The organism is Nocardia sp. NPDC049220, assembly GCF_040647855.1.
In the GTDB taxonomy this organism is placed as follows: Bacteria; Actinomycetota; Actinomycetes; order Mycobacteriales; family Mycobacteriaceae; genus Nocardia.
Genome location: NZ_JBEZDA010000001.1, coordinates 575,586 through 690,928 on the forward strand (window position 1 = coordinate 575,586; position 115,343 = coordinate 690,928).

At 67.3% G+C, this 115,343-nt stretch carries 102 protein-coding genes (2 of these 102 cut by a window edge); 62 read left to right on the forward strand and 40 right to left on the reverse strand.

The genetic code is table 11. From position 1 onward, the window contains the following. The 4 genes from AB0C34_RS02415 to AB0C34_RS02430 form a co-directional block, all read right to left on the reverse strand. On the reverse strand, window positions 1–2,398 hold the 5' end (the start) of the coding sequence (locus tag AB0C34_RS02415) for an amino acid adenylation domain-containing protein (RefSeq protein WP_357066662.1). Its footprint begins 10,904 nt before the window's first position; only the first 2,398 of its 13,302 coding nucleotides appear in the window; it begins with the start codon at window positions 2,396–2,398; its stop codon lies beyond the left edge, outside the window. Between the two features lie 200 nt (window positions 2,399–2,598). Next, window positions 2,599–3,063, reverse strand: a complete 465-nt coding sequence (locus AB0C34_RS02420; RefSeq protein ID WP_357066665.1) for an AMP-binding protein — start codon at window positions 3,061–3,063, stop codon at window positions 2,599–2,601. A gap of 139 nt (window positions 3,064–3,202) precedes the next feature. After that, a complete protein-coding gene (locus AB0C34_RS02425; RefSeq protein WP_357066667.1) occupies window positions 3,203–4,294 on the reverse strand; it encodes an ABC transporter substrate-binding protein in 1,092 nt (363 codons plus the stop codon). Window positions 4,295–5,238: 944 nt separating this feature from the next. Next, window positions 5,239–6,042, reverse strand: coding sequence for a VOC family protein (locus AB0C34_RS02430; RefSeq protein ID WP_357066669.1), 804 nt, complete (start codon window positions 6,040–6,042; stop codon window positions 5,239–5,241). Window positions 6,043–6,292: 250 nt separating this feature from the next. Here AB0C34_RS02430 and ctaD point away from each other — a divergent pair, with 250 nt between their 5' ends. The 8 genes from ctaD to AB0C34_RS02470 all read left to right on the forward strand — a co-directional run bounded on the left by ctaD (window position 6,293) and on the right by AB0C34_RS02470 (window position 15,296). Next, window positions 6,293–8,035 carry a cytochrome c oxidase subunit I gene (gene ctaD, locus AB0C34_RS02435; RefSeq protein WP_357066671.1) on the forward strand — a complete coding sequence of 581 codons (1,743 nt, stop codon included), beginning with the start codon at window positions 6,293–6,295 and terminating at the stop codon, window positions 8,033–8,035. Between the two features lie 193 nt (window positions 8,036–8,228). Then, window positions 8,229–9,446: a phosphoserine phosphatase SerB gene (serB, locus tag AB0C34_RS02440; RefSeq protein ID WP_357066672.1), complete on the forward strand. Its 1,218-nt coding sequence runs from the start codon at window positions 8,229–8,231 to the stop codon at window positions 9,444–9,446. A gap of 239 nt (window positions 9,447–9,685) precedes the next feature. Further along, the gene (locus AB0C34_RS02445) at window positions 9,686–10,492 is read left to right on the forward strand and encodes an aminoacyl-tRNA hydrolase (RefSeq protein ID WP_357066674.1); all 807 of its coding nucleotides are present in this window, start codon (window positions 9,686–9,688) and stop codon (window positions 10,490–10,492) included. Between the two features lie 82 nt (window positions 10,493–10,574). Next, the gene (locus AB0C34_RS02450) at window positions 10,575–11,408 is read left to right on the forward strand and encodes an ABC transporter ATP-binding protein (protein WP_357066676.1); all 834 of its coding nucleotides are present in this window, start codon (window positions 10,575–10,577) and stop codon (window positions 11,406–11,408) included. Between the two features lie 116 nt (window positions 11,409–11,524). Further along, entirely contained in the window at window positions 11,525–12,298 is a 774-nt protein-coding gene (locus AB0C34_RS02455; RefSeq protein WP_357068406.1) for an NUDIX hydrolase, read from the forward strand. Between the two features lie 34 nt (window positions 12,299–12,332). Continuing rightward, window positions 12,333–13,109, forward strand: coding sequence for an enoyl-CoA hydratase-related protein (locus AB0C34_RS02460; protein ID WP_357066678.1), 777 nt, complete (start codon window positions 12,333–12,335; stop codon window positions 13,107–13,109). Window positions 13,110–13,146: 37 nt separating this feature from the next. Beyond that, window positions 13,147–14,124, forward strand: coding sequence for a class I SAM-dependent methyltransferase (locus AB0C34_RS02465; RefSeq protein WP_357066680.1), 978 nt, complete (start codon window positions 13,147–13,149; stop codon window positions 14,122–14,124). Next, complete coding sequence (locus tag AB0C34_RS02470) at window positions 14,124–15,296, forward strand: class I SAM-dependent methyltransferase (protein WP_357066682.1); 1,173 nt, start codon at window positions 14,124–14,126, stop codon at window positions 15,294–15,296. The genes AB0C34_RS02465 and AB0C34_RS02470 overlap by 1 nt, the downstream gene beginning before the upstream one ends. Window positions 15,297–15,318: 22 nt before the next feature. Here the strand turns inward: AB0C34_RS02470 and AB0C34_RS02475 are convergent, their stop codons facing one another. Then, window positions 15,319–16,650 (reverse strand): PQQ-binding-like beta-propeller repeat protein, encoded by a 1,332-nt coding sequence (locus AB0C34_RS02475; RefSeq protein ID WP_357066684.1) that lies wholly within the window; start codon window positions 16,648–16,650, stop codon window positions 15,319–15,321. Between the two features lie 654 nt (window positions 16,651–17,304). Beyond that, window positions 17,305–17,616 carry a hypothetical protein gene (locus tag AB0C34_RS02480; protein WP_357066686.1) on the reverse strand — a complete coding sequence of 104 codons (312 nt, stop codon included), beginning with the start codon at window positions 17,614–17,616 and terminating at the stop codon, window positions 17,305–17,307. Window positions 17,617–17,945: 329 nt separating this feature from the next. Here AB0C34_RS02480 and AB0C34_RS02485 point away from each other — a divergent pair, with 329 nt between their 5' ends. From AB0C34_RS02485 to AB0C34_RS02515, 7 genes are all read left to right on the forward strand, one after another. After that, the gene (locus AB0C34_RS02485; RefSeq protein WP_357066688.1) at window positions 17,946–18,290 is read left to right on the forward strand and encodes a metalloregulator ArsR/SmtB family transcription factor; all 345 of its coding nucleotides are present in this window, start codon (window positions 17,946–17,948) and stop codon (window positions 18,288–18,290) included. After that, window positions 18,290–18,982 (forward strand): cation transporter, encoded by a 693-nt coding sequence (locus tag AB0C34_RS02490; protein ID WP_357066690.1) that lies wholly within the window; start codon window positions 18,290–18,292, stop codon window positions 18,980–18,982. The genes AB0C34_RS02485 and AB0C34_RS02490 overlap by 1 nt, the downstream gene beginning before the upstream one ends. A 29-nt stretch (window positions 18,983–19,011) precedes the next feature. Continuing rightward, window positions 19,012–19,362 carry a DUF3703 domain-containing protein gene (locus tag AB0C34_RS02495; protein WP_357066692.1) on the forward strand — a complete coding sequence of 117 codons (351 nt, stop codon included), beginning with the start codon at window positions 19,012–19,014 and terminating at the stop codon, window positions 19,360–19,362. A gap of 317 nt (window positions 19,363–19,679) precedes the next feature. Next, entirely contained in the window at window positions 19,680–20,429 is a 750-nt protein-coding gene (locus AB0C34_RS02500; protein ID WP_357068408.1) for an acyltransferase, read from the forward strand. Between the two features lie 128 nt (window positions 20,430–20,557). Then, window positions 20,558–21,109, forward strand: a complete 552-nt coding sequence (locus AB0C34_RS02505) for a DMT family transporter (protein WP_357066694.1) — start codon at window positions 20,558–20,560, stop codon at window positions 21,107–21,109. Continuing rightward, a complete protein-coding gene (locus tag AB0C34_RS02510; RefSeq protein ID WP_357066696.1) occupies window positions 21,106–21,624 on the forward strand; it encodes a DMT family transporter in 519 nt (172 codons plus the stop codon). The genes AB0C34_RS02505 and AB0C34_RS02510 overlap by 4 nt, the downstream gene beginning before the upstream one ends. A 90-nt stretch (window positions 21,625–21,714) precedes the next feature. Then, a complete protein-coding gene (locus AB0C34_RS02515; protein ID WP_357066698.1) occupies window positions 21,715–22,260 on the forward strand; it encodes a DUF1697 domain-containing protein in 546 nt (181 codons plus the stop codon). Between the two features lie 12 nt (window positions 22,261–22,272). Here AB0C34_RS02515 and AB0C34_RS02520 read toward each other — a convergent pair whose 3' ends face one another. From AB0C34_RS02520 to AB0C34_RS02530, 3 genes are read right to left on the reverse strand one after another with little or no spacing between them, the layout of a single operon-like run. Then, window positions 22,273–23,526 carry a glycosyltransferase family 4 protein gene (locus AB0C34_RS02520; protein ID WP_357066699.1) on the reverse strand — a complete coding sequence of 418 codons (1,254 nt, stop codon included), beginning with the start codon at window positions 23,524–23,526 and terminating at the stop codon, window positions 22,273–22,275. After that, on the reverse strand, window positions 23,523–25,169 hold the full coding sequence (locus tag AB0C34_RS02525) for a glycoside hydrolase family 57 protein (protein WP_357066701.1): 1,647 nt from the start codon (window positions 25,167–25,169) through the stop codon (window positions 23,523–23,525). The genes AB0C34_RS02520 and AB0C34_RS02525 overlap by 4 nt, the downstream gene beginning before the upstream one ends. Further along, a complete protein-coding gene (locus tag AB0C34_RS02530; protein WP_357066703.1) occupies window positions 25,166–25,984 on the reverse strand; it encodes a class I SAM-dependent methyltransferase in 819 nt (272 codons plus the stop codon). Before AB0C34_RS02530 ends, AB0C34_RS02525 begins: the two co-directional genes overlap by 4 nt. Window positions 25,985–26,176: 192 nt before the next feature. Here AB0C34_RS02530 and AB0C34_RS02535 point away from each other — a divergent pair, with 192 nt between their 5' ends. Both AB0C34_RS02535 and AB0C34_RS02540 read left to right on the forward strand, forming a co-directional pair. Next, window positions 26,177–26,962 carry an electron transfer flavoprotein subunit beta/FixA family protein gene (locus AB0C34_RS02535; RefSeq protein ID WP_357066705.1) on the forward strand — a complete coding sequence of 262 codons (786 nt, stop codon included), beginning with the start codon at window positions 26,177–26,179 and terminating at the stop codon, window positions 26,960–26,962. Window positions 26,963–27,068: 106 nt separating this feature from the next. After that, window positions 27,069–28,025 (forward strand): electron transfer flavoprotein subunit alpha/FixB family protein, encoded by a 957-nt coding sequence (locus tag AB0C34_RS02540; RefSeq protein ID WP_357066707.1) that lies wholly within the window; start codon window positions 27,069–27,071, stop codon window positions 28,023–28,025. Between the two features lie 76 nt (window positions 28,026–28,101). On the opposite strand, the gene AB0C34_RS02545 is transcribed toward AB0C34_RS02540, so the two are convergent. Next, window positions 28,102–28,959, reverse strand: coding sequence for a LysR family transcriptional regulator (locus AB0C34_RS02545; RefSeq protein WP_357066709.1), 858 nt, complete (start codon window positions 28,957–28,959; stop codon window positions 28,102–28,104). 111 nt (window positions 28,960–29,070) lie between these two features. Between AB0C34_RS02545 and AB0C34_RS02550 the strand changes: the two genes are divergently transcribed. The 3 genes from AB0C34_RS02550 to AB0C34_RS02560 all read left to right on the forward strand — a co-directional run bounded on the left by AB0C34_RS02550 (window position 29,071) and on the right by AB0C34_RS02560 (window position 33,084). After that, entirely contained in the window at window positions 29,071–30,363 is a 1,293-nt protein-coding gene (locus AB0C34_RS02550; RefSeq protein WP_357066711.1) for an NAD(P)/FAD-dependent oxidoreductase, read from the forward strand. Between the two features lie 883 nt (window positions 30,364–31,246). Further along, window positions 31,247–32,074, forward strand: a complete 828-nt coding sequence (locus tag AB0C34_RS02555; protein WP_357066713.1) for a GNAT family N-acyltransferase — start codon at window positions 31,247–31,249, stop codon at window positions 32,072–32,074. After that, complete coding sequence (locus AB0C34_RS02560) at window positions 32,071–33,084, forward strand: lysophospholipid acyltransferase family protein (RefSeq protein ID WP_357066715.1); 1,014 nt, start codon at window positions 32,071–32,073, stop codon at window positions 33,082–33,084. Before AB0C34_RS02555 ends, AB0C34_RS02560 begins: the two co-directional genes overlap by 4 nt. Window positions 33,085–33,499: 415 nt before the next feature. On the opposite strand, the gene AB0C34_RS02565 is transcribed toward AB0C34_RS02560, so the two are convergent. Continuing rightward, on the reverse strand, window positions 33,500–33,856 hold the full coding sequence (locus AB0C34_RS02565) for a hypothetical protein (RefSeq protein WP_357066717.1): 357 nt from the start codon (window positions 33,854–33,856) through the stop codon (window positions 33,500–33,502). A 277-nt stretch (window positions 33,857–34,133) separates the two neighbouring features. On the opposite strand from AB0C34_RS02565, the gene AB0C34_RS02570 reads away from it, so the two are divergent. From AB0C34_RS02570 to AB0C34_RS02590, 5 genes are all read left to right on the forward strand, one after another. After that, complete coding sequence (locus AB0C34_RS02570) at window positions 34,134–35,363, forward strand: cysteine desulfurase family protein (RefSeq protein WP_357066719.1); 1,230 nt, start codon at window positions 34,134–34,136, stop codon at window positions 35,361–35,363. After that, the gene (gene mnmA, locus AB0C34_RS02575; RefSeq protein WP_357066721.1) at window positions 35,363–36,475 is read left to right on the forward strand and encodes a tRNA 2-thiouridine(34) synthase MnmA; all 1,113 of its coding nucleotides are present in this window, start codon (window positions 35,363–35,365) and stop codon (window positions 36,473–36,475) included. Before AB0C34_RS02570 ends, mnmA begins: the two co-directional genes overlap by 1 nt. Before the next feature lie 147 nt (window positions 36,476–36,622). Then, window positions 36,623–37,657, forward strand: a complete 1,035-nt coding sequence (locus AB0C34_RS02580) for a methionine synthase (protein WP_357068410.1) — start codon at window positions 36,623–36,625, stop codon at window positions 37,655–37,657. 285 nt (window positions 37,658–37,942) lie between these two features. Then, window positions 37,943–40,069, forward strand: coding sequence for an NAD-dependent DNA ligase LigA (ligA, locus tag AB0C34_RS02585; protein WP_357068412.1), 2,127 nt, complete (start codon window positions 37,943–37,945; stop codon window positions 40,067–40,069). A 161-nt stretch (window positions 40,070–40,230) separates the two neighbouring features. Further along, a complete protein-coding gene (locus tag AB0C34_RS02590; RefSeq protein ID WP_357066722.1) occupies window positions 40,231–40,998 on the forward strand; it encodes an SDR family oxidoreductase in 768 nt (255 codons plus the stop codon). Window positions 40,999–41,104: 106 nt separating this feature from the next. Here the strand turns inward: AB0C34_RS02590 and AB0C34_RS02595 are convergent, their stop codons facing one another. Next, window positions 41,105–41,461: a hypothetical protein gene (locus AB0C34_RS02595; protein WP_357066724.1), complete on the reverse strand. Its 357-nt coding sequence runs from the start codon at window positions 41,459–41,461 to the stop codon at window positions 41,105–41,107. Window positions 41,462–41,752: 291 nt separating this feature from the next. Between AB0C34_RS02595 and AB0C34_RS02600 the strand changes: the two genes are divergently transcribed. From AB0C34_RS02600 to AB0C34_RS02610, 3 genes are all read left to right on the forward strand, one after another. Further along, window positions 41,753–42,958 carry an ATP-binding protein gene (locus AB0C34_RS02600; RefSeq protein ID WP_357066726.1) on the forward strand — a complete coding sequence of 402 codons (1,206 nt, stop codon included), beginning with the start codon at window positions 41,753–41,755 and terminating at the stop codon, window positions 42,956–42,958. Between the two features lie 21 nt (window positions 42,959–42,979). Next, window positions 42,980–43,303 carry a hypothetical protein gene (locus tag AB0C34_RS02605; protein WP_357066728.1) on the forward strand — a complete coding sequence of 108 codons (324 nt, stop codon included), beginning with the start codon at window positions 42,980–42,982 and terminating at the stop codon, window positions 43,301–43,303. Window positions 43,304–43,454: 151 nt separating this feature from the next. Continuing rightward, window positions 43,455–43,985, forward strand: coding sequence for a GNAT family N-acetyltransferase (locus AB0C34_RS02610; protein ID WP_357066730.1), 531 nt, complete (start codon window positions 43,455–43,457; stop codon window positions 43,983–43,985). Between the two features lie 178 nt (window positions 43,986–44,163). Here AB0C34_RS02610 and AB0C34_RS02615 read toward each other — a convergent pair whose 3' ends face one another. Together AB0C34_RS02615 and AB0C34_RS02620 are read right to left on the reverse strand one after the other, a co-directional pair. Further along, window positions 44,164–44,814 (reverse strand): amino acid-binding protein, encoded by a 651-nt coding sequence (locus AB0C34_RS02615; RefSeq protein ID WP_357066732.1) that lies wholly within the window; start codon window positions 44,812–44,814, stop codon window positions 44,164–44,166. Window positions 44,815–44,887: 73 nt separating this feature from the next. Continuing rightward, window positions 44,888–45,148 carry a hypothetical protein gene (locus tag AB0C34_RS02620; protein WP_357066734.1) on the reverse strand — a complete coding sequence of 87 codons (261 nt, stop codon included), beginning with the start codon at window positions 45,146–45,148 and terminating at the stop codon, window positions 44,888–44,890. A 77-nt stretch (window positions 45,149–45,225) separates the two neighbouring features. Here AB0C34_RS02620 and gatC point away from each other — a divergent pair, with 77 nt between their 5' ends. Continuing rightward, window positions 45,226–45,525: an Asp-tRNA(Asn)/Glu-tRNA(Gln) amidotransferase subunit GatC gene (gatC, locus tag AB0C34_RS02625; RefSeq protein ID WP_357066736.1), complete on the forward strand. Its 300-nt coding sequence runs from the start codon at window positions 45,226–45,228 to the stop codon at window positions 45,523–45,525. After that, a complete protein-coding gene (gene gatA, locus AB0C34_RS02630; protein ID WP_357066738.1) occupies window positions 45,522–47,045 on the forward strand; it encodes an Asp-tRNA(Asn)/Glu-tRNA(Gln) amidotransferase subunit GatA in 1,524 nt (507 codons plus the stop codon). Before gatC ends, gatA begins: the two co-directional genes overlap by 4 nt. A gap of 211 nt (window positions 47,046–47,256) precedes the next feature. Here the strand turns inward: gatA and AB0C34_RS02635 are convergent, their stop codons facing one another. Beyond that, window positions 47,257–48,258: an SDR family NAD(P)-dependent oxidoreductase gene (locus AB0C34_RS02635; RefSeq protein ID WP_357066740.1), complete on the reverse strand. Its 1,002-nt coding sequence runs from the start codon at window positions 48,256–48,258 to the stop codon at window positions 47,257–47,259. A gap of 107 nt (window positions 48,259–48,365) precedes the next feature. Here AB0C34_RS02635 and AB0C34_RS02640 point away from each other — a divergent pair, with 107 nt between their 5' ends. Continuing rightward, window positions 48,366–48,974, forward strand: coding sequence for a TetR/AcrR family transcriptional regulator C-terminal ligand-binding domain-containing protein (locus tag AB0C34_RS02640; protein ID WP_357066742.1), 609 nt, complete (start codon window positions 48,366–48,368; stop codon window positions 48,972–48,974). Between the two features lie 111 nt (window positions 48,975–49,085). On the opposite strand, the gene AB0C34_RS02645 is transcribed toward AB0C34_RS02640, so the two are convergent. From AB0C34_RS02645 to AB0C34_RS02655, 3 genes are all read right to left on the reverse strand, one after another. After that, a complete protein-coding gene (locus AB0C34_RS02645) occupies window positions 49,086–49,529 on the reverse strand; it encodes an SRPBCC domain-containing protein (RefSeq protein WP_357066744.1) in 444 nt (147 codons plus the stop codon). Window positions 49,530–49,654: 125 nt separating this feature from the next. After that, window positions 49,655–51,028, reverse strand: coding sequence for an alpha/beta-hydrolase family protein (locus tag AB0C34_RS02650; protein ID WP_357066746.1), 1,374 nt, complete (start codon window positions 51,026–51,028; stop codon window positions 49,655–49,657). A gap of 242 nt (window positions 51,029–51,270) precedes the next feature. After that, the gene (locus AB0C34_RS02655; protein WP_357066747.1) at window positions 51,271–52,062 is read right to left on the reverse strand and encodes a hypothetical protein; all 792 of its coding nucleotides are present in this window, start codon (window positions 52,060–52,062) and stop codon (window positions 51,271–51,273) included. A gap of 167 nt (window positions 52,063–52,229) precedes the next feature. Between AB0C34_RS02655 and AB0C34_RS02660 the strand changes: the two genes are divergently transcribed. Continuing rightward, the gene (locus tag AB0C34_RS02660; protein ID WP_357066749.1) at window positions 52,230–53,459 is read left to right on the forward strand and encodes a histidine kinase; all 1,230 of its coding nucleotides are present in this window, start codon (window positions 52,230–52,232) and stop codon (window positions 53,457–53,459) included. A gap of 74 nt (window positions 53,460–53,533) precedes the next feature. Continuing rightward, the gene (locus tag AB0C34_RS02665) at window positions 53,534–54,199 is read left to right on the forward strand and encodes a response regulator transcription factor (protein WP_357066751.1); all 666 of its coding nucleotides are present in this window, start codon (window positions 53,534–53,536) and stop codon (window positions 54,197–54,199) included. A gap of 7 nt (window positions 54,200–54,206) precedes the next feature. On the opposite strand, the gene AB0C34_RS02670 is transcribed toward AB0C34_RS02665, so the two are convergent. After that, window positions 54,207–55,112 carry a hypothetical protein gene (locus AB0C34_RS02670; RefSeq protein WP_357066753.1) on the reverse strand — a complete coding sequence of 302 codons (906 nt, stop codon included), beginning with the start codon at window positions 55,110–55,112 and terminating at the stop codon, window positions 54,207–54,209. Window positions 55,113–55,324: 212 nt separating this feature from the next. Here AB0C34_RS02670 and AB0C34_RS02675 point away from each other — a divergent pair, with 212 nt between their 5' ends. The 3 genes from AB0C34_RS02675 to AB0C34_RS02685 all read left to right on the forward strand — a co-directional run bounded on the left by AB0C34_RS02675 (window position 55,325) and on the right by AB0C34_RS02685 (window position 60,101). Beyond that, window positions 55,325–57,166 carry a protein kinase gene (locus AB0C34_RS02675; RefSeq protein WP_357066755.1) on the forward strand — a complete coding sequence of 614 codons (1,842 nt, stop codon included), beginning with the start codon at window positions 55,325–55,327 and terminating at the stop codon, window positions 57,164–57,166. Between the two features lie 266 nt (window positions 57,167–57,432). Further along, window positions 57,433–57,855, forward strand: coding sequence for a hypothetical protein (locus AB0C34_RS02680; RefSeq protein WP_357066757.1), 423 nt, complete (start codon window positions 57,433–57,435; stop codon window positions 57,853–57,855). A 242-nt stretch (window positions 57,856–58,097) separates the two neighbouring features. After that, entirely contained in the window at window positions 58,098–60,101 is a 2,004-nt protein-coding gene (locus AB0C34_RS02685) for a protein kinase (RefSeq protein ID WP_357066759.1), read from the forward strand. A 119-nt stretch (window positions 60,102–60,220) separates the two neighbouring features. On the opposite strand, the gene AB0C34_RS02690 is transcribed toward AB0C34_RS02685, so the two are convergent. Next, window positions 60,221–61,984 (reverse strand): helix-turn-helix domain-containing protein, encoded by a 1,764-nt coding sequence (locus AB0C34_RS02690; RefSeq protein WP_357066761.1) that lies wholly within the window; start codon window positions 61,982–61,984, stop codon window positions 60,221–60,223. A gap of 146 nt (window positions 61,985–62,130) precedes the next feature. Between AB0C34_RS02690 and AB0C34_RS02695 the strand changes: the two genes are divergently transcribed. After that, window positions 62,131–63,081 carry a class I SAM-dependent methyltransferase gene (locus AB0C34_RS02695; RefSeq protein ID WP_357066763.1) on the forward strand — a complete coding sequence of 317 codons (951 nt, stop codon included), beginning with the start codon at window positions 62,131–62,133 and terminating at the stop codon, window positions 63,079–63,081. 333 nt (window positions 63,082–63,414) lie between these two features. Continuing rightward, on the forward strand, window positions 63,415–64,365 hold the full coding sequence (locus AB0C34_RS02700) for an AraC family transcriptional regulator (protein WP_357066765.1): 951 nt from the start codon (window positions 63,415–63,417) through the stop codon (window positions 64,363–64,365). A gap of 259 nt (window positions 64,366–64,624) precedes the next feature. Here the strand turns inward: AB0C34_RS02700 and AB0C34_RS02705 are convergent, their stop codons facing one another. Both AB0C34_RS02705 and AB0C34_RS02710 read right to left on the reverse strand, forming a co-directional pair. Further along, entirely contained in the window at window positions 64,625–64,864 is a 240-nt protein-coding gene (locus AB0C34_RS02705) for a hypothetical protein (protein ID WP_357066767.1), read from the reverse strand. A gap of 70 nt (window positions 64,865–64,934) precedes the next feature. Beyond that, complete coding sequence (locus AB0C34_RS02710) at window positions 64,935–65,057, reverse strand: hypothetical protein (protein ID WP_357066769.1); 123 nt, start codon at window positions 65,055–65,057, stop codon at window positions 64,935–64,937. A gap of 505 nt (window positions 65,058–65,562) precedes the next feature. On the opposite strand from AB0C34_RS02710, the gene AB0C34_RS02715 reads away from it, so the two are divergent. The 5 genes from AB0C34_RS02715 (at window position 65,563) to gatB (ending at window position 71,432) form a co-directional block, all read left to right on the forward strand. Beyond that, on the forward strand, window positions 65,563–65,925 hold the full coding sequence (locus AB0C34_RS02715; RefSeq protein ID WP_357066771.1) for a hypothetical protein: 363 nt from the start codon (window positions 65,563–65,565) through the stop codon (window positions 65,923–65,925). A 42-nt stretch (window positions 65,926–65,967) separates the two neighbouring features. Next, window positions 65,968–66,855, forward strand: a complete 888-nt coding sequence (locus AB0C34_RS02720; protein ID WP_357066773.1) for a hypothetical protein — start codon at window positions 65,968–65,970, stop codon at window positions 66,853–66,855. Between the two features lie 215 nt (window positions 66,856–67,070). Beyond that, window positions 67,071–68,105, forward strand: a complete 1,035-nt coding sequence (locus AB0C34_RS02725) for an ATP-dependent 6-phosphofructokinase (RefSeq protein ID WP_357066775.1) — start codon at window positions 67,071–67,073, stop codon at window positions 68,103–68,105. A 374-nt stretch (window positions 68,106–68,479) separates the two neighbouring features. Continuing rightward, window positions 68,480–69,862, forward strand: a complete 1,383-nt coding sequence (locus tag AB0C34_RS02730; protein WP_357066777.1) for an alpha/beta fold hydrolase — start codon at window positions 68,480–68,482, stop codon at window positions 69,860–69,862. Between the two features lie 64 nt (window positions 69,863–69,926). After that, window positions 69,927–71,432, forward strand: a complete 1,506-nt coding sequence (gene gatB / locus AB0C34_RS02735; protein WP_357066779.1) for an Asp-tRNA(Asn)/Glu-tRNA(Gln) amidotransferase subunit GatB — start codon at window positions 69,927–69,929, stop codon at window positions 71,430–71,432. A gap of 48 nt (window positions 71,433–71,480) precedes the next feature. Here the strand turns inward: gatB and AB0C34_RS02740 are convergent, their stop codons facing one another. After that, a complete protein-coding gene (locus AB0C34_RS02740; protein WP_357066781.1) occupies window positions 71,481–72,590 on the reverse strand; it encodes a PQQ-dependent sugar dehydrogenase in 1,110 nt (369 codons plus the stop codon). A gap of 121 nt (window positions 72,591–72,711) precedes the next feature. On the opposite strand from AB0C34_RS02740, the gene AB0C34_RS02745 reads away from it, so the two are divergent. After that, window positions 72,712–73,572, forward strand: a complete 861-nt coding sequence (locus AB0C34_RS02745; RefSeq protein ID WP_357066783.1) for a DoxX family protein — start codon at window positions 72,712–72,714, stop codon at window positions 73,570–73,572. Window positions 73,573–74,095: 523 nt separating this feature from the next. Here the strand turns inward: AB0C34_RS02745 and ilvD are convergent. Beyond that, window positions 74,096–75,937 carry a dihydroxy-acid dehydratase gene (gene ilvD, locus AB0C34_RS02750; protein ID WP_357066785.1) on the reverse strand — a complete coding sequence of 614 codons (1,842 nt, stop codon included), beginning with the start codon at window positions 75,935–75,937 and terminating at the stop codon, window positions 74,096–74,098. Window positions 75,938–76,399: 462 nt separating this feature from the next. After that, window positions 76,400–76,990, reverse strand: coding sequence for a PH domain-containing protein (locus AB0C34_RS02755; RefSeq protein WP_357066787.1), 591 nt, complete (start codon window positions 76,988–76,990; stop codon window positions 76,400–76,402). Between the two features lie 378 nt (window positions 76,991–77,368). On the opposite strand from AB0C34_RS02755, the gene AB0C34_RS02760 reads away from it, so the two are divergent. The 4 genes from AB0C34_RS02760 to AB0C34_RS02775 all read left to right on the forward strand — a co-directional run bounded on the left by AB0C34_RS02760 (window position 77,369) and on the right by AB0C34_RS02775 (window position 82,422). Then, a complete protein-coding gene (locus tag AB0C34_RS02760) occupies window positions 77,369–79,303 on the forward strand; it encodes an acetolactate synthase large subunit (protein WP_357066789.1) in 1,935 nt (644 codons plus the stop codon). Between the two features lie 67 nt (window positions 79,304–79,370). Beyond that, window positions 79,371–79,874, forward strand: a complete 504-nt coding sequence (gene ilvN / locus AB0C34_RS02765; RefSeq protein ID WP_357066791.1) for an acetolactate synthase small subunit — start codon at window positions 79,371–79,373, stop codon at window positions 79,872–79,874. A gap of 222 nt (window positions 79,875–80,096) precedes the next feature. Next, the gene (ilvC, locus tag AB0C34_RS02770; protein WP_357068414.1) at window positions 80,097–81,098 is read left to right on the forward strand and encodes a ketol-acid reductoisomerase; all 1,002 of its coding nucleotides are present in this window, start codon (window positions 80,097–80,099) and stop codon (window positions 81,096–81,098) included. Between the two features lie 274 nt (window positions 81,099–81,372). Then, window positions 81,373–82,422, forward strand: coding sequence for a hotdog domain-containing protein (locus AB0C34_RS02775; RefSeq protein WP_357066793.1), 1,050 nt, complete (start codon window positions 81,373–81,375; stop codon window positions 82,420–82,422). Window positions 82,423–82,533: 111 nt separating this feature from the next. Here AB0C34_RS02775 and AB0C34_RS02780 read toward each other — a convergent pair whose 3' ends face one another. The 7 genes from AB0C34_RS02780 to AB0C34_RS02810 are packed head-to-tail and all read right to left on the reverse strand — an operon-like array spanning window position 82,534 to window position 89,311. After that, window positions 82,534–83,499 carry a nitronate monooxygenase gene (locus tag AB0C34_RS02780; protein WP_357066795.1) on the reverse strand — a complete coding sequence of 322 codons (966 nt, stop codon included), beginning with the start codon at window positions 83,497–83,499 and terminating at the stop codon, window positions 82,534–82,536. Further along, window positions 83,496–85,106 carry an AMP-binding protein gene (locus AB0C34_RS02785; protein ID WP_357066797.1) on the reverse strand — a complete coding sequence of 537 codons (1,611 nt, stop codon included), beginning with the start codon at window positions 85,104–85,106 and terminating at the stop codon, window positions 83,496–83,498. The genes AB0C34_RS02780 and AB0C34_RS02785 overlap by 4 nt, the downstream gene beginning before the upstream one ends. Continuing rightward, window positions 85,103–85,867 carry an enoyl-CoA hydratase/isomerase family protein gene (locus AB0C34_RS02790; RefSeq protein ID WP_357066799.1) on the reverse strand — a complete coding sequence of 255 codons (765 nt, stop codon included), beginning with the start codon at window positions 85,865–85,867 and terminating at the stop codon, window positions 85,103–85,105. Before AB0C34_RS02790 ends, AB0C34_RS02785 begins: the two co-directional genes overlap by 4 nt. A 2-nt stretch (window positions 85,868–85,869) precedes the next feature. Continuing rightward, the gene (locus tag AB0C34_RS02795) at window positions 85,870–87,060 is read right to left on the reverse strand and encodes a CoA transferase (protein ID WP_357066801.1); all 1,191 of its coding nucleotides are present in this window, start codon (window positions 87,058–87,060) and stop codon (window positions 85,870–85,872) included. After that, the gene (locus AB0C34_RS02800; protein WP_357066803.1) at window positions 87,057–87,809 is read right to left on the reverse strand and encodes an enoyl-CoA hydratase/isomerase family protein; all 753 of its coding nucleotides are present in this window, start codon (window positions 87,807–87,809) and stop codon (window positions 87,057–87,059) included. The genes AB0C34_RS02795 and AB0C34_RS02800 overlap by 4 nt, the downstream gene beginning before the upstream one ends. A 25-nt stretch (window positions 87,810–87,834) precedes the next feature. Continuing rightward, window positions 87,835–88,767, reverse strand: a complete 933-nt coding sequence (locus tag AB0C34_RS02805; protein ID WP_357066805.1) for a hydroxymethylglutaryl-CoA lyase — start codon at window positions 88,765–88,767, stop codon at window positions 87,835–87,837. A 52-nt stretch (window positions 88,768–88,819) separates the two neighbouring features. Then, on the reverse strand, window positions 88,820–89,311 hold the full coding sequence (locus AB0C34_RS02810) for a MarR family transcriptional regulator (protein WP_357066807.1): 492 nt from the start codon (window positions 89,309–89,311) through the stop codon (window positions 88,820–88,822). A 119-nt stretch (window positions 89,312–89,430) separates the two neighbouring features. Between AB0C34_RS02810 and AB0C34_RS02815 the strand changes: the two genes are divergently transcribed. Together AB0C34_RS02815 and AB0C34_RS02820 are read left to right on the forward strand one after the other, a co-directional pair. Further along, the gene (locus tag AB0C34_RS02815) at window positions 89,431–90,774 is read left to right on the forward strand and encodes an MFS transporter (RefSeq protein WP_357066809.1); all 1,344 of its coding nucleotides are present in this window, start codon (window positions 89,431–89,433) and stop codon (window positions 90,772–90,774) included. 204 nt (window positions 90,775–90,978) lie between these two features. Continuing rightward, window positions 90,979–91,371 carry a hypothetical protein gene (locus AB0C34_RS02820; protein ID WP_357066811.1) on the forward strand — a complete coding sequence of 131 codons (393 nt, stop codon included), beginning with the start codon at window positions 90,979–90,981 and terminating at the stop codon, window positions 91,369–91,371. 105 nt (window positions 91,372–91,476) lie between these two features. Here AB0C34_RS02820 and AB0C34_RS02825 read toward each other — a convergent pair whose 3' ends face one another. From AB0C34_RS02825 to AB0C34_RS02835, 3 genes are all read right to left on the reverse strand, one after another. Then, a complete protein-coding gene (locus AB0C34_RS02825; protein ID WP_357066813.1) occupies window positions 91,477–92,088 on the reverse strand; it encodes a hypothetical protein in 612 nt (203 codons plus the stop codon). 173 nt (window positions 92,089–92,261) lie between these two features. After that, entirely contained in the window at window positions 92,262–93,470 is a 1,209-nt protein-coding gene (locus AB0C34_RS02830) for an acetyl-CoA C-acetyltransferase (protein ID WP_357066815.1), read from the reverse strand. Between the two features lie 27 nt (window positions 93,471–93,497). Then, window positions 93,498–94,277, reverse strand: coding sequence for an IclR family transcriptional regulator (locus AB0C34_RS02835; protein WP_357066817.1), 780 nt, complete (start codon window positions 94,275–94,277; stop codon window positions 93,498–93,500). Between the two features lie 449 nt (window positions 94,278–94,726). Here AB0C34_RS02835 and AB0C34_RS02840 point away from each other — a divergent pair, with 449 nt between their 5' ends. Together AB0C34_RS02840 and AB0C34_RS02845 are read left to right on the forward strand one after the other, a co-directional pair. Further along, entirely contained in the window at window positions 94,727–95,473 is a 747-nt protein-coding gene (locus AB0C34_RS02840) for a CoA transferase subunit A (protein WP_357068416.1), read from the forward strand. After that, the gene (locus AB0C34_RS02845) at window positions 95,470–96,123 is read left to right on the forward strand and encodes a CoA transferase subunit B (protein ID WP_357066819.1); all 654 of its coding nucleotides are present in this window, start codon (window positions 95,470–95,472) and stop codon (window positions 96,121–96,123) included. The genes AB0C34_RS02840 and AB0C34_RS02845 overlap by 4 nt, the downstream gene beginning before the upstream one ends. Window positions 96,124–96,281: 158 nt before the next feature. Here the strand turns inward: AB0C34_RS02845 and AB0C34_RS02850 are convergent, their stop codons facing one another. Further along, entirely contained in the window at window positions 96,282–97,301 is a 1,020-nt protein-coding gene (locus tag AB0C34_RS02850) for a Gfo/Idh/MocA family oxidoreductase (protein WP_357066821.1), read from the reverse strand. Between the two features lie 51 nt (window positions 97,302–97,352). After that, window positions 97,353–98,357, reverse strand: a complete 1,005-nt coding sequence (locus tag AB0C34_RS02855; protein WP_357066823.1) for a LacI family DNA-binding transcriptional regulator — start codon at window positions 98,355–98,357, stop codon at window positions 97,353–97,355. A gap of 250 nt (window positions 98,358–98,607) precedes the next feature. Between AB0C34_RS02855 and AB0C34_RS02860 the strand changes: the two genes are divergently transcribed. The 9 genes from AB0C34_RS02860 to AB0C34_RS02900 all read left to right on the forward strand — a co-directional run bounded on the left by AB0C34_RS02860 (window position 98,608) and on the right by AB0C34_RS02900 (window position 107,678). After that, window positions 98,608–99,504: a TIM barrel protein gene (locus tag AB0C34_RS02860; RefSeq protein ID WP_357066825.1), complete on the forward strand. Its 897-nt coding sequence runs from the start codon at window positions 98,608–98,610 to the stop codon at window positions 99,502–99,504. Window positions 99,505–99,514: 10 nt separating this feature from the next. Beyond that, entirely contained in the window at window positions 99,515–100,549 is a 1,035-nt protein-coding gene (locus tag AB0C34_RS02865) for a sugar ABC transporter substrate-binding protein (protein ID WP_357066826.1), read from the forward strand. A gap of 10 nt (window positions 100,550–100,559) precedes the next feature. Beyond that, entirely contained in the window at window positions 100,560–101,615 is a 1,056-nt protein-coding gene (locus tag AB0C34_RS02870; RefSeq protein WP_357066828.1) for an ABC transporter permease, read from the forward strand. Then, a complete protein-coding gene (locus AB0C34_RS02875; RefSeq protein WP_357066830.1) occupies window positions 101,612–102,394 on the forward strand; it encodes an ATP-binding cassette domain-containing protein in 783 nt (260 codons plus the stop codon). Before AB0C34_RS02870 ends, AB0C34_RS02875 begins: the two co-directional genes overlap by 4 nt. A 25-nt stretch (window positions 102,395–102,419) precedes the next feature. Further along, window positions 102,420–103,358, forward strand: coding sequence for a 5-dehydro-2-deoxygluconokinase (gene iolC / locus AB0C34_RS02880; protein WP_357066832.1), 939 nt, complete (start codon window positions 102,420–102,422; stop codon window positions 103,356–103,358). Window positions 103,359–103,380: 22 nt separating this feature from the next. Next, window positions 103,381–104,295 carry an aldolase gene (locus AB0C34_RS02885; protein WP_357066834.1) on the forward strand — a complete coding sequence of 305 codons (915 nt, stop codon included), beginning with the start codon at window positions 103,381–103,383 and terminating at the stop codon, window positions 104,293–104,295. Window positions 104,296–104,318: 23 nt separating this feature from the next. Further along, on the forward strand, window positions 104,319–105,206 hold the full coding sequence (gene iolB / locus AB0C34_RS02890; protein WP_357068418.1) for a 5-deoxy-glucuronate isomerase: 888 nt from the start codon (window positions 104,319–104,321) through the stop codon (window positions 105,204–105,206). Beyond that, window positions 105,203–107,044 (forward strand): 3D-(3,5/4)-trihydroxycyclohexane-1,2-dione acylhydrolase (decyclizing), encoded by a 1,842-nt coding sequence (iolD, locus tag AB0C34_RS02895; protein ID WP_357066836.1) that lies wholly within the window; start codon window positions 105,203–105,205, stop codon window positions 107,042–107,044. Before iolB ends, iolD begins: the two co-directional genes overlap by 4 nt. A 430-nt stretch (window positions 107,045–107,474) precedes the next feature. Continuing rightward, the gene (locus AB0C34_RS02900) at window positions 107,475–107,678 is read left to right on the forward strand and encodes a cold-shock protein (protein ID WP_054814460.1); all 204 of its coding nucleotides are present in this window, start codon (window positions 107,475–107,477) and stop codon (window positions 107,676–107,678) included. A 243-nt stretch (window positions 107,679–107,921) separates the two neighbouring features. Here AB0C34_RS02900 and AB0C34_RS02905 read toward each other — a convergent pair whose 3' ends face one another. The 3 genes from AB0C34_RS02905 to AB0C34_RS02915 form a co-directional block, all read right to left on the reverse strand. Next, a complete protein-coding gene (locus AB0C34_RS02905) occupies window positions 107,922–110,579 on the reverse strand; it encodes an AAA family ATPase (protein ID WP_357066839.1) in 2,658 nt (885 codons plus the stop codon). Between the two features lie 736 nt (window positions 110,580–111,315). Next, on the reverse strand, window positions 111,316–113,031 hold the full coding sequence (locus AB0C34_RS02910; RefSeq protein WP_357066841.1) for an alpha/beta fold hydrolase: 1,716 nt from the start codon (window positions 113,029–113,031) through the stop codon (window positions 111,316–111,318). Between the two features lie 75 nt (window positions 113,032–113,106). Continuing rightward, window positions 113,107–113,661: a TetR/AcrR family transcriptional regulator gene (locus tag AB0C34_RS02915; protein ID WP_357066843.1), complete on the reverse strand. Its 555-nt coding sequence runs from the start codon at window positions 113,659–113,661 to the stop codon at window positions 113,107–113,109. 145 nt (window positions 113,662–113,806) lie between these two features. On the opposite strand from AB0C34_RS02915, the gene serA reads away from it, so the two are divergent. Then, window positions 113,807–115,343, forward strand: partial view of a phosphoglycerate dehydrogenase gene (gene serA, locus AB0C34_RS02920; RefSeq protein WP_357066845.1) — the 5' portion only. It continues 62 nt past the right edge of the window; only the first 1,537 of its 1,599 coding nucleotides appear in the window; its start codon is at window positions 113,807–113,809; the stop codon falls past the right edge of the window.

Sequence of the window (115,343 nt, forward strand, 5' to 3'; positions counted from 1 at the left end):
TGGTACCAGGGGGCAGCGGACGAAGCCACGGATCGAGGACGACAGCCGACACACCGCGTGCCAAGCCGCCGATGGTGACCGGTGCACCTGGCGTCATCGGACCGCTGAGGGTCACGGTGACGGTTGTTTCGGTGGGGCCGTAACCGTTCAACACAGTGCGGTGGGACCACTCGGCGACCAGGTCGGGTGGGCAGGCGTCGCCGCCGACGATCACAGTGCGCAGATCGGGCAGGGTCGCCGGATCCAGCGACCCGACGACGGTCGGGGTGACGTTGAGGTGGGTCACGCGATGCTCGCGCAACACCTGCGCCAGCTCCTCGCCGGCGTACGCCGACGGTGGTACGACAACCAGCGTCGCTCCCGCTGCCAGCGTGACGAGGATCTCCTCGACCGAGATGTCGAAACTTGGCGAAACAGCGTGCGCGACAATGGATTCAGCATCGATTCCGAATCCTGCGCCGGAGTTGGCGACCAGGTTCGCCAGCCCGCGGTGGGCGACGAGGACGCCCTTCGGCAGCCCCGTGGAGCCCGAGGTGTAGATGATGTACGCGGCCTGGTCGGGGTGCACCGCGGCGCGGCGCACGGGGTCGGTGATCGCCGCCGCATCCTGTGCGGCCACCGTCTGCCCGGTGGTCTCGTCGTCGAGGACCAGCCAGTTCATCCGGTCCGGCAAGGACGGTCGCACTGTCGCGACCGTGACGCCGGCGACAACCCCGCTGTCGCCGAGCATGTGCTCGATTCGGTCGGCGGGATAGGTCGGATCGATCGGCACGAATGCCGCGCCGGTCTTGGCCACCGCGAGCATCGCGAGCACCGACTCGGCCGACCGTGGAATCGAGATCGCCACGGCACGTTCGGGGCCCGCACCGGACGCGATCAGCACCCGCGCCAAGCGATTGGTGTAGTCGTCGAGCTGGCGGTAGGTCAGTGTGGTTGCTCCCGCCACCAGTGCGGTCGCCCGCGGATCGAGCGCCACGCCATCGGCGAGGATGTCGGGCAGCGTTCGCGGCGCGACATCCCGCGGTCCACGGGCGGGGGCGTAGTCCGCGCGTTCGCCGTCCGAGAGCACCGGCACCGTTGCCAGCGGTGCGTCCGGTCCCGCCGCGAGGAACCGATGCAGGAACGACAGGAACCGCCGGTGCTGGGCCGCGAGTTCGGTGTCGCCATACAGGTTGGCGTTGGCCTGGAAGTCGATATGCGTGCTCTCGCCGCCGACGCCGGGATAGAGGTTGACGAACAAGTCGTCGATCAACCCGGAGGTCAGCACATGTAACCGTCCGGTGACCGCGCCGAGCTGGATTCTGGAGTCGACCATCATCAGATTCACCGTGGGGCCGAACGACACGGCCTCGTCCATCGACCAGCCGAGATCGCGGAAAATGTCCTCCTGGCGGTAGCGCTGACGTCGCAGTGCCCCGGTCAGTTCGCCTTGGGCGGCCCGGATGACGCCGCCGACCGTCGTGGTCGGCGATAAGCGCAGCCGCAGCGGGACGACGTTGGCGATCATGCCGCCGGAACGGCGCAGCGTCGCGGTGGTGCGCGCGGAGACCGGAAGACTCAGCACAACTTCGTGCGCGCCGGTCATCGCGGACAAATACGCGCCGAACGCGGCGACCACGGTCGGCGCCACCCCGGACGACATCTGCTTCGCCACGGCGTCGAGCAGTTCGGCGGTGTCGGCGGGCAATCCGCCCGAGACCCGGTTCGGGTGCGCGTCCACGTCGGCGGTGCGGCCCGCGAGACTCACCGGGTCGGCTATGCCGTCGAGGTGCTCGAGCCAGTACGCCCGATCGGTGCCGAACCGATCCGAGCTGCGGTAGGCCAGGTCGGCATCGACAATGGTGCGCAGATCCTCCGCTGTCGGCGGGGGTGGCTGCCTGCCCTCGACAGCGGCGTTGTAGAGCTCTCCGGTGCGCTGCACCATGGTCAGTGCGCCCATTCCGTCGAGCACGATGTGGTGGATCCGCGAATACCAGAACCAACGGTCCGCGCCGATCCGCAGCATCGCGACTCGTACCAACCGGTCGCGGGCCAACTCGAGCGGCGCTTCGTACTCCGCGCGCATCCAGGCGTGCGCAGCCGCCTCCGGGTCGGCCGCGTCGCGGAAATCGATGCTGGTCAGGCTGTCATCGAGGGTGCTGTCGACGACCTGGAAGGGATGCCCGTCGACCTCGATCAGGCGCAAGTATCCGGTCCCGAATTCGCGCCCGGCCTGGCGTGCCGCGCGCGCGAGCAGGTCGAGATCGATATGTCCGGTCAGTTCGACGTACTGCGCGATCGAGATCGGTGTGTCGCCCGCGATGTGCTGGGCGAACCAGATGCCGCGCTGGGCTGCCGAGAGGGGGAATGCCCCATCCGGGAGACCTGTGTCGGTTGGCGAAAGCGAAGGCTGTTGCATGAGGTGTCCTACGTTCTGACCGCGCGCCGCCGGCCGGGGTAGTGACCGCCCGCAGCTACCGCGGTAGTGGTAGTACCTGCCACCGCACAGTTGGCGGCAAGTCAATTCTGAACCGGCGCGCTCCGCGCCGACAGGGTATTGCGCACACTGCGCGACCCGAACGTTCGATGTCCGGGTCGCGCAGCGGGGGTTCGTGCCGGTCAGGCCGCAGAGGTAGGCAGGGGGCACAGATCGGTAACGTCGATCGGCGCGTCGGAGCTGGTCAGGTAGCTCTGCAGGGTGGACCGCTCGTCCAACGCCAGCCAATCGATCGTGTCGGTCAGCTCCGGGCGCAGGCCTTTCGTGGTGATTCCCACGGTGGTGCCGAGCGCGAACGAGCCGTCGTCGGTGACCGGAATCGCCGTGGCGCCGATCTTGACGGCGGCCCGCTCGGCTACCACCGACTCGATCGACTGGTCGATCGCGATCGCGATGCGAACGCCGGGCCCCGCGCCAGCGCCCAGCAACAGCCGAGCAAGGCGGTTCGACCACCGATCCAGTTCGGCGTAGGTGAGGTCACAATCGGCGGTGGACACCACGACCGCGTTCGGATCCACCTCGGCAACAGGACGTGCCAGTGGCAGCACGAAGAGGTTGTCGGCGATCGAATCGGTGAGCGTGTCCATGTCGTGTCCCTCGGGTCGGAGAAGAGGTGAAGTGCGTACCTCTGAATCTCGTCCTCGAGCCGGACTTTCGACAGCAACCCCAGCGCTGGTCAGCGCACTCCGAGGGTGGGTAAAACCACACCCAAGGTGTACCGCTCGATCAATCCGTGACGAAGCCGTTGAGTGTATTGCGCAGATCGCTGACCAGCGCACGGGCGGCAGTGAGGCCGTTGCCGTGCCAGACCGTGTCCTCGACGGCGAACACCCGGTGATCGGTCGCGGCGCCGAGTTCCTTCCACTCCTCGGTGCGCAGCACGGCCTCGCCGCGCTTCTTGCCCTCGGCTCCGGCGAGGATCACGTAGATCAAATCGCCTTCCACCTTGGTGGCGAACTCACCCGCTCGCACGTCGAACGAGGCGCCGCGCTGGACGGCGGGACGCTGCACGCCGACGTCGCCCAGAACCTGACCGGCGAAGCTGTCACCGCCCTCGATCCGATCGGCATCCGCAGTGAAACGGATGACCGAGGCCTGCGTCTGGCTCGCCGCGATCGCCGTTCCGGAGTCACGCGCCTCGGTGCGATAACTGTCCAACGCGGACCGCGCGGCATCGCTACGTCCCAAACCTGCCGCGAACGCGGCGAATTCGGCCTGCCACCTATTGCCCGAGCCGACCAGCACAGTGGGCGCGATCGCGCGCAGCGCGTCGAAACCAGCCGCGCCGGTGGGGATGTCACCCAGAATCAGGTCAGGGCGTAAGTCGGCGATCTTGGCCGGATCAGGCTGCGCGGCCGATCCCACGCGGGGAATCTTCAACACGCCGGTACCGAGATAGGCAGGCTGTGGGCTAGGACCGTCGAGGACAACCGTGCCGACGACCCGCTCCCACAGGCCCAGCGCGCAGACCGCGTCCAGCGCCGAGGTGGTGAGCACGACGATGCGCTGCGGATCGGCAGGCACTTCCGAGACGCCTGCGGCGTGTGTGACAGTGCGGGTGGCGCCGCCGACCGGGTCCGGCGCGCTCGGCAGCGCGCACGCCTGGGAGGTGTCGCGCTCCAGCCCCACCACACCCGCACCCGCGATATTGGTCGTAGTGCGCACGATGGAGGCTTCGCTGTCACTCTTGCCGCCGCATCCCGCCGCAACAACGGTGGCGCACACCGCCGCGACCGCGATCATCCGGCGGCCCACCACAACAACAGGTCCGGGAAAGGCTGTGCGGTTTCGGAGACGAACGAAGGCGCTCAGCGACATGCGGGTGAGGGTACCGCGTGGGCTGTGTTTGTTTGGCAGCGCCTGCGGCGCTGCGGGTTCGCGGCCCCTGTGTGGCTCGCGTCCGAGCGACCGCCGCTTGCGACTTCGTCGCGGGCGCGTCGGCCGTTCGGACGCGAGCCGGGCCGCAAACGGGGAATGCTCGGTCTCGCTTCGCTCGGAAGTCGAGGTGGGCCGATGCGTTGCGCTGGAGGGGTAGGTGTGGGCGGGTGGTGTTCGGTTTTGCTTTGTGTGGAAGTTGAGGTGGGGCGATGTGTGCGCCGGAGAGCAAATGCGGACGGGGGCGACTCGGTTTCGCTTAGTTCGGTTGTGAGCTGGGCCGCAATTGGGGATGTTCGGTCTCGCTGCGTGCAGGAGGCAGAGTTGGGACCGATCTGGTCGCTCAGGCAGGCAAACGTTATTGCCTGTGCCGGTGGCGGATCGCTGTGCTTCTGGTGCGGGCCCGCGGTGCTTGTGGCGCGGGTTCCGCGGGCTGAACCGGGGAGCCCTATGTCCTATCGAGACTTCACGGGTTTGAGTGTCGATGCAGACCCCCACGGGTTCGGCGGATCGGGGACCAACGCACTGTGCGCGCCTACCTGACAGTCCGCGGCGAGCGACAGCACCGATCGACACCACCTTTGTCTCACCACGCAGCCATATGGCCCACCCCCACTTCCGAGCGAAGCTGTTCAGGGGTGCTGCGCGCTCCGCCGTGGGTGGGGAATGTGCTGTGTGTAGCGGTTGGTGCGTGGTTGCGGGTTGTGATCACTACAACAACGACGGATCGACCCCGCATATCGTCACCAGCCCCTGGTCATTACTGTTCTCGTGTCAGCGAGACCTAGCATTTCCCGTTCGCGGCCCGGACACGAGCCACAAAGGGGCCGCGAACACGCAGCGCCGCAGGCGCTGGCAAACAAACCCAGCGCCGTGGGCGCTGCCGATTAAACCGATCCGCCGATGCTGAATCGTGCGCCGGTGGCGTCGGCGACCGAGGCCATTCGTCCGTAGGGGGTGTCCTGGGCGGGCGTCAGTACGGAACCGCCCAGTTCAACCACCTGCGCGACGGTTTTGTCTACGTCGTCGGCGCCGAAGTAAACGGTCCACCCTGCGGGGGCGCCTTCGGGCAGGAATGCGGACGCGTCCATGACACCGCCGAGCATCGGGCTTTCCGCGTGGATCGTGGTGTAGCGGAATTCGGGACTGTCGGCGATGGTGAAGGTGTCCGACCAGCCGAACACGTCCCGGTAGAACGCCAACGAGGCGTCGTAGGCGCGGGTGTGCAACTCGAACCAGGATGGTGCGCCCGCGTGGTCGCGCCACTGGCCGGCGGTGACCAGGCCGATGGTCTCGAACCCGTCGAACGTCCCTGCTTGCCAGATGCCGATGCCGGCTCCGTCGACGTCACCGAGGACGGCCATGTGGCCCAGTTCGCCGATCGGCATCGGAGGCACCACCACTGTCGCGCCCGCCGCGACGGCGGTGTTTGCGGTGGCCTGTGCGTCGGGGCTGGCGAGGTATACCGTCCACTGCTCCGGACCTTCGGTGTCGCCCGCCATGCGGGCCATAGCGCCCGCGACCGCGGCACCGTCTTTGCGGAAGGTGATGTAGCCGCCGAGTTCCTCGCCCGCGCGTTCGGCGGTCCAGCCGAACAGTTCGCCGTAGAACGCGATGCTGCGGTCGGGATCGGAGGTGTAGAGCTCGACCCAGCGGGGGTCGCCTGGCTGAATGCTGTGCGAAGTGGACATCGATGGTCTCCTGGCGTGGGGTGGAACGCTTGTCACCGGTAGAGACGGTTGTCCTGGGGCGTACTCATCGGCGCGCGCCCGCAGTGCGGGACCAACGAAATACGACAGCGAGTAGGACCCGTTCGGCCCGCTGGAACGCCACGGTTTACGATTCGTGGAGCGCAAGCGAACTGTCGTCTGCTTCGGCAACGAAGTGGATGCGATCAGCGGAGCATGCGGAGCGACTTAAAGGCACCTTTCAGGAGGATCAGTGACTGCCGTAGAGCCCCAGCCAGTCCCTCAGTTGGAAGCGACTCGGCCGTATCCGGCTCGGACCGGGCCGAAGGGCTCGTTCATCTACAAGCTGGTCACCACCACGGATCCGAAGGTCCTGGGTGTCATGTATCTGACGACGTCGATGGCCTTCTTCCTCATCGGTGGCTTGATGGCCCTTCTGATGCGTGGTGAGCTGGCGCGTCCCGGCCTACAGTTCCTCTCGACCGAGCAGTTCAACCAACTGTTCACCATGCACGGCACGATCATGCTGCTGTTCTATGCGACCGCGATCGTGTTCGGGTTCGCCAACATCATTCTTCCGCTGCAGATCGGAGCCCCCGACGTTGCGTTCCCGCGTCTGAACGCCTTCAGCTACTGGCTGTATCTGTTCGGCGCGAGTATGGCGACCGCGGGCTTCATCACCCCGGGTGGCGCCGCGGACTTCGGTTGGACGGCCTACGTGCCGCTGACCGACATCCTGCATTCGCCGGGCGTCGGGACCGACCTGTGGATCCTTGGTCTCGCCGTCTCCGGTCTAGGCACCATCCTCGGTGGCGTCAACATGTTGACCACCGTCGTCTGTCTGCGCGCGCCCGGCATGACCATGTTTCGGATGCCGATCTTCACCTGGAACATCGCCGTCACCAGCGTGCTCGTGCTGCTCGCGTTCCCGCTGCTGACCGCTGCGTTGTTCGGTCTCGCCTACGACCGCCACCTGGGCGGCCACATCTACGATCCCGCATCCGGCGGCATCCTGCTCTACCAGCACCTGTTCTGGTTCTTCGGCCATCCCGAGGTGTACATCATCGCGCTGCCGTTCTTCGGCATCGTCTCGGAGATCTTCCCGGTCTTCTCCCGCAAGCCGATCTTCGGCTACACCACATTGGTCTACGCCACGTTGGGTATCGCCGCCCTGTCCATCGCGGTCTGGGCGCACCACATGTACGCCACCGGAGCGGTGCTGCTGCCGTACTTCTCCTTCATGACTTTCCTGATCGCCGTCCCGACCGGGGTGAAGTTCTTCAACTGGATCGGCACCATGTGGCGCGGTCAACTGACCTTCGAGTCACCGATGCTGTTCTCCATCGGCTTCATCGTCACGTTCCTCTTCGGTGGCTTGTCCGGTGTCATCCTGGCCAGCCCGCCGCTGGACTTCCACGTCACCGACTCGTACTTCGTCGTGGCGCACTTCCACTACGTGCTGTTCGGCACCATCGTGTTCGCCACCTACGCGGGCATCTACTTCTGGTTCCCCAAGATGACCGGGCGCATGCTCGACGAGCGCCTGGGCAAGTGGCATTTCTGGACGACTTTCATCGGCTTCCACACCACCTTCCTGGTGCAGCACTGGCTCGGCGCCGAAGGCATGCCGCGCCGCTATGCCGACTACCTGCCGAGCGACGGCTTCACCACGCTGAACACGATTTCGACGATTGGTGCGTTCGTGCTGGGCGCGTCGATGCTGCCGTTCCTGTGGAACGTCTTCAAGAGCTACCGCTACGGCGAGGTGGTCACGGTGGACGATCCGTGGGGGTACGGCAACTCGCTGGAGTGGGCCACCACCTGCCCGCCGCCGCGGCACAATTTCTACGAGTTGCCGCGGATCCGTTCCGAGCGTCCCGCGTTCGAGCTGCACTACCCGCACATGGTCGATCGGATGCGCGCCGAGGCGCACGTGGGCTGGGGCTCGACCAAGCACGCCACCGAGGTCCATGAGGGAGTTGTGGCAACGAAGTAGGCGGCTACCTCGCCTACCTCCGACCGGCGGACCTGGATGAGGTTCGGCCGCACCGTCGGATCAGCATGACGAGTGTGCATCTGCTGTCGCCAGCGGGTGCACACTCGTTCGTTGCGTCAGGCAGTATTCACCGTGAGGTTGCGACAACGAGGTCCAGCACAGCGACGGCAACACCGAACTTGGAGCGCATCAGTTGGCTGACACCACAGTCCTCGTCACCGTCACCGGCCCGGACCGGCCCGGTGTGACGTCCGTGCTGCTCGCGGCAATGTCGCGGCACCAGGTCAGCCTGCTCGATGTGGAGCAGGTGGTGATCCGGGGCAGATTGACCCTAGGCGTCCTGGTCACCTGTCCGAACGATCCCGAGGCATTGCAGGACGAACTCGAAGAGGCCATGAACACCGTCGGTGTGCAGGTCGACGTGGAGGTCGACGCCGAGGTCGACTGGCAGCCGATGTCCACGCATGCGGTGGTGATCCTCGGCAGCCCGGTCACCGCGCGCGCGTTCAGTGCCGTGTCGCGCCAGTTGGCCACGCTCGGCGCGAATATCGACACCATCCGCGGGATCGCGGACTACCCGGTGACCGGCATGGAGTTGCTGGTTACCGCCACCGACCCGAGTCCAAACGCCGACTCGCGGCTGCGTACCGCATTGGCCGAGGTCGCGGTGGCCGAACGAGTGGATGTCGCGGTGGAGCGCGCGGGGCTGGCCCGCCGGGGCAAGCGGCTCATCGTGTTCGACGTCGACTCGACCCTGATTCAGGGTGAAGTCATCGAGATGCTCGCCGCGCACGCCGGTGTGGAGGAGGAGGTCCGCAAGGTCACCGAATCCGCGATGCGTGGTGAGATCGACTTCGCCGAGTCGCTGCGGCAGCGGGTCGCGACGCTCGAGGGCCTCGACGAATCGGTGATCGAGGCGGTGGCCGACCGGATCGCGCTGACGCCGGGCGCCCGCACTACCATCCGCACGCTGCGCCGGATCGGATTCCGCTGCGGCGTGGTGTCGGGTGGGTTCCGTCAGGTGATCGAACCGCTGGCGCACGAGTTGGAACTCGACTTCGTCGAGGCGAACACTTTGGAGATCGTGGACGGCAAGCTGACCGGCCGCGTGGTCGGTGAGATCGTGGACCGGGCGGCCAAGGCCACGGCACTGCGCAAATTCGCGGCCGAGGCCGGGGTGCCCATGGAGCAGACCGTCGCGGTCGGCGACGGCGCCAACGACATCGACATGCTCAACGCCGCCGGGCTCGGTGTGGCCTTCAACGCGAAACCCGCGCTACGTGAAGTGGCCGACACCGCCCTCTCGCAACCCTATCTGGACGCGGTGTTGTTCATTCTCGGTGTCACCCGGCACGAAGTGGAAGCGGCCGATGCCAGGGATGGCTTGGTGCGCCGAGTCCCCTTGGACTGAAGGCTATTCGGTGCGCCGCACGCATTGCGTGCGGCGGCCTACTCGGCGATGACGCTGGTCGCGGCTGTCGACGGCCACCGTCAATAGGCTCGCCGGGTTGATCATTCGTCGATCGGAGATGTGGTGCGGAATTCCTTGTGTGGACTGCTTCTCGAGGTGGCGATGGTTGCGTGCGGTGCGAATGACTCGTGGATTGCGGAGCCCGCCGAACAGAGTTCGCCGGGACTGGAGGTGCAGTGATGTCGAGCATCCCGGAATGTGGCGCCGACCTTCGCGGTGGCGCGGAGAATGCCAGGGCCGCAACGGCGTCGGCCGTCGAAGGTTTTTCGGCGCGGCATGCGGAACTGGCCGCGGGCTATGGCGGTGCTGGTGATCCGGACGACCCGGCTATGGTGCAGGCGATGCAGCTGGTCCTGCACCTGCCCAAGGCCGACCCGCCACCGCGCAGCGCGCTGCTCGCCGCAGCGGCGAGCGCGGCCGTGGCACTGTGCTTGGACGAGCGGGTCGGGCCGGGCGGCGAATGGGAGGAGCGCTATCTGTCGTGGAAGCGCGCACGGATTCGCAAGGTGGCCCGTCGTGCCCGCGGCGCCCAGTGGCGCGCGACCTGTGCGGTGGATGGCGTCACCGCCGAGATCGACGGCGCGCAGGCGCGTGCTCTGGTGCCGGGCCCGGTGGGTCAGGTGGATCCACGGATCAGGCGCTTGCAGATCGGCGGTACCGATCTCGACCAGGATGATCCCGGCCTGCCCGACCCGGAGCTGCCCGTGCTGTGGGTGAACACGTCGCTCGGCATGACCCTGGGCAAGGCGGCCGCACAGGTCGGCCATGCGAGCATGCTGCTTGCCGGCGTGCTCACCGCCGAGCATGCGCGGTCCTGGTCCGAGCGTGGATTCCATTGCTCGGTGCGCGAAGCGGACGCGCGGTGGTGGGCTACCCTCGTCGGCCAGGTGGTCGAGGGGGCCGCGGTCGCCGTGCGGGACGCGGGATTCACCGAGGTGGCGCCGGGTTCGATGACCGTGATCGCGGTCCCAGCCCGGTCCTGGTAACGGGACCACGGCGACATTTCGGCAATCGTGCGGGACCCTAATCCCTCCCCGCGGTGGCAAGTGTCTGCATGGGTGAGCCAAGATGGACCGCGTGCCGCAACCGGATCCTGATCTACTCATCGATTTCACCAACGTGACCGTTCGCCGTTCGGGCCATACGCTCGTCGGTCCGGTCACCTGGCAGGTCGAGCTCGACGAACGCTGGGTCGTTCTCGGTCCGAACGGCGCGGGGAAGACTTCGCTGCTGCGGATGGCCGGCGCCCAGCTACATCCCACCTCGGGTGTGGCCCATCTGCTCGGGGAGCGGATCGGCAAGGTCGACATGAGCGAGTTGCGTCCGCGGATCGGCCTGTCCTCTGCCGCGGTGGCCAGCCGGATTCCGGTCGACGAGAAGGTCACCGACCTGGTGGTCTCCGCCGGATACGCGGTGCTGGGTCGATGGCGGGAGCGTTACGACGATGTCGATACCGACCGCGCCATCGACATGTTGGAGAGTTTGGGCGCCGAACATCTCTCGGACCGCGCCTACGGCACGCTGTCGGAGGGGGAGCGTAAGCGAGTGCTGATCGCCCGCGCGCTGATGACCGATCCCGAACTGTTGTTGCTCGACGAGCCCGCCGCAGGCCTGGACCTGGGCGGTCGGGAAGAACTGGTCGAACGGCTCGGCGATCTCGCATCCGATCCGGACTCGCCCGCGATCGTGCTGGTCACCCATCACGTGGAGGAGATCCCGCCGGGATTCACCCACGGCTTGTTGCTCAATGAGGGCGAGGTGGTCGCGCAGGGTCTGCTCAGCGACGTTCTCACCTCGGCCAACCTCAGCGACGCCTTCCGTCAGTCGATCGCGCTGGACCGGGTAGACGGCCGCTACTTCGCGCGCCGCGCCCGCCGCGCGGGCAAGCATCGCACCCGCTGACCAGGACGCCGTGACCGCGCGTACCAAGCGCGCGTTAGGGTGCACAGGTGAGTGAGAGAGCAGCGCAGGCCGACTCGTCGTCGGGTGCGCCCTCGCCCAAGGACGCGTCGACGGTGATGCTGGTGCGTGATGGCGCCGGTGGTCCCGAGATCTTCCTGCAGCGCAGGGTCGGCGCCATGGCGTTCGCCGGGGGCATGACCGTGTTTCCCGGTGGTGGCGTCGACCTGTCCGATGGCACCGCGGACATCGCTTGGGCCGGGCCCGAACCCGCCTGGTGGGCTGAGCGATTCGCGACCACCGAGCCGCGGGCCAAGGCGCTGGTATGCGCGGCGGTTCGGGAGACGTTCGAGGAATGCGGCGTGCTGCTGGCCGGTTCGACCGCGGACAGCGTCGTTTCCGACACCACCGGTTACCGCCTCGCCCGGGAGAAATTGGAACGCAGGGAGCTGTCGCTCGCGTCGTTCCTCGCCGAGGCGAGACTGGTGCTGCGCGCGGACCTGCTGTGGCCGTGGGCGAATTGGATCACCCCGGTGATCGAGCCGCGCCGCTACGACACCCGGTTCTTCGTCGCGGTACTGCCGACGGGACAGCGTGCCGACGGTGCCACCTCGGAGGCGGCGGAGGTGCAGTGGCGCACTCCGCACGACGCACTGGCGCGCTGGCGGGCTGGCACCGACGTGCTGATGCCGCCGACCTGGGCGCAACTGGTCGCGCTCGGCGAATTCGGTTCCACCAGCGACATTCTCGCTGCGCAGCCCGTAATCGATCCGGTCATGCCGGTGCTCGCCGAAGTCGAGGGCAAGCGGGTGCTGTCCTTCCCGGGCAGCCAGCGCTATTTCGCCGAACTCCCGGATGCTGGTCGGCTCGAGGGATCCGCCGTGCGCGAGTGAGTGGGCGCGTCGGTACCCGGTAGCGTGGCCTCCCATGGCCGAATTCGTGACCCTTGACCTGCCCGAGGGTGCTGCCGCCCGCCGTGTGGCTGTCCTCCGGATCACCCGCCCGCCGCTGAACCTGCTGAACGTACAGGTGATGCGTGAGCTGGCCGAGGCGGCCGAGGCGGTCGCCGCGGACGCGAACGTTGCGGCCGTGGTCGTGTACGGCGACGACCGGGTGTTCTCGGCAGGTGACGACGTGGCCGAGTTGTCCGGGCTGAGTGCGCGGCAGGCACGTGCCATGGCGAGCGATCTGCAGGGCGCGCTCGGGTGCCTGGCGCGGATTCCGCAGCCGACCGTCGCCGCGATCAGCGGTTACTGTCTCGGTAGTGGGCTGGAGTTGGCGCTCGGCGCCGATCGACGCGTGATCGGCGACAATGTCAAACTGGGTCTGCCGCAGATCGGGGTGGGACTTATCCCGCTCGCCGGAATTCGGCGGCTGACGCTGTTGATCGGGCCGGGTCCGGCCAAGGATCTGGTCTACACCGGTCGCTTCGTCGAACCGGATGAGGCGAAGGCGCTCGGTCTGGTCGACGAGGTCGTCGCGCCGGACGACGTATACGCCGCCGCGATCCGGTGGGCGGGACAGTTCGTGGCGGGACCGGCGCGTGCTCTGGCGGCTGCGAAGGCGGTCTTCGAAGCCGGTCCGCACGGCCTGGACCGAGCCGAGACCGAATGGTCTGATTTGTTCCGGACGGAAGATCGCCTGATCGGAACAGGCTCCTATCTTGCCGACGGTCCGGGGTCGGCCGAATTCGTGGGTCGATAGCAGGCGTCAACTGCAGATTTGGGTAGGCTTGCCCACCATGACGGTACGTCCCGACGACCCCGCGCCGAACCCGCATGCCACCGAGGCGGAGGTAGCCGCAGCGCTCAAGGATACGAAGCTGGCCCAGGTGCTCTATCACGACTGGGAAGCCGAGACCTACGACGACAAATGGTCGATCTCGTATGACGAGCGTTGTATCGAATACGCGCGCGGCAGGTTCGACCTCGCCGTCGGCCAGGCCCCGCTGCCGTACGGCAGGGCGCTCGAACTCGGGTGCGGCACCGGCTTTTTCCTGCTGAATCTGATGCAGGCGGGCGTGGCCGAATCGGGTTCGGTCACCGACCTGTCGCCCGGCATGGTCAAGGTCGCGCTGCGCAACGCGCAGAACCTCGGGCTGGACGTGGACGGCCGCGTCGCGGACGCGGAGACCATCCCTTACGAGGACGATACCTTCGATCTGGTGGTCGGCCACGCGGTACTGCACCACATTCCCGACGTCGAGTTGGCGCTGAAGGAATGTCTGCGCGTGCTCAAGCCGGGCGGGCGATTCGTCTTCGCGGGCGAGCCGACCACGGTCGGAAACTTCTATGCGCGCTGGCTCGGTCGGATGACCTGGAATGCCACCACCACGGTCACCAAGCTGCCGGTGCTGAGCGACTGGCGGCGTCCGCAGGAGGAACTGGACGAATCTTCGCGCGCCGCGGCTTTGGAGGCGGTCGTGGACCTGCACACCTTCGACCCGCGTGACCTGGAGACCATGGCCCGTTCGGCCGGCGCCGTCGACGTGGCCGCCAACACCGAGGAGTTCGCCGCCGCGCTGTGGGGCTGGCCGGTGCGCACGTTCGAAGCCGCGGTGCCCGCCGAGAAGCTCACTTGGCGCTACCGGATGGCGATGTATCGTGCCTGGCTCGGCCTGAGCTGGGTCGACGAGAACATCATGCGCCGCGTGGTGCCGCGCCGGTTCTTCTACAACGCCATGATCACCGGCGTGAAGCCGGGCGTTTCCGGCAAATAGTGGGCTACGGCTTCCGTCGCGAGGATGTCGCGTTCCTCGCCAGCGCGGCGGGTCGTGCCGCGTTGGCCGAGGTCGACCGGCTGGAGCTGACTCCGGCGTCGCACCTGCGCGATCTGGAGCGGGTGCGACGCGAGCACGGTGCGTGGGCGCCCGCCCTCCTCGATACGGTGCGGTTGCGCCGCAAGGCGGGCGCAAAGCTGGTCGACGCAGGGGAGTGGCTGTTCACTGATGACGCCCTGCAACAGGCCACCCCGACGGTAGTGGCCCGGCAACGGGCAGCACGGTTGACGGGTCGGGCCGTGCACGACGTCACTTGCTCGATCGGCGCGGAACTTGTCGAACTGGCGCGAGTCTGCCCGTCGGTGATCGGGAGTGATCTGGATGACGTGCGGCTGTCGATGGCCGCGCATAATCTGACCGGGGATCGAAACGTCTTGTTGGCCAGGGCCGACGCGCTCGTCCCGGTGACCACCGGCACCGTGGTGGTGGCCGATCCGGCGCGTCGCGCCGATGGTCGGCGCACCCACGACCCGGCGAAGCTGCAGCCGCCACTACCGGATCTGCTCAACGCCTATCCCGGCCGCGATCTGGTCGTGAAGTGTGCTCCCGGACTGGATTTCGACCGACTCGGCTGGGCCGGCGAAATCGAAGTGGTGTCGCTGGATGGCGCGGTACGCGAGGCATGTCTGTGGTCGCCGGGATTGACGGACGCCGACATCACCCGGCGTGCCACCGTATCCGCCACAAACCGGCCATCTTTCACGCTCACCGATGCCGACCCCGACGACATTCCCGAACAGGCGCCGGGGGAGTGGATCATCGACCCCGCCGGCGCCGTCGTCCGTGCGGGCCTGGTCCGTCACTACGCCGCGAAACACGGTCTGTGGCAATTGGACCCACGTATCGCCTATCTCACCGGTGATCGGGTCCCCGACGGGACCCGCGGGTTCCGCATTGTCGACCGCCTGGAATTCCGGGAGAAGACGCTGCGTTCAGAACTGCGGCGTCGTGACTGTGGGGCACTCGAGATCCTGGTGCGGGGTGTCGACGTAGACCCTGACCAGTTGCGTCGCCGCTTGAAGCCGACCGGCACCCAGTCGTACACGTTGGTGATCACGCGAATCGGCCGCGCCGCAACCGTTTTCGTCTGTATCGCGGTCGCGCCGCGATGACGACACGGCCGGGGTGGGCTGGTCAGGGCTCCGGTACGAAGGCGAAGAGCTCGCCGATTCGAGTGGCTACGACGATTTCACCCTTGGCGCTGACGGAGGTGCCGGTCGTGGCGCCCGCGGCATCAGGCAGGACGTCCGAGTCGATGGTGGCGCCGCTACTGGTGTCGAAGGTGATGAGGTTGAGGCCGTCACCGATGGTGGCGGTGGTGTACCCGGTGCCGCCCGCGGTCTGAACCGGTGTGCCGCGGAGTGCGAGATCTTTACGCTCCCAAGCGATCTCCGGCACATCGCCCTTGTCGCGGAGGGCCAGTAGATAGCCTTCGTCGCCGGAGGGAATAACCAGGCCGTCGCTGGAAACCGAAATACCACCGCGCGGCGCCCATTCCAAGGGCTGGACCCATTTGGTGCGCCCGTCGGAGGTGTCTACGGCGATCAGGCGCTTGCTGTTGTCGCCCACGTAGACGGTCTTGCCGTCCGTCGACAGGGCGGGGCTGGTCGCGCTGCCTCCCGACAGCATGTCGGCACGCCATTCTTGCTGAATCTTGTTGTTCGCGTAGCGGAGCGCGACCAGAGCTGCGGTCGGCTTGCCCGGCTGCCACAGTGTCACGAAAAAGCGGCCGCTCGCGGCATCGACGGCGGAGATGGTCGCGACCGGGCACTGCGGCCCTCCAGTACGGCAGTCGTCCAAGCCCTGGCCGGCTGCCGGCCAGGTGAGGTCAGGGTGGGCAAGGTAGTCCGGCTCGCCGAGCAACTGCACCGTCGGTGCGAGGCGTTCACCCGTCTGACGCGACAACACATCGACCTGACCGGATTGCGTAACCGTGATCAGCGTTCCGTCGCCGGTGAATTGCAGTGAGACCGGCGTTCCGGCGACCGTCGTGCTCCAGCGGGGCTGCCCCAGGTAGTTGAAGGAGGTTACATGGCTGTCGTCACCGATGTAGACATTGGTCATCCCGTCGACCAGCGAGGGCGACGAGATCGCGTTCGGTTCGAGCTTGTTACAGAACCGTTTGCGGCCGGTGGACATCTGGAACGAGAAGATCGCGCAGGTAGGGGTGCGTGTGGTCAGGAAGATCTGCCCATCGGGGCCGATCGTGACCGCCTCGGCGATCGGTCCGCCGATCGGACGCGACCAGCTCAGCGCGACTTTCCGTGCGCCGGTGATCGGACTTGCGGCGCTGTTGTGGCCGTCGTGGTAGGCCGCGGGCCAGCCGGTGCCGGGACCGACGGTGATGTCGTCGACGTCGGTGCCGCAGCCGGACAAGGCCAGTGCGCCGACCGCGGCCAGTACGGCCGCAGCACGTATCCGGGACGGTCGCCACAGGGAAGTAGCCAGTACGCCGCCGCTTCGCACCTGCCGTACTCCTGTCTTCATCTGCCCGTACGCGACCGAGGGTGTCGAACCACAGTCCCGGATCGGTCTTTTCACCGGCGAGTTCGGGGCGCCGTCGCCAGCGCACGAGTCACTGTACGGGAGGCGGTGGGTCGGCCTGCAAGCAGGCCATCGCGCCTACCAGCATCGTTTTCGGCCCGGACGCGAGGCAACACACGTCGCGGCTCGGGGTGCGCCCGCGTCCCATTGCGCACCCGGGTTGCTGAGGCGGGCATGTCGTCAGTGGCACGAGATCAGACCATGGATGAAGCGCAGTTCGGTATGCGTTATCCGGCGTGGACTGTGCGGTGGGTGGGCCTGCGAGGTCTCCGATTAGTTGGACCGTCCGGCGCTGCGGCCACCCGGCCGCACGACACAACGGGCCGAACAGAACTGCCCGGCTTCGCTGACGGAGCATGGTGGGATACGAACACCTCCGAACCGGATTGCGTTCGTCGATAGCTCGCACTCCGGCCGAAGGTCTCCGCTGTGCCGGCTCGACACGTTGTCACCAACGTCCGATACCACTGCAACTGTTCGATAGCCGCGGGCCGCGAGCTGTTGTCACGCCCGCGACAGCAGTCTCCGTGGCGTTTCGAACTGAAACTGTGGCCGTCGGATGTATGTCGCAGTGGCTCAGAACGCGCTTCCGGTGGACGGCAAGCCGTGCGACAGGTGAGCGCTCCCGGTACCGCCATGCCGGTGCGAGAGATGAGCGCTACCGGAACCGCCGTGCCTGTGCGAGAGGTGGCCGCTACCGCCACCGCCGTGGATCGGAGCGCCGGGGGTAGGCGTCTCGGCTTGATCGGCGGGCTCGAGCACCAGTGGAGTAGCGAAGGCGGGGGCCACCAGCGCCGTCGCCGGCGCCAGCGCGAGCGCGCCCGCGATGGCGATGCGGGCCAGCACGCGGCGGGACTGTCCGTTGTCGTGGTGAATTTTCTGAGTCATGGGGTACTTCCTCACTTGTGCACAGCGGTCGATCAGTGACCGCTCGGATGTCCGAGGAATCCGCGCCCGCGCGCGCGGGCGAATCCCCTCGAACGGCAGCCATCGTACCGTTGTGTAGCGGCTCATCATCGGGGAGTGGATAGTGGCCGCCTCGACTGTGCGGAACGTCATGCGGAGACGAACGGTGGCTACGGTTTACCCGTCGGTCTCGGCCGGTGACATGGCTGCACAACCGCACGGCCCGGTAGCGCGAGCGGCCGGTGCCGGGTGGAGACGCCGTTATGCCGAGGCGAGGGTCATAGTTCACTGGTTTTTGGATACAGTTTTCCATGTATTATCGGGATGTGGAGACGCTGTCGCAGAGTGACGCGCTGGCCCGCTTCGGGCATGCATTGTCGGACCCGACCCGCACCCAGATCCTGTTGAACCTGCGCACAGCGCCGGGTTATCCGTCGGAACTGGCCGACCGGATCGGGGTATCGCGGCAGATTCTGTCCAATCATCTGGCCTGCCTGCGCGGGTGTGGGCTGGTGGTCGCGGTCCCGGAGGGTCGGCGCAGCCGCTACGAGTTGGCCGACGCTCGCATCGCGGCAGCGCTCGATGATCTGCTCGGGTTGGTGCTGGCGGTCGATCCGGCCTGTTGTCCGGTGTCGGATGTCGAAGGGTGCTGCTGATGGCTTCGCTCGGTATGCCCACGGTGCCGTCGGCGTTCGGTCCGAGTCCGGATCGTAAAGTGGTGCTGGCGCGACGAATTCGGTGGTTTGTCGCCGCGACCATCTCCTACAACGTGATCGAGGCGATCATCGCCCTGACCGAGGGGACCCGGGCGTCATCGACGGCGCTGATCGGGTTCGGGCTGGATTCGGTGATCGAGGTGTCCTCGGCAGCCGCGGTGGCGTGGCAGTTCGCCGGCCGCGATCCGGAGCGGCGGGAGAAGATTGCGCTGCGGATCATCGCGTTCTCGTTCTCAGCCCTCGCCACCTACGTCGTTATCGACTCGATCCGTGCGCTGCTCGGCCTGGGCGAGGCCCAGTACTCCCCGGTCGGGATCACCCTTGCGGCCGCAAGTCTTGTCATCATGCCGGTGCTGTCGGCCGCGCAACGTCGCGCCGGACGTGAACTCGGATCCGCTTCCGTGGTGGCCGACTCCAAGCAGACCGTGCTGTGTACCTATCTTTCCGCGGTGCTCCTGGTCGGGCTGCTGCTCAACAGTTTATTCGGCTGGTCGTGGGCCGATCCGATCGCCGCGCTGGTGATCGCTGTGATCGCGGTGCGGGAAGGGCTCAACGCCTGGAGCGGCGACACCTGCTGTGCTGCGCCGGTCGTGCTCGGTGCCGCCGGAACTGACTGCGACTATTGCGACTGACCTCCACCGGATGGTCGAAAGGACCTGTTATGCCACGAATCCCGCACGCGGCCCGCATCCGTTACCGACAGGAGATGGCGGCCGCGAAGACCGCGGGCGACGACGACCTGCGGTGGGCGCGTCTCGAGCGTGCGCACATCCTGTCCCAGCCCGATCCATGGCTGCACACCGGTAATCATGTCGCCATGCTCGCCCTGGCCGTGCGGCAACGCGACCGGCGCGAAGCCTTCGGTCAGGTCGTTCGGATCATCGTCGCCGCCCCCGGCTCGCTATCCGGCCGCTACCCCGAAGGCAACACCGGCCGCGCCGGCGTCGGGCTGCGTCAGCCGATGTCGATCCCACCGGATCTCGCGGCCCTGCTCCGCCCTGCTGCCACCTGAGTCGGGTGAGCCCAACCGAGGCGTCAGCACCGCCGTCACTCTTGGCGAACCCGACAAGTGAGTGCCGGATACATGGCTGCGGACTGACTGCCGACAGCCATCGTTGCGGGTGATAGGCCACCGCGTTTCGGCATGGAAGGCCGGCGCACTGGGGTCGCGCTGCCTATGGGCGGCCTTGTTTCACCACTTGGCAGGGTGTGCAGGCGTTTCGACACTCGTCGCGGGTGGTCGGCTACCGGCTCGCCTCGGGCGATAGGCTTGACTGGTCGCCGTCGAGGTGGGCGACGGCCCTTAGTAACACGACAGGAGAGCCGTTCGTGACGAGCATGTGGGGCGCGCCGTTACGCGCGCGCTGGCGCGGATCGCGTCGCCGTGATCCGCAGCAGGCGCGATTTCTGACGCTGTCGTCGCTGCGCTGGGTGCTCGCGAACCGCGCTTACACGCCGTGGTATCTGGTCCGCTATTACCGGCTGCTCAAGTTCCGCATGGCCAACCCGCACATCGTGCTGCGCGGCATGGTGTTCCTGGGGCGGCGAGTCGAAATTCACGCGACCCCGGAGCTGAGCCGGATGGAAATCGGCCGCTGGGTGCACATCGGTGACGGCAACGCGATCCGCTGCCATGAGGGTTCGCTGCGCATCGGCGACAAGGTGGTGTTCGGTAAGGACAATGTCGTCAACACCTACCTCGACATCGAGATCGGCGAATCGACGTTGGTCGCCGATTGGTGCTACATCTGCGATTTCGACCACAAGATGGACGACATCACGATGCCGATCAAGGATCAGGGCATCGTGAAGAGCCCGGTCCGCATCGGCCCCGACACCTGGATCGCCGCGAAAGTCACCGTGCTGCGCGAGACGCGCGTCGGCCGCGGCTGTGTGCTCGGCGCGCATGCCGTGGTCAAGGGTGAGGTCCCGGATTACAGCATCGCCGTCGGCGCGCCGGCGAAGGTGGTCAAGAACCGCAAGACCGCCTGGGAGGCGGGCGCCGAGGATCGCGCCAAATATGTTGCGGCATTGGAAGACATCGAGCGCAAGAAGAATGGGGCGACCCAGAAGGCCTAGCGTCTCGGTTCCGCCGCCCAAAGACGCGCCACTATTGAACGTGCCGCTATATAGCGGTATCTTACTGGGGCTACGACGTTCTCGACCACGAGAGCGTGTTGTGACCCGAGTGAAGGGCGCGTCTCCCCATGACGACCACTATCATGTTGGCACTCGTCTTCCTGTTCATCCTGATCGGCGGCGCGCTGCGGTCGGTCGAAGCGGGTTGTCAAAACACGCTGATGGACTCCCTCAAGAACATGTGGCTCTGTGGCGTGATCTCGTACGCGGTTGCGCTGACCGGGTTTTCCATCTTCCTCGCGCTCTCGTCGAAGACACCGTGGCCCAGTCTCGACGATGTCCGGCACATGCCGTGGTGGGCGCCGTTCGGGGGCCTCATGGGTGGGGCCGCCGTTCTCGGCATGATCGCCGTGGCCCGGTATGTCGGTGTCGCGACCTTCAGCGCGCTGGTGATCATAGGGGAAATGATCGTAGCGCTGATCATGGACAACTTCGGGCTCATGGGATTTCCGGAGCGCTCCGCGACTTTTCCGCGCTTCGTCGCGTGTGCGCTGATCACCTTCTCGATCTATCTCGTGGCCAGAGGCTCGTCCGAAGAGTCCGCCACGACACGCGATGCGGCGGAGCCTGATCGGGAACGCATCGACCTCTCCTCCACATCGGAAGGACATTCGCTGTGACGACGAGCACCGCTGAGGCACCCGTATCCAAGACACGTACCAAACTGTCCCCGAGGATGACCGCGGTCGTCTTCGCCTTCATCCTCGTCGGCGGCGCACTGCGTTCCGTCGAAGCGGGGTGTCAGAACTCGCTGAAGCTGGCGCTGGAGAACGTCTGGCTCTGCGGCGTGATCTCCTACGCGGTGGCGTTCACCGGTTTCACTGTGTTTCTCCTGATTTCCCTTGCTGTTTCGTCCCACAAGGTCTGGCCGAGCCTGGCCGACGTCAAGAGCATGCCTCGGTGGGCGCCGTTCGGCGGATTGCTCGGCGGGGCGGCGATCTTCGCGATGATCGCGGTGGCCTCGGGTGTCGGCGTCAGCACGTTCAATGCCCTCATCATCGCCGGACAGATGGTCATGGCCGTGGTGCTCGATCACTTCGGGCTGATGGGATTTCCGCGCCGCAAGGCAAGCCCACAGCGCTTCGCGGCATGTGTGATGATCGCGATCGGCATCTACCTGATGGCCCGATACTGACCGGGTCGGACCGCCCGGACGTGACGCTGTGGGCGTCGGCATCCGCGACGCACGCTTCGGATGTCGGAGGAATTGGGTAGGTTTTCCGACATGAACAGCTACGCCGCGCTGTTGCGCGGGATCGCGCCGAGCAATCCGAATATGAGCAATGCGAAGTTGCGCGCGGTGTTCGAGGGGCTCGGGTTCGAGGGCGTCGCGTCAGTGCTGGCCAGCGGCAATATCGTGTTCCGCAGTGCGGACACCGACGTCGCCGCGCTGGAGCAGCGCATCCAGCAGGCGCTGATTCGGGAACTCGGGATCGGCGGCGGTACGATCATCCGCAGCTACGGCGAATTGCGCGCTCTACTGGACGCCGACCCGTTTCCCGGACTCACACACGGACGCGGAACCTATCTGATCGCGACATTTCTCAAGGACGGGGCGAAGGCGCCGCCCGTGTTGCCCGATCAGCCGGATCCGCTGACCCGGATCGTCGGTTACGACAAGGCGGCCCGCGCGTTTCTCGCGGTGATCGACAACAGTGAGCCGGGCAAGACACCGAACTTCATGGCATGGCTGGACAAGACATACGGCAAGGACATCACAACCCGCACCTGGCTCACCATCGAGCGCATCGTGAAGAAGCTGGCGGCCTGATCGGAGCGCGTGCTACTTCGGATCCCGTTCCGGCAGTGGGCGTTCGACAATCGTCGGGCGGCCCAGCGGATTGCGGACCCGGCGTTTGGCCGAGTGATACACCTGAGCGGTTTCCGTGGCGACCATGTCCCAGGCGAAATCGGCGGTGAGCCGTTCCCGGGCGGTATAGGCCCGCTGCTGGGCTGCGGCGGGGTCGTCCAGGGTCGCGCGAACCGCCTCGACCAGGCCGTCTACGTCGGCGGGAGCGAAGGATGCGCCCGTGACGCCGTCGATCACGGCTTCGCCGAGGCCTCCGGCCGTCGAGGTGACCAGGGGGGTGCCTGCGGCGGCCGCCTCCAGCGCGACGATGCCGAACGGTTCGTACCGGCTCGGCAACACGATCGCGTCGGCGCCATGCAGCCAGCCGAGCAACTCCTGGTGATCGAGTTGTCCGGCGAAGGTGACCGCGCGAGCCACCCGATGTACGCGTGCGCGCTCCCGCAGCCAGTCGAACTGAGTGCCGACGCCTGCGATGGTCAGCGTGACGCCGGGATGCGCGCGGCGGATCCTGGGCAGCGCTGCGATCGCGTCTTGGACGCCCTTTTCGTATTCCAGCCGGCCCACGTACAGCAGTCGCGGGGGGCCGGTGCGCGGGGAGCGAGGTCGAAAGGTCCAGGCGCCCACATCGATGCCATTGCGGATCACCGTCATCGGGATCCGTTCCGGCCCGTAGAGCCGCTCCACTTCGTCCTGCATGGACGACGAGCAGGTGATCAGCGCGTCGGACTCGTTGGCCAGCCACCACTCGACCGAATGCACCTGCTTGTTGACCTTGCCGGCGACCCAGCCGCTGTGCCGGCCGGCCTCGGTCGCGTGGATGGTCGAAACCAACGGCACGTCGTAGTACTCGGCCAGTGTGATCGCGGGGTGCGCGACCAGCCAGTCGTGTGCATGCACCACATCAGGGATCCAGCCGTCACCGATACCCGGCTTGCCCAGGGCGACGCCCGCGCGCACCATCGCGTGCCCCATCGCCAGCGTCCAGGCGAGCATGTCCTCGCCGAAGTCGAATACCGGCGGGTCCTCCGCCACCGCGACGACCAGCACTCCGTCGGCGATGAAGGAATGCGTGGGATGGGTCGAGGAGTCGGTGCCGGAGGGACGTCGAGACAGCACAACCACCTCGTGGCCTGCGGCGGCGAGTTCGGTGGCGAGATGATGCACGTGCCTACCCAGCCCGCCGACCACGACCGGCGGGTATTCCCATGACACCATCAGAATCTTCATGCAAGCCCTTCTGCGGCGGAGCCGGGGTCCGTGGTGGCGGGGCCCGATCCTGGCACGGTGGCGGGTACGGCACCGGTGGCGCTGACGTCGGACCCCACGGAGCCGAATCGCCTCGCGTCCACATCGGGGAAGAGCCCGTCAGCAGCTTCCCATCCTGCCGTCAACTGGGCGGCTTTGGCGACCTGCCCCGCTCCGACCGCCGCGGCGATCTCTCGCACGGCGTGCGCGTGCCGGTGTGCGCGGTCGCGCGCGTAGCCCGCGGCGGAGTCCTTGCTGACCATGAACGCCCAGTCGCTGGAGACGGTCAAGATCGCCTCGCGCAGCAACTGGTCGGCGATGCGATCGCGTAGCCGGGGCGAGTTACCTTCGCCCGCACGCATCTTGTCGATCGTGTCCAGTGTCAGCCGCACGATGTCGTCGTTGAGTTCGACCAGATCCCGCACCTGATCGCCAGACCACACCCGCCAGTCTTTTCCCGAACCCCAGGACGAGTCCGCCAGCGGCACCGGTTCGCCGGTGTACCCGCGGTCGAGCGCGTCGGCCAGCGTGCCGACGGTGACGCCCGCTTCGGGCAGTGCGCGCAGCACCTGGGCGAGCCACTGCGGACCTTCGTGCCACCAGTGTCCGAACAGTTCGGTGTCGAACGCGGCGACGACGAGTGCGGGCCGCCCGATCCGCGCGGACTCGGTGATCAGCCGTTCACGGACGGTCCGCACGAAGTCGTCCACGTCGCGGGCGATCGCAGCGGCAGCCAGTTCGGGATCGTAGGGGGCCTTGTCCGGACCGGCGACCGTCTTGCCGGTGACCCGCGCGGGCTTGAGTCCGGTCCTGTGATCGTAGTGGTGAAAATCACGGTAGGCGCCGTGACCGGGATAGCCGGACTTGGGCGACCACACGCGATAGCTGACCTGCAGATCACGGCCGAACGCCACCACGTCGGAATCATGCACCGGACGGCCCAGCGTCGTGTCACCACGCAGCGCGGGGCCGTCGACCATGAAATGCGTGACGCCCGCGGCGGCGTAGTCGATCTCCATGCCTGGCGTGTACCCGCATTCCGGCGCCCAGATTCCGGTGGGCGTGCGGCCCCAGCGGTGCCGGGCGTCGGCAAGGCCCTCGGTGAGCTGATACCGGCGCAGCCGCGGATCGAGCAGCGGCTGAAACGGGTGCGCGAGCGGCCCGCCGAGCAATTCGATCGTCTGGGCGTCGACGAGTTCGCGCCAGACCGGTGCGGCGCCGTGCCGCCAGCGCAGCTCGAACTCCGCCAGCGCCGCCGCGGCCAGCCGATGTTCCCGCCTGCCGAGCGCGACGTTGCCCGCCATCGCCGCCTCGTCCGCGCGCAGCTGCCAGTTGCCCAGCCAGTGGTGCATGCCCGCCACACAGTGCGGGTCATCGAGCTGGGCCGCGAGCACCGGCGTGATACCGAGGCTGAGTAGATGGGAACGGCCTTCGGCCGCCAGGGTTCGCAGCACCTCGACGAGCGGGAGGTAGGACGCGGCCCAAGACTGATAGAGCCATTCCTCACCGACCGGCCAACGGCCGTGATGGGCCAGCCAGGGTAGGTGGGAGTGCAGGACCAAGGTGAACTGGCCCGGTACCGGGCTTGCGGGGTGCCCGCCGGGCACTGCGGTGCGGTCGGTCAAGGCCGCACCGCGATGGCGACCAGATCGAGGCTCGCGTCGATGTTCTCGGCGACGAGCACGAAGTCCTCGGCCGTGACACCCGCGACGTCCGCGATCAGGTCGGCGGGCCATGGCTCGCCGGCGAGCGCTCGCTGGATCTGCGCGTCGATGAACGATCCACCGTGCTTGACGTCCAGCTCTCGCAGCTGTGGTCCGTGCTGCACACCGATCATCCGCGCGACCTCGAATCCGGCCTCGACCAGTAGCTGCGTCAGCTCAGCCGCGTGCAGTTCTCTGGTGTGGAACGGGTTGAGCGGCGTATCCCGGCCGGGGGAGAAGGTGATTCGATTAGGGGTGCTGATCAGCAGCTCGCCGCCGGGGCGAAGCACTCGCAAGCACTCCCGCAGGAATTGTGACTGGTCCCAGAGGTGCTCGATCACTTGAAAATTCACCACCACGTCGACCGAGGCATCCTCCAGCGGAAGAGCGGCGAGGTTGCCGTGCAGCATCCGCACCCGTGGGTAGCGGGCGCGCACGTGCTCGACAGCGCTGCTGTCGTAGTCCAAGCCGATCACCTCGGTGGCCACATCAGCGATCATGTCGGCGCCGTACCCTTCGCCGGAACCGGCTTCCAGCACGGTCTTTCCCGCGCAACGGTCCAGCATGCGGGCGTAAGCGATCTCGTGCCTGCGGAACCAGTAGTTCTCCTCGGCGATGCCGGGGACGGTGCGCTCACCGGTCAGCGGCAGCGGTTCGACGGTGTCGGCGGTCGTCCGGGGGTCGGTGGCAATGCTCGTCGGGTCGCCTACTGCGGCAGGGATCACAGCCTCGCTCATCACTCCGACGTTACTGGCACAACCGGCGCACCATATTGTCCGGTGTGGGGTTTGTCGACGGGGAGGACCAAGTTACTGATGGGTAACTTAACGTAGGGTAATGTCACGCCCTGAGCCACTCATACGGACGTACGGCCGAGCTCGTGCGACCACCACACCCGTGTAACCAGAACAGGAGGTCGACGAAGACCGATGCCGAACATCGTCGTACTCATCAAGCAGGTTCCCGACACCTGGTCCGAGCGCAAGCTGGCCGACGGTGACTACACCCTCGACCGGGAGGCCGCCGACGCCGTCCTCGACGAGATCAACGAGCGCGCCGTCGAAGAGGCGCTGTTGATCAAGGAAGCGCAGGGCGGCGAGGTCACCGTACTGGCCGCGGGCCCCGACCGCGCCACCGAGGCCATCCGCAAGGCGCTGTCCATGGGCGCCGACAAAGCCATCCACATCAACGACCCGGCCATCCATGGCTCCGATGCCGTGCAGACCGCCTGGGTGCTGGCCAGTGCGCTCGGCCAGGTCGAGGGTGTCGAGTTGGTCATCGCGGGTAACGAGGCCACCGACGGTCGCGCGGGCGCGGTACCCGCGATCATCGCCGAATATCTCGGCTTGCCGCAGCTGACCCACCTGCGCAAACTGACCGTCGACGGAAACAAGGTCACCGGCGAGCGCGAGACCGACGACGGCGTTTTCAAGCTGGAGGCCACCCTCCCGGCCATCGTGAGCGTCAACGAGAAGATCAACGAGCCGCGCTTCCCGTCCTTCAAGGGCATCATGGCCGCCAAGAAGAAGGAAGTGCAGACCTTCACGCTGGCCGACCTCGGCGTCGACCCGTCCACCGTCGGCGTCTCGAACGCGGGCAGCAGCGTCACCGGCGCCACCCCGAAGCCTGCGCGTACCGCGGGCGAGAAGGTCGCGGACGAGGGCGACGGCGGCACCAAGATCGCCCAGTACCTGATCGGCCAGAAGATCATCTGATCTCGGCAGTGCTCGTGCGGGACACCACACCCGGTCGGCTGAACGACCAGCTGCGTGATCGGAATCGCTTCGCCCGAGATCTGAGACTTTCTAGGAGAGAACACAAATGGCAGAAGTACTTGTGCTCGTCGAGCACGCCGACGGTGCGATCAAGAAGGTCAGCACCGAACTGCTCACCGCCGCGCGCGCCCTCGGCGAGCCGGCCGCCGTCGTACTCGGCGCGGCGGGCACCGGCGAGAAGCTGGCCGACGCATTGGCCGCCGCGGGTGCCGAGAAGATCTACATCGCCGAATCCGATGACGTGGAGAACTTCCTGGTGACCCCGAAGGTCGACGTACTGGCCGGGCTGACCGAGTCGGCCTCCCCGGCCGCGGTCATCGTGGCCGCCACCGCCGAGGGCAAGGAGGTGTCGGGTCGCCTCGCCGCTCGCATCGGCTCCGGCCTGTTGATCGACGTCATCGACGTGAAATCCGACGGCAGCGCGGTGCACTCCATCTTCGGTGGCGCGTTCACCGTCGATGCCAAGGCCACCGGCGACGTGCCGGTGATCTCGGTCCGTCCCGGCGCCATCGACGCGTCGGCGCAGGCCGGCGCGGGCGAGAAGGTGACCGTCGAGGTGCCGGCGCAGGAAGACGGCGTCGTCAAGGTGGTTTCCCGCGAGCCGGTGGTCGCCGGTGACCGTCCGGAACTCACCGAGGCCGCCATCGTGGTCTCCGGTGGTCGCGGTGTCGGTTCCGCTGACAACTTCGCGGTCGTCGAGGCGCTGGCCGACTCGCTCGGCGCCGCTGTCGGCGCTTCACGCGCCGCGGTCGACTCGGGCTACTACCCCGGCCAATTCCAGGTCGGTCAGACCGGTAAAACCGTCTCGCCGCAGCTGTACATCGCTCTGGGTATCTCGGGCGCGATCCAGCACCGCGCCGGCATGCAGACCTCGAAGACCATCGTCGCGGTCAACAAGGACGAAGAGGCCCCGATCTTCGAGATCGCCGACTACGGCATCGTCGGCGATCTGTTCAAGGTCGCGCCGCAGCTGACCGACGCGGTCAAGGTGCACAAGGGCTGATTGCGCACGGCGGTGTACCCGAACGGCCCCCGGCATCCGCCGGGGGCCGTTCGCATGGTCGACCCGGCCGACGGACTCAGCAGCGATGCAGCGCGGTGAGCAGTGTGGCCATGATCGGTGAGCGCCGGGCGTCGGCGCGCAGCACCGCCGACACCGGAATGCGCAACTTGTGTTCGGTCAGCCGCAGCACCACCAACCCCTCGGTCGTGCTCTCCGCGTACAGCACCGTCCACGCCTCCGGTCGATTGATCAGTTCCATCGTCGCGGTGTGGTCGGGCGGGATCGGCGGGCCGAAGGTCGGGCCGGTGGGCAGCTCGGCGAACGCGGTACGAATCACGGTGTGCAGCAACACTTGCTCCTGCTCTGGCGGCAGCAAGAGCGGATACGAACTCAGATCCGCGAGGGTCACCACGTCTGCGGCGGCCAGCGGATGAGCGCTGGACGTAGCGATCACGAGATCCTCGACCCAGAGCTGTTCCACCACGAGCCCGGGCTGATCGACGCGGCCGCGGATCAGCGCTAGATCGCAGTCCCCGTCGGTGACCGCGGTGATGCGCTGGCGGAACGGTTTGATCACGAACTCGATCTCCGCTTCCGGATGCGCCGCGCGGGCGCCCGCGATCGCGGACAGCGAGCGAGTCGCGAAGGACATGTTGGCGGCGAGCCGGATTCGTGGCCCCACCGTGCGCACCGCGGCCCGGATCGCCGACTCCAAGCTCAGCATCTGCTTCGCCAGCGGAAGTAGCCGGGCGGTGGCGTCGGTGGGCACGACCGACCGGGTCGAGCGCTCGAACAGTTGCACGCCGAGATCGCGTTCGAGCCGGGAGATCTGATGGCTGATCGCGGACTGTGAGATGAAGCACCGCGCGGCGGCGCCACTGAAGCTGAGCTCCTCGCACACCGCCACGAAGTAGGTGAGCTGCCGAAGTTCCACGGCGCCTCCTATTAATTACGAATCGAGATAAGAGTCATCTTAATTATGCGCTCTGACACCTGAAATATCTGCCCCCTAGATCACGGTTCGTAATGAGAGAAGGAGGCTTTCATGCAATACATGGATGCGGGGATCGAAACCGCAGGTGTCGTCATTGTCGGATCGGGGTTCGGTGGGCTTGCCGCCGCCAAACAGCTTGCGAAGTCGGGGGTGGACTATGTCCTGATCTCCAGCACGCCCGAGCATCTCTTCCAACCGTTGTTGTACCAGGTAGCGACCGGTGTGCTCGCGTCGGAAGAGATCGCGCCACCGATCGCGGGAATCCTGCGACGCCACCGCCAGGCCGACGTGCGCCTCGGCGAGGTGGTCGCCATCGACCCCGACCGGGCCATCGTCACCTACGAGAACGAGGGCGTGCGGCACCGGATCCGTTACGGCTCGTTGATCGCCGCCACCGGCGCCAGCCAGTCTTATTTCGGCCGCGACGATTTCGCCGAGAAGACCTTCTCGCTCAAGACCATCGACGACGCGCGGCGACTGCGCACCCAGATCCAGCGGGTCTTCGCCGAGGCCGCGAACGCAGACGAACAGACCAGGCGCAGGCTGTTGAGCTTCGTCGTGGTCGGTGCGGGCGCGACCGGCGTCGAGGTCGCGGGCCAGCTGAAGGAATTGGCGAAACGGTATTACCACCAGGAGGTTTCGGTCACCCTCGTCGAGGGGGCCGGCGAGGTTCTCCCGCCGTTCGGCGGTGGGCTGTCGGAATACGCGAAGAAGTCGTTGACCCGCAGTGGCGTCGACGTGCTGCTCGGCACCTTCGTCACCGACATCGAGCAGGGTGAGGTCACCGTCAAGAGCAAAGACGGCGTCATGCACGGCCTCGCGGCCGAGACCGTGGTGTGGTCGGCAGGTGTGCAGGTGGGCGGGTTCGCGAAAATACTGGCCGAGGCCACCGGTGTCGAGATCGACCGGGCCGGACGGCTGTTGATCAACCCGGACCTCACGGTCGGCGGTTACGCCGATATCTACGCCGTCGGAGACATGACTTCACTGAACGGCTATCCCGGCCAGTCGCCGGTAGCCATGCAGGAGGGCAGGCACGCCGCCGACATCATCCGCCGCAAGAAGCAGCCCGGCACCGCCTTCACCTACTGGGACAAAGGCAGCATGGCGGTGATCAGCCGCTTCAGCGCCGTGGCGAAACTGAACGAGCACATCACCTTCCGCGGCGTGATCGCCTGGTTCATGTGGCTCGCGGTGCACGTGTTCTACCTCGTCGGTTTCCGCAACCGCTTCGCCGCGGTCGCCTCGTGGTTGGTCGCGTTCATCGGAACCGGACGTCCTGGTTTCGCCGAGGAGAAGACGACTCCCACGAAGACACGCGTTCCGGAGCAGGTTGCCGCCTGAGGGGTGTGTTTGATTGGCAGCGCCCGCGGCGCGGCGCGTTCGCGGCCCCTGGGGGCCGCGTCAGCGCGGCCGACGCTTGCGACTTCGTCGCGGGCGCGTCGGCCGCTCGGACGCGAGCCGGGCCGCGACGGGGAATGCTCGGTCTCGCTTCGCTCGGAAGCTGGAGTTCAGCTTGATGGGGAGCGTCAGCGCGGAATCTGCGGCATTCCCGTTCGCGGAACTTGATGGCCGCGGGCGGGCACGCTCGAGTTCACTGCTCGGAAGCCGCTGCGGAGCAGGTTTGGTGCGGAGTTCGTGGCAGTGTGCGTTCGCGGCGGTGTTCGATGTCGCTGCGCCTGCGGGTGGTTCGCGGCCAGTGATGGCCGCGGATGAGTAATGCTCGGTCTCGCTGTCACGAGAACAGTGGTGACCAGGGGCTGGTGACGATATGCGGGGTCGATCCGTCGTTGTTGTAGTGATCACAACCCGCAACCACGCACCAACCGCTACAGCACATTCCTCCACCCACGGCGGAGCGCGCAGCGCCCCTGAACAGCTTCGCTCGGAACTCGGGTGGGGTTAATGGGTTGTGTTCGTTGTGTTCGGAGGAGGGGTGTTGGGGTGGGACGGGTGTTGGCCGGCGTGTTTGGTGTCGTGTTGTTTGGTTGTGTGATGGAAGCCGCGGTCAGGTGATTGGGTTTCACGTTGGTCGGCGGTGGGTTGGGTTGCGTTGTCCGGCAGGCGCAGCTTGTTCGGAGGGGATGCGTTTGCGCGGCTGATGGGCGAACGCAGTGGAACTGGGTGGTGAACGGTCGGTGTGACGGCCGTCTCGTTCACCGAACCGGCATCGCCGCGACACTTCGAGGTTGCTCCGGCGCAGTGTCGAGGTGGCTTCATCACGGATATGACTATTTCGTCCGTGCTGACAGCCCCGGCTCGACCGACGGACTCCGGGGCCGAACGCTCGCGGTATTCGCTGGTGGTCTCCTCCTCCGCGGAGCATCGTGTGGCCGCGCAGCGGCTGCGCTACGGCGTGTTCGCCAACGAGCCGGGGTTCCGCATCCCGGACAACGGCACCGGCCTCGACGCGGACCGGTTCGACGAGCATTGCGACCATCTGCTGGTTCGCGAGGACGTCAGCGGCGAGTTCGTCGGCTGCTATCGGATGCTGCCGCCGGAAAGGGTGGCCTCCGCCGGCGGGTACTACACGGCAACGGAATTCGACCTCACCCGGCTGGATCCGGCGGGTACGCGGATCGTGGAGATGGGCCGCGCCTGCGTGGTGCCCGACCATCGCAATGGTTCGGTACTGACCCTCATGTGGGCGGGCATCCTGCACTACATGCAGCTCACCGGCTACGACTGGGTGATGGGCTGTGTGTCGGTGCCGATGCAGGACACCCCGGCCGACCCGCCCGGCGTGAACGTGCGCGGCGTGCGTGACGTACTGCTCGGCAGACACGCCGCCGGGCCGCGGCGACAGGTACGCCCGTACCATCCAGTGATCGTCGACGGCAGGACATTGGACGAATTGGCGCCGCCGTCGCGCCCGAAGCTACCCCCGCTGTTGCGCGGGTACCTACGCCTCGGCGCCGAGGTCTGTGGTGAGCCCGCGCACGATCCCGATTTCGCGGTCGCCGACTTCGTGGTGTTACTCGGTCTGGACACCATCAACACCCGCTATCTCAACCGGTTACGCGACGCTGCGGCAACTCTCGACGAAGGACGGTGAGGAGCGTGGTCTTCGACACGCCGCCCGCGCAGGCCGCCGCACACGCGTGGATGCCGTCGAGTCCGTGCGGGCCCGGCTGTCTGGAGTCGATCGACCAGGTCGGCGCAGGCCGGGTGGCCGCAAGACTGGCCGGGGTCGCCGGACTGCTGCTCAGTTTCCCGGTCGCGCACCTCGTCACTCCGCGTGCCAAACGCGAACTGCTGCACCGGAGGTACGCGCGCCTGCTGCTCAGGTGTCTCGGCATACGGTTACGGATCATCGACAATCGCGTGGTCGATGCGGTCGGCACGGCGCGCCCGCGGGCCAGGTTCGGCGCCCCCGGCTGTGGCGTCCTGGTTGTCGCCGGCCATATCGGCTGGACCGACATCGTCGCGTTGGCGTCGGTGCAGCCCCTCGGTTTCGTAGCGCGTGCGGACATGGTGGACTGGCCGCTGCTCGGCGGGCTCGCGAAACGGATGCGGGTCGTCCCGATCGAGCGCGAGTGCCTGCGGGCTCTGCCGAGTGTCGTTGCCGCCGTTGGCGCGCGGTTGGCCGCCGGCGAGCGAATCGGGGTGTTCCCGGAGGGCACCACCTGGTGTGGCCGCGCGTACGGCACGATGCGGCCCGCGCTGTTCCAGGCGGCGGTGGACACCGCAACACCGGTCCAGCCGGTGCGGTTGCGCTATCTGGATCAACGCGGTGCGCAGTGTACGGTGCCCGGGTTCGTCGGCGCCGACACTTTCGCATCGTCGGCACGACGGGTGCTGCGCTCGCGCGGGATCGTCGCGGAGGTGGTGCTCGAAGCGCAGGAACAGCCAGGGACGGATCGGCGTGACCTGGCTCGCCGCTGCGCGGCCGCCGTGCGTGGAACGGAGCGATCGTGGCACGGTGCGCTGGATGTCACGTGGATCGAGGCGGCGAACACCCGGGTCCAGGATCCATCGGTGGCAGCGGAGGCGCCGGAAGTGGTTCGCCGACCGCGCCTTCGGCCCCTCTTGCGCGGTCATCGGGATTCCGACGTCACTCGGTAGGAACCCCCGACGACGGGATCCATTGCCGGTTCTACCGGGGCGTTACGTGGTCGCGCCCATATCGTTTCGACGATCGCGTTCGGCAGTCTCGACTCGACCGCCAGAACATATCCCGCGAGTCTCGGCGCGCGAGATCGAGTGGCACGGCGGCTTCGGTAGGCGGTCCGCCGAGCTTCTCGACGCCATGCTGTCGGCACGCGACCAGCGCGAGCCGATCCGCACCGCTGGTCGATCCCGGCCGCTGCGGCTCCCGACCGCGGTTGAACGACTACGGGTCGCGGGGCGGCGGGTCCGGATATTCGGTCTCGCCACCCCGCGTTCGCACATCCGAGAACTACCCGAGTAGGGGCGGGCGGTCATCGGAAGCGCGGCCTATAGCGCGTGGGTTCCGGGCGAACCCGGCGCCCGAGTGCGCTCAGAAGCTGCCGGTGCGCGGCAGGAACCCGCGAAAGCCACCGTCCCAGCCGTTGCCGTTCCAGCCGCGGTTCCAGTCGTTGTGGTCGTGCCGGCCGCGGTTCCAGTTGTTGTGGTCGTGCCGGCCGCGGTTCCAGTCGTTGTGGTCGTGCCGGCCGCGGTTCCAATTGCCGTTGCCGGGACCGTCGTGGCGGTGACCGGGGCCGCCGTGGGCCAGGTCGATCTGCGCGGCGGGCTCGAGCACGATCGGGCTAGCGAGGGCGGGCACCGCGAGCGCGGTGACCGGCATCAGGGCGAGCGCGGAGGCGACGGCAACGCGAGCGAGTATGCGTCGGGTGCGGTGGGTGTCTTGGTACATCGGAACTTCCTCATTCATCTGTATCGTCCGGTGGATGACCGCTCGGTTCTCCGGGCTCGATATCCGTGCTGCGATATGCCGGACAGCGATGTGTCGGACAGCGATCAATACACTAAACAACGTACCGCTATATAACGGTGCACTCAATAGGTAGAGCGGGATCGGTTCCGTACTCGCGGGGCATTTGCGCACGATGCCTCGGTGCGAAGGCCCGCATCTCGGGCCCGTGGGCGGGCGGGAATAACCGGCAACGGGTGACAGCTATCCTTTACTAGTCATGAAGTCGGCTTTTTCGGGTCCGGTCAACGGTGCGGCGCCCCAGACGGTCTACCTCGATCACGCGGCGACCACACCGATGCTGCCCGCCGCTATCGAGGCGATGACTGCTGCCCTGCGCACGGCGGGTAACGCATCGTCGCTGCACGGATCCGGTCGCGCGGCTCGGCGGTCACTGGAGGAGGCCCGCGAGTCGATCGCCGCGGATCTCGGCGCCCGACCCTCGGAGGTCGTCTTCACCTCGGGCGGAACCGAGAGCGACAACCTGGCGATCAAAGGCATGTTCTGGGCTCGCTGTGACGCCGACCCGCGCCGAAACCGGATCATTTCCAGTTCGGTCGAGCACCATGCGGTGATCGACACAATCGAGTGGCTGCAGCGGCACGAGGGCGCCGAGGTCACCTGGCTGCCGGTGGACGCCGAGGGGGTAGTCGCGCCGGGCGCGCTGCGCGCGGCGCTCGCCGAGAATCCCGGCGATGTCGCGATGGTGACCGTCATGTGGGCGAACAACGAGGTCGGCGGCATTCAGCCGATCGATGAACTCGTCGCCGTGGCACAGGAATTCGGCGTGCCCATGCACAGTGACGCGGTACAGGCTGCCGCGCAATTGCCGGTCGATTTCGGTGCGAGCGGTCTTTCCGCGGCAAGCTTCGCCGGACACAAACTCGGCGGTCCGCACGGTGTCGGCGTGCTGCTGCTCGGCAGACAGGTGCCGTGCGTGCCGCTGCTGCATGGCGGTGGGCACGAGCGCGACCTGCGGTCCGGGACCTCGGACACGCCGGCCGCGATCGGACTCGCCACAGCGCTGCATCAGACTGTCGTCGAATCTCCGGTACGCGCTGTCGAATTGACCGCGTTGCGAGAGGCGCTGATCGCGGGTGTCCGTGCGACGGTGCCGGACGTGGTGCTCAACGGACCGGTCGGCGACCGGCGACTGCCCGGTATCGCGCACGTCACGTTCCCCGGCTGCGAAGGTGATTCGTTGCTGATGCTGCTGGATGCGGCGGGTATCGAATGCTCGACCGGTTCGGCGTGCAACGCGGGTGTCGCCACACCGAGCCATGTGCTGATCGCGATGGGCGTCGAACCGTGGCAGGCGCGCGGATCGCTGCGATTCTCGTTGGGGCACACGTCGACTCGCGCCGATGTGGACGCGTTGCTGGAGATATTGCCCCAGGTGGTGGAGCGGGCCAGAGCCGCGGGCTTGGCCGGTGCGAAGGGAGGCGTCTGATGCGGGTACTCGCCGCGATGAGCGGTGGTGTGGACTCGGCGGTGGCGGCGGCTCGTGCCGTCGACGCGGGTCACGAGGTGGTCGGTGTGCATCTGGCGCTGTCCGCGACGCCGGGCACGCTGCGCACCGGATCACGCGGTTGTTGCTCGAAGGAGGACGCGGGCGACGCCAGACGCGCCGCCGACGTGCTCGGAATACCGTTCTACGTGTGGGATTTCGCCGACCGCTTCAAGGAAGACGTGATCGATGATTTCGTCGCCGCCTACGCGGCCGGCGAGACACCGAACCCGTGCCTGCGGTGCAACGAGAAGATCAAATTCTCCGCGCTGGCCGATCGCGCTGCCGCGCTCGGCTTCGACGCGGTGGTCACCGGCCACTACGCGCGGCTGGCGGACGGCGTGCTCCGTCGTGCGGTAGACGCAGACAAGGACCAGTCCTATGTCCTGGCTGTCTTGACCGCGCAGCAGCTGTCCCGCGCGATGTTCCCGGTGGGCGACACCCCTAAACCGCGGATTCGGGAGGAGGCCGCCGAGCGCGGGCTCGCCGTCGCGAACAAGCCCGACAGCCACGACATCTGCTTCATCCCCTCCGGCGACACCCGCGCGTTCCTCGGCGCGAAGATCGGCATCCGCCCCGGTGCTGTGGTCGACGCCGACGGGCAGGTGCTGGCGGAGCACGACGGCGTGCACGGGTTCACCATCGGGCAGCGCAAGGGCCTCGGATTGCCCGGTCCCGCCGCGGATGGCAAGCCGCGATATGTGACCGACATCGATCCCGATTCCGGCACGGTTCGCGTCGGTTCGGCGCAGGACCTTCGGGTGTGGACCGTCCACGCGGAGCGCGCGATCTGGACTTCTGGTACCGCGCCGTCGGTGCCGATCGATTGCGTCGCGCAGGTGCGCGCACATGGTGGCACCGCGCCCGCGGTCGCCGAGGCAGTGGGCGACGAGGTGGTCGTCCGGCTGCGCGAGCCGTTGACCGGTGTCGCGCGCGGCCAGGCCGTGGTGCTCTACCGGCCGGACTCGCGGGGTGACGAGGTGATCGGCAGCGGAACCATCTCCGGCACGCGCACGGCTGTCACGAGTGATGCGGGGTCCGACGCGGCGCGGTGAGCCCCGATGCGGGGCCGCGGAACCAAGTGACCGGTGGGCCGCGGCGTCGGTGACGTCCGGTGCCGGAGGAATCGAACGAACGGGAGTACGGCGACGGTGTACGAGACCAGCACGGATGACGTGGTACACGACAGCGCGGCCGAGGCGGTGTCCGAGCCCGCGCGCATCCGAGGTGCGATCGCGACCGGGGTCGGCTCCTGGCCCGGTACCGATCCCCGTGAGGCGGCCGCGACTATCGTCGGCGAGCTCGGCGACCTGCCGCATGTGGTGGAACTGCCGGACCGCGGCGTGGGCGCCGACCTGATCGGCCGGGCCTGTGCACTGTTGGTCGACCTGCCTTTCGACACCACGACCAGGGGTTACCGGTTCGCGCCACGCCCGGGAGCGGTCGCACGCCGAGCTCGCGATCTGCTGCGTACGGATCTGGACGCGCTGGAAGAAGCGTGGGAGACCGCAGGCCTGTCCGGAGCGGGCCGGGTGATCAAAGTGCAGGCGGCGGGGCCGCTGACCCTGGCCGCGCAGGTGGAGTTGCCCGGCGGACATCGCGTGCTCACCGACCCTGGTGCTGTGCGCGATCTTTCGGAATCCCTGGCCGAGGGGTTGGCTCAGCACGTCGACGAGGTGCGCACCCGGCTCGGCGCCCAGGTTGTCCTGCAACTGGACGAACCTTCGCTGACCGCGGTGCTGGACGGTTCGCTGGGGGGAGTGAGTGTGTTGAACACCGTGCGCGCTGTGCCCGGACCCGAGGCACTCGCCATCTTGGACGCGGTGATCACCGGCCAGTCGGCGCCCGTGCTCGTGCACAGCTGTGCCGAGCCGCCCGCACTGGCCTTTTTGCAGCGCAGCGCTGCCGCCGCGGTCGGCTTCGACCTAGCCACGATCGGCACCGGGGAACTCGACGGCATCGGTGAAACCCTCGAAGCGGGAAAGCAACTGGTGCTCGGTGTCGTTCCGACCGCTGCTCCCACTACCTCGATCACCTGGCGCGACTGTGCTGAGCCGGGCGCCCGCCTGGTCGATCGCCTCGGCTTCGGCAGGAAGACGCTGGCAGATCGGGTATCGGTCAGTCCCACCTGTGGTTTGGCGGGTGCCTCGCTGGCGTGGGGACGCACGGCGCTACGACTGTGCACCGAGGTTGCGCGGGCGTATGCCGAAGAGCCGGAAGAGCTTTCGTTTTCCTGACATAGGGCAGCTGCTTGTTCGACGATGGGCGGGTCGGCCGCGGGGAGTGACGCCGCCGAATCCGCGAGCGTCGATCAGAGTTCGACTGTGTGCGGCGCGCCGCACGCGACAGCAAGGCCGGAACTCGACACCAAGATTCCGAGCCCGCGGCCGGGCGATGGCCCGGTTCGACGACGAGGGCGCGCAGATCGAGCAGTGCGGCGCCTGCCGCCTGTCCGTCGTGCGGAACAGACCTCCGGAAATCGCTCCGCCAGGTACGGCGACGTGCGGGAACGCAGCGGTGCGATGTCGGTGGACTCGGCTACTGTGCGATGCGTGAGTGAGAGCGACAGCGCGGCGGCACCGGCGACGGCGGAGCAGCGGGTGGAGTGGCAGCAGCTCGCGGACGAGGTGCGCGAGCACCAGTTCCGCTACTACGTGCGGGATGCGCCGATCATCTCCGACGGCGCGTTCGACGCGTTGCTGCGGCGGTTGCAGACGATCGAGGAACAGCATCCCGACCTGCGCACGCCGGATTCGCCGACCCAACTCGTCGGCGGTGGCTTCGCGACCGATTTCACCGCGGTCGACCACCTGGAGCGGATGCTGTCGCTGGACAACGTGTTCGATGTCGATGAATTGCGTGCCTGGGCGAACCGGGTCGAGGCGGAGACCGGGCCGGATCTGCACTACCTGTGTGAGGTGAAGATCGACGGCGTCGCGCTGAATCTCGTCTACCAGAATGGGCGACTGGTCCGCGGTGCCACCCGCGGCGACGGGCGCACCGGCGAGGATGTGACGCTCAACGCTCGCACCATCGGCGACATCCCCGGCGAGCTGACGCCCAGCGCCGAGTTCCCGGTCCCGGATCTACTGGAGGTCCGTGGCGAAGTGTACTTCCGGCTGGCGGACTTCGAGACGCTCAACGCCGCGATCGTGGCCGACGGCAAGCCGCCGTACGCCAACCCGCGCAACACGGCGGCCGGCTCGCTGCGGCAGAAGGATCCGTCGGTGACCGCGCGGCGCGGGCTGCGCATGATCTGTCACGGCTTCGGCCGCATCGAGGGCTACAGCCCGACCTCGCAATTCGAGGCTTACCGCGCGCTCGCGGCATGGGGTCTGCCGGTGTCCGAGCACACCAGGCGAGTACAGGGTATCGAGGCGGTGATCGAGCGGGTCGCGTACTGGGGCGTGCACCGGCACGATATCGAGCACGAGATCGACGGCCAGGTGATCAAGATCGACGAGACGGCGCTGCAGCGGCGGCTCGGCGCCACTTCCCGCGCGCCACGCTGGGCGATCGCCTACAAGTACCCACCGGAGGAGGCGACGACCAAGCTGCTGAACATCGAGGTGAACGTCGGTCGCACCGGGCGGGTCACCCCGTTCGCTGTGATGGAGCCGGTGTCCATCGCGGGTTCGACGGTCGCCATGGCGACCCTGCACAATGCCGCCGAGGTGAAGCGCAAGGGCGTGCTGATCGGGGACACGGTCACCATCCGCAAAGCGGGCGACGTGATTCCGGAGGTGCTCGGCCCAGTGGTGGACGCGCGTCCCGACGACGCGCGGGAGTTCGTCATGCCGACGCATTGCCCTGAGTGCGGCACCGAATTGCGGCCGGAGAAGGAGGGGGACGCCGACATTCGCTGCCCGAACTCGCAGTTCTGCTTCGCGCAGTTACGTGAGCGGGTATTCCATGTGGCCGGACGCGGCGCCTTCGATATCGAGTCGCTCGGTTACGAGGGCGCGATCGATTTGCTGAGGTCCAGCGCGATCGCCAACGAGGGCGACCTCTTCGATCTCGATGCGGCGACACTGCTCACCACCTCGCTGTATGCCAATAAGAGCGGCAATCTCTCGGCCAACGGCCAGCGGTTACTGGAGAACCTGGCAGCCGTCAAGGACCGTCCGCTGTGGCGCGTGCTGGTCGGGCTGTCCATCCGGCATGTGGGCCCCACCGCGGCGCGGGCGCTCGCCGCCGAGTTCGGCAGCCTGGACCGGATCGAGCAGGCCTCGGTCGAGGAACTCGCCGCTGCCGACGGGGTCGGGCCGACCATCGCGGCCGCGGTGGCGGAATGGTTCACTGTCGACTGGCACCGTGCGGTGGTGGCGAAGTGGCGGGCCGCCGGGGTGCGGATGGAAGACGAGCGCGACGAGTCCATCGAACGCACTCTCGAGGGCCTGTCCATCGTGGTGACCGGTTCGCTGCAGGGATTCACCCGCGACGGCGCCAAGGAGGCGATCCTGGTGCGCGGCGGCAAGGCCGCGAGTTCGGTGTCGAAGAAGACCGCGTTCGTGGTGATCGGAGACGCGCCGGGATCCAAGGCCGTCAAGGCGGAGGAACTCGGGGTTCCGATCTTGGACGAGGAGGGATTCCGACTGTTGCTGGAAGCGGGACCGGAAGCGGTGACGCCGGACGCCGCCGAGGAGTGAGCGGCCACAGGGTGGGCAGCGGGCCTGGTAGCGCTCGCTCTGAGCACCACTTCCGACGAACAACTGGTGACGACCCGATATACCATGCCACCGCACGATATGTCGTGTTCGAGAGACGATGATCGCTCTCGAGGGCCTTGAGGCTCGTGGAAGGATCGCGTATGGAACTCGCCGACAAAGTCGCTCTGATCACCGGGTCGACCGGTGGCATCGGAAGCGCCACAGCCGAACTGATGGCCACTGCGGGCGCACAGGTCATCGTTACCGGCCGTAACATCGAACGCGGGGAATCGACGGTGCGGGCGATCACCGCGGCCGGCGGCCAGGCTCGTTTCATCGCGGTCGATCTCACGGACATGGCGTCGCTGCGGCATCTCGCCGCTGCGGCGGGTGCGGTCGACATCCTGGTCAACAATGCCGCCTTCCTTCCGGCCGGGCCGACCACGTCCCAAGACGTCGAGTCCTTCGACCTCGCGCTGGCGACGAATCTGCGTGCACCGTACTTCCTCACCTCCGCGCTGGTTCCCGCGATGATCGCGAAAGGTTCCGGCAGCATTGTCAACGTCAGCACGATGGGCGCGCGCGTCGGCATGCCCGGTGCCTCCACCTACAGCGCGACCAAGGCGGCACTGGAGTCGTTGACTCGTACCTGGGCAGCCGAATTCGGGCCGGCGGGGGTGCGGGTCAATACCGTCGCTCCCGGCCCGACTCGAACCGAGATGCTGATGGCGGTCATCGGTGAGCAAGGCGCTGCGCAACTCAGCGATACCACCCTGCTCGACAGACTCGCCACACCCCGCGAAATCGCCGAAGTGATCTACTTCCTCGCCACCGACCGCGCAGCTTTCGTCACCGGCACCACGATCTCGGCTGACGGAGGCCGAACCGCGGTCTACCGCAATCAAAGTGGGGCGACACTGCGCAGGTGAGTCGCGCGATCGCGATCGGTAGTCCGGCGCCATCGTGCAGTGCCGTCGGGATCACCGCAGGTACGTGATGGCTGGCTAGCGTCGCACCTTCCATCGCGGGCCGGTCTCACTTGACGGTGACCGTCGCCCCCAACTGGCCGGCGATCTCGAACCTTCCGCAGCGACCGTCGCTCAGGTCGAGCTTCTGGGTCACCACCTTGCCGCGGCTGTTCTTGAACGTGGCCTCGGCGGTCACGTCGGTGTTCGGCATCGAGCACACTTTCGACACCGGTGCCGACGGGTCGTAGTCGACGGTCCCGCCGCCTTGGCAGGTGTTGGTGCTGTTTCCGAGGAACACCCGCGCGGTGCCGTCCGGACATGGCGCGTTGGCCGCCGCCTCCGGCGCCAGCACGACCAGCGACCCCAACGCCGCCGCGGCGACGACGGAGCTTCCGACCACAAGACGACGAACCGGCAGTGTCATCGTTTCCATCCCATCAAGCATCGAGCAGCTACCGCGAATCGGCCGCGGCGTCCAGGCATGCTAACCCGCTATCACCGCCTTGTCCTGGCGATCGACGCCCGCCGGCCACCGTGCCGCTGCGTCCGGTGCTGTTGCGTTCGGTGACATCGCGCCAGGTAGCGCCGGTGATCGAGCGGCAGCATCCGGTATCAGGGGGTAGTCCGTCGAATGGGGATCGACCGTAGGCGCGGGCAGGACGCGCGCGAGGGGGTTGGTGTCGCGGGACGATGATGGAGACGGAAGTATGGCGGCATGCTGCGCAGTTTTCGGGTGACCAATCACAGATCGCTGGCCGAGGGGCAGGAACTGCGGCTGACCAAGGGAAACGGGCCGGTGGCGGTGCCGGTGACCGCGATCCACGGCGGGGCCGCGGCGGGCAAGACGAATCTGACCGATGCGCTCTGGCAGATGCGGGACGCCGTGTTGCATTCGGTCACGGGATGGGATCCGTACGCCGGGCCGGTACGGACGCCGCATCTCGGATTTCCCGAGCGGCCTTCGGAATTCGTCGCAGCATTCGTCGCGGAGGGGGAGCCGTACACCTATGGTTTCCGGCTGGACAACGCCGACGTGACCGCCGAATGGCTGCACGCTCACCCGCGTTCACGCAAACGGATCGTGTTCGAACGCAGCGGCCAGCAGATCAAGCTCGGCCCGATGTTCGAGGCCGCGCGGTACGGGATCGCCGCGCTGGTGCCATTGGTCCGGCCGAACGCCCTGCTGCTCAGCCTGGCGGGGCACATGTACGCCGATGCGCTGGTACCCGCGTACCGATGGTTCGAGTCGATGCTCGACGTGCAACACGGTCCGACAGACCCCGACGCCATCGCGCATCGACTCGGCAGCCACCTTTCGCGCTCGGCGCACAACGTGGCCCGCCTGCTGATGCTGCTGCGCACCGCCGAACTCGGCATCACGGACCTGCTCATCGCCGAACACGACCCGATGTACGCCGATTACCTGCAGGAGCTGGATGCCGACATAGCCGGGATCGGCATGCGGTCGCGGTCGGACAACGGTGGTGCCAGCGTGCTGCTGGAGCGAGAGTCGACCAACCTGAAGGCCGCCCGTGACGCCCTGTACGCGCGAATGGTCGCCCGGCGTGGCGTCGGCCTGACCCTGGTACACGAGGGCATCGGCAGCCCGTTCGACATCCGCGACGAATCCTCGGCGACGTTGTCGCTGCTGCGGGTGTTGCCGACCACGCTCGACGCGCTCGACGAAGGCCGCGTGCTCGTCGTGGACGACATCGGCGCGCACCTGCCCGCGCAGCAGGCCGACCGGTTGATCCAGTTGTTCCACAACCCGGAGACCAATTCCCGTGGTGCTCAGCTGATCTTCACGACCGACAATCGTGCGCTGATCGACGGGGGAAACAGCTGTGCGGCACATACCCACACCGCGGTGTGGCAGATCCGTCGGACCGGCCTAGGGACCAGTGAACTCGCCTCGGTGTGACGCGCCCCTAGCATGGTCGACATGCTGGAGTTCTTCTCGCTGGTGATCCTGGCCGCGGTGCTGGTGGCGATGATCGTGTTCGTCGTCCGCAGCCGCGGGGGTTGGCGAACCGCGGACCCGGAGCACGGCACGCTGTATGTCACCGGTGTGAGTCCGCGCCCGGACGTCCTCGGTGAGCAGTATGTGACCGTCACCGGCAACCTCACCGGTCCTACTGTCCCGGGCAGAGTCGTCTACGGCCGCTTCGTGCGCGACACGAACTCCTGGCCGGAAGTAGGGGACTCGCTTGCCGTGGTCTATCCGGCGGGCAAACCCGACCGCTGGCAGTTCTCCGGAATGAGCTGAGGTTGATCGGCCAGGGTTCCGGTGTCACGGTCGGGTATTCCTTGGCAAGGCACGATCTTCGGGGCAGCGCTGCCATCCAGGCGCTCCGCGAGTGGATCAGCGATGGTGGTGTGACGTAGTCCGCCTTAGGGACGGTGGCATCATGCCGGGTATGTATCTGAAGGACCCGGGTGTGGTCGTCCGGGTGGCGCGGCCGGACGAATACGATGCCGTCGGCGAGCTGACCGTGGACGTCTACGTCGGTGCCGAGTATGTGCGGGCGGGCAGTTGGTACGCGGGGGAATTGGCCGACACGCCCCGCCGCGCGACGTCGGCTCGGATCCTCGTCGCCACACACGCCGATCGGATCATCGGTTCGCTCACCGTCGCACACGCGGGGACGCCGTATGCCGAAATCGCACAGCCGGGCGAGTTGGAGTTCCGTATGCTCGCCGTCGCGAAGTCCGCGCGCGGTCTCGGCGCGGGAACAGCGCTGGTGCGCACGGTGATCGACCTGGCAAGGGCGGAGGGCTGCACCGCCGTCGCACTCACCACCATGCCTGCCATGGTCGACGCTCGAAGGATCTATGACCGCTTGGGCTTCTTCCCCGTCCCCGCCCGAGACTGGTGCTCCAGTGAGGGTGACCTGCTGACCGTTCTCCGACTTCCGGTCGACCTCTCCGACCGCGCACCTGCCCGGTGACCTCGGATGATCTGGGCATACCTCGGATCAGGGGCATGTTCGACCGGGTATCGGGCCACCTGGGCGCGCTTGTCGGCCCGACTTTTTTCGCGCGACCCGTCGAATCGGAGGCGCGATCCGCCGGCAGCGGGCGACAGTGCTGAGGCGGCACTCTCGCGGTAGTGCGAGCGGCCTGGTCCTACCCGAGGACGGTCGCCACGATCCCCGCGAGATAACCGAGTCGGGCGACTTCGGAAGGCCGGAAGTCAGGTCCGCCGGGGCGGCCGAGCATCAGCACCTTGCCGGTATTGCCGAGCGGAGCGGCGGCCAGTTTGGTATCCATGGAGCGCCAGATCTCCGGGACCCAGTCGGCTTCGGGGTCGAGCACGGCAGGCTTCTCCAGCGGCATCCACGGCGCCGACGCCGCCTGTGTCTGTGGCGCACTCGGGCTTCCGACCACCCGGTACGCGCCGTGTGGGCCGACATCGATGACTGTGCTCCAACCGACCCGCAGTACGCGGGGCACGCCGTCGACGAGCACCTGCATCCGATCGTCGCGGGCGCCGGCCACCTGGTCGATGAGTTCGAGTTCGCGATGGGTGTCCAGTACGCCGGTATACGGGCGGATGGAGTCCACGTGCACGTCGCCTATCGATTCGGCGGCGGTGATGAGGGTGTCGGGCAGTGCGCCCGAGGGCACCTCGACGACCAAGTCGTCGACAGCGAAGCCGGCTCCGCGTTCCACCACATCCAGCGAGAGAATGTCCGCACCGACCGAGCCGAGTGCGACCGCGAGCGCGCCGAGGCTTCCCGGTCGATCCGGAAGTTGCACGCGGAGCAGATACGACACGTGCTTTCCTTTCCTTGGGCGGCCCTTCCCCGGGCGGCCGAGGTTCTGAATGGGTACCCGGGTTACGCAATACTTACACCCCTCGAGGCGGGTTATCGAGTCGGAGGCCGATCGGCGACGACCGCCACGCGGCAAATGCGCGCAGAGACGGCGTGTCGCGCTGGTTCGAGTGGGTGTCGTCGACCCTGACGCGGTGCGCGGGCGTCCACACGGACGTTTCGGTCGACTTGCCCGCGAAGCGCGGGTACCAGGCGGCGGCGGTGGGGCCGGTGGCTAGGCTGTGTGGGTTGTCGTGCGTACGCTGCGCGGGCTCGCGCCCTGCGTCGTCGGGCATGGCGACATCGTCCGGTACCGGCCGCCGCGCGCGGAACGGTGTGAACTGTTGAACTTGAAGCCGAAAGGGGTCCCGCGGTGCCCGCCATCTCCCGCGACGAGGTCGCACACCTCGCCCGGCTGTCCCGGCTCGCGCTGTCCGATGCCGAACTGGATCAGTTCGCCGGCCAGCTGGATTCGATCCTGAGCCACGTGCGGACCATCTCCGAGGTCGCCGCCGGCGACGTCCCGGCCACCGCCTCGCCGAATCCGGCGGTGAACGTGACCCGCCCCGATGCTGCCGTGCCCTGTCTCACCCCCGAGCAGGCGCTCTCCGGTGCGCCCGCGGTCGAAGAGCAGCGGTTCATGGTTCCGCAGATCCTGGGAGAGGGCGAATGAGCGCGGCATCGCAGAGCGATTCGATGGGCGGCGGTGGGGCATCGGGTGGGCTCGATCTGACCACGCTGTCGGCGGCCGACCTGGCCGACAAGATCCACCGCGGCGAGCTGTCCTCGGTGGAGGTCACCCAGGCGCACCTGGATCGGATCGCCGCGGTCGACGGTGAATACCACGCCTTCCTGCACGTCGCGGGGGAGCAGGCGTTGGCGGCCGCCGCCGCGGTGGATTCCGCGATCGCCTCCGGGGCGGAGCCCGCCTCATCGCTTGCCGGAGTTCCGTTGGCGCTCAAGGACGTGTTCACTACTACGGACATGCCGACCACCTGCGCGTCGAAGATCCTGGAGGGGTGGGTGTCCCCGTACGACGCGACGGTCACCACGCGACTGCGCGATGCGGGTATCCCGATCCTCGGCAAGACCAACATGGACGAATTCGCCATGGGCTCTTCCACTGAGAACTCGGCCTATGGTCCGACCCGCAACCCCTGGGACACCACCCGGATTCCCGGCGGCTCGGGCGGTGGCTCCGCGGCCGCGCTGGCCTCGAACCAGGCGCCGCTGGCGATCGGTACCGACACCGGAGGGTCGATTCGCCAACCCGCCGCCGTCACCGCGACCGTCGGCACCAAGCCGACCTACGGCACAGTGTCCCGCTTCGGCCTGGTCGCCTGCGCGTCGTCGCTGGACCAGGGCGGTCCGTGCGGTCGGACCGTGCTGGACACCGCGCTGTTGCACGAGGTGATCGCCGGATACGACCCGCGCGACTCCACCTCGCGTGACGTACCGGTGCCGCCCGTGGTCGCCGCGGCGCGCGCCGGTGCCGAGGGTGATCTGCGCGGCGTGAAGATCGGCGTGGTGAAGGAACTGCACTCCGACAGCTACCAGCCGGGCGTGCTCGCCTCCTTCGACGCCGCGGTCGCGGTGCTGAAGGACCTCGGCGCCGAGGTAATCGAAGTGTCGTGTCCACACTTCGAATACGCGCTGTCGTCGTATTACCTGGTCATGCCGTCGGAGGTGTCGTCCAACCTCGCACGGTTCGATGCCATGCGCTACGGCCTGCGCGTCGCCGACGACGGACAGCACAGCGCCGAGCAGGTCATGGCGGCGACCCGCGCGGCCGGGTTCGGTCCGGAAGTGAAGCGCCGCATCATGCTCGGGACCTACGCGCTCTCGGCTGGCTACTACGACGCCTACTACGGCCAGGCTCTCAAGGTCCGCACACTCATCGCGGGCGACTTCGACAGTGCGTACCAGCAGGTCGACGTACTCGTCTCGCCGACAAGCCCGTTCACCCCGTGGAAGCTCGGCGAAAAGGTCGACGACCCATTGGCCATGTACCTCTCCGACCTGTGCACCCTGCCCACCAACCTGGCCGGTCATCCGGCCATGTCGGTCCCGTCTGGTCTGAGCGCGGATGACGGCATGCCGGTTGGTCTGCAGATCATGGCACCCGCCCTCGCAGACGACCGTCTCTACCGGGTGGGCGCCGCCTACGAGGCCGCTCGGGGACCGATCGCCTGACCCGCCCTGCCGCCGCACCCAATGGTCCGCGCCGCGGCGCAGTCCGAGCATCCCTGGTCGGACTGCGCGAGGTGCTGACCGGGTGCGGGTTGCTCGCCTCGATTACCAGCGCACCGATGTTCCGGCCGGCGTCCTCGGTGTAGCGCATGGAGTGCGCCGGTAGGTCGAATGTGCGGGGTCGGGTACGGCGTGGTCGCCGATGCCTGGATTGCTATGCGGGCCAGGAGAATTCGGTGTCCCTCGCGTAGTCGTCGCGGCGTTGGGTCAATGCGATCGAGACCATGTGGTGTGCGCCTGGACCGATGATCTTGCGCAGCGGAGGGTGTGGCATGTTCACGAGAGCGATCACTGCCGCGGCGGCGACCTCGGGACGTGCCTCGATCCATTCGGGCTCGGTGTCGGCCGTTGTGTCCCCGGGGGATTTCGTGTCGGTTGCGGGCTCCTCGACGAAAGTCGGCGATTGTTGGTCGATCGAGGCGGAGTCGGTAGGGGCCTGGGCTGCGCTGGCGGGTGTCGCTGCTGTGCCAGCCGACTCGGCTGTCGGTTCGGTGGGCGCGACGGTCGACTCGGCGGAGGAGGGCGGCGGGTAGTTCGGCATCCCGAGGATGGTGGTGCGCAGGTCCTCGTAGGCCGTGATGCCAGTCGCGAAGCGCATGCTCGACTTGGCCCAGTCGGTGTCGAAGCCGCCCATCTGGGCGAGGGTGACGGCGATGCCGAAGGGACGTAATTCGTCGGCGAGCGAGGCGCTGAAACCTTCCAGGGCCCATTTGCTCGCGTTGTACATCCCGAAGAGCGGGAGGCTTCCGACGGCGCCGACCGTCGAGATCTGCACGATGTGGCCCGAACCCTGGGTGCGCAGGTGCGGTGTCGCGGCTTGGCAAACCCAGAGGGCGCCATAGAAATTCGTGTCCATCTGGTCGCGGATCTGGGTCTCGGTGAGTTCCTCGACGGCACCGACCAGTCCGTAGCCCGCGTTGTTCACGATAACGTCGATGGTGCCCATCCGCGCGAAAGCCTCGTCGACGCTGGCGATCACATTCGCGCGTTCGCGAACATCCAGCGACAGCACGGTCAGTCGATCGTGCGCGAGCTCTGTCATCGCCCCTGGGTTCCTGGTGGTGGCGACGACGCGGTCGCCCTCGGCGAGTGCGGCCAGCGTGAACGCTCGGCCGAGTCCACGGTTGGCGCCGGTGATGAACCAGGTTCTGGTCACGGGGGGTCCTTTCTATACGAGACGATACGTCTCGTTGTGACGATGCCAAGCGCAGGGTTCGCTGTCAAGACGAACCGTATCGTCTCGTCAGGTGCTATCGTCATCTCATGCCCGATGCTCCCACTGTCGCGCGGCGCAGCGAACGGGCTCGCGCAGCAATCCTCGCCGCCGCCGCCGAGCTGGTCCGTGAGTTGTCCTACCCGAAGCTGAGTATCGAGGCCATCGCGGGCCGAGCGGGCGTCGGCAAGCAGACGATCTATCGCTGGTGGCCCTCCAAGGGGGCGGTAGTGCTCGACGCGATGCTCGAATCGGATTCCGGCCCGGCGGGTCTCGCGCTGCCGAACACCGGCGACATCGCCGCCGACCTACGCGGGTTGCTGCGCGGCTCGGTCGCCGCCCTGACCGATCCCGGCTTCGAGTCCTTCCTCCGCGCCATGTATATCGAGATCCAGCAGGATCCCGAGTTGGCCGCCGCCTATCGTGAACGCCTACTGCTGCCGCAGCGCGTCGCTATCGCCGATCGGCTTGCCGCCGCCATCGACTCGGGTGAACTCCGTGCCGATCTGGATCTGGAGTTCGCCGTCGACCTGCTACTCGGCCCGATCCAGACTCGGTGGTCGCTCGGTCTCGGCGGACTCACCGACGCATATGCTGACAAGGCGCGCGATGCGGCACTGGCGTATCTGCGCGCGGCGGGACCTGCCCTGCCGTTATGAACGACCTCGGTGTCGACATTCGTCCATGATCGCGGCCGGGGTTCGGGCGACGGAAGCGCGCTGCCCGGGACCGCCTCGGTGGCGCGATCGGCAAGAGTGCCCCGGCCCGGATCAAGCGGCGTGCAGTGACTCGGCCTGTCTCTGGATCCCGTTGGTCATGCCCTCGAAGCCACGCCGCAGATTCTTGCCGAGTAGGGCGACGACAACGGGCTGCAACCAGCCCGCGAGCTCGAAATGCGACTCGTAGCGGCTGCGGTTGTCTGCCAACGGCGTGACGGTGTGTGAGCGGAGGCTGTGCAGCGCGCCGAGTGCAACCGGCTTCATCGAATAGGTGAGTTCGCGCCCCGGTGTGTGGGATCGGATCCATTCACGTTGCTTGCGCGGGGTTTCGGAGAGGTGGACAAGCATATCGATCGGCTCGCCGGGGATCAGCGAACTGTGGCATTCCGAGACGAAAGGGTTCCACTGCTCGTAGCGCGGAAAGTCGGTGATCACCTGCCACACCAGTTCGGTGGGGGCGTCGATGTCGCGGACGAGATCGATGACGAAGGCCATGGTGAAATTAGAACATGTTCCACCGGGAAGCGGCTCGCGTGGGGTCGGCGCGTTCCTCGGGCCGTGGTGTCCGGCGCGGGTCGGACCATGATCTGTGCAGCGTCGCTCGCGCGGAGCCGGATGGGTCAGCACGTGCCCATGGCGGTGCCCTGATCGGTGCCGTAGCGGTGCCCATGACCCGGAGGAGCATTCAGCGCGGCGAGGAGGTCCGCGGTGGTCTGCAGAAAGCTCAACACCGGAAGCCATTGGGGGACAGGTGCGTCCACCCGGGCGTCGGTCAGGTCGGGTGCGCGCCACAGCTGCGCGGGTGACCAGTGGATCACCGGGTCCGAACTGTTGGCCAGCACGGTCGCGCCGCCGCGGTGCGCGTCGTTCGCCGGCGGCCCGGCCCACAGGACCGCGCAGGTTCGGTTGTTCTGCTCCGCGTCGTTGGCGAAGACGGCGGTACCGCCCAGCGCGCCGAGGCTTTGGCCATACAGGTACAGTTTCGGCTTGTGCGACAGGCTGCGCAGGTGGTTCTCCACGGCGGTGAACAGCGTCCGCGCGGCCGTTATCGCGTCATCGCGACCGAAGACGAACGTCGCCCAGCTGGGTAGATACGAGTACTGCAGCCCGACCAGCGCGACGTCACCCTGAAAGCGCTGATCGAGACCCGTGACGGCGTTCGCGTCGATCCACCCCGATCCGGTGGGCACCGCGACGACCAGGTTCGAGCGTTCGAATCCACCGGAACGGGCCAGTTCCCGGATCGCCAGCGCGACACGGCTGTTCAAGTCCGGTGCCGACGCCATCCCGACGTAGACCCGCGCCGCTCGGGTGGGCCTGCCGCTGACGAACTTGCGACCCTCCGCACCCAGTGACGACCAGCTGACCGTCGACTGGCTGCTGCCCGACGTGGTGTATGAAACCGGTCGCAGCAAGTGGGGATCCACCTCGGCGTTGGCGTCCGCGTACGCGGACTCTCGCCAGGTGACCACCGCGGGCGCGCCGACGAGCGACAGCAGCGCCGCCGTCACAACGGTCAGTGACACTCCACGCACCCGGCCCAGTTTCCGCAACGCCCAGCCGATCGAGCGAGTGGTGCCTGCGCACAGTCCGACGATCAGGGCCGCGCCGAGCGCGCACCGCATCCAATAGTCGGCTCCGATCTGGGGAGTTCCCATCGCCGCGCGTAGTCGGTTCTGCCAGTGTCCCGCGTTCGCCGCAGCGGCGATCACCAGCACCGACATCGTGACCATCAGGGGCAGTCGGACCGACGAATGCCGCTGATTGATGTCGAAACCGCGACGCCGCAGCACGAATCGAACGATTCCCGCCATGCCGAGCGCGCCTACGGTGAGCAGTCCGGTCAGCACGGCTTGAGCGCTCGGCGTCCGGGGGAGCAGACCGGGCGTCAACGAGGCCAAGGTGCCGATCCCGAGTCCGAGCGTCGTGCCGATCCGTGCCGGCAGGGCCTGATTGATGACGCGCCGCAGTGCGACTCCCACTCCGCGCCGCACGGACGAACGAGGCTGGTTCGCCGCGCCGGTGCCTCCCACCGGATCCGAGGGGCGGAATGCGGGCGTGTCGGTCGCCGCGCAACCATGGGCGGTATCGGCCTGGGCATCGACGCGCGTGAAACTCCTACGCCGATTCCGCGTCCCCACATAAGGTGCGGCCTCCGCGCATGCTGCGGTTCGTACCTGCCTTTTTCGCCTCGTGCTGCGTGCGGGATCGGAGGATCCGGCCGCAACCGCCTCGGTCATCGCGGGACCACCTGCGCTCCAGCGGTATTCGATACCACTTCGGCGGCCGTGCGGTCATGCCGACGGATCCGCCCAGCGAGCACCGCGCCGAACCCCACCACACCGGCGCCGAGCACCCCCAACGACTGCCAGCGCACCGCCGAATCGGAATCCGTTGCCGTGAGCAGAGGTTCGACCACCGGCACACCGTAGTCCTGACGGCGCGAGTTCAGATCGACGGCGGTGGTCGCGATCGTCGCCATGGTGTCGCAACGGGCACGGGAGAGCGATTCGACGCGACTGGCGCAGGCCTCGTGCATATGCCGGTCCAGTGTCGCGTCGAGCGCTTGACGCGCCCACGGTCCGAGTGGCTCGCCGTGACGATCGGCGTAGCGCAACAAGTCGTAGCCCAGGTCGTGAGCTTTGCACGCGGTGTCGAACTCGACGGGCAATGCCACCGGCGAGGAACAGTCACCCCGGGGATTGACGACGAGACCGTTCTCGGTGCTCGGTCGGTAACCGAACGAGGCGGTGAAGTCCGACGGAATGGCGGCCAGCGAATCGGCGCCGTCCGCGGTCAGCTCGGCGACGGCGGCGACGGCCGGCTCGCTCTCGGCCGGCGCGGCCGCCGCTGCGGCCCGCGGCGCGGGGGCTAGGAACACAGTGGCCGCCATAGCGGTCAGTGCGCTGGCGGTCAATGCCGCATAGCGTCGCGTGTGTGCGGCGGAAGAAGTGGTGGCGGAACGGTTTCGGGCGCCTGCGGCCGATGCGGACCGGGTCGAGGGTCCTGCGCTGGTCGGTGTGCTCATGGCGTCGACGTTAGGCACCCGCTCGCGAAATCGCTTCATGCCCTGGCACTGTTTCGTGCGCCGTGCCGCCGGGGGAGGCGCCGCGCTGACCGGTACCGGGGTATGGGGTCCGAAATCCCCCGAGGGTATGAGGCCACGGTGAGCTGGGATTTCCTAGAGTGAACGACATGAAGCAGAAGAGTCGGTTGCGCCGGCTGGATGCGCGGACGTGGTTCGACTTCGGCCTGGTCGTGGTCGCTCTGATCTGCTACACGGTGGCCTGGCCGACATTGCACCTGACCCATACGGTCCCCGCCGCCGCGCAGCCGTTCGTCGCGGCGCTGGCCGCGTTCCCGCTGCTGCTCGTGCGGATGAATCCGGCGCTGGGCTGGGCCATCTCGGCTGGGGCGGCGCTGGTGATCGCGCTCGCGATTCCGAATCAGCCGAACAACGAGTTGCCGTTCCAGGTGGTGCACATCCTGAGCGTGCTCGTGCTGTTGTTCGCGGTCGCGGTGCGCGCGCCGGGCCGGATCGTCGCGGTCGCGTGGGCCGCGACCGCGTTGCTGTTCGCGACCACCATGCCGGGAGAGGGCGAGGCATTCGCGAGTGCCGTGTGGGGCTGGCCGATCGCGTTGGCGGCCCTGGTGCTGTTCGGCCTGCTGATTCGATGGCTGCTGCTCTCGCGGCAGCAGTTGGTGCGCCAAGAAGAGGAGAACGAACTCGAGCGAGCCCGCCGGGCCATTCTGGAGGAGAAGGCTCGCATAGCCCGCGATCTGCACGACGTGGTGGCCCACCATATGTCCCTGGTGGTGGTACAGGCACAGACCGCGCCCTATCGGGTGGACGGCGTGACACCGGCCGCGCGCGCCGAGTTCGAGTCGATCGGCGCCACGGCGCGCGAGGCGCTCAACGAGATCCGCGGCATGCTCGGTGTCCTGCGCAGCGATGGGCAACTGCCCGAACACGCCCCGCAACCGAAGGCCGCCGATGTGCTCGGCCTGTTCGAGGGTGCTCAGCGCGCGGGCGTTCGCCTCACATGGACGGTCGACGGCCCGTTGGACACCATCCCGGAGACCACCGGTCTCGCGCTGTATCGCATCGCTCAGGAGTCGTTGTCCAATGCCTCCAGGCATGCCCCGGACGCCCCGGTTCAGGTGCACATCGAACACGGCGCGCAACTGCTGGTCACCGTTACCAACGGCGCGGGTACCGCGCTCGCGCGCCCGATCGGCAGCGGCGGACACGGAATCGCGGGAATGCAGGCGCGAGCCTCGGCGGTCGGCGGAAACGTGGCCGCTGGTCCCCGCGACGACGGCGGCTTCGAGGTCCGTGCGCGTCTCCCACTCGACGTGCCGGGCGGCCCCGCCGCCGGCGCGGTGGTCACAGCCGCGCCGGTTTCCGCCGAAACGGATCGGTGAGTTCGCCGCGCGGTCTGCTCGCGAGCGCGTTATCGACGGCGCCGCCGCACTCGGCGGGCGCTTAGGGTGGGCGGGTGGCAATTACCGTGTTGATCGCCGATGACCAGGCGATGGTTCGGCAGGGGTTCGGAGCTCTGCTCGCAGCGCAACCTGACATCAGTGTGGTGGGCGACGCGGCGGACGGGAAAGTCGCGGTGGCCGAGGCCGCGCGGCTGCGCCCGGACGTGGTGTTGATGGATGTCCGGATGCCGGAGATGAACGGGCTCGACGCGGCCCGCGCCATTCTGGCCGCCGGTTTCGATCCGCCGGTGCGCGTGCTGATGCTCACCACCTTCGACATCGACGACTACGTCTACGAGGCGCTCGGACTCGGTGCCAGCGGATTCCTGCTCAAGGACGCGCCGGCCGAGGAACTGGTGCGTGCGGTGCGCGTGGTCGCCGACGGCCAGGCGCTGCTCGCGCCGACGGTCACCCGGCGGCTCATCGCCGACGTCACGCGCCGTCGCAGCGGCGCCCGCGTGAAGCCGACACTCGCATTGACCTCGCTGACCCCGCGCGAGCGCGAGGTGCTCGAGCTGATCGCCGAGGGCATGTCGAACACCGAGATCGCCCAGGCCCTCTTCGTAGCCGAGCAGACCGTGAAAACTCATGTGTCCAAGGTGTTCTCGAAACTCAGCCTGCGTGACCGCGCGCAGGCGGTGGTGCTTGCCTACGAATCCGGCCTGGTCACGCCGGGCTGAGCGGGGCTCAGTCGGGCGGGCAGGAACCGCCGTGCAGTTCGGCGAGATTGTGGCCGATCAAACTCGCCAGGCGGCTCAGGATCTCGGTGGCGTCGTCGAAGGATCCCGAATCGGCTTGTGCCGCAAGGGCGACAGCGATCGTGCCGGAGGCAACCGGTACCAGGCCCAACTGACGGACGGTGTAGATGCCGGTCTCGTCGTCCGGCCCCCAGCCGCCTTTGAACGCCGAGCCCGCCAAAACCCCGAGGCCCCATGCCTGCTCGGGAGTGATCTCCGACATCAACTTGGTCACCGTGCCGGTCTCGGGCAGGCACGGTAGCCGGGACGCGAATCGGGCCTGGTTGGCCAGCGACCATTCGGTGCCGCCGAAGGAGATGTAGTCCAGCGTGGTCCTCGGTCCGGCGACGCCCGTCGTGGCGTCGCCTGCCTCATCGATGACGTCCTGTACTGCCTTGGCGGCCTGCAGACCGTCGCCCAGCGACTGCCACAGCGCCTCGGCGGCGCCGTTGTCCGACACCGTGATCGCCGCCGTGGCCTCGTCGACGATGACCTCCTCCGGGTCGTGCCGCAGCGCCGCGATCGCGAGCGGGACCTTGATGGTCGACCACGCGATACCGCTGACCCAGTCGCCGAAGATGGTCATTCGGCTGCCCCCGACGGGCATGATCGCCATGCCGACCTGTCCGGCCAGCTGTGGCTGCAACTGGGTGAAATCGGCGGCCAGCGCGTCGGGCATGGACACCGAGAGGCCGGGCCGCCACGTGCCCGCGGTCTTGACGAGCACGGCGGGAGGCTCCGCGGCGGTCCGGTCGCCGGGAAGTAGGGCACACGAGGAAATGATGAGCAACACCACCATCGGGACGGCGCGCAGCGCTGGACGCCATGCCGAAACGATTCCCGTCGACCTCACCACCGAGTCCTCCCCACCACCAGTAACGCGGACTCGCTGTACATCGGCGGTGCAATCAGCTCATAGTGCCCGTCCGGCCGGTGACCGGGCGAGAGCCATCATCGCCGCATCTGGGGACGGTGTCGCGATGGTGTCTCGTAGATAGTTTCGCGGATTGTCCCGAAGAATTCGAAACTCCGTGGCCACGGCGCTACCCGGTAGGCTCCAGTATCTGTATGGAGCGCCAGGACGTTCACATCCGGCTGGCGCGGTCACTCGAAGGGGGCGTGTTGCTCGACAGCGGTGCGGTATTCGCTGGATTCACCATCGACCGACTCCTCGGACGGGGCGGTATGGGTTCGGTGTACTTGGCACAGCACCCGAGGCTGCCGCGGCAGACGGCGCTCAAGCTGCTCAACCGGGAACTGTTCACCGACACCGAGGTCAGAGCGCGATTCGAGCGAGAGGCGGACCTGGCCGCGCAGCTCGATCATCCGAATATCGTCGCGGTGTACGACCGGGGCACCGAGGACGAGCAACTGTGGATCTCCCTGCAATACGTCGACGGCGTCGACGCGTCGACGGTGAACCCGCTGAGTCTGCCCCCGGAGCGGGCCGTGCAGATCATCGAAGGTATCGCGGCGGCGCTGGATTACGCACACGGGATGGGCGTGCTACACCGGGACGTGAAGCCCGCGAACATCATGCTGGCGCGCACGACGACCGGGCACGTCGAACGGGTCTTCCTGACCGACTTCGGCATCGCCCGGTTGCGCGAGGATTCCACGCATCTGACCCAGACCGGCATGTTCACCGCGACGCTTGCCTACGCCTCGCCGGAACAGATGACCGGCGCGCATCTGGACCACCGCTCCGATCAGTACTCACTGGCGTGTGCGCTGTACTGGCTGCTGACCGGCCTCGCCCCGTTCGAGGCGCCGGCGCCGGCAGATATCATCCGCGGCCATTTGCAGTCCCCGCCGCCTGTGGTCGCCGCCAAGCGCCCGGGCCTGTCGCCGGCGCTGGACACGGTGATCGCCACGGCGATGGCGAAGCGTCCGGACGACCGGTATCTGTCGTGCGTCGAATTCGCCACGGCCGCACGGCAGGCGCTGACCGCGGCCACCCATGCCGGGCCCGTGCCGCCCTCGCTGTCGCAGCCCGCGCCCACTGTGCTCGCGCCGCCGCCCGCGAATCCGGTTTACCACGGGCCGGTGCTGGGTCCGCCGACCTATCCGGCCACGGTTGCCGGCCCCAGCTATTCCCCGATGCCGCAGTACACGGCGGACGCTGGTGGCGCTCACCAGTTCGCGGCGTTCGGAAACCCATCTGTTTCGAATTATGCCGCGGCGCAATCTATTCCGCTGACCAGGCCGCCGGAGGTCGGTTATCCGCCCCATCGGCCGCTGTCCTACCGGCCCGAAAGTCGCTCGAACACCGGCCTGATCGTGGTACTTGTCCTGATTGTCGTGAGCCTGATCGTCGGCGCCGGAATCGTCGCCGCGAAACTCGGGTCGTCGAGGTCCCCGTCGTCACCGCTCGGCACCGAGACGCCTACTGGACCGGCCGACCCCGGCACGCTCGCCAAGGCATTCCCGCGCCTGCTGCCGCAGGGTGTCGATACGAAATACGGTGTCGGCTCCGGCGCGGGGTATCGCGGGAAGACCTGCTTCCTCGACACCGCCCATCCGGGTGACAAGGTGTCCAGCGACTCAGCCACGCCCGACTTCCCGAACTGGGCGACGGCCTGGAACTGTTGGGGCACACCGATCAATGAGCCCGACTACGTTGTCATCGCGTTCGGCTCGGCGCAGAATGCCCAGGCGGCGGTGCGTAATCTGCCGTCGAATACCGCGGCATCCGAGCGAAACAACGGAAAGTCGTACTCGACCTACCGATGGCAGCAGACATCCACCGGGTTCCCGGACGGCTTCCTCGTTGTCGATTTCCGGGACGATCCGGTCCGGTCGAGCTACCTGCTGTACGCCAAGGTGTCGCTCACCGATCGCGCGCCGAGTTCCGGCTTCGGTCTGACCGCCGCGAAATTCAAGGCGTGGTTCGTCGACTTGCCGCTGTAAGCGCGCGGCGGGAGTCGCTTGCGTGACAGCGGCGTTTCCATGTTGATTCTCGTTGAGCGCCATCTGGCCGGTGGAGGCTGACGAATCAATACGACGCGGAGAGTGGTATGCGCTCATGAACACGGCAATGGCGCCTCCGGGAGCCACGTCGAACGTGTGGTGACCTGGCGGCCCTCTCGGCTGCCGGTGCCCGGTCGACCTACGGAGCCCGATGGCCGTCCGCTCCGGACTCCCAGCCGGTACCCGCCAAGGGCCCAGGACCGCGAGTGAACGTCGCGAATGGCGTCGAGCGGCTCGGCGTCCTGCCGCATTGCCTTGTCGCCTTCCGCGGTTTCCTGGTCATCGTGCCCGTCCGGTCGATCGGCGAAGGCATCGACGGAATCAGGTTCGAAGCACCCGACGGATTGCTGCCCGAAGGAGGTCGCCGGGCCGGCCTCGTGGCAGACCGGTACAACGCGCAGTGTCTGGGTCCGGCGGTCCGATTCTGCACCGGTTGGCTGGAGGTTTCCGCACACGGCGCCAACTACGCACCACATACCTTCCGCGGTCTGTCCGCTCCCGCTGTGCAGACCGTCCGAACGCCCGGAGACGGTCGGCTCGCCGAACGCGGGCTTCGACGGGCACGCCGCGACGGCACGCTGGCCACGTTGAACGATCGTGCCGCCCGACTCGTCGAGACGACGTCCTGAGCGCGACAGGGTCGCGCCGGACATTCCCAACGAGAGGGATGCCGAGGGGCGGACGGTGACCGTGGAATACCCGGTCGGACCGACATTCGGCACGCCCGACCTGCGCGATCGCGCGGCGGTCGCCGTCGTTGCGTTTGACCACGAGGTGTAGCACCCGGAGAATCCACTCTTTGACGGGCAGGCTCCGACCGCGAACCGCGTGATTCTGTGCAGTCACCGCCCGGGATGTGGAGGATGGACGGGTGCAGGAACCTGGGCCGAGAACCGGGACGCGGTTCGGGCCGTACGAACTGCGGTCGTTGCTGGGCAAAGGGGGAATGGGCGAAGTCTACGAGGCCTACGACACGCTGAGGGACCGCGTGGTCGCGGTGAAGTTGCTGTCCGAAGAGCTCGCCAGAGACCCGGTGTACCAGGTGCGTTTCCGGCGCGAATCGCAGGCGGCCGCCCGGCTGACCGAGCCACACGTCATACCGATTCATGACTGGGGCGTCATCGATGGTGTGCTGTTCATCGACATGCGGCTCGTGCCGGGCGTCGATCTGCGCACCATCCTGCGTGGCCAGGGTCCGCTCAGCCCCGCCCGCGCTGTCGGCATCATCGAACAGATCGCCTCAGCGCTGGAGGCCGCACACACGGGCAACCTGGTGCACCGCGACGTGAAGCCGGCGAACATCCTGGTCACGGACGCGGATTTTGCCTACCTCGCCGATTTCGGTATCGCGCACACCGAGGGCGACAGCGCGGTGACCCTGGTCGGCATGGCCGTTGGCTCCTACATCTACATGGCTCCGGAACGTTTCGACACCGCGCCGGTCACCGGGCGCGCGGATATCTACTCCTTGGCCTGTGTGCTGCACGAATGCCTGACCGGAGCGACGCCTTTCCCGGCGGCCAGTATGAACGTGCTGATCAAGTCGCATCTTTCCGATCCGCCGCCAAGGCCGAGCGCGCAGGCCGGCGGCGTTCCGGCCGCGTTGGACGCGGTGATCAGTCGCGGTATGGCCAAGGATCCGGCCGACCGCTTCGCGACCGCGACCGCGCTGGCCAGGGCGGCCCGCGCGGCCTTGACCCCGGTAGCGTCCGCCGGGCCGACATTGGTGGTGCGCGCGCCCAACCCGGCGCAGCGTTCCGCGAGTCCGATCGTGCGTGGTTCGGCTGTTCCGCCGGAGTCGACCGGGGAGCTGTCGATCGGGGCGGTGATCCGTCCGAGTGCGCCAACGGTGGTCCGACCCACGGAGACGCAGTTCACGCCATTGCCGTCGGCGGACGCGCCGCCGTACACGCCACCCACGGCGTACACGCCCGAGGTGGGGCTGCCACCGATACGACCCTTCCCCGACGCGCACCTGTATCCCGAGACCCAGGCGTATATGGAGTCGGCGGGATACGAGCAAGCATCGGGGTATTCGGCGCCACCGACAGAGGTGTATCCGACGGTCACGCCGCAGGGGTATTCGCAGACGCCGCCCCAGGCTTATTCGGAGACGCCGAGCTTTGCCGCATTCAGCGCGCCCGATCCGCACCGCCAAGCCGACACCTCGTCCGCGGAGGGTTATTCGCCACCGACCGAGTACCTGCCGCCAGTACCCGCTGCCATGCACGGCGGTCGCGCGACGCGCACCGATTATCCGCCGGAGAGCGCTTATCCGGCGCGTACCGACTATCCGTATCCGCAACGCGACGATATGGATTACGACTACGACGACCACGATGAGGGCCCGTACGCCGCGCCAGGGGGGCGCTCCATCGTGCTGCCCATGATGATCGGGGTGCTGACCGTCGTCGTGCTCGCCGTCGGCGGCGCGATCGGCTGGCAGGTGCTCGGCTCCGGCCGCTCGGAAACCTCCTCCGCCGACCTGCAGTCCGAGGCGCCCGCTGTGCCGCCGGCGGGCCCGAGCGGCCGGACGCCGAACACCTCGTCGGCCCCCGCCGCGGCGACCAGCTCGCCCAAGCAGACATCGGTCACGCTGCCGACCGGCGCGACGCCGTGCGGACAGGGGCAATCGGTTTCTGGTGCGTTGACGAAATCGGCGGTCGGCACAGCTGTGACCAGCTGCGCGTTCGCCGAAGAGGTACGCAGGGCGTATGTGCAACTCGGTACGGCGCAGAACGCCGCCCGTGACGGGACGCGCGCGGTGCTGGCGACCAGTCCGGTCACCGGCCAGACATACACGATGAATTGCCAGCTCTCCGGCCAGCTCGTCACGTGCAGCGGTGGCGAGAACGCGGTGGTGTATGTCTACTGACGCCCGGACGCACAGCGAACTCGCAGTGAGTTCATAGGGTGGACGATTCCGGCACCGAATCGGAATCCGATCACCCGATCGATCGTTGCCGAGTGCCGGGGCGCTCGGCGCGGCGCGGTCTACTCGATGCCGAAGTCCTTGATCCTGCGGTAGATGGTCGCCCGTGACATCCCGAGTGCCGCGGCTGCCTCGGCCTTGTTGCCGCTGTTCTCCTGCAGGCTGCGTACGATCGCGTCGCGTTCGAGCGCCTCGATTCGGCTCAGTCTGCGCCGCGTCAGGGAACGGCACTGCGGTGGCAGATCATCGGTGTGGATCAGGCCGGATCGCTGACGGGAGATAATGTCGGCGAGCACCCGGCGTAGTTGGGCGACGTTGCCCGGCCAGGACAGTTTGCTCAGCTGGTGCATGGCGTCCGGAGCGAGCTGGACGTCGGCGCCCTTGCTCAACTCGCGGAGCAGGTGGGGGACCAGATCCTCCAGGTCTTCGATCCGGTGCCGCAGTGCGGGCACGTCGACCGTGTGGGTGAATTGCAGCAGCAGCGCATCGAGCGATGCGGTGGGCGTGGCCGAATGCGTCGTGACCGCGATCCATCCGCGGTCGGCGCAGGTCCGCAGAATTTCCGTGATCGGCTCGATCGCCGTGCTCGGCAGACGGTCGATATCGGTGATGATGATGGTGAAATCGCCATTGTCGGTTTCGGTTCGGAGCGCGGTCAGCAGGCCTTCGGTGTCGGCGAAGTCTGCCATCCGCAAAACCCGGACGATCTTGCCCGGGTTGACGTGCTCGACGACAGATTTCGCGAGTTTCGCTCGACCGGAACCCCTTTCGCCATCAATGACCACCCATTCGCGATCCCGGCAGCAGCGCTCGACCCGCTGACAGCTGCGCCGCCACGAACTGCTCCGCCCGGCGACGCCGGGCAAGGGACGGCGGCCAGGCAGGCTGGGATGGTGTATCGCGTGGTCGCCGGGCAGTTGGACGTGCATAACCATGGTGAAGTTGTCGCCACGCGAAGCTATCCGTTCGACCGCCGTCACCCTCGCGGTCCGACCGCTGGGCAGCGAAGCCAGGAGGTTGTCGACGGCGCCGGGCCCACCCAGGTCGATCGAATGCTGCAGTAACGCCAGTTGGTCGGGCGGGTCGAGAGCCCGGCGCAGATACTGATTCATCAGCATCACGTCGCCGCCGATCGCGAGCACGCCGACCGGATACCGGCGGCATTCACGGAGATACGTCTCGAGTAGCTCGGTCTCGGTGTCGCCGGCGAGTGCGCGCAGCCGGTCCTCGATCTGGCTGCTCGCACTCTTGGCGAGGGCGAGCAACAGCGGATCGGATCCGCTCGCCCAACAGGTGAGATCGACGACGCCGACCACCGAGTGCGTCAGCGGATGGTGAATGGGCGAGCCCGCACACGCGAGCCGACCCAGGGTGCCGAGGTAGTGTTCGCCGCCGCGAATCAGGGTCGGGGTACCCGTCTCCAGGGTGGTGCCGATGCCGTTGGTGCCGACGAAACCCTCGGCATAGCTGTAGCCGGGAGCGAGCTGGACACCGTCGAGGGTGCGCATGATGGTGGCATCGGCGGCGTAGCGTTCGAGCAAAAGTCCGTCCGATGAGGTCAAAATGACGCTCACGGGCTGGGCGGCCAGGTCGCTGGCGATTCGCCGCAGCACGGGCGCCGCGGCGTTCACCAGTGGGGAATCGAGATTCGGCTCGCGCACGTAGGGCAGATCCACACGGTCGGGGTGGATCTGCAGTGCCTGCGCTCGGCGCCACGAGTCCAGAATGGTGTCCCGCACCGGTAGCTGATCGAGCGAACCGGCAGTCAGGAATTGTTCGCGTGCCTTCTGCAGGCTCACTTCGGCATCAACTCGAGGATTCGGCATCTGCTCACGACCTCGACGCTTTTTGCAGGTCACAATTGCGCCGTCGCGATGGATGACGCGTCTCAGATTGACACCGCCAGTGTAACGCTTCTGCGGTGTCATGGGCATTGCAGTTGTGCTCGGCCCAGAAACCATGAGGAGGACGTTTGAGTCCGCAGAGCCTGAGCGTTGCCGATCGGGTGTTCACCGAACTCATGTGGCAGCCCACGTTCGCAGACGTCATCTCCCACGACGAACTGCCGGACGAGTTTTTCGCATTGTTCCTCGGCCCGACCCTTGCCTACAGTACGGCGTTGTGGACCCGCCCAAATGACACCCTGGAAGGCGCCCAGTCGGCAAAGATCGACCTCGCGCTGTCCAGATGCGATCTGCGGCCGGGGATGACCCTGTTGGATGTCGGTTGTGGTTGGGGTTCGACCATGCTGCGCGCCATGGACACTCATCGGGTGAACGTGATCGGCTTGACGCGCAGTCGGAATCAGTACCGGTACGTGCGGGATCTGCTGGTCGACCGGTTGATCCGTGGGCGCCCATATGGTGGGGTTCGGTTGCAGGATTGGGAGAATTTCGACCGGCCGGCGGACCGGATCGTGTGTATCGCCGCGTTGGAAAACCTCTACCCGGATCGATACGGGGAGTTCTTCGATTTCGCCTATCGGATCATGCCCGCCGACGGCGTGCTGGTATTGCAGACCGCCGTAGCTTCGCACCACCGAGTGCGAATGGACGATCCGCCGGTCGCGAGCACCGATTCCGCTTTCCTTCGGTACCTGCGTGAGACCATCGTCCCTGGTGGCCGGCTGCCGTTGGCAACCGGCGACAGCCCCAAAGGCGTCGCTGAACACGCGGAGGATGCCGGATTCACCATCACCCGCATGCAGGAACTGGGACGGCACTGCATCACCACCCAGGAGCACTGGGCCGTCGCGCTGCACGAGCACCGCGATCACGCGATCGAACTCGTCGGGCACGACACGTATCACGCGTACCTCAGCTATCTGGTCGCCTGCGCCGACTATTTGCGCCGCGGCCACGTCGATGTCATGCAGTTCACGTGTGCCAAGCCCGAGTCGGCGCACCTGTCCGGGCGGCGCTGACCCCGCCTGCGAAATCTTCGCCGATCGCCCCACCACACGATCCGCGCCGGCGTACCCACAGGTTTCGGTACCGCGATATTCCCTGAAATCGCGAAGGTCGGATTATCGACCGCGACCGCGATATCGAGCTGGTGCTTATTGTCGCGGACATTGTTGCTCGCGGCTGTTTCGGTGCCTGCCGGGTCCGGATCACGAGGTGGCCATACGCGGCGTTCGTACCGCTCGCAAAGGAGTGCGACGGCACCGACCGCGGATTACTCTGTGGATAGATCCCGTCATCGGATGAATGGGTGTTCGGATGCGGGGATGGGTCGCAATGTAGGAGTGATGGCTGTGAAGGACAGTTCCGTTTTCGTCGAAGAAGCCACAACGCACCACGTCGCCGCGCACGAACGTGCGGACTACTGGTCCGAGCTGATCAACTCGTACCATCGACGCCTGGGCTATGCCTTTCCGCGTGACAGCACCTTCGACGGTCGTACGACCGTGCGGCGCACTACCAACTATCAGCTCATCGGCTGGGAATCCGACGCGGTGACGTATTACCGCACGGCGGGACATGTGCGCGGCGACTCGGATGACGATTTCCGTCTGTTGGTGCCCATCAATGGACAGGCGAACCTTCAGCAGGCCGGTGAACACGCGATGTTGCCTTCGGGTTTCGGTTGCCTGTTTACGCTCGAACGACCGTTCGAGTTCTCGCTGGGTGAAGACACCAGGGGGCTGCTGATGACTATTCCCCGCCGCGAGATCGACCTCCGGCTCGGCCGAATGCCGGATCGGGCCGCCACCGCCGCCGACCTCAACTCCGGACTGGGCAGGGTGATTGCCAACCTCGCGTCCAGCCTTTTCGCGGATGGCGGCGACATGACCCGGCACCAGTTCGATACCGTCGCTTCCCACCTGGTCGAACTGCTCTGTATGCACATCGTCGGTGAGCAGCCCAGCGCCCCCGGTCATCTGGCCGATGTGGAGGCCGTGGTCAGACGCTATGTCCGCACCCACGCCGAGGACGCTGACCTCACCGGCGCGACTATCGCCCACGCACTCGGTTGGTCCCTCCGGCAAATCCAGCTCGCATTCCAGCACGCCGGCACCACTCCTCGAGAATTGATCAAAGAAGAACGACTGCAACTCGCCTATTCGCGTCTGCGTAATCCCGTCTATCGCGAATCGAGCATCGCCGACGTCGCTATGGCACTGGGCTTCGGCTCGGCCAGCGCTTTCAGCACCGCCTTTCGTCATCGTTTCGGCGCCACGCCTCGCGAGGTTCGCTTCGGTTGACCCGGCAGCCGTCGATCATCGGACCGATCACCCGCGCTGGAATCGCCATCAGGTCCACGCCATTGTGGACTGTCGCCGACGGCGTTGTCGGCGCGGCGAAGACGTCGCCGCCTCACCTCGAAGATGATGTATGCGAACTGGTGCGACGACGGCGTCACCCGTACCGGGGCCCCGGTACGGGGCGCCGTAATCCCATGACATCGACATCGTGAGATGCGACAGTCGGGTCGATGCGGTTCAGGCGGCTCATTGGTCGCTCTCAGTGCTCCAGGTACAGGCGTTCATTGGGCATGCGCGGATACCGGCGAGGATCGTCGTGGACCACTGCGAGATGTTTCGGATAGCGGTAGTTGCGGCACTCCTGCATGAACAGCGAAGCCGCGGTGGCGCACGCCGTGTAATCGAAGCGGACATTACCGAATTCCACGACAAGGTGAACGTCCATTTCTTTCGGATTCGGAGACATCTGATCTTCCATCTCCAGCTCAAGCCTCGTCACGGACCGGATATAAATCGGTGCGGCAGGCAATCATGGAAAGGCCCAGTAAACAGCAATTCATAGTTCGTCCTCACGATCTCCGATTACGCCCGGCCGCCGCGCGGCATACGGCTCCCTGTCCGGCAATCTTGTTGCCTGCCATCTCGGTCGCCACGTCCACGCTCGCGATCCGCGTGCGCTCGGTCGCAACCATGCGCGAAAGGGTCGGTGGTCGGCCCACTCGCGAGAATCCATTCGGAAGATCCGCATACCAGCCACACTAGGAACCGGACCGCACGGCGGGCTATATTCCCCGCGAACGAAACTTTCCAGCACGCGCAAGCGCAGCACCGCACAGGCGGATCGGACCCGCCCGCCTTCGGATATCCGCAAACGACAACGCCGCCCCGATTCGCACGCCGCGTCCTTCGCGGCGGGGGAGCGATCCGCGGCGAGGTGACCGGGGAAGCGGGCCCGAAATCGCACCTGATCTCGATCGATGCGCCAGATGGGATCATCTCCGTCAGACCGCGGAACTCCCGCGACCAGCCGCGGCTGCCGCGGCGAGCCGTCCGGCGAAGTGGGGTGTGCTCAATTCATCTAGTACGTTCTGGGGATAACGCGAAGCAATTTCGGGTGATGTCGGCCGCCAGCAGTACTCGGTTGTCGGCGCTTATCCCGATCGCCCGGCGGCACCGGGCAAGTAGGTGGAGGTAGTCATGCTTGTTGACCACGCCGTCGTCGTCTGGCTGGGAGACAAGGATCAGCCGTTCACGGTCGCGGATCGGCAGGCGCGTGCCCGGCGTGCCCCGTCCGGGTTTGTCGCCGCTCCGGTCTCGCACGCCGATCAGCCGAACCCCGCAGGCCGCGGTGGGCGGGTGCGTCCACCTACCGGCAGCCGCGGCGCGGCTGGCCGCACGAGCGCGTATTTCCGTTATTCATCGCGCCCGGAGACGGCGCCAGGTCGTGTGATTCGCGGTGGAATCAGCGGTACCGAAGCGTCATCGCCCGTGGCGTCCACCTCGCGGCCGACATGTGCGGTCGGCGCGAAGTCCACGTACGGTGTCGAGGCGCCGTACTGACATCGAAAACCGGCGGAGTTCGCAACAAGAATGTATCGAAATATGTCTACTGATCGATTCCGTAAAGTCCGAAACGCATTGGGCTGTGCGGCGCTTGTCGTGTTGTTGATTTCCGGGTGCGGAGCGGGCCGCGCCGATGATCCGGCGTCGATCGGACCGGTCGTCACCGAGGCCGGCACGCGCAGCGATCAAGAGGGCTTGTCGATCACGGTCCCCGGCACGCTCGCCGCGAGTTTTGCCGAGCTGAAGGCCGGTGTCCGCGGACGGATCGGGATGGCCATCATGCCGGTAGGTGGCGATCAAATGGTTTCCTTCGGCGACTGGACCACTGGTCCGGCGTGGTCGACGATGAAGGTGCCGTTGACGATCGCCGCGCTGCGCCGCAATCCGGCCACCTCGGCCTACACCACGTCCTCCGCGATCACCGCCTCCGACAACGCCGCCGCCGAGGTGCTGTGGCAGTCGCTCGGCAGCGCGCAGGAGGCAGCCGCCGCCGTCCAGGCGGTGCTACGTGAAGGCGGTGACGCCAAGACGACGGTGCCCGCCACCCGTTCTCGTCCAGACCAGTCGTCCTTCGGCCAGGCCAACTGGTCGTTGGCCGATCAGGTGCGGTTCGCCGCGCGGCTGCCCTGTCTGCCGCAGTCCGAGCGGGTGCTCGGCCTGATGGAGCAGATCATTTCCAGTCAACGCTGGGGCCTCGGCGAATTCAGCGGAGCCGAGTTCAAGGGCGGCTGGGGGCCGGACCTCGCCGGCAACTACTTGGTCCGACAATTCGGGATCATCACCACTCCGTCCGGGCAGATCGCGATCGCGTTCGCGGTGCAGCCGGATTCGGGAGCGTTCAACGACGGAATGAATGTGCTGGACAAGCTCACCGTGGCCGTCTCCCAGCATCTCGACGAGTTGTCGAGCGGCAGCTGCAAGGCCTGATCGCAGATCGAATGCGTGCTCGTCTCGGGTGGGCGCCACGATCTCTGCGGTGGCGTGGATCGGCGCCACGCCACCATGAACGGGCCCAGGAGCGGCGAGTCGCGCACTGTGCGCGGCTCATGCTGCTCTGCCGGACGTCCGAACCGGGGCGGTGTTACCGAACGTTCACGGGGTCGGCGCTGTCCGGATCGGACATTAGGGGCAAGATAGCGGCCATGCGCATCGGAGTCTTGACCGGAGGCGGAGACTGCCCAGGACTGAACGCTGTCATCCGCGCCGTCGTTCGCACCGCGAACGGCCGCTACGGAGACGCGATCGTCGGCTTCGAGGACGGCTGGCGCGGTCTGCTCGAAGACCGAAAGATCCAGATACTCAACGACGACCGCACCGATCGGCTGCTCGCCAAGGGCGGCACGATTCTCGGCACCGCCCGCACCAATCCCGACGTCCTGCACGCGGGCCTCGGCCAGATCAAGCAGACCCTGGACGACAACGGCATCGAAGCATTGATCCCGATCGGTGGCGAGGGCACCCTCACCGCCGCGAGCTGGCTGTCGGACGAGGGTGTTCCCGTGGTGGGCGTCCCGAAGACCATCGATAACGACATCGACTGCACCGATGTCACTTTCGGCCATGACACCGCGCTGAGTATTGCCAGCGAGGCGATCGATCGGCTGCACACCACAGCGGAATCGCACCAGCGTGTGATGCTCATCGAGGTGATGGGCCGGCACGCGGGCTGGATCGCGATCAACGCGGGGATGGCAGCGGGCGCGCACCTGACTCTGGTACCGGAAGTTCCGTTCGATGTGGACGAAGTCTGCGTCATGATCAAGCGCCGGTTCCAGCGTGGCGACAAGCATTTCATCTGTGTCGTCGCCGAGGGTTCGCATCCGGCGTCCGATTCGGGATTCGCGTTGCGTGCAGGCGGTATCGACGAGTTCGGCCACGAGCGTTTCACCGGCGTCGCCCAGCAGCTCGGCGTGGAGATCGAACGGCGAATCGGCAAGGAGGTCCGCACCACCGTGCTGGGCCACGTGCAGCGCGGTGGCAGCCCCACACCCTACGACCGGGTGCTTGCCACCCGGTTCGGCCTGCACGCAGCCGAGGCGGTACACGCGGGCCATTTCGGTCAGATGGTCGCCCTGCACGGCACCACCATCGATCTCGTCCCGTTGTCGGAAGCCACCAAGCAGCTCAAGCGGGTACCCACGGAACGCTACGGTGAGGCGGAGGCTTTCTTCGGCTGAACGGGGCGTCGAATTCGCCTGATGCGCCGGCGATCGGACGCGGAGGAGTATTTCTCGCACGCACCCCCCGCGACCCTGACGGGCGACCGACCTCGACGTGAACGACCTGCCCGTCGACGCTCTGGTCGGCTTCGGCCGCCGGGCTAGATCTGCCGGGATTCGGCTCGGGGAGTACCTGCGACGCGAACTGGTGGCGCTCGTCCGACAGATCACGATCGACGACGCCCTCTCGAGTTTCGTGAGGCACGACAACCGTGAGGTACGAGCACACAGTTCGAGCCTGGACGTCGACACGGCGGACGTTGCGGCGGCGGTGCGGTACGCGCACGGCGAAAAGCGTTGTGCCGGTCCGAGGGGTCGGTACTGTGAATCGCATGCGCAATGGGCGACTGATCGCGTGTGCTCTGTTCGTGATTGCCGCACTGTTGGTCGGATGTTCGGACGCGGACCCGAACCCACCGGAGCCGACCACCGGCGACTGGCACGGTGGCATCGAGATCCCCGGCCAGGCGCTTCAGATCGGGGTGAGTTTTTCCGGTGAAGGGACAGCCACCATCGACATCCCGGCACAGAAGGTGGCGGGCGCGCAACTGAAAGACGTCACCTCGAACCGGAACGAGGTGTCCTTCGTGGTCGCCGATACTCCTGGGAACCCGACGTTCCGTGGGAAGTACGACTCGGGATCCGACAAGATCAGTGGTGACTTCACCCAGGCGGGTCAGAGCTTCCCGCTCGTGCTGGAGCGAGGAAAAATCGCGACCCTCGCCCGTCCGCAAGAGCCGAAACCGCCGTTCCCGTACAAGTCCGAGGACGTCAGCTACCGCAATGATGAGATCACGATCGCCGGGACGCTGACCGAGCCCCAGGGCCGCGGTCCCTTCCCCGCCATCGTGCTGATCAGTGGAAGCGGCGCGCAGGACCGCAACGAGGAAATCCTGGGCCACAAACCCTTCCTGTTGCTGGCCGACACGTTCACCCGCGCGGGCTACGCCGTGTTGCGCAGCGACGACCGCGGCATCGGTGGCACCGGCGGCAGCTTGGACGAGGTGAGCTATGCCGACCTGTCCGGTGACGCCGCCGCGGGTGTGCGGTACCTGCGCTCCCGCCCCGATATCGACCCCGCCCGGGTCGGGCTGTTCGGTCACAGCGAGGGCGGCTACTTGGCGCCGCTGGTTGCCTCGGGTCCGGACAGCGGCGTCGGGTTCGTCGTTCTGATGGCGGGCCCCGCCGTCGCGGGTTCGGATGTCCTCGTCGAGCAGACCCGCCTGCTCGCCACCGTGAACGGCGCATCCGCCTACGAAGTGGATACCCAGGTGCGCCAGACCACCGAGTTGGTCGCGCTGCTGAAGGCGGGTGACCTGGCCGGCGCGAAGGAGCTGGCCCGCAAACAGAACGAGGCCTTGCCCGCCGACCAGCGACTGCCTGCCGATCAGGCCGGCGCGCAGATCACGCCGTACTTGTCCGCCCTCGTCGCCTACGATCCCGCTCCCGCCCTCTCCGCACTGCGCGTCCCGGTACTCGCATTCTTCGGCGACAAGGATCTGCAGGTGCCCGCCGTCCAGAGCGAGCAGCCGATGCGCGACCACCTCGCCGCCGATCCGGACGCGATCGTCCACGTCTTCCCTGGACTCAATCACCTGATGCAGCCCGCTGAAACCGGGCGCCCCAGCGAGTACGGCTCCAGCGAAACGACCATCGCCCCGGAGGTGCTCGGCTACGTCACCGGCTGGCTCCAGCAGCGCGTCCCGACGACGTAGCGACGTACTCGCCGACGCCAGAGCCCCTGCGGTGCTGCGAGAGCGCTTACCTAGACTGATGGCCATGAGCGCACCCACGGTCGACCTGATGGATTACTCGGATGTCCTCGCCCGGTTCGAGCCGGTGCTCGGCATGGAGGTCCACGTCGAGCTGTCCACCGCGACGAAGATGTTCTGCGGTTGCCCGACCGAGTTCGGCGCGGAGCCGAACACCCAGGTGTGTCCGGTGTGCCTCGGTCTGCCGGGATCGCTGCCGGTGGTGAACGAGCGGGCCGTCGAGTCGGCGATTCGGATCGGGTTGGCGCTGAACTGCTCGATCACTCCGTGGGGTCGGTTCGCGCGCAAGAACTACTTCTACCCGGATCAGCCGAAGAACTACCAGATCAGCCAGTACGACGAGCCGATAGCCACGAACGGGCACCTGGACGTGGTGCTCGATGACGGCAGCACGTTCCGGGTGGATATCGAGCGCGCGCATATGGAGGAGGACACCGGAAAGTCGGTGCACGTCGGTGGTGCGACCGGCCGCATCCACGGCGCCAGCCATTCCCTGCTGGACTACAACCGAGCGGGTGTCCCGCTGATCGAGATCGTCACCAAGCCGATCACCGGCGCGGGGGAGCGCGCTCCGGAAGTCGCGCGGGCGTACGTGACGGCGCTGCGCGATCTGCTGAAGTCACTCGGCGTCTCCGACGTGAAAATGGAGCAGGGCTCGCTGCGCTGCGACGCGAACGTGTCGCTGATGCCCGTCGGCGCAACGGAATTCGGCACCCGCACCGAGACCAAGAACGTCAACTCGCTCAAGAGCGTCGAGGTGGCCGTGCGTTTCGAGATGCGCCGCCAGGCCGCCGTACTGGCAGGTGGCGTACCGATCGTCCAGGAGACCAGGCACTTCCACGAGGCCGATGGCAGCACTTCGCCCGGCCGTCGCAAGGAGACCGCCGAAGACTACCGCTACTTTCCCGAGCCCGACTTGGAGCCGGTCGCGCCTGCCGCGGAGTGGGTGGAGCAGTTGCGCGGCACCATCCCCGAGTACCCGTGGTTGCGCCGTGCCCGGATCCAGTCCGACTGGGGCCTGTCGGGCGAGGTGATGCGTGACCTGGTCAATGCGGGTGCGCTGGACCTGATTATCGCCACCGTCGACGCGGGCGCCCCGGCCAACGAGGCACGGTCCTGGTGGGTCGCCTACCTCACCGAGAAAGCCAAGGAGCGCGAAGTCGCACTGGAAGACCTGCCGATCGGCCCGGTCCAGGTCGCCGAGGTGATCAAGCTGGTCGAGGCGAAGACGGTGAACAACAAGGTCGCCAAGCAGGTTGTCGACTACGTGCTGGCGGGCGAGGGCGACCCGGCACAGATCGTCGAGGCCAAGGGACTCGGCATGGTCAGCGATGACAGCGCCCTGCAGGCCGAGGTCGAAAAGGCACTCACCGCCAATCCCGACATCGCCGACAAGATCCGGGCCGGCAAGGTCCAGGCAGCCGGAAAGATTGTCGGCGACGTCATGAAGGCGACCCGCGGTCAGGCCGACGCGGCCCGAGTCCGCGAACTGGTGCTCGCCGCCTGCGTCTAGGTCGCGATCGGTGTGCGGCGCCTACGGCGCCGCCCATCGAACAGATCCTCAGTCCGGTCCACCACCGCCGGCCTGCGGCGGTGGGATGCGGACGACGCGGTCGTCGTTCGGACCCGGCTGTCCGTCGGTCTTGTTGACCGTGGTCACCCAGACGGTGCCGTCGGAGCCGGCCGCCGCGCCGCCGAGCTGGCCATACCTGTCCTGCGCGAGCAGGGTCGGAGTGGCGGTGACCGCCTGGGTGTTCTTGTCGGTGGCCGCGAGAGCGAGAGCCTTCGCGCGGGTCAAGGCGATCGCGACACCATCGGTGGCCGCCGCGCAACCGGCGACGCCGGGCCGGTCGGGCCAGGTCCAAGCGGTGGTGACCACCCCGGCGCTGTCGACCCGCTGCAGCCGATCCTCAGCAGGGGTGCGGTCGGTGATCCAGATGCTGTCCGCGCTGCCGCGACACACGTCCCCGGCGATACCGATGCCGGAGACCGCGATCTCCGGCGCCGCCGTACGACCCGGCGCCGGCGAGTTCACCCGGAGCAGTTTTCCTGCCAGCGAGGACGCGGAGGCCGCGCTGCTCGGGTCGCCCGCGTCGCCGGTCAGTACGAGCATCTGGTCGGGTGTGGCGAACTCGATCGCGCCACGATTTCCACTGGAACCCTTCGGGATTCCGGTGAGGATGTCCTTGGGTGCGCCGCCGCCCTCGGCGATGCGGACCACCCGATTGTCGCTGGCAGTGGTGATGTAGGCGTACATCAGTCCGTCTTCGCGATAGGTGGGGGAGAGCGCGATGTCGCTGAGACCGCCATCGGCCGAACCGTCCACGGCCAGTTGAGCGATCTCTACCGGTTGCCGCTCCGGGGCCACTTCGAGGATGCGACCGGTCCGTCGCTCGGCAACCAGCGCGCCCTCGCCGAATGTGATGAGGCCGCCGGTGGTGTCCAGGCAGGTCGCCACCACCGCCGGGTCCGGATCGATGCACGGGCCACTCGGCCGAGTGGTGGACGTGGGTGGCTGTTTCGGTTTCTTCGGGTCGATGTTGGCCCCGTGCAAGGTCGGCTCCGGGGTGAACGGGCTGGACGCCGAATCGTCGAACCGGGCGCAACCGGTCAGCAAGACGGAGCCGAGCGCCAAGCTCGCCGCGACGCGGCCCAGGACAACCAAACTCATAGCTGAGACGTTACGGAAACATCGGCGCGCGCGTCGCCTCCGGGTGGGTGTTGGGCGCACACGGACACGCCGTGCTGTTTACACGCCCCGAGCTAGCGCACCGCGGCATAGGGTATTGGCCGTGACCGACAAGCCGAAAGACACACCCGAACCTTCGCAGGCCGGGGACGCCGCGGCGTTCACGGCCGAGCAGTCGGAGGTGTCGTCTACCGGTCGGGGAGTGAGCAGCCCGTTCGATTCGCCGACCGACCAGTCCCCTCGAGTGGCTCACTCCGAGCGCCCCGAGCTGACCAAGGATGTTCCGCGCACCGACGACGAACTCGGGCTCGACCCGGAGGTGCCGACGAAGGCCGACCGCGCCGGCGCCACCGCGTCCTACCGGTACGCGAGCATCCCGCCGGCAGCGAACACGCCGAGCGACACCGGGCGGCTACGCCGTCGGACCAGCGAAAATCGCCGTGGCACCCTAGATTTCGGTCTGTTCCTGCTGCGGTTGATCGTTGGCGGAACCTTCCTCTACCACGGACTGCAGAAGCTCGCGGGCTGGTTCCACGGACCCGGCCTGGACGGCACCCGCGACATGATGGAGCGTGGCGGCTGGGACCACCCGACGGTGTCCACCATCCTGGTGACCGCGGGCGAGGTAGGCGGCGGCGCGCTGGTGGTTCTCGGCTTGGCGACCCCGCTGGCCGCGGGCGCGGTCCTCGCGGTGATGCTGGACGCCTGGGCGTGGAAGCAGGGCATGGCGCCCGGATTCCAGTACAAGGCGGGCCCCGGTGCGGTCGAGTTGGAGAGCATTCTCGCGGGCATCTCGGCCGTTGTCATCCTGACCGGCCCCGGACGCTGGTCTTTCGACCGCAACCGCGGCTGGGCGACTCGACCTTTCGCAGGTTCTTTCGTCATTCTCTTGCTCGCCATCGCCGCGGCGGCGGGCGCCTACTGGTACCTCCACGGCGGCAACCCCCTCGTCGGTATCGGCTAGATTCGCGCTCGAGTCGAACGGTGGGCGGGTCACGCGAATCAGCGCCGCCCCCCGGCCCGACGCCATCATCGCGGTCATTGATGACAGCGAGTTCAACCTCACCACCCCCGCGCACCATCGTTCTATTCCTGACGAGCTGACGTCTCGCCGCAACCGGAAGCGAACTCACCAACCCCTGGCACGTCGCCGCGCTCGAACCCGGACCGGGCCGAGGCTGCCGAAATACGCGGCGCGAAGGCGTCTCTCGCGGGCAATGGCTGCACTCGCGATCCGCACGGCAGTCGTTGCTGATCTCGGTCGGCACAGCCACCATCGTCGATACCGACATCGACGGCGATGTTTGTCCACATTCCGCGGCGTCCGGCTCTGCTCGGGCATCGCCGCGCCGCGGAACCGCGCGTCGGTGAGCCCGATCACCTGATCACCGTGGCGGGACCGCCGTGGCCGGCGATGTCACTGTCGGTTGTAGCGCATTGCGCTGACGCGCCGAGCCGCGAAACTCAACGCGTCGACCACTTCCAGGTCAGGGGACGTGGCGGACGGCGCCCTTGTCCGCTGAGGTGGCCAATGCGGCATAGGCGCGCAGCGCGGTCGTGACCGAACGGTCGCGGTGGGCAGGCTGCCAGGGACGTTCGGAGGCCTCCATTTTCGCGCGGCGTCCGGCCAGGGCGGCATCGTCGACCAAGACTTCCAGTCTGCGGGTGGCGACATCGATGCGGATCTGGTCGCCGTTCTCGATCAGGGCGATGACGCCCCCGCCGGCCGCCTCGGGGGAGATGTGGCCGATCGACAGGCCCGAGGTTCCGCCGGAGAATCGGCCATCGGTGATCAGCGCGCACTGCTTGCCCAGACCCGCGCCTTTCAGGAAGGCGGTGGGGTGCAGCATCTCCTGCATACCAGGACCGCCGGCCGGACCTTCGTAGCGGACTACGATCACGTCGCCCGGCTTGATCTTCTTGCCGAGGATGACCGACACGGCTTCCTCCTGGGACTCCACCACAACCGCCGGGCCCTGGAAGGAGAACAGTTCCTCGTCGATACCCGCGGTCTTCAGCACTGCACCATCGGGAGCGATGTTGCCACGCAATACGACAAGGCCGCCTTCGGTGGTGTAGGCGTGCGCCAGGTCGCGGATGCAGCCGCCCTCGGCGTCGGTATCCAATGACGACCAGCGGTTCTCGGTGGAGAACGGTTCGGTGGTGCGGACCCCACCCGGTGCGGCGTGGAACAGCTCGAGCGCCTCCTCGGACGCTGTGCCGGAGCGGATATCCCAGGTGTCGAGCCACTCGTCGAAGCTCGACGAGTGCACCGTGGTGACATCGGTTTCCAGCAGACCGGCGCGACGCAGCTCTCCCAGGATCGCGGGGATGCCGCCGGCCCGGTGCACGTCCTCCATGTGGTAATCGGAGTTGGGCGACACTTTCGACAAGGTGGGCACTCGGCGGCTGATCTCCTCGATGGTGTGCAGATCGAAGGCGATCTCACCCTCCTGGGCGGCGGCCAGCGTATGCAGCACAGTGTTGGTCGAACCACCCATCGCGACGTCCAGGGCCATCGCGTTGCGGAATGCCTTGTCGTTGGCCACGTTGCGAGGCAGCACCGATGCGTCGTCCTCGCGGTACCACCGGTGCGCGATGTCGACGACCACGGAGCCCGCTCGCTCGAACAGCGCCCGACGCGCGGCGTGCGTCGCCAGGGTGGAGCCGTTGCCGGGCAGTGCGAGGCCGAGCGCCTCGGTGAGGCAGTTCATCGAATTCGCGGTGAACATGCCCGAACACGAGCCGCAGGTCGGGCACGCGGACCGCTCGACCTCGGCCAAACCTTCCTCGGACACCGCCTGATTCGCGCTCGCGGAGATCGCGGTGATCAGGTCGGTCGGCGCTTGCGCGACACCGCCCACGACCACGGCTTTGCCTGCCTCCATCGGCCCGCCGGAGACGAACACCGCCGGAATGTTCAGCCGCATCGCGGCATTCAGCATGCCGGGTGTGATCTTGTCGCAGTTGGAGATGCAGACCAGTGCGTCAGCGGTATGCGCATTCGCCATGTACTCGACCGAGTCCGCGATGATCTCGCGCGAGGGCAGCGAGTAGAGCATGCCGCCGTGTCCCATGGCGATGCCGTCGTCAACCGCGATGGTGTGGAATTCGCGCGGCACGCCACCAGCAGCCCGTACCGCATCGGCCACGATCTCGCCGACGTTCTTCAGGTGCACGTGGCCCGGCACGAACTGGGTGTAGGAATTCGCGATGGCGACAATCGGCTTGCCGAAGTCGGTGTCGGTCATACCGGTCGCCCGCCAGAGCGCGCGGGCACCCGCGGCATTGCGGCCGACGGTGGTGGTTCGGGAACGAAGCGGTGGCATGTCGATGGTCCTCGGGTCGCGGGGGCTGATGTGCGGTGGCCGGACGTCCGTCCAAGCGCTCTTGGCGGTGGCCGTCCGTCCAAGCGCTCTTGGCAGTGGCGTGACGTTCGTCCAAGCGCTGTTCGGCGGTGGCGAGAGGTTCGTCGGCCCAAGCGCTTTTGCACCTGTGCAAGTCTGCTCGGCAGCCCGTTCACGGTACTCCCGCTGGTGGTTCGCCTGCATGCCGGGCGTGACCGGGCCCTGCGTGTCGCTCGGTGTCAGCCGGTAGTTCGATGGGGCGCCGCCGCGGGTGTGGTCGGCGCCGACGGTGTCGCCCGGAGGTGCCGGACCGTCCAAGAGTGATGGGTGCGAACGAGGGTCGGTGCACCCAACGAGGTCATCCCATCACCCGACCACAACATCGTATCGTCGGGAGATGTTCCGTTCCTGGCGAGGTTGGCGCCTAGTTCGCGGTCCCGGCGGCTAGCGGGCGCTTGTGCCGTCGCCGGTCGAGTCGACGTCCTCGGTGTCGGAAGTCTTCGCGGAGCCGTTCGGCGCCGCGTCGCCCTGGTCGGACGCGCTCGCGTCCTCGGCTGTGGGCTCGGCGGGGGAGCGGTTCACCGAGTTTTCCTCCGGTCGCGCGAACGGGTCCGGAATCCTTCCGTCGGATGCCGCCGCCAGATCGCGCAAACGGTCGTATCCCACCGCGGGCAACTTCACCTCGGTGCCGTCGGTCAGGTCGGCGCGTACGTATCCCCGTTTCGGGATCCGCACGCCTTTCACCTGCGTCCAGTCGAGGTGGCGTGATCCGAAGAGCGTGCGCAGGTCCAGTCCCGCGTCCGAAACCCTGGTCTGCGTCCGCTGCACCCACGCCGCCACGACGACGGGGATCGCCAACAACCACCACAGCCCGGCTGGCCAGCCGACGAACGGGAAGAACACGCACATCAGCAGGACGAACACGCCGAGGAATGCCAGCCGTGGGATGCGGATCACAGCACTACCCGTCTCGGCTACCGCGGCGGGAGTGTGGGACGATTCAGGAGGTGGCACGGACTGATGCGGTGATGACACACCACCATCCTCGCATCCTGGTGAACGGACACAAGCAACCGTACTGTCCCACATAATGGGACGCCGTAGGTCATCTGTTTGACCTTTCGGTTCACACCCGCTTAACGTCGTGCGCGTGAATCGAAACGAGTTGCTCGTAATCGGCCGGCGCGTCCAGCGTTGAGCCTGACAATCTGAGTCGAATACGTCAGCTCGCGTTGCGACGCGCCACCCTCGTTCAGCTATGTGCTGACGGGGGCTTTTTTGTGTTCGGGCGACTGTTCGACAGGACCAAACGTAAGACACCGCATGTGCGATGGCCGGATGTTGCGTCCGTCCCAGCGCCTTGAGGCACAAAATCCGGGGTCAGAACGACAAACACAGTAAGGAACGAAGACGGTGAGCGCACCTACCGCACGGCCCGGGCCTTCCGCCCGCAGGCCAGCGCCTTCGGCGAATCAGCAGGCATCGCCTGCTGTGAACGTGACATCCGCGGCCACCCGCCGCCCGCTCCCGCCCGAGCGGGTCACCGGCGCGCAGTCGGTGGTCCGGTCCCTCGAGGAGCTCGGTGTCGACACCGTATTCGGCATTCCCGGCGGCGCGATTCTTCCGGTGTACGACCCGCTGTTCGACTCGACCAAGGTGCGCCACGTCCTCGTTCGGCACGAGCAGGGCGCTGGTCACGCGGCCACCGGTTACGCGCAGGCCACCGGCAGGGTCGGAGTGTGTATGGCGACATCCGGTCCGGGCGCGACCAACTTGGTCACCCCGATCGCCGATGCGCAGATGGATTCGGTTCCGATCGTGGCCATCACCGGTCAGGTCGGTCGTGGTCTGATCGGCACGGACGCGTTTCAGGAAGCCGACATCTCCGGCATCACCATGCCGATCACCAAGCACAACTTCCTGATCACCGAGGGTGTCGACATCCCGCGGATCATCGCGGAGGCGTTCTACCTGGCCGCGTCCGGGCGGCCCGGCGCTGTGCTCGTCGACATCCCGAAGGATGTGTTGCAGGCGCAGACCACCTTCAGCTGGCCGCCGGAGATGCGACTGCCCGGCTACCGTCCGGTGACGAAGCCGCACGGCAAGCAGGTGCGCGAGGCCGCGCGGATGATCATGGATGCCAAGGCGCCGGTGCTCTACGTCGGCGGTGGCGTCATCAAGGCCAACGCCTCGGCCGAGCTGCTGGAACTGGCCGAGCTGACCGGCATCCCGGTGGTCACCACGCTGATGGCACGCGGCGCTTTCCCGGATAGTCATCCGCTGAACATGGGGATGCCCGGCATGCACGGCAGGGTAGGCGCGGTCGCGGCACTGCAACGCTCGGACCTGCTGATCACTCTCGGCGCGCGTTTCGACGACCGCGTCACCGGTCAGCTGGACTCCTTCGCCCCCGGTGCCAAGGTGGTCCACGCCGACATCGACCCGGCCGAGATCGGCAAGAACCGGCACGCCGATGTCCCGATCGTGGGCGACTGCCGAGAGGTGATCGTCGAACTGATCGAAACACTCAAGGCCGACCCGATGGCGGGCGACGCTCCACTGTTGTCGTTGGGCGAGTGGTGGACCTACCTGGGCGGCGTCCGCGACGCGTACCCGCTGGGGTGGACCCCACCCGCCGACGGGTCGCTCTCGCCGGAGTTCGTCATCGAGGCACTCGGCCGGCTGGCCGGTCCGGACGCGATCTACTGCGCGGGTGTCGGGCAGCACCAGATGTGGGCCGCTCAGTTCATCAAGTACGAGAAGCCGCGTTCGTGGCTGAACTCCGGCGGTCTCGGAACCATGGGCTACGCGGTCCCGGCTGCCATGGGCGCCAAGATGGGTGCGCCGGACAAAGAGGTGTGGGCGGTCGACGGCGACGGCTGCTTCCAGATGACCAACCAGGAGCTGGCCACCTGCGCCGTCGAGGGCATACCGATCAAGGTCGCGTTGATCAACAATGGCAACCTCGGCATGGTTCGGCAGTGGCAGACGCTGTTCTACCAAGAGCGCTACTCCAACACCGACCTCGGCACGCACACCTTGCGCATCCCCGACTTCGTGAAACTGGCCGAAGCACTCGGCTGTCACGGCATCCGGGTCGAGCGGGAAGAGGATGTGGAGGCCGCCATCCGCGAGGCGCAGTCGATCACCGACCGTCCCGTGGTGATCGATTTCATCGTCGGCAAGGACGCCCAGGTGTGGCCGATGGTCGCGGCGGGCACCAGCAACGACGAGATCATGGCCGCTCGTGGCATTCGCCCGCTGTTCGACGACGACGAACAAGCTGCCGAGCCCTCCGTCATCCACGAGGCGATGTCACACGAGAAGAACAAGGTGAACGAAGGATGAGCGAGAGCGCACACGGTGCAACCACCGCGGTGGCCGTGACGGAACCGAGCATCAGCGAGGCGCAGGCATGAGCACCACGCATACCCTCAGTGTTCTCGTCGAAGACAAACCGGGCGTGCTGGCGCGGATCGCGGCCCTGTTCTCCCGCCGCGGCTTCAATATCGAATCGCTCGCGGTCGGCGGCACCGAGCTCCCCGAGATCTCGCGCATGACCATCGTCGTCACTGTCGAGGACCTGCCGCTCGAGCAGGTGACCAAGCAGCTCAACAAGCTGGTGAACGTCATCAAGATCGTGGAGCAGGATGCCGACAGCTCGGTGGCTCGCGAACTGATCCTGGTGAAGGTGCGCGCCGACGCCAGCGTGCGGACGCAGGTGATCGAGGCGGTGGGGCTGTTCCGCGCCAAGGTGATCGACGTGTCCCCGGACGCGCTGACCGTCGAGGCGACCGGAACCCGCTCCAAGCTCGATGCGTTGCTGCGCATGCTCGAGCCGTACGGCGTCCGCGAGATCGTGCAGTCCGGCGTGGTCGCGGTGGGGCGTGGACCGAAGTCCATCACCGCTACCCGATGACGGGGCAGCACCGGTGGGGCCGGCCGACCGGTGCTGGCCACACGCTAGTCTTTCTGCGATCGACGGTTGGCGTGCCGCTCTTCCCGCGCACGCGGGAATGATTTCTCCCCGCCTGTGCGGGAGTGATCCGATCCAGAACAACATTAATCAACACCTGCGTGAGCATGGTGTGCCCCGCCCAGCGCGGGGATGATCCCGGAAGGAACCACAGTGGCAGTCGAGATGTTCTATGACGACGACGCCGACCTGTCGATCATCCAGGGCCGCAAGGTCGCTGTCATCGGCTACGGCAGTCAGGGGCACGCGCACTCGCTGAGCCTGCGCGACTCCGGTGTCGAGGTGCGGGTCGGCCTGGCGGAGGGTTCGAAGTCGCGTCCGAAGGCCGAGGAGGCGGGTCTGACCGTCGGTACGCCGGCCGAGGTCTCCGAGTGGGCCGACGTCATCATGGTGCTCGCGCCGGACACCGCGCAGGCGTCGATCTTCGCAGGCGACATCGAGCCCAACCTGAAGGACGGCGACGCGCTGTTCTTCGGTCACGGCCTCAACATCCACTTCGGCCTGATCAAGCCGCCGGCCAATGTCACCATCGGCATGGTCGCGCCGAAGGGCCCCGGCCACCTGGTCCGTCGTCAGTTCGTCGACGGCAAGGGCGTTCCGGCCCTGATCGCCATCGACCAGGACCCGAAGGGTGAAGGTCAGGCGCTGGCGCTGTCCTACGCGAAGGGCATCGGCGGCACGCGCGCCGGCGTCATCAAGACCACCTTCAAAGAAGAGACCGAGACCGACCTGTTCGGTGAGCAGGCCGTGCTGTGCGGTGGCACCGAGGAACTGGTCAAGACCGGTTTCGAGGTCATGGTCGAGGCCGGTTACGCGCCGGAGATGGCCTACTTCGAGGTGCTGCACGAGCTGAAGCTGATCGTCGACCTGATGTACGAGGGCGGCATCGCGCGGATGAACTACTCGGTGTCCGACACCGCCGAGTTCGGTGGCTACCTGTCCGGCCCGCGCGTCATCGACGCCGGCACCAAGAAGCGCATGCAGGATATCCTGCGCGATATCCAGGACGGCAGCTTCGTCAAGCGTTTGGTCGCGAACGTCGAGGGTGGCAACAAGGAGCTCGAGGCGCTGCGCAAGCAGAACGCCGAGCACCCGATCGAGGTCACCGGCGCCAAGCTCCGCGGCCTGATGAGCTGGGTTGATCGCCCGATTACCGAGACCGCCTGAGTCTCCGGCTGATTCGCACGGTGGCCCGCTCCGAACACGGAGCGGGCCACCGGCATTTTCGGCGTACTGGCTACTGCCGAAAAGGCCACGCGGACGCTGCTGGCGGAACTGGCGGTAGTAGGCGGATTCCCCGAGGTTGATCGGCCTGCACCGTGGTCCACGATGGTGTCGGTCGGTTACTCGCTCGTAGTGCGCCGAGCGCCTACTGTTCTCGGGGGACGACAGGGTCGGGGGAACCGTGCCCGAAAATCTCTGCCCGAACGGATTGTGAACCTTGCCGAAATCGTCGAATCTCGACCTCATCGCGAATGTCCCGAGTCCGGCGTCGGCCGGACGGCGCCCCGAGGCGATCCACCGATTCCTCGTCAAACCCGCCGATGCCGGCATCGTCGGATCGGTCGACGGCGGCAAGCTTCTCGAATGGATCGACAAGGTCGCCTACGCGGCGGCGGCCCAGTGGAGTGGTCGATACTGCGTCACCGCCTACGTCGGCAATATTCATCTCGATCGGCCGATCGCGGTCGGTGAGCTGGTCGAATTGCACGCGAGTCTGGTCCATACCGGGCGGACCAGCATGCACATCCTGGTCACCGTCTATTCGACCGATCCCACGCGGGTCAAGCCGGTGCAGTCGGCCCAGTGCCTGACGATCTTCGTGGCGGTCGACGACGACCGGCGTAACGTCGAAGTGCCGCAATGGAATCCGACGACAATCCTCGAGTTGCAGCGGCATCGGCAGGCCCGGGCTCGGATTTCGGTACGTAAGCGCATCGAGGAAGCGATGGCAGTTCAGCGGTATACGGCCGCGGGCACCGCGCCGAGCGCCACGCTGCGATTCTTGGCAGCGCCGTCGGACATCAACTGGGGCGGCAAGGTGCACGGTGGCCGAACCATGCAGTGGATCGACGAGGCAGCCTACGTGTGCGGCGCCGATTGGGCCGGACTGCACGTCATCACGTCCTACTTCGGCGGAATTCGCTTCTACCGGCCGATCGTCATCGGTCACGTCGTCGAGGTCACCGCCCGGCTGATCCATACCGGCCCGCGCAGCATGCATGTGAGTGTGCACGCCACCTCGACCGACACCCACTCCGACGAACCCGCACTGGCAGCGCACGGACTCGCCGTGGTCGTGGCGGTCGACGACGACGGAAAAGCGCGAGCGGTGCCGCAGTGGACACCGGTCTCCGAGGAAGACCAGGCGCTCGACGCGCACGCCCGGCACCTCGTCGACTTGCGTGCGCTGGTCGAGCCGTTCACGCCGGCGAGTGCCCTGCCGGCCGACGCCGAACCCAGTCATTTCCGGGTGCCGACGCCGAGCTGAGGTCGGAATTCCGCGTCTGAACCACGGTGTGCTTTCCGAGCGTGCGGGCGTCCGCCGTACCGTCGGTGATGATCTCCGCAACAGTGTGCGAAGTGACCGTGCCGACTCGGTTCAGGCGTCGATGACCGGCGGCAAGCCAGCCAGCGCCGACTGGTATTCGCCAACGATCCGGGCCACGATGTCGGCCGCCGGCAGGACGGAATCGATGAGCCCGGCCGACTGGCCGGCCTCGACCTTGCCCTCGGCGACATCACCGTACAGCGCGGCGTCTTTCAGGGTCGATGCCTGGAACATCTTGCGGCGCAACGCTTCTTCGGCTCCGGTCGCTTCGAGTTCGAGCATGCGCGCGGTGAAGTCGTTGCCGAGAGCGCGGATGACACCGAGGCCGTGCCCGACCGTGCGGGTGGCGTCGACCCCCGCGTCGAGCACCGCACGCTTGTAGGCGTCGTGGACGGTCGCCTCCGTGCTGGCGAGGAATCGCGTGCCGAACTGGGCGGCGCCGGCGCCGAGTGCGAGCATCGCGGCGAGCCCGGCGCCGTCGGCGACCCCGCCGGACGCGATCACCGGTACGGACGCGACCGCGCGGGTCACCGCGCGCACGAGAACCTGCGTGGCGACCATCGCCGGCGGCGGGTGTCCACCGGCCTCCGCGCCGACGACGACCAGCGCGTCGACCCCCGCGTCGGCGGCCTTGCGGGCGTGTTCGACGCCGGCGACGACGTGCAAACAACGGGTGCCGACCGCATGGAATCGACCGAGGTATCGCCGCGGTCCGCCCTGGGACGCGATGAGCACCGGGGGACGACGTTCGAGCAACAGGTCGATCACCTTGTCCGCGTCCGCGCGGTACAGCGGGAGGTTCACCGCCCACGGACGGTCCGTGCCCGCGGCCATCTCGTCCAGGGTGCGTTCGAGGTCGGGCAGCCGCATCGGGCCGGCCGCGACGACGCCGAGACCGCCCGCGTTGCTGACCGCGAGCGGCAGCGTCGAACAGGACGAGGCCCAGGACATGCCGGCCTGCACGATCGGCAGATCGGTGCCGAGCAAGTCGGTCACCGGAGTCACGATGCGGGTCACGCGTCCACCCCGGCCTGTTCCAGCAACGCGCGGGCATGCTCGGCGAGCCGGTTCTTCTGCACCTTCGAGCTCGCGGTCATCCCGATGTCTTCGAAGCCGTCGACGATGCGCAGGTGCCGCGGGACTTTGAAGCCGGCCATCCGCTCGCGCGCCCACGCCAGCAGTTCCTCCTCCGTGACGCCGTGCGCGGTGAGGACGACGAAGGCGAACGGCACCTCGACCAGCCGAGCGTCCGGGACGCCGACCACGGCTGCCTGCCGGACCAGCGGGTGCCGGTGCAGGGTGTCCTCGACATCGGCGGGCGCGACATTCTCTCCGCCAACGCGGATGATGTCCTTGGTCCGGCCGACGAAGTGGAACCGGCCGGTCTCGTCGAGCGTGCCGACGTCGCCGGTGGCCAGCCAGCCCTCGGCATCGATCGTCTCGGCGGTCTTCACCGGGTCGTCGAGGTAACCCACCATCACATTCCAGCCGCGGACCAGGACCGACCCCGGCTCGCCGGGAGCGCAGTCCCGGATGTCGTCCAACGCGCGGATCCGGACTTCGACCCCGGGCTGGACCGCCATCGCGCCGGACGCGCGGATCTCCTCGGGCTCCCACCAAGCCGACTGGGCCACATTCGGTGACGCTTCGGAGAGGCCGTAGCCGACGACGCACTCCCTGGCGCCCAGCTCATCGATGACCCGGCGGGCCACGGTGGGCGAGGCGGCTACCCAGGCGCCACGCAGGTGCAGGGTGCGGCGGGCGCGGTCGGGGTGGTTGAGCAGCAGCAACGCGATGGTGTCGTTGCCGGAGAAATGTGTGCAGCGCTCGGCTTCCAGCAATCGCAGGGCTTCGCCGGGCTCGAACTTCGGCATCGTCACGAGGGTGGTGACGTGCTGCAATGACGCCAGCACCGACAACGTGCTGCCGGCGACGTGGAAGAACGGCCGGGCCGAGTGGAACCGGTCGCCGACGCGCAGGCCCATGCGTGCGCCGGAGAAGAACGCGTCGGCGCACATGTTGCGGTGGGTGAGCAGGACGCCCTTCGGTCGTGCGGTGGTGCCGGAGGTGTATTGGACGAGCAGCTCGTCGTCGGGGGTCGCGACGGGTGCCGGGATGCGGCCGGTGCCTGCGTCGAGGAAGTCCGTCCAGGCGGTGGCATACGCGGGTACGTCGTCACCGAGGACGACAACCGACTTCAGGTCGGGCAGGGTGTCGGCGCCGTCGGCGCCGATGCCGAGTTCACCGAGCAGGGCGGTGAAGTCGACGTTCAGTACGCGGTGGGCGACGAACAGTGTGCTGACTCGGGCGTGGGCCAGCGTGTAGTGCACTTCGTCGGCGGTGAACCGCGTGTTGACCGGTATGGCGACCGCGCCGGCGGAGCCGATGGCCAGAAACAGTGCGACCCAGTCCGGGCCGTTGCCGAGGCAGATTCCGACGCGGTCGCCGCGGCCGATACCGGCGGCGGCGAGCCCACCACGGACGCGCTCGACCCGCGCGGCGAGGTCACCATAGGTGATCCGCTCGTCCGCTGTGACGACGGCCTCGACGTCCGGGGCGAGCAGTGCCGCACGGGCAAGCGCTTCGTGCGTGGTGAGGGGACAGGCGTCGCGCAGCTCGATCACTTTTCTTCTCCGTTCCCGGCGGCGAAGCGGGCGATACCGTCGCGCCATCCGCCGTCGGCGAGGCATTGTTCGATGGCGGCCATCTCGATCCGGATACCGCGGTCGAGGTCGGTCTCCGCGCCCAGGTCGACGGCACGCTTGGTCAGCGCGATGGCCAGTGGCGGGGCTTTCGCGATGCTGCGGGCGGTTTCGGCACCGACGTCGGCGAGTTCGCCGGGCGGGACGACGCGGGTCACGATGCCGAGTCGGGCGGCCTCGTCGGCGTCGAGCGTGCGGTTGGTGAACAGCAGTTCCTTGGCTCGGCGCTTGCCGATCACCCGCTGTAGGCGCTGCGTCGCGCCGACCGTGCCCCAATGTGGTTCGGGGAAGCGGAAAACCGTGCCTTCGGCCGCGATGGCGAAGTCCGCGGCACAGGTGATTTCGCCGCCTGAGCCGACGACCGCGCCTTGGACCAGAGCGACCACCGGTCGACGGCATTGCTCGATGGCGGCGTATGCGGCGAAGGACGCGACTCGGCGTCGCCGAACCCAGGCGGCGTCCTTGCCGGTGCGTTCCTTGAGGTCGGCGCCCGCGCAGAACACCGGCCCCCGCGCGCTCAGGAGCACGACGCGGACGTCCTCGTCGGCGTCGATCTGCTCGAACGTTTCGCGCAGCTGCCGGCACATCGGCAGGTCGACGGCGTTGCGTGCCTCGGGCCGGTCGAGTTCGACTCGCGCGATCCCGTCGGCTACCTCGAGCCGCACGCGCACTGGTTCGTCCATGGTCAGATCACCCCTGCGGCCCGCAGGCCCTCGATCTCTTCGGCGGTCAGCCCGGCCAGGCCCGCCAGCACATCTTCGGTGTCGGCGCCGAGCATCGGTGGCACACCGACGGGCGGCGGATCCCCGGCAGTCTCGCGCAACGGCGTTCGCAGAGCAGGGAACAGCCCCTCGGTCGGGTGCGTGAACTCGCCGACGACACCGCGTGCCACAGCGTGCGGATCGGCCAGTGCCGCCCGCACCGAGCGGACCGCGCCGGCCGGTACATCGGCCGCGCACAGCTCTTTGACCAGTGCGTCACGGTCGTGCTGGGCGATCGCGCCACGCAGCGCCTTCATGACCCGCGCCCGCTGCTCGACGCGCCCGGAGTTGTGGCGTAGCACCGGATCCGCGGCCAAGTCGTCGAGCCCGAGGACCGTGCACAGCGGAACCCAGTGCTGGTCGCTCCCGCTGATGTGCAGCCATTCGCCGTCGCCTGCCTGGAACGCCGCCGAGGGCACCCGTCCGGGGTGCTCGGTTCCGGTCCGCGCCGGATCCTCGTCGAGCGCGAAGAGTCGGGCCGCGTTCAGGGCGTGCAGGCTGAGTTGAACGTCCATCATGGAAACGTCGAGGTGGCGGCCGCGGCCGGTCGCCGCACGCCCGGCCAGTCCGCTCAGCGCCGCGATCACCACCCAGAGTCCGGATGTCATGTCCGCGACCGGGATACCGGTTTTCGACGGGGGCCCGGCAGGTTCTCCGGTCATCGCCATCACACCCGACAGCGCCTGGAAGACCGTGTCGTATCCCTTGCGCGTACGGTCCGGGCCGGTTTGGCCGAACCCGGTCGCGGAGACGTAGACCAGAGCCGGGTTGTCGGCCGAGAGGTCGGCGTACCCGAGACCGAGCCGGTCCATCGCGCCGGGCAGGAAGTTCTCGACGACGATGTCGGCGCGAGTGGCCAGCCGACGGGCGACGTCCTGGCCGCGCGGGTCCTTCAGGTCGAGCGTCACCGACCTCTTGCCGCGATTGAACGCGAAGAAGTAAGCGCTCTCCCCGTGCGGCAGTCGGGGTTCGAAGCCGCGGGTCTCGTCACCGGACCTGGGCCGTTCCACCTTGACCACGGTGGCGCCGAGCTCGGCGAGGACCTGGGTCGCCAGCGGCGCGGCGAGCACTCGGGAGAAGTCCAGCACCGTGATCCCGGTGAGTGGGCCGGTCATTGACGGAACCCCCGCATCAGCGCGTTGACGTCCTGGCCGGCACGCATCGCGGCGTCGGTCGGCAGGTCCGCCACCCGGTAGAACAAGTCCTTCGCCGCGGCGATAGCTCGCGGCTCGACCGCGGCCCACCGCTCGGCGATGTCCAGCGCGGCAGCCAGCACCTCGTCCGGCTCGACGACGCGGTTCACCAGCCCGTGCTGGGCCGCTTCGGCTGCGGTAAGTAGCCGACCAGTGCTCACCAGCTCGAACGCGAGTTTGCGGCCGAGGTGCTGCACGAGCCCGGTCATCACCAGCGCCGGGACGATCGAGTGCTTCAGTTCCGGGTAGCCGAACCGCAGGTCCGTCCCGGCGACGACCATGTCCGCGCCGATCGCCAGGCCGGCGCCGCCGCCGACCGCGACGCCGCGCACGGCGGAGATCACCGGCACGCTGAGCTGGCGCGCCTGGATCTGCAGTCGGGCGGTCAGCGCCGCGCGCTCCAGCACAGCGTCGGGCTGGTCCGGCGTCAGCTCCGAGAATTCGCCGAGGTCGGCGCCCGCGCAGAAGCCGCGTCCGGCGCCGGTCAGAACTACCGCGCGAATGTCGCGGTCGGTGTCGGCGGCCGCGAGGGCGTCGCTCAGCGCGCGGGTCAGTGCCGTGTTCAGAGCGTTGAGCTTCTCCGGGCGGTTCAGCGTGAGGACGCGGACGGGGCCGTGGTCCTCGGTGAGCAGCACTGCGGTGGGGCGGGCGATGTCGGGGATGACGGTCACGGTATCTCCTGGATCGGGGAGGGGATCAGGCGAGGGCGGCGGAACGGGCGAACCCGGCGCGGGCGACCATGCTGCTCAGCGGCCGGCCGAGTGCCGCCTCGCACGCGGCCGACGCCGCGGCCAGCTGGTCGAGATCGAGTCCGGTCTCGACTCCCATCGCGTCGAACAGGCTGACCAGGTCCTCGGTGCAGACGTTGCCGGTGAGCCCGGCACCGTAGCGGATGCCGGTCGGGTGGCCGCCGACGCCGCCGAACGCGGTGTCGAAGTGTCGGCACCCGGCCTCCAGCGCCGCCACGGCGTTCGCGATGCCGGTGCCGCGCGTGTTGTGGAAGTGCGCGACCACCGGGAATCCGGGATGCGCGCGCTGGATCCGGGTGAACATCGCGCGGACCGACGGTGGGGTCGCCACACCGATGGTGTCGCCCAGGGTCACCAGGTCGGCGCCGAGGTCGATGAACCGGGCCACGTCCTCGGCGACCCGGCCGGGGTCGACCGTGCCCTCGAACGGGCAACCGAATGCGACCGACACGACTCCCACCAGCCGGAACCGGCCGTCGGCGAGCCGGGCCATCTCGGTGACGCGCTCCCACTGCCCGGCGCGGGTGGTCCGGAGATTGCGTTCGGTGTGACTTTCGGTAGCCGAAACCAGCAGACTGAGTTCCTCTGCCCCATGCCCTGCTTCGAGATCGTCCACGGCGCGCCGTACCGCGCGCGGGTTCGGGCAGGTCGCCTTGAACGCGACGCCTGGCTTGCGGGTGATCGCCGCGAGGACCTGCGAGGCGTCCGAGAAGCCCGGCACCCGGTCCGGATGGCTGTAGCTGGTCGCCTCGATCCGCCGGAACCCGGCTGCCGCGAACGAGTCCAGCAGCGCGACCTTGGTCTCGGTCGGCACGAACTCGGGTTCGTGCTGGAGCCCATCGCGGGCGAAACACTCGCAGATCGTTACGGCGTCTGGCATCGAGCCACCTCCTCGTTGGTGGCTCCAGAACTACGCGGATCTGTTGATAAAGTCAACAGTTGAGGTCGGTGGCGTGGGCTCGCTCACGTTCCTCGACGGCCAGTGCGAGGTCGGCCAGCTTGTCCAGTGCGCGACTCAGGATCGCGGTCTCCTCGGTCGACAGCGCGGCGAGGAACTCCATGTCCCGTTCGTTTGCTGCGGTGATCAGTCCGCGGTAGACGCGAGTACCCTCGCTGGTCAGGGCGAGTTGCGAGGTCCGGCCCGAGCCGGCCGTCCGCTCGACAAGTCCACGCTCGGTCAGCCGGCTCACCGAGCGACTCATTTGGGCTTTGTCCAGCCCCGCGCGGCGGGCGAGCCGGTTGAGGGTCAAGGTTGGGTCGGCGGCGATGAGTGCGATTGCTCGCCATTCGCCAAGGCTGACGTCGAAATCCCGCCGGTAGCGCAACGCAGCGCTGCGCGACATTGCCGACGACGTGCGGGAGAGTCGGTAGGAGAGGAGTCCAGAAATAGGCACGAGTTCTCGGCCGTCCACGCGTTCCGCCATAGCCGGTCATCGTAGCCGCCACCGGATAAGTGTTGACAAACACAACACTTGGCATAGACACTTTGCCCTGCCGCCGGGGCACGCGACACAGCCCCGCATGACAAAGGAGTCGATTAGCCGTGGCCGAATCATCTGCCGTCACTGGACGGCCTGAAACGCCGGTGGACGGCGTCGACCGAGCGTCGACGTACCGGACCATCGCCTTGCGGGTCATGCCGCTGCTCGTGATCTGTTACGTCGTCAGCTACATCGACCGCACCAACATCGGCATCGCGCAGCAGGGCTTGCATCGCGATCTCGGATTCAGTTCCGCTGTCTACGGGCTCGGCGTCACTGTGTTCTTCGTCGGGTTCATCCTTTTCGAAGTCCCCAGCAACGCACTACTGGCGCGCATCGGCGCCCGCAAGACCCTCGTTCGTATCATGGCCTCCTGGGGCGTGGTGACGATCGCGACGATGTTCGTCCAAGACGAGACGACGTTCTATCTCGCGCGGTTCCTGCTGGGCGTGACCGAGGCCGGGTTCTTCCCCGGTGCGCTGTTCCTGCTGTCGCGGTGGTTCCCTTCGGCACGCCGGACCCGGATGACCGCGGTGTTCTTCATCGGTGTCCCGGTCTCCGGTGTGCTCGGCTCGATCATCTCCGGCTGGATCATGCATGCGCTCGGTGGGGTCGCCGGCCTGGCGGACTGGCAGTGGCTGTTTCTCGTCGAAGGCATCCCGCCGATCCTGCTGGCTGTGCTGGTGATGTTCGTTCTGGTCGACGAACCCGAGCAGGCGAAGTGGCTCAGCACGGCGCAGAAGGCCGCCGTCCGTGCGGACCTCGAGGCGGACCGGCTCGACAAGGGGGAGACGTCGCCGCACAAGGGTGGCATGCTCTCGGCGCTGCGTGACCCGAAGGTCTGGATCCTGGGCCTGTGCGCCTGCGGCGCCTATACGCTGGCCAACGCCGTGTCGTTCTGGACGCCGCGGATCATCGCGGAGGCCGGTGTCGGTGACGTGCTGAACCTCGGACTGTTCTCGGCGATCCCGCCGCTGCTCGGCATTGTCGTGATGCAGGTCGTCGGTCGGCACTCCGACCGGACTCTCGAGCGGCGCTGGCATGCGGCGACGAGCTGGATCGTCGCGGCCCTGGCCATGCTGGCGCTGTCATTCGCCGGCGACAACGTCGGACTGGTGATCGTCCTGCTCGCGGTGATGGCAGCGGCGCACTATTCCGGCCTGACGGTGTTCTACTCGATCCCGTCGATCTACCTGAGTGACCGCGCGGCGGCCACCGGCATCGCGATCGTGACGTCGATGGGTTCGTTCGCGGCCGCGGCGTCACCATCGCTGCTCGGCTTCATCAAGACGGCGACCGGCAGCCTGTCGCTGGGATTGGTCATCAGCTCGGGGATCGTGCTGCTCGCGGTAGTCGTCCTGCTGGTCGGAGTGAAGCCGGGCGACCTGAAGGAGAAGCACCGCTGAGCCGGTGTTCGGCATCATGAGGGCTTCAGGAAGCCGCCGCCCGCCCCCGATGACGTCATCGGGGGCGGGCGGCGTTCGGCGGTTCGGTGTTGTCGACTCGAGAAGCGTGACGGCGTCGCCCACGTGCGAGGTCGACGTGGCGAAGTCGGCATTCGGCGAGGACACTGAGGACGTAGTACCCACCTCGCCCCCAGGAGCACTGCGATGCCAACCAACGGACCTTTCGGCATCAATCCGGAAGATTTCGAACGCGCACTGCGTGGAGTGGGAACCGAACTCCGCGACCTGCTAGGGAAAGCCGGCGTTTATTTGGATCGCGTAGATCACGCGAGCGTCAATTCGCTGGCGTCGCTATTCGGTCAGTTCGTCCAACCGGAACGGCCGCATCCACCGGAATCCGAGGGGGAGACCACTGGTGAGACCGGCAGCGGGGTCTGGGCGATCTACAGCATTGATGACATCGGCGAGGCCAGGGTCGACCAGGTTTTCCCGAGCGAACTCGAGGCCTTACGCGCGCATCGCGATAACACCGATGATCGCCGTCGGGTGCGGTTTCTACCCTATGGCGTTCCGGCAAGTGTGTTGGATGTGCCCTGACGGCGCTGACTCGCTCCCTGAGTAGGGGCGTGCATATCCCGCAACCACACCGGGTGCGTGTGCGGGTGCGAGAGCACCCGCACACCCTATTTCACCTACGCGTGATCACGGCTGGCCGGTGGCGAAATCCTGTACGGCGTCGAGGAACTCCGGGCCGCCCATGACGTATCCGCCGACAAGTCCACCGAGCAGCGCACCCACGGGGATGCTGACCCCCCAGATCAAGATGAGAAACGCCCCGAGGATGCCGCCCACGATGGCACCGCCGACGACGCCGGGCAGGTTCTTGTTGATCTGCTCCCTGAGCCGGTCGTAGGAACTGATGTCGTTCAGTTGCGCGAGGTCCGCTGCCGTCGGTGTCAGCGTCAGCGTGCGGCCGTCCGCGCTGATCCGCTGCGCGATCGCGATCGAACGCCCGTCAGCGGCGTACTGTCGCGGCACCTCGGTCACCGCCGCGCCGTCGCCGGAATCGAGCAGCACCGCACCGTTCTGCGCGATCTCGAACCTGCCATTCTCGACGGTGGTGACTATGACCTTGTCGACCGGCGAAACGGTGATCTGGTAGTTGATTCCGTGGTCCACACCGGAACTCGTGCCCCCCGCAATCACCGCGGTCGACCGCTCCGTTACGGCTTGCTCCGCATGGGCGGTCGCTGCAGTGATACCCACGGCTGCGATGGTCATGAAAACGGCAGCGGTGATCTTCTCGAACTTCATCCTTCGAACCCCTCCACTCAGCTGCCCCTGATGGGCGGACCGAGTCAGACCTTAGGCGGTGTCGAATCCAGGTGTCGGTAACTGGAGGTTCGAGGGGGTGTTTCCACGCTGTCGATGAACATCGGTGTCGGTGCGGCCAGGAATCGCGGCTGCCCGTTTTCGATGATGTGGTGTCAGACTCGCTCGAATACCGCGGCCAGTCCCTGTCCGCCACCGATGCACATGGTTTCGAGGCCGTAGCGACCTTCGCGTCGATCGAGTTCACGCAAGAGGGTCGCCAGGATCCGCGCGCCGGTGGCGCCGACCGGATGTCCGAGGGAGATTCCGGAGCCGTTCGGATTGACCCGGGCGTCGTCGGGTTCGATCTTCCAGGTCCGCAGCACTGCGAGGGTTTGGGCGGCGAACGCTTCGTTCAGTTCGATCACGTCCATGTCATCGAGCGTGAGATTCAGTCGTGCCAGCGCCTTTTCGGTGGCGGGGACGGGGCCGATGCCCATGGTTCGTGGTGGGACACCCGCCACCGCCCAGGAGGCGAGTCGGGCCAGTGGGCGCAGGCCGAGTTCGCGGGCTTTCTCGGGTGTGGTGACGACGCAGAGCGCCGCACCATCGTTCTGTCCACTCGCGTTGCCTGCGGTGACTGTCGAATCCGGGTCGATACCCACGCGGATCGGGCGCAGGCGGGCTAGCGTCTCCAGGCTGGTGTCGGCCCGGGGATGTTCGTCGGACTCGACCAGCAGGGGTTCCTGTTTGCGTCTCGGCACCGCGACCGCCACCATCTCGGCGGCGAAACGCCCGGCATCCTGCGCGGCGACCGCACGCTGGTGTGATTGCACCGCGAGCGCGTCCTGATCGGTGCGACTGATCTGGAATTCGGCGCGCAGGTTCTCGGCGGTCTCGATCATCCCGCCGTCGACCGGAAAGTTTCTGCCGCCGGCGGTGACCCGAGCGCGGGCAAGTCTGTCGTTCAAGGCGAAGCCTTCGCCGGTGACGCCCCAGCGGATGCCGGTGGCGTAGAACTCCGTCTGGCTCATGGATTCCACGCCGCCCGCCAGCACCAGATCGCTACCACCGGTCTGGACCTGCATGCAGGCTTGCAGGATTGCCTGCAGACCTGATCCGCAGCGTCGGTCCACCTGCTGGCCGGGGACCGTGGTCCCGAGATTCGCGTCCAAGGCGGCGATGCGTCCGATCGCCGGGGCTTCGCCGTTGGGGGAGGCCTGTCCGAGGATGACGTCGTCGACCTGGCTGCCGTCGATGCCGGTGCGGATGAGCAACTCGGTGATCACGGTGGCGGCGAGAGCTTGCGCGGGAATATCTTTGAAGACTCCGCCGAACCGGCCCACAGGTGTGCGCAGCGGTTCACAGATCACGGCTTCGGGCATGGCGTTTCCTCGTGGTCTTTCCTGATGTCAGGTGTGGGATTGCATTCGAGCCAGGTCCAGGTCGATGGCCGAAGTGGTCTCGAGCAGTGCTGGCAGGAGATTGTCGCGGACCGCTTCCATCGAATAGCGCGCCGCTTGGGTCGAGATATTTACCGCGGCGACGACGGCGCCGCTGCGATCGTGGACGGGGGCGCCGAGTGAGCGCAACCCCTCCTCGAGTTCTTGGTCGACGATGCAGTAGCCGTCCTCGCGGACCTGGTTCAGTTCCGCGCGCAACTGCTCGACCGTGTCGATGGTTTTTCCGGTGAGCGGGGAAAGGGTCACCTCGGACAGATAGTCGTCCAGCGAGTCCTCGGACAGACCGGCCAACAGCACCCGTCCCATCGAGGTCGCGAACGCGGGAAAGCGGGTGCCGATGTTGATCGAGACCGTCATGATCCGGCTGACCGGTACCCGCGCGACGTACACCACGTCCGCCCCGTCGAGAATCGACACCGAGGTGGATTCGTGCACCCGCTCGGCCAGCGTTTCGAGATGGGGTCCGGTGACATCGGGCAGGCTGAGACTGGACAGGAAGCTGTATCCGAGCTCGAGGACCCGCGGGGTGAGCCAGAACAACGACCCGTCGGTGCGCACGTATCCGAGTTCCACCAGTGTGAGCAGGAAACGTCGGGCCGTCGCCCGGGTCAGGTCGGTGTCCTTGGCGACCTCGCTGAGCGTGCGCCGTGGGTGGTCGGCATCGAACGAGCGGATGACGGCCAGGCCGCGGCCCAGCGACTGCACATAATCCGGCGAGGGTTCGGTCATGGTCGGTGCGGTTGCTCCTTTCGGGTGGGCGCGGCCGCGCCTATGCCGTCGGCGAGCGCTGCTTTCCGAGCCCGAAGGCAGGTTACTGTTCGGCACGCCCGCAGAGATCGCGGCGTTCGGGAACGCGTCGGCGAGCTGATCGGGGTGTAGCCCGGCTTGTCGCCTGGTGCCAATGTGCCTGTCGAGTCCATCGCTTGCGCGGCCCGCGGCGTGGGCAGCCCGGTGGCAGAGGCCACCAGCTGCGACTGCGGGCTTCCCTTCAGGCCGGTGCGGTCGGAAAAAGGAGAACGACCTCTCGGCTCCGCCCGCACCGCCGCACCGTGTTCGCCAAGCGAACGTTTCTTCGCCATGCGAACAGCGTAAGTGATGGCGATGGTCCGAATCAAGATTGTGTTCGCTATACGCACAGTTGTTCATCTGGCGTACATTGGGTTAGTGTTCGTCACGTGATGGACAAAGTCATTGCCACAGCCGCCGAGGCCGTCGCCGATATCCACGACGGTGCTTCGCTCGCGGTCGGTGGTTTCGGCCTGGTCGGTGTACCTGAGGTGCTCATCGAGGCGCTTTTCGAGCGAGGCGCCACCGGCTTGGAAGTCGTCAGCAACAATTGCGGCACCTCGGGGGTCGGCCTCGGCATACTCTTGGCCGCTCATCGCATCCGCCGCACGACGAGTTCGTACGTCGGCGCCAACGAGGAGTTCGCGCGCCAATACCTGGCCGGCGAACTCGAGGTGGAGCTGATTCCGCAGGGGACGCTCGCCGAACGAATGCGCGCCGGTGGTGCGGGGATTCCGGCGTTCTATACCCCAGCCGGTGTGGGCACGCAGGTCGCCGACGGCGGGCTGCCGCTGCGCTACGACGGCGCGGGCGGGATCGCCCTCGCGAGTCCGCCGAAGGAAACCCGGGTCTTCGACGGGGTCACCTACGTCATGGAACACGCCATAGTCACCGACTACGCCTTGGTCCATGCCTGGAAGGGGGACCGGCACGGCAACCTCGTCTACCGCCGCAGCGCGCGCAACTTCAACCCGCCTGCCGCCACCGCGGGCCGCATCACGATCGCTCAGGTCGAACACCTGGTGGAGCCGGGCGAGCTGGATCCCGACGCGGTACACACCCCGGGCATCCACGTCCAGCGGGTGGTACACGTCGGCAAGGTCGAAGTCGGGATCGAGAAGAGGACGGTACGGGCATGAAACTGACCCGGGAACAGATGGCGGCGCGCGTCGCTCGCGAGCTGGCGGACGGCCAGTACGTCAACCTCGGCATCGGCATGCCCACCCTCGTGCCGAATTACCTCCCCGACGACATCACCGTCGTCTTGCATTCGGAGAACGGCGTGCTCGGCGTTGGACCGTACCCGACCGAGGAGGAGCTCGATCCCGAACTGATCAATGCGGGGAAGGAGACGATCACGGCATTGCCCGGAGCGTCGTACTTCGACTCCGCGCAGTCGTTCGGCATGATCCGTGGTGGCCAGGTCGACGTCGCCGTGCTCGGTGCCATGCAGGTCAGCGCGCAGGGCGATCTGGCGAACTGGATGATCCCGGGGGCGATGGTCAAGGGTATGGGCGGCGCGATGGATCTCGTCCACGGCGCCGGCCGGGTCATCGTGATGATGGAGCACGTCTCCCGCAACGGGGCACCGAAAATCGTCGAACAATGCACCTTGCCGTTGACCGGGCTGCGCTGCGTGCACCGGATCATCTCCGATATGGCGGTGCTCGATGTCACCGACCAGGGGTTGGTGCTGGTGGAGACCGCTCCAGGTATCAGCGTCGATCAGGTCCGCGCTGCTACCGGCGCCGACATCGCGGTCGATGCGCCGGTTGTGGCCGTGCGCTGATCGGGGTAATTCGTTCGATCAGGTAACTCGCGTCGAAGGACGCACTCGGGAAATGCAGAACGCATTGGTGAAAGCGGGTGTGGTGAACAGGAAAGGCGCGCCGCGGCCGACGAGCACGTCTCTTGCGCAGTTCGGTGACCGCCATGACCGAGGATTGGTCAGCGCCGCACTTCGGTGACCTGCACCGCCCGGCCCGCGCGCCGCGACAGTTCGCACGCCTCAGCAATATAGAACGCCTCCAGCGCATCTGTCGGGCTGCAAGGATTATCGCGTGCACCGATCGCGACTTCGGTGAAGGCGGCCAGCTCTTCCGCGTACGCAGAGCGAAACCGCTCCATGAAGCCCGCGTAGCGAGGACCGGGAGAGGGAGCGTAGTCGGGTTCGACCGAAGTCAACGGCGCGCGGTCGTCCAGGCCGACGATGGCGTTTCCCTTGGAGCCCAACGCTTCCAGTCGGACGTCGTACCCGGCTCCGTTGTACCGGGTCAGGGAGACGGTGGCCAGGGTGCCGTCGTCCAACCGTAGCGCCACCGCGGCGGTGTCGACGTCACCCACGTCGGCGAAGAAGGATTCCCCGCGGTTGGCGCCGACCGCGTGGACCTCGATGATTTCGCGTCCGGTCACCCATCGGATGATGTCGAAATCGTGCACCCCGCAGTCCCGGAACAATCCACCCGACCGCGCGACGTATTCGGCGGGCGGTGGTGCTGGGTCGAGGGTGGTGGCGCGTACGGTGTGCAGCCAGCCGAGTTCACCAGAGGCCACGGCATCGCGCGCGGCGCGATATCCGGCGTCGAAACGGCGTTGGAAGCCGATCTGGACCGGGACGGGTGAGTTCTGAAGGCGGTCGATGACGGCGAGGGTGCCTTCGATGTCGGCGGCGACCGGTTTCTCGCAGAAGACCGGGATACCCGCGTCGACGGCGCGGGTGATGAGTTCGGGGTGGGAGTCGGTGGCGGTGGCGATGACCAGGCCGTCGAGGCCGGCGGCGAACAGGGTGTCGAGGTCGGGGGCGAACTCGACGCCGAACTCGGTGGCGGTGGTGCGGGCCCGGTCGGCGTCGGCGTCGGCGACATAGACCGTGGCGACGTTTGGGAGATTCCGCAGGGTCGCGACGTGCGAGGTTCCGATCCGGCCGGTTCCGGCCAGTCCCAACGTGACAGCTGTCCGGGATGTCATAGGCTCTCCTTCTGGTGGAATCTCGGGGTGCGGATGCCCGATGAGGACTGTTCAGCGGCAGGGGGCGGTTGTGGTGGAGCGGATGACGAGGGCGGGCTCCACTCGGCGGCGGACCGGCGTGATGCGGCCGTCACGGAGGCGCTCGGCGAGCGCTTCGATGGCGAGGCGCCCCATCTCGACGCGGGGTTGATCGATGGTGGTCAGGGCAACGTGGCGCAGCGCGGCCAGCGAGGTGTTGTCGTAGCCGACGACCGAAACCTCCGCTGGCACCCGCAATCCCGATTCCTCCAGCGCGGACATCGCTCCGACGGCGTTGAAGTCGTTGCCGCAGACCAGGGCGGTGGGAAAATTGTCGCGGGAGAACAGGTTCAGTAGTTTCCGTACCGCGGCCATTCCCGCGGAGTCGGTGTGCTCGCTCGCGACGACCATCGGCTCCAGGCCGTGGCGCGTCATGGCGGAGCGGTAGCCCCTGCGGCGCGGCGCCGCGGTGAAGGCGGCGCCGCCGTCGAGGTGCACGATGCGCCGATGCCCTAGGGACACCAGGTGATCGACGGACAGGCTCGCGCCGATTTCACCATCGTCGTTGATCGTGTCGATGTCGGCGACGGTGCTGGTCCGGGAGACCAGTACCAGCGGAGCCTGTTGCGCCGCTTCGCGAATCGCGGCCGCGGGGAGGATGGGCGAGAGCAGGATGATGCCACCGGGGCGGAAGGACAGCAAACTCTCCAGTGCGGTGCGCTCACGGGCCGCGCTGCGGCGGCCGGTGTTGAGGATCAGTTCGAGGCCGAATTTTTGCGCCGCGGTGTCCATTCCCTCGACGACGTCGGCGAAGAAGGTATTGCGCAGGTCGGAGACCATGACACCGACGATGTTGGAGGTTCGGCTGGCCAGGGAGCGCGCCATGGTGTGCGGTTGGTAGCCGAGTTCTTTCGCGGCGTTCAGTACGGCTCGGCGGCGATGCTCGCTCACCTTGGGGGAGTCGCGCATGACGAGTGAAACGAGCGCGCGAGAAACGCCGGCGCGCTCAGCGACATCGTCCATGGTGGGCCGCGCCATGTCGCCGTCCTTCCGCGTTCGGTGATCTGTGCCGGGTGGACCTTACAACGACGTTGGTCGTCGATCAATAGAGCGCTCCAATTCAATGTAGCGTGCGCTGCGATCCCGATCTTCGTGCGAGAAATGCCTGTTAGGGCGGCAGATACGGCATGGTAGTCACTCTTGACACACTATGACCTGCGTTACATAGTTGGAGCGCTCCAATACTGCGGAGCGCGTCAACTCGACATCGAAGGTCGGAGAAGTGCCGATGACGGAATCGCTGTACCCGCTGCGCGTCGCGGCCGCGCCGATCTCCTGGGGAGTCTGTGAGGTTCCCGGCTGGGGGCAGCTGCTCGACGCGCGGACGGTCCTGTCGGAGATGGCCGCGCTGGGTCTGTCCGCCACCGAACTCGGCCCACCCGGTTATCTGCCGCGTGACCCGAATGAACTGCGACTGTTGCTCGAGACCTTCGGGATCGCCCCGGTCGGCGGGTTCCTCGCGCTCGTGCTGCACCGCGATCGACACGACGCGATCGCGCAGGCGAAAGACAGTGCCGCGTTGCTGTCGGCCACCGGCGCCGAGGTCCTCGTCCTCGCCGCCGCGACCGGACTCGACGGGTACGACGCGCGCCCGCACCTCAGCGACGCCGAATGGCGGACGCTGACGGACACTGCCGCAGCCATCCGCGACGTCGCCGCCGGGCACGGCCTGCGCACCGTAGTGCACCCGCACGTCGGCACGAACGTGGAGAGTGCGGCCGAGGTCGAGCGGTTCCTCGCCGATAGCGACCTCGATCTGTGCCTGGACACCGGGCATCTGCTGATCGGGGGCACCGACCCGGTGCGTCTCGCGCGGCGCCATGCCGAACGGATCGGACACATCCACCTCAAGGACGTCCGCAGCGCGCTGGCCGACCAGGTGCGCGGCGGACAGCTGGACTACAGCGAGGCGGTGCGCCGCGGGCTGTATGTCCCCCTGGGCGAGGGCGATGTCGACATTGCGGCGCTGGTGCGTAGCGTGCAGGCTGCGAATTATCGGGGCTGGTACGTGATGGAGCAGGACACGATCCTCGGGGCGACCGACTCGGCGCAACTGCCGAGCCGCGACGCCGAACGGAGTCTGCGTCATCTCGCGGACATCGCGCCCGTCTCGGCACGAATCTAGTGGAGAAGTGATGACGACGATGTCGCTACGACCGCGCGCTGGCGCGACGAGACCACACCGCCGCGTCGCCGCGTGGCGACCGCTGGGCCGGGTCGTGCCATGGGCCGCCGCGGCTGCCCTCCTCGCCGCGTGCAGCGGACCGGGTGCCGACGTCTCCGCGCCCGCACAGACACCGATCGCCGCGGGCACGGTGAAGTCGGTCGCGGTGGTGACGCACGGCAGTCCCGGTGACGCGTTCTGGAACGTCGTCAAGAACGGCGCCGAGGCCGCGGGCAAGGATCTGGGCATTCGCGTGGAGTACAACGCCTCGGGCGATCCCGGTCAGCAGGCGAAACTGATCGACAACGCGGTGGCGCAGGGTGTGGACGGCCTGGTCGTCTCGATGGCCAATCCCGAGGCACTGCGCAGGTCCGTCGAAAAAGCGGTCGCGGCGGGCATTCCCGTGGTGACCATCAACTCCGGCGAGGCGGAGAGCGCGCAGTTCGGCGCATTCGTCCACGTGGGCCAGAGCGAATCCCTCGCGGGTCAGGCTGCCGGCAAACGGCTCGCCGCCGCTGGGCGCGGCAAGATGCTGTGTGTGATCCACGAGGCGGGCAATATCGGCGCGAACGAACGGTGCGCTGGCGCCACCAAGGCTTTCGGAAACGCGACCACGCTGCAGGTGGACATCAACAACCCGACCGACGCGCAATCCCGGATCAAGGGCGCGCTGGAGGCCGACCACTCCATCGATGCGGTGCTGACGCTGAACTCCCAGGTCGCCGCACGCGCAGTGGACGCGGTGCGGGAGGCTCGGTCGGCCGCCTCGGTGGCGACCTTCGACCTCAATCCCGATGTGGTGGAGGCTATCCGGGCGGGCAGGTTGCTGTTCGCCGTCGACCAGCAGCAGTACGAACAGGGCTATCTGCCGATCGTGCTGCTGCGGCTGTACCGGTCGAATCTGAATACCGTCGGAGGCGGCACGCCGGTGCAGACCGGTCCCGGTTTCGTCGATAAGAGCAACGTCGGCGCGGTGGCCGCGCTCGTCGCGCAGGGCACGCGCTGAGGTGAATGACATGACCGTAGTGACCAAGACCGATGCCGCGCAGGACCGGTCCGTGGGCCTCGCGGGCCCCTCGACGCTGCAGCGCTTGTTCGTGCGCCCGGAGATCGGGGCGGCGCTCGGCGCGCTGCTCGTCTTCGTGTTCTTCTCGAGCATCACCGAACGGTTCCTCAGCCCGCTCGGTGTGGCGACCTGGCTGGACGACGCGTCCACTCTGGGCATCATGGCGGTGGCCGTCGCCCTGCTGATGATCGGCGGCGAGTTCGACTTGTCGGCGGGCGTGATGACCGCCTCCACCGCGCTGGTCACCGCACTGCTCGCGGTGCACGCCGGATGGAACGTGTGGTTCGCGCTGCTGGCCTCTCTGGCGTTCGCGCTGAGTGTCGGCGCGTTCAACGGCTGGGTGGTGATGCGAACGGGGTTGCCGAGTTTCATCGTCACCCTGGGCACGTTCCTCGCGCTGCAGGGCCTGAATCTGGGTGTCACGCGGCTGGTCACCGATACGGTGCAGGTGTCGGGTGTGCGCAGCGCGCACGGATACCAGTCGGCGGGCTGGGTGTTCGCCTCCACGCTGAATCTCGGTGACGCCCGCATCCAAGCCTCGGTGATCTGGTGGATCGTGCTGACCGCCCTCGCCGCGATCGTCCTGATGCGCACCAGGTTCGGCAACTGGATCTTCGCGGTGGGCGGCGCGCTGCCCAGCGCCCGCGCGGTCGGCGTGCCGGCGGATCGCACGAAAATCCTGCTGTTCATGGGGACCGCGTTCGCGGGGTGGGTGGTCGGCTCCTGCAATATTCTCCGGTTCGCGAGCGTGCAGGCCAACCAGGGTGTCGGGCTCGAACTGCACTACATCATCGCGGCGGTGGTCGGGGGCTGTCTGCTGACGGGCGGCTTCGGCTCGGCGGTCGGCGCCGCGATCGGCGCGCTGATCTTCGGCATGGCGCGCCAGGGCATCGTGTTCGCACGCTGGGACAGCGACTGGTTCATGCTGTTCCTCGGCGTGCTGCTGCTCGCGGCGGTGCTGGTCAACAATAGATTCCAGAAACGAGCCGAAAGGGTACGCCGATGACCCCCCTCATCGAAGCAGTAGACCTCGGCAAGAGCTACGGCGGCGTCGTCGCATTACGCGAGGTGTCCACCGTGGTGAACGCGGGCGAGGTGACCTGCGTGCTCGGCGACAACGGCGCGGGCAAGTCCACGCTGATCAAGATCCTGGCCGGGGTGCACCAGCACGACCGTGGCGAGCTGCGCGTCGAGGGCGAATCGGTCCGGTTCTCCGCGCCGCGCGCGGCATTGGATCGCGGCATCGCCACGGTGTACCAGGACTTGGCGGTGGTGCCGCTGATGAGCGTATGGCGCAACTTCGTGCTCGGCTCCGAGCCCACCATCGGATACGGCCCGTTCCGGGTACTGGATCGCAAGAGGAGCCGCGCGGTCACCCGAACGGCGTTGGCGGACATGGGGATCGACATCCATGACCTGGAGCAGCCGGTGGGCACCCTGTCCGGTGGCCAGCGGCAGTGCATCGCGATCGCGCGGGCGGTGCATTACGGCGCGAAGGTGCTCATCCTCGACGAGCCGACCGCGGCGCTGGGCGTGAAACAGGCCGGCGTTGTGCTGAAGTACGTGGTGCAGGCCCGCGACCGCCGACTCGGCGTCGTACTCATCACGCACAATCCGCATCACGCCTACCCGGTCGGGGATCGGTTCCTATTGCTGAAGCGCGGTGCGGTACTCGGGAGGTACGAGAAGTCGGAGATCGACGTGCAAGAGTTGACTCGCCAGATGGCGGGGGGCGCGGAACTGGAGGCATTGCAGCACGAATTGCGGCGCGTGGTGGCGCCGTGAGGCGATCCGGGCAGGAGGTGAACTCGTGACCGATCTGGAGGCGTTGACCATCGGACGAGTCGGGGTCGATTTGTATCCCGAGCAGAGCGGCGTCGGACTGGCACAGGTGCGGACCTTCGCGAAGTTCCTGGGTGGCACCGCGACCAACGTCGCGGTGGCCGCCGCCCGGCTCGGCCGCCGTTCGGCGGTGCTGACCAAAGTGGGGCCCGACGGCTTCGGCGAGTTCGTGCGCTCAGCGCTGGCGGAGTTCGGTGTCTCGCCTCGTTACGTCACGACCGCGCCGAATCTGCTGACGCCTGTGGTCTTCTGCGAACTCGCGCCGCCGTCGGATCCGCCGCTGCTGTTCTATCGGGCGCCGATCGCGCCGGATCTCACCCTCACCGAGGATGAGGTCCCGTGGGACGTGGTGGACGCGGTGCCGCTGCTGTGGGTGACCGGTACCGGCGTGAGCGCGGAGCCGGGACGCAGCACCCAACGCGAGATCCTGCGACGGCGCGCCTGCCGCGGGCACACGGTGCTGGACCTGGACTACCGGCCGATGTTCTGGCCCGATGCGGACACCGCGCGAGTCGAGATCGGCTGGATGCTCGACTATGTGAACGTGGTGGTCGGCAACCGCACCGAGGTCGAGGTGGCGGTGGGCACCGCGGACCCGGACGCGGCGGCCGACCGGTTGTTGGCGCACGGTGTCCGCCTCGCGGTGATCAAGCGGGGCGCCGAGGGGGTGCTCGTGGCCACCGAATCCGAGCGTTGGACCGTACCGGCGTGTCTGGTGCAGGTGGTGTGCGGGCTCGGCGCGGGCGACGGATTCGGCGGCGCGTTGATCCACGGCCTGTTGTCGAAATGGGACCCGCAGCGCATCGCCACCTTCGCCAACGCGGCGGGCGCGCTGGTCGCCTCCCGGCTCGCCTGCGCGGACGCGATGCCCACCAGCGCCGAGATCGAGGAAATGCTGTGCGGTTGAGTCGGAGCGCGACCGGCCGCCGATGCGCCATCGAGGAGTCACTGTGCATGTGACCGACGAACGATGGCGTGAACTCCTCCGCGTCCGCGCGACGGACCCCGCGGCGGTCGAACGGGTCTATGCGAAAAGAGTGCGCCGTCCGAACCTGCTCGCGGGCAAACAGACCCTGTTCCTGGTCGCCGCGGACCACCCGGCTCGCGGCGCACTCGGCGTCGGCGCGGACCGGATGGCTATGGCCGATCGGCGCACGCTGCTGGAACGGCTGCTGATCGCGTTGGCCAACCCGGATGTCGATGGCGTGCTCGGGTCACCCGACGTCGTGGAAGAGTTGCTGCTGCTGGGCGCCTTGGACGACAAGGTCGTGATCGGCTCGATGAACCGCGGTGGACTGGCGGGCGCGGAGTGGGAGATCGACGACCGTTTCACCGGCTACAACGCCGAATCCCTTGCCCGTTTCCGCCTCGACGGCGGCAAAATGCTCCTGCGCCTCGTCGATTCCGACGCGGGCACGGTGCCGACCTTGCAAGCCTGCGCGCAGGCGGTCTCCGAGTTGGCGGCACACGGGATGATGGCGATGGTCGAGCCATTGCCCTACCATCGTGACCATTCCGGCGCGCTGGTGATGAGTAAAGACGCGCCGTCGCTGTCCAGGGCGATCACCGTCGCTTCCGGTCTCGGCGTCACCTCTGCCTTCACCTGGCTCAAAATTCCCGCGCCGCAGGATATTTCGGTGCTGGACGCGACGACCCTTCCGGTACTCGTGCTCGGCGGTGTGCCCTCAGGGGACCCGGCGGAAGATCTGGCGTTCTGGGCAGGGGCGCTCGGCCACGATGTGGTCCGCGGGCTGGTCGTCGGACGCACCTTGCTGTACCCGCCGAACGGCGATGTCGCCCAGGCGGTGGACGCGGCCGCTCGACTGCTGAAGGAGGTCCGATGAGCCGCAACGCCAGAGCGGGTGCGATGACCCTGCATCGGCCCGAAGGCACGTTGCGCCGCGGGAATGATCCGATCGTGCTGACACCCGAGGACGCGGGGTGGACCTACACCGGTCTGCGGGTGCTGCGGCTGCGCGCGGGCACCACACGGACCGTACGGACGGGCGAGTTCGAGGCGTTCGTCCTGCCGCTGGCCGGCGCGTGCACGGTGCGCGTAGACGGTGCGACCTTCGCGCTGACCGGACGGGAATCGGTCTTCACCCGGGTGACCGATTTCGCCTATGTCCCGCGCGACGCCGAGGTGGAACTGGTGGCCGAGGGCGACCTGGAGGTGGCGCTGCCGATGGCGCGTTGCACGAACCGCCTCGAGCCGAGATATGGTCCCGCGGAACATGTTCCGGTCGAGGTCCGTGGCGCGGGAAGTGCGACGCGCCAGGTCACGAACTTCGGGGTGCCCGGCGTCTGGCAGCACGCCGACAAACTCAACGCCTGTGAGCTGATCACTCCGGACGGCAACTGGTCGTCCTACCCGCCGCACAAACATGACGAGGCGAGCGACTGCGAGGTCGTCAACGAGGAGATCTATTACTTCCGAATCGCCGGGCGCGATGGGATCACTCCCGCGCAAGAGGGATTCGGCATGCACCGGACCTACGCGGCCGACGGGAGTTCGGAGGAGAACGTCGCGGTGCGCGACGGTGACGTCTTTCTGATCCCGCACGGCTACCACGGACCATGTATCGCCGCGCCCGGCTACCCCATGTATTACCTGAACGTCTTGGCTGGTCCCGCCCAGGATCGGTCGATGGCGTTCTGCGATGACCCGGCGCACGGCTGGGTCCGCGCGCGGTGGACCGCCGAACCGATCGACCCGCGCTGTCCCGTCACCAACCACGAAGGACGGATCGGATGAAACTGACCGCGGCGCAGGCACTGGTGGCTTGGCTGATCGCCCAGCGCTCCGAGACGCTCGACGGCCGCGAAGTGCCGTTGTTTCCGGCCGTGTTCGGGATCTTCGGGCACGGCAACGTGCTCGGCCTCGGCACCGCGCTGCACGAGCGGCGCGACGAGATCCCGGTTTGGCGCGGGCACACCGAAGAGGGGATGGCACTCGCCGCCGTCGGTTACGCCAAGGCCACGCATCGTCGCCAGATCGGTGTCGCGACGTCGTCGATCGGCCCGGGGGCGCTGAACATGGTGACGGCGGCTGGCGTCGCGCACGCGAATCGCCTTCCCCTGCTGCTGTTGCCGGGGGACACCTTCGCCGGGCGGGCGCCGGACCCGGTATTGCAACAGGTCGAGCACTTCGGTGAACCGACCGTGACGGTGAACGACGCGTTCCACGCGGTCAGCCGGTACTTCGACCGCATCACCCGTGCCGAGCAGCTGATCTCGACACTGCCCCAGGCTGTTCGAGTGCTCACCGATCCGGCGGACGCCGGACCGGTCGTGCTGGCGCTCCCACAGGATGTGCAGGCCGAGACGTACGACTTCCCCGAGGCGCTGTTCGTCCCGGTCGTACACCGCGTCGTGCGGGTACGTCCAGATCTTCGGGCACTCGCCGAAGCCACTGCCGCGCTGCGGACCGCACGGCGTCCGCTGCTGGTTGTCGGCGGCGGCGTCCGATATTCCGGTGCCGGGCCCACCACGCTGGAATTCGCGGAGCATCATGGCATTCCGGTCGTGGAGACCACCGCGGGCCGCACTCTGGTACCACACGACCACCCGTTGTACGCGGGCCCGCTCGGCGTCACGGGGTCGGCATCGGCGAACGCGATGGCAGCCGAGGCCGATCTGGTCCTCGCGGTCGGAACCAGGCTGCAGGACTTCACCACGGCATCCTGGACCGTCTTCGCGCCGGAGGTCCGCCTGGTGACGGTCAACGCGGCACGGTTCGACGCGGTCAAACACGGTGCCCTCGCTGTTGTCGGCGATGCCGAGGCCAGCATGCGGGAAGTGGCCGGCCAGGCGGGGCGGTGGCGGGTCGACCCGGCGTGGACGGCCCGCGCCGCGGTTCTGCGCAGCACCTGGGACGCACAGATCGACAAGCTGCGCGCACCGACGCCGGGAACCCCGAGTTATGCCCAGGTAGTCGGCGCCGTGAACGAGTTGAGCGGGCCCGACGACTACGTCATGACGGCGTCCGGCGGATTGCCGGGTGAACTGGTGGGCGGGTGGCGTGCCGCGGGTGGTACGCCATCGATGGACGTCGAGTACGGCTTCTCCTGCATGGGGTATGAGCTGGCGGGCGCGTGGGGCGCGGCGATGGCGCACCAGGGCGGCGTGGTGACGACGCTGCTCGGGGACGGCTCCTACCTGATGTCGAATTCGGAGTTGTTCTCGGCGGCCTTCGCCGGCCATCCGTTCATCGCGGTGGTCTGCGACAACGACGGCTACGCCGTGATCGCCCGGCTGCAGGAAGGTCAAGGCGGTGCAGCATTCAACAACTTCTACGCCGACTGCCGCACCAACCATGAACAGCCGCCGCGTGTCGACTTCGCCGCCCATGCCGCCGCGCTGGGATGCATCGTTTTTACCGCCTCGAACTCGAGTGAGTTCCGCGATTCCTATGCGCGGGCCCGGGTGGCGGCGGTCGATGAGCGCCGTCCGGCCGTCGTCGTGGTGCGCACCCAGCCGTCCGCGTGGACCGACGCCGGCGCCTGGTGGGAGGTCGGTGTGCCGGAGCACCTGTCCGGGCGGCCCGGCTACGACGAGAGGAAGCCGAGCCAGGTGCGCTATCTGCGGCCCTGAACAGGCCTCGACGACGGACGCCCGGCCTCGTCCAGCCCGAACCCCGAAGATTCGATCATGCGTGCGGTACACTGTAAGTCGTTGGGGCACAAGGAAACTAGTACAAGCGAGAATCGGTGACGAACGCGTCGTAGCAGTGCTCATGATGCTCGACGCGGTTGTCCATGCGTCGGGGTGTGCTCGTCGAGAACGACGGCGGAGCTCATCCGGCGAGAAGTGGCGGGCATCGGAGTGGCTTTTCCGGGCGGTTCGACCGCATCGGTGCCCGAGTATGCGTGGGAGGTGACTGACGCAGCCCGCTGGTGAGCGTTGGATAGCTCACAGTTCAGGGGGCTGGAGGTGGAGTAATTCGACGGATCGTGGCATCGTTGATCTATGAGACCAGGGAATCTCCATTACAACAACCTGGCTCGTCTACAGAAAGTATGAAATGGCTCAAGGCATTGTGAAGTGGTTCAACAGCGAGAAGGGCTTCGGCTTCATCGCGCAAGACGGCGGCGGCCCCGACGTCTTCGTGCATTACTCGGCTGTGAGCGGCGCGGGTTTCCGGTCCCTCGATGAGGGGCAGCGCGTAGAGTTCGAGATCGGCCAGGGACAGAAGGGCCCGCAAGCCCAGGACGTCCGCGTTCTCTGATCGCGACTTAGCTTTCAAAAGGCCCCGCACCGGGACGGTGAGGGGCCTTTTCCCTGTCCAGATGAATTTTTGGGCTGCCAAGGTGCGGCACGCCGCGTCGACGGGCGGCGGATCGGTCACAATCCACCATCGGTGGCACACAGCGGCGGTGCGAGGGTGCGCGATCTCGAGGTCGGCGTCGAGCTGAGGATCGGGTCGCCGGCGTATCTCGCCGCCGGGTTTTCGGACCCGGTGGCCGCGCAATCACGAATCCAACGCATGCCCGCGGGTGTGCTTACCGGGCGGTGTGGCGTGTGCGGTCTTGCGTGCGCGGGGCGGTCGTTTCGTTGCTTCCGCTCGAACCTGGCCGGTCCGGTCCTGGGGGACGTTTTTGCTGATGTCGGCGCGTGCGGTGATACCGAGTTTGTGGAAGACGGCGGCCATTTGTGCGTCGACGGTTCTGCCGGAGTTGCCCCGGCGGGCCGCGATGGCGGTGTTCGTCCACCCCGCGGCGGCCAGGATCGCGACCTGTTGCTCGGCTACGGTCAGTTGATCCCAGCGAAAGGATGCGTTGTTCTTGGCAGGATGGTCCATCGGCATCGTATCGATGGACAGGGTGCCCAACGCCAAGCGCTGCACTTCTTGCAATTCGGGCCGTAACAGGGTGCCCTGTCGATACGCGGCGGCGAATTCGTCCGTTCCCAATATGCGGAGGGCGACATCGGTCGCCCGCTTTGTTTCCTCGGCGACCAGTGCCATTTCGTTGAAATTGACACCAGGGCCCGCATGGAGCGTCGCGGCCCCGCCGATGAGCTGAGCGGTTTCAATGGCCAATGCCTTGATTCTCGCCTGGTCGGCGCTTCCGCCCGCGATCAGATCCGTCAGGATTTGTGCCAGTGACCACGTCTGGATATGCACCGCGAGCGATGCGCCCCACTGGTCACGCTCAGCGACCAGGACTGCCAACGTTGTGCGTGTGACTGCCAATGCCTCGGTGGGGTCACCATGTTTGGTCAAGGCCATCGCCCACACCAGCTCGGCCAATTCTTTCGCCCACCCTGCACCGGTCGCGGTGGCGTGATCGAGGTGATCCCGCGTGATGGTCAGGGCCTGCTGTGGTTGTCCCAGGAAGGCCGCTGCCAGGGCTTCGTGCCACTCGCTTCGTCCCTCGCCGCCGGGGTCGCCCAGGACTCGGTACTTCTCGCGGGCACGCCCCAACACCGTGATAGCCCGCGGGTCGCGGTGCGCTACGAGCAGTTTCACTCCCCACACGAATTCGACGGCAGCGGGAAGGCCGATGTCGATCTCCGCGGTCTGTTGCCAGTTCTGTCGGATATTCGCGTCACTGATGCACACGGCGACGCATTCGTCGAGCGTCTGTTGGGCGTCCTCGCTCCTGCCCTGGATCAGAGCGAGCCAGCCGACGAAAACCATTGCGGCGGTTTGGAGTTCGGTCGACTCGGCGGTCAGTGCGCGGGTGGCCTGTAGGGTCCGTTCGGCCCAGCGTCGGATCTCTCGGGGCGAAGCCTTGAAGATGGGCAGGACGATCAGAGCCGCGGAGATCTCCAGACCGATTTCCGGCTCGCTCGAGGCGAGGCTGGTCTCGATCGCGGTCACGATGTTGTCCCACGCCGCGCGGGCCGCCGAGGTGTATCCGGCGGGGTGGAACCAATTGAGCTGCGCGGCAACCACTTTATCGCGGTAATAGCGGCGGTGTCGCCGTGCGAGGCGCGCTGGTTCGTCGATCTCGTTGGTGGAGCGTTGTGTGAGTCGTTGCTGGGCGAACAGCCGAATGCTTTCCAGCAGCGAGTAGCGCACCGATGTCGGGGTGATGTGTGTGGTCACCAGCGACTGGTCGGCGAGCCGCTCCAGCAGGCCCTCGATCTCGGCGGTCGCCAGGTGCACGGACGTGGAGGGCTCGTCGGTGAATTGCCCATCTCGTCCGGAGGTCGGTTCGTCGGAGCAGACGGCTTCGATGGCTTCCACTTCGGCGCCGACGTCCAGCGCGGAGTCGTCGCCGTCCTCGGGGTTGGTGTCGTAGCCTGCGGAGAAGGCCGACATGCGGTCCAGAAGCAGCCGCTCCTTGTCCGAGCACAGGTCATACGACCAGGCGATGACATCATGAACCCCTTGATGGCGGGCCTCGGCGCCGACGCGTGGCCAGTGTGGCCATCGCATTCGTTTGTCGGTGGCGGCTCCGTTCAATTCCGGAACGATCGTCGCCAACGGTTGGCGCAACAATCGTGCCGCAGCCAATCGGATGAACAGCGGATGTCTATCCAGATGACGACAGATCAGGTCGGCCATCGCCATCTGATCCTGGTCCGCTATCGGGTGACCGGCGAGTTCGGCACGTTGCCGGAACAGGGCCAGTGCCTGCTGTTGGGTCAGCGGGGGAACCGTGACGAGATGCTCGTCGACCCACCCGGTCGGCTGGCGGCTGGTCGCCAGAATCGACAATCCCGGCACCGCGGCCAACAACTCCGCGATCAATTGCCCTGCGGCGGGCAGGACATGCTCGCAGTTGTCCATGACCAGCACGGTCTGCAGGTTCCGGCCGCCCGCGTCGGTGCTGGTCAACGCACCGACCAAGGCATCCCACCCCGATTGGTCCGAGAAATCGAAGTCGGCGTCCACTACCGAGCGCGTCAGCTCGTCCTCGACGGCCGCCGCATCGCAATCCCTGGCCAGCCGCGCCAAGCGCACCCAATACACCGGTGTGCGTTTGGCCTTGCGATATCGGCGCAGTGACTCGGTGGCGAGTCGTGTCTTCCCGATCCCACCCGAACCGATCAAGGTCACCAACCGGGTCGAACCCAGCAGGAGACTGGAGATCTTGTCCAGCTCCAGATCACGGCCGACGAAATGATCCGTGACCGTCGATCGATCTCCAAGACGCTCACGACCCGTCACCGCCGACATACGCACCGAGCGTACTCGTCTCGACACGCCGTTACCGAACACCGAGTTGGGCTCCGCGGATCGGGCGACCGCCGGTCGGCGGATGGTGGCGGAAGACCTCACCGCGCGCAGGCGGATTCCCGTGCGGTCGTCGTGGTCGGGGTGCCGATCCCGCGCACTACCTGTGCCGGCCTCACCGGGTGAGCACCCATCGGCCACGGTGTCGGCTGGATCCGAAAGTGCGGTAGGCGTCCGCAGCCTTGGCCAGGGCGCTGTGCCGGCTCCGGCCGGTTCCAGGACGCCCTGTGCGGTCAGGGTGAGCATGTCTTGTGAAAGGGTGCCGTCGGGAACACGCGGCCGAGGTGACGGTAATGCCATGTTCTGTCGCGGGTTCGAGGCCGGGGAAGACTCCGACGTGGGCACCGTGCTCGCGGAACGGCCGCAGCGCGCCTCCTGCGTCAGGCGGTGTCCAGCACCGCGTCGAAGCCGGTCGCCCGGTCCCGAGGATTGTCCGATCGACCGTGGTCAGGTGTGCTCCTCGGGTATTCGCGAAGCACCGCTCCGCAGTGGTTCGAACCATACGAAGCACTGCTCCGGCAGCGAAGCGGAGGAGACGAGTGTCCGACAGGGGTCTCCACTTTTTCCGTTGAACGAAGAGGGCCGGTGCCGGTCTGAACTGCTCCCCGGAAGTTGGACTGAGAAATTCAGTTCCGACCTCCGGGGAGTAGTTCAGTCGGCGCCGGCCCTCGTGTGCGAGTCAGCGGCGCGCCACGGCGGTATCGGCGGACATCCGAGCGAGTTCGGCTGCTACGCGCGCTGGATGCGTCAGTTGGGGGAAGTGTCCCGTGTCCTCGATCGAGATCGGATCGATCGGCGTCGTGACGGCGAGCGGATCGGCGGAGCCGACGACTATCCGCACCGGCGTCTCGATCCGGTCGAGTAGCGCACGCAGTTCATCGCGTCGGGTCGGTGCGCTCGCGCGCCGCAGTGCGGCGACGGTGCGCGCGGCAACCCCTGGCCTGCCCAGGTTCGCCGCTGCGCTCGCGACGGCCGCGCTCGGTGGCACACCGAGTCGTTCGGCCAAGGCCGCGGCCGACATCCGACGCAGCGCCACCGTCGCCAGTGGTGAGCGCGGCAACAGGCCGGACCGTGGCTGCAAGAATGCGGGTGCGATCAAGACGACTCCGGCGACCCGCTCCGGGTACGCGGCCGCGTACCGCAGTACGGGTCCGCAGCCGAACGAATGCCCTACCAGCACAGGGCGAGTGCGCACCGTGGCGAGCAATGTCGGTAGCACCGCGTCGATCTCGCCGGGCGCCGATCGTCCGAGCCCCGGCAGGTCGACGACCAGGCTCGGGGTGTCGAGTTCGGCACGGACCGCGTGCCAGGACTCGCCGTCCAGCGGCAGTCCGTGCATCAGCACGTAAGCCGGTTGTTCGCGTTCGCCGGAAACCCAGATTCCGTCGATGAATCCACCGGTCGGATCGCCCTCGGCCACGCCGAACCGGCTGGAGACGAGATGATCGGCCCATGCGCGCACCGTCGCCGCGGTGGGCGGCATGGTGAGCCCGGCCCGGCGCGCGACCTCGTCCGCGGCGGAGGTGTCGTAGCGGTCGTCGGCGATGAACGTCAGCGCTTCCGGATCGGCGCCGGTGAGCGCGCGCGGGAGCCTCGCCACGACGCCGACCGGAACCGACAGCCATGGCGCACGGACCCGTAGATGGCTGGCGAGCAAGCGAATCAGGTCCGGCAGCACGGGAGTTCGAGTGTCGAGGATGGTGTAGGACCGGCTCGCGGTGTCCGGCAGGGTGGGCAGGCTGATCAGGAAGTCGGTGAAGTACTCCAGATCGACGATCGGCACGAAGGTGTCTCGGCCGCCGGGAATCGCCGCGAGCCTGCCGCGCCACAGGTCCTCGACCATGCTCGCCAGCCCGACGTACTGACCGGGGCCGATCACACTGCTCGGGTTCGCGATGGTCAGTGCGATACCGAGGTCGGCCGCACGTTGCCGCAGCAGCGGATCCGATTCGAACTTGGATGCGCCGTAAGCGCCTTTCTCGTAGTGCTGTTCGTCGGATTCCTCGACGGTGATCCGGTATCCGGTGATGTGCACGACGCGGCGCAGATCGGGCTGTGCGGCGGCCCAGTCCAGGACGCGCAGCGCTCCGGTGACATTGACCGCGTAGGCGTCCTCGTGCGCGAGTCCGAAGGCGAATCGGGCCGCGCAGTTGTACACATCGCGGATGCCGGACGGCTCGAACCAGGCAGGCAGGCCGAGGCCGGGTGCGGCGACGTCGCATACCACTATCTCCAGCCGGTCCAGGTTCACACCGCGTTGGCGCAGCCACTCGGTGAGCCGTTCCGTGCTGCCGGCCCGCAGCGCGGCGATGACGGAATGTCCCTGCTCGAGCAGGCGGGCGACGGCGGCTCGGCCGAGGAACCCGGCGGCGCCGAACACGATGCTGTCGGACATGAAATTCTCCTTATAGACCGGTCTACATATTTTAGGGACAATCGAGAATTGTTGGGGTGAAGCACTATTCGAATCTCAGAGCAGGGCTCGGATGGTGCGTGCGACACGCTCCAGCGGCTCGCGACTGCGTTGGGTGCGGGCCAGCAGCAGCGCCCCCTCGGCCATGGCGAGCAGTGTGACGGCCAGATCGTCGGCGTCGGCGCGGCCGTCGGCACGCAGTCGGATCCGTAGCGCTTGCTCCCATGCCGCGTAGGCGGCGGCGCACTCGGTTTGGATCTGGTCGTTGGCGGCCGCCACGTCGAGGGCGACCGTGGCGACCGGGCATCCCTGCTGCCAGTCGGACGCCTCCAGGCGGTCGCCGAACAGGGTGAGCAGCGCGGTCGCCGCGGCGGCGGTATCGCCGGGCGGGATCGCGTCGATCAGCGCTGTGATTTCTCTGCCCGACAGGGCGATCGCCTCCGCGACGAGTTCGTCCTTGCCGCCGGGAAAGTGGAAGTAGAGCGAGCCGCGCGGTGCACCGCTCGTCGCCAGGATCTGGTTGAGACCCGCCCCATAATAGCCGCCCTGCTCGACCAATCGGCGCGCCGCGTCGACCAGTTTGCCGCGTGTCTCGGTTCCCTTGGCACCCATGTCGCCACTGTAGACCGGTCTTCATATTTTCGCGAGCGATCGCTACTGACAACGGCCACCCACCAGGTGGGAGAAGGGGTCGAAATCGCGCGCACTAAGCTGATCTGCGGTAAATGCCGACCCCATTCCTCAGGAGTACCCCACAGTGAGCCAAGCAGGCCGTCCCGTAGTTCTGATCGCCGACAAGCTCGCCCAGTCGACCGTCGACGCGCTCGGTGACGGTGTCGAGGTTCGGTGGGTCGACGGCCCCGACCGTCCGGCCCTGCTCGCCGCGGTGCCGGAGGCCGACGCGCTGCTCGTGCGCTCGGCGACCACGGTCGACGCAGAGGTCCTGGAAGCCGGGAAGAACCTGAAGATCGTCGCCCGCGCGGGTGTCGGTCTGGACAACGTCGATGTCCCCGCCGCCACCGAACGGGGCGTGATGGTCGTCAACGCTCCCACCTCGAACATCCACACCGCCGCCGAGCACGCGGTCACCCTGTTGCTGTCGGCCGCGCGTCAGATTCCCGCCGCGGACGCCACCCTGCGCGAGCGCACCTGGCAGCGCAGCAAGTTCAACGGCGTCGAGATCTTCGACAAGACCGTCGGCGTAGTCGGCCTCGGCCGCATCGGCCAGCTGTTCGCCGCGCGCCTCGCGGCCTTCGAGACCAAGATCGTCGCCTACGACCCGTATGTGTCGCCCGCACGCGCCGCGCAGCTCGGCATCGAGTTGCTGAGCCTCGACGAGTTGCTCGAGCGCGCCGACCTGATCTCGATCCACCTGCCGAAGACCCCGGAGACCAAGGGCATCATCGGCAAGGAGGCCATCGCCAAGACCAAGCCGGGTGTGATCATCGTCAACGCCGCCCGCGGTGGCCTGGTCGACGAGGACGCACTGGCCGAGGCGATCAAGTCCGGCCACGTGCGCGCCGCCGGCCTGGACGTGTTCGAGACCGAGCCGTGCACCGACAGTCCACTGTTCGGTTTGCCGCAGGTCGTCGTGACCCCGCATCTGGGTGCTTCCACCGCCGAGGCGCAGGACCGCGCGGGCACCGACGTCGCGAAGTCGGTGCTGCTGGCTTTGGCCGGTGAGTTCGTGCCCGGCGCGGTGAACGTCACCGGTGGCACCGTTGGCGAAGAGGTCGCGCCGTGGCTGGACATCGTGCGTAAGCAAGGCGCCCTGCTCGGCGCGCTGTCGAGCGAGTTGCCGGTCAGTGTCGAGGTGCAGGTGCGCGGCGAACTGGCCGCGCAGGATGTCGCCGTACTGGAGCTCTCGGCGTTGCGCGGGGTGTTCTCGGCGCTGGTCGAAGACCAGGTCACTTTCGTCAACGCGCCCGCCCTGGCCAAGGACCGCGGTATCACCGCCGAGGTCACCACCGTGTCGGAGAGCCCGAGCCACCGCAGCGTCGTCGACCTGCGCGCCGTGTTCGGCGACGGCCGGACTCTGAACGTCGCGGGCACGCTGACCGAGCCGCAGCAGGTGGAGAAGATCGTCAACATCAACGGCCGCAACTACGACATGCGTGCCGAGGGCCTGAACCTGGCCATCCTGAACTACGCGGACCAGCCGGGCGCGCTGGGCAAGATCGGCACGAAACTCGGCGAGGCGGGGGTGGACATCCTCGCGGCGCAACTGACCCAGGATGTCGACAAGGAAGGCGCGACGGTGGTGCTGCGGGTCAACCGCGAGGTGCCGGCCGACG

Bases quoted from the DNA above. Each gene is read 5' to 3' on its own strand.
- AB0C34_RS02420 (WP_357066665.1), bottom strand. From the start codon at position 3,063: ATGGACACGCTCACCGATTCGATCGCCGACAACCTCTTCGTGCTGCCA.
- AB0C34_RS02425 (WP_357066667.1), bottom strand. From the start codon at position 4,294: ATGTCGCTGAGCGCCTTCGTTCGTCTCCGAAACCGCACAGCCTTTCCC.
- AB0C34_RS02430 (WP_357066669.1), bottom strand. From the start codon at position 6,042: ATGTCCACTTCGCACAGCATTCAGCCAGGCGACCCCCGCTGGGTCGAG.
- AB0C34_RS02445 (WP_357066674.1), top strand. From the start codon at position 9,686: ATGTCGAGCATCCCGGAATGTGGCGCCGACCTTCGCGGTGGCGCGGAG.
- AB0C34_RS02450 (WP_357066676.1), top strand. From the start codon at position 10,575: ATGGACCGCGTGCCGCAACCGGATCCTGATCTACTCATCGATTTCACC.
- AB0C34_RS02455 (WP_357068406.1), top strand. From the start codon at position 11,525: ATGCTGGTGCGTGATGGCGCCGGTGGTCCCGAGATCTTCCTGCAGCGC.
- AB0C34_RS02460 (WP_357066678.1), top strand. From the start codon at position 12,333: ATGGCCGAATTCGTGACCCTTGACCTGCCCGAGGGTGCTGCCGCCCGC.
- AB0C34_RS02465 (WP_357066680.1), top strand. From the start codon at position 13,147: ATGACGGTACGTCCCGACGACCCCGCGCCGAACCCGCATGCCACCGAG.
- AB0C34_RS02480 (WP_357066686.1), bottom strand. From the start codon at position 17,616: ATGACTCAGAAAATTCACCACGACAACGGACAGTCCCGCCGCGTGCTG.
- AB0C34_RS02485 (WP_357066688.1), top strand. From the start codon at position 17,946: ATGTATTATCGGGATGTGGAGACGCTGTCGCAGAGTGACGCGCTGGCC.
- AB0C34_RS02490 (WP_357066690.1), top strand. From the start codon at position 18,290: ATGGCTTCGCTCGGTATGCCCACGGTGCCGTCGGCGTTCGGTCCGAGT.
- AB0C34_RS02495 (WP_357066692.1), top strand. From the start codon at position 19,012: ATGCCACGAATCCCGCACGCGGCCCGCATCCGTTACCGACAGGAGATG.
- AB0C34_RS02505 (WP_357066694.1), top strand. From the start codon at position 20,558: ATGACGACCACTATCATGTTGGCACTCGTCTTCCTGTTCATCCTGATC.
- AB0C34_RS02515 (WP_357066698.1), top strand. From the start codon at position 21,715: ATGAACAGCTACGCCGCGCTGTTGCGCGGGATCGCGCCGAGCAATCCG.
- AB0C34_RS02520 (WP_357066699.1), bottom strand. From the start codon at position 23,526: ATGAAGATTCTGATGGTGTCATGGGAATACCCGCCGGTCGTGGTCGGC.
- AB0C34_RS02530 (WP_357066703.1), bottom strand. From the start codon at position 25,984: ATGAGCGAGGCTGTGATCCCTGCCGCAGTAGGCGACCCGACGAGCATT.
- AB0C34_RS02535 (WP_357066705.1), top strand. From the start codon at position 26,177: ATGCCGAACATCGTCGTACTCATCAAGCAGGTTCCCGACACCTGGTCC.
- AB0C34_RS02540 (WP_357066707.1), top strand. From the start codon at position 27,069: ATGGCAGAAGTACTTGTGCTCGTCGAGCACGCCGACGGTGCGATCAAG.
- AB0C34_RS02550 (WP_357066711.1), top strand. From the start codon at position 29,071: ATGCAATACATGGATGCGGGGATCGAAACCGCAGGTGTCGTCATTGTC.
- AB0C34_RS02555 (WP_357066713.1), top strand. From the start codon at position 31,247: ATGACTATTTCGTCCGTGCTGACAGCCCCGGCTCGACCGACGGACTCC.
- AB0C34_RS02565 (WP_357066717.1), bottom strand. From the start codon at position 33,856: ATGTACCAAGACACCCACCGCACCCGACGCATACTCGCTCGCGTTGCC.
- AB0C34_RS02570 (WP_357066719.1), top strand. From the start codon at position 34,134: ATGAAGTCGGCTTTTTCGGGTCCGGTCAACGGTGCGGCGCCCCAGACG.
- mnmA (WP_357066721.1), top strand. From the start codon at position 35,363: ATGCGGGTACTCGCCGCGATGAGCGGTGGTGTGGACTCGGCGGTGGCG.
- ligA (WP_357068412.1), top strand. From the start codon at position 37,943: ATGTCGGTGGACTCGGCTACTGTGCGATGCGTGAGTGAGAGCGACAGC.
- AB0C34_RS02590 (WP_357066722.1), top strand. From the start codon at position 40,231: ATGGAACTCGCCGACAAAGTCGCTCTGATCACCGGGTCGACCGGTGGC.
- AB0C34_RS02595 (WP_357066724.1), bottom strand. From the start codon at position 41,461: ATGACACTGCCGGTTCGTCGTCTTGTGGTCGGAAGCTCCGTCGTCGCC.
- AB0C34_RS02600 (WP_357066726.1), top strand. From the start codon at position 41,753: ATGCTGCGCAGTTTTCGGGTGACCAATCACAGATCGCTGGCCGAGGGG.
- AB0C34_RS02605 (WP_357066728.1), top strand. From the start codon at position 42,980: ATGCTGGAGTTCTTCTCGCTGGTGATCCTGGCCGCGGTGCTGGTGGCG.
- AB0C34_RS02610 (WP_357066730.1), top strand. From the start codon at position 43,455: ATGTATCTGAAGGACCCGGGTGTGGTCGTCCGGGTGGCGCGGCCGGAC.
- AB0C34_RS02620 (WP_357066734.1), bottom strand. From the start codon at position 45,148: ATGCCCGACGACGCAGGGCGCGAGCCCGCGCAGCGTACGCACGACAAC.
- gatA (WP_357066738.1), top strand. From the start codon at position 45,522: ATGAGCGCGGCATCGCAGAGCGATTCGATGGGCGGCGGTGGGGCATCG.
- AB0C34_RS02640 (WP_357066742.1), top strand. From the start codon at position 48,366: ATGCCCGATGCTCCCACTGTCGCGCGGCGCAGCGAACGGGCTCGCGCA.
- AB0C34_RS02645 (WP_357066744.1), bottom strand. From the start codon at position 49,529: ATGGCCTTCGTCATCGATCTCGTCCGCGACATCGACGCCCCCACCGAA.
- AB0C34_RS02655 (WP_357066747.1), bottom strand. From the start codon at position 52,062: ATGAGCACACCGACCAGCGCAGGACCCTCGACCCGGTCCGCATCGGCC.
- AB0C34_RS02660 (WP_357066749.1), top strand. From the start codon at position 52,230: ATGAAGCAGAAGAGTCGGTTGCGCCGGCTGGATGCGCGGACGTGGTTC.
- AB0C34_RS02675 (WP_357066755.1), top strand. From the start codon at position 55,325: ATGGAGCGCCAGGACGTTCACATCCGGCTGGCGCGGTCACTCGAAGGG.
- AB0C34_RS02690 (WP_357066761.1), bottom strand. From the start codon at position 61,984: ATGCCGAATCCTCGAGTTGATGCCGAAGTGAGCCTGCAGAAGGCACGC.
- AB0C34_RS02710 (WP_357066769.1), bottom strand. From the start codon at position 65,057: ATGGTTGCGACCGAGCGCACGCGGATCGCGAGCGTGGACGTGGCGACC.
- AB0C34_RS02715 (WP_357066771.1), top strand. From the start codon at position 65,563: ATGCTTGTTGACCACGCCGTCGTCGTCTGGCTGGGAGACAAGGATCAG.
- AB0C34_RS02720 (WP_357066773.1), top strand. From the start codon at position 65,968: ATGTCTACTGATCGATTCCGTAAAGTCCGAAACGCATTGGGCTGTGCG.
- AB0C34_RS02725 (WP_357066775.1), top strand. From the start codon at position 67,071: ATGCGCATCGGAGTCTTGACCGGAGGCGGAGACTGCCCAGGACTGAAC.
- AB0C34_RS02730 (WP_357066777.1), top strand. From the start codon at position 68,480: ATGCGCAATGGGCGACTGATCGCGTGTGCTCTGTTCGTGATTGCCGCA.
- gatB (WP_357066779.1), top strand. From the start codon at position 69,927: ATGAGCGCACCCACGGTCGACCTGATGGATTACTCGGATGTCCTCGCC.
- AB0C34_RS02740 (WP_357066781.1), bottom strand. From the start codon at position 72,590: ATGAGTTTGGTTGTCCTGGGCCGCGTCGCGGCGAGCTTGGCGCTCGGC.
- ilvD (WP_357066785.1), bottom strand. From the start codon at position 75,937: ATGCCACCGCTTCGTTCCCGAACCACCACCGTCGGCCGCAATGCCGCG.
- ilvN (WP_357066791.1), top strand. From the start codon at position 79,371: ATGAGCACCACGCATACCCTCAGTGTTCTCGTCGAAGACAAACCGGGC.
- ilvC (WP_357068414.1), top strand. From the start codon at position 80,097: ATGTTCTATGACGACGACGCCGACCTGTCGATCATCCAGGGCCGCAAG.
- AB0C34_RS02790 (WP_357066799.1), bottom strand. From the start codon at position 85,867: ATGGACGAACCAGTGCGCGTGCGGCTCGAGGTAGCCGACGGGATCGCG.
- AB0C34_RS02795 (WP_357066801.1), bottom strand. From the start codon at position 87,060: ATGACCGGCCCACTCACCGGGATCACGGTGCTGGACTTCTCCCGAGTG.
- AB0C34_RS02805 (WP_357066805.1), bottom strand. From the start codon at position 88,767: ATGCCAGACGCCGTAACGATCTGCGAGTGTTTCGCCCGCGATGGGCTC.
- AB0C34_RS02810 (WP_357066807.1), bottom strand. From the start codon at position 89,311: ATGGCGGAACGCGTGGACGGCCGAGAACTCGTGCCTATTTCTGGACTC.
- AB0C34_RS02820 (WP_357066811.1), top strand. From the start codon at position 90,979: ATGCCAACCAACGGACCTTTCGGCATCAATCCGGAAGATTTCGAACGC.
- AB0C34_RS02825 (WP_357066813.1), bottom strand. From the start codon at position 92,088: ATGAAGTTCGAGAAGATCACCGCTGCCGTTTTCATGACCATCGCAGCC.
- AB0C34_RS02830 (WP_357066815.1), bottom strand. From the start codon at position 93,470: ATGCCCGAAGCCGTGATCTGTGAACCGCTGCGCACACCTGTGGGCCGG.
- AB0C34_RS02835 (WP_357066817.1), bottom strand. From the start codon at position 94,277: ATGACCGAACCCTCGCCGGATTATGTGCAGTCGCTGGGCCGCGGCCTG.
- AB0C34_RS02840 (WP_357068416.1), top strand. From the start codon at position 94,727: ATGGACAAAGTCATTGCCACAGCCGCCGAGGCCGTCGCCGATATCCAC.
- AB0C34_RS02845 (WP_357066819.1), top strand. From the start codon at position 95,470: ATGAAACTGACCCGGGAACAGATGGCGGCGCGCGTCGCTCGCGAGCTG.
- AB0C34_RS02850 (WP_357066821.1), bottom strand. From the start codon at position 97,301: ATGACATCCCGGACAGCTGTCACGTTGGGACTGGCCGGAACCGGCCGG.
- AB0C34_RS02855 (WP_357066823.1), bottom strand. From the start codon at position 98,357: ATGGCGCGGCCCACCATGGACGATGTCGCTGAGCGCGCCGGCGTTTCT.
- AB0C34_RS02860 (WP_357066825.1), top strand. From the start codon at position 98,608: ATGACGGAATCGCTGTACCCGCTGCGCGTCGCGGCCGCGCCGATCTCC.
- AB0C34_RS02865 (WP_357066826.1), top strand. From the start codon at position 99,515: ATGACGACGATGTCGCTACGACCGCGCGCTGGCGCGACGAGACCACAC.
- AB0C34_RS02870 (WP_357066828.1), top strand. From the start codon at position 100,560: ATGACCGTAGTGACCAAGACCGATGCCGCGCAGGACCGGTCCGTGGGC.
- AB0C34_RS02875 (WP_357066830.1), top strand. From the start codon at position 101,612: ATGACCCCCCTCATCGAAGCAGTAGACCTCGGCAAGAGCTACGGCGGC.
- AB0C34_RS02885 (WP_357066834.1), top strand. From the start codon at position 103,381: ATGCGCCATCGAGGAGTCACTGTGCATGTGACCGACGAACGATGGCGT.
- iolB (WP_357068418.1), top strand. From the start codon at position 104,319: ATGACCCTGCATCGGCCCGAAGGCACGTTGCGCCGCGGGAATGATCCG.
- iolD (WP_357066836.1), top strand. From the start codon at position 105,203: ATGAAACTGACCGCGGCGCAGGCACTGGTGGCTTGGCTGATCGCCCAG.
- AB0C34_RS02900 (WP_054814460.1), top strand. From the start codon at position 107,475: ATGGCTCAAGGCATTGTGAAGTGGTTCAACAGCGAGAAGGGCTTCGGC.
- AB0C34_RS02905 (WP_357066839.1), bottom strand. From the start codon at position 110,579: ATGTCGGCGGTGACGGGTCGTGAGCGTCTTGGAGATCGATCGACGGTC.
- AB0C34_RS02910 (WP_357066841.1), bottom strand. From the start codon at position 113,031: ATGTCCGACAGCATCGTGTTCGGCGCCGCCGGGTTCCTCGGCCGAGCC.
- AB0C34_RS02915 (WP_357066843.1), bottom strand. From the start codon at position 113,661: ATGGGTGCCAAGGGAACCGAGACACGCGGCAAACTGGTCGACGCGGCG.